The organism is uncultured Nostoc sp. (assembly GCF_964247315.1).
In the GTDB taxonomy this organism is placed as follows: Bacteria; Cyanobacteriota; Cyanobacteriia; order Cyanobacteriales; family Nostocaceae; genus Nostoc.
Window position 1 is genome coordinate 1 of sequence record NZ_CAXTTT010000011.1, and the last position, 85,502, is coordinate 85,502.

General features: G+C 42.1%; 68 protein-coding genes, 3 pseudogenes and 1 CRISPR repeat array. Of the genes and pseudogenes, 39 read left to right on the plus strand and 32 right to left on the minus strand.

The features are described from left to right. A partial coding sequence (locus ACFE93_RS05500; protein WP_375472366.1) for a hypothetical protein occupies positions 1-212 on the plus strand: 212 nt, incomplete at its 5' end. On the opposite strand, the gene ACFE93_RS05505 is transcribed toward ACFE93_RS05500, so the two are convergent. The 3 genes from ACFE93_RS05505 to ACFE93_RS05515 all read right to left on the minus strand — a co-directional run bounded on the left by ACFE93_RS05505 (position 195) and on the right by ACFE93_RS05515 (position 3,086). Beyond that, entirely contained in the window at positions 195-2,099 is a 1,905-nt protein-coding gene (locus ACFE93_RS05505) for a pentapeptide repeat-containing protein (RefSeq protein WP_375472367.1), read from the minus strand. The genes ACFE93_RS05500 and ACFE93_RS05505 overlap by 18 nt on opposite strands. A gap of 75 nt (positions 2,100-2,174) precedes the next feature. Beyond that, entirely contained in the window at positions 2,175-2,462 is a 288-nt protein-coding gene (locus ACFE93_RS05510; protein ID WP_375472368.1) for a hypothetical protein, read from the minus strand. 36 nt (positions 2,463-2,498) lie between these two features. Then, entirely contained in the window at positions 2,499-3,086 is a 588-nt protein-coding gene (locus ACFE93_RS05515) for a Uma2 family endonuclease (protein ID WP_375472369.1), read from the minus strand. 238 nt (positions 3,087-3,324) lie between these two features. On the opposite strand from ACFE93_RS05515, the gene ACFE93_RS05520 reads away from it, so the two are divergent. The 10 genes and pseudogenes from ACFE93_RS05520 to ACFE93_RS05565 all read left to right on the plus strand — a co-directional run bounded on the left by ACFE93_RS05520 (position 3,325) and on the right by ACFE93_RS05565 (position 14,228). After that, positions 3,325-3,567 carry a hypothetical protein gene (locus ACFE93_RS05520; protein WP_375472370.1) on the plus strand — a complete coding sequence of 81 codons (243 nt, stop codon included), beginning with the start codon at positions 3,325-3,327 and terminating at the stop codon, positions 3,565-3,567. A gap of 112 nt (positions 3,568-3,679) precedes the next feature. Beyond that, positions 3,680-3,820 (plus strand): annotated as a pseudogene (locus tag ACFE93_RS05525) (type II toxin-antitoxin system RelE/ParE family toxin); the annotation flags it as partial. 72 nt (positions 3,821-3,892) lie between these two features. Further along, positions 3,893-4,078 carry a hypothetical protein gene (locus ACFE93_RS05530; protein WP_094347746.1) on the plus strand — a complete coding sequence of 62 codons (186 nt, stop codon included), beginning with the start codon at positions 3,893-3,895 and terminating at the stop codon, positions 4,076-4,078. Between the two features lie 368 nt (positions 4,079-4,446). Then, a complete protein-coding gene (locus ACFE93_RS05535) occupies positions 4,447-6,324 on the plus strand; it encodes an NAD(P)H-quinone oxidoreductase subunit F (protein WP_375472371.1) in 1,878 nt (625 codons plus the stop codon). 167 nt (positions 6,325-6,491) lie between these two features. Beyond that, positions 6,492-7,205, plus strand: a complete 714-nt coding sequence (locus ACFE93_RS05540; protein WP_375472372.1) for a carbonic anhydrase — start codon at positions 6,492-6,494, stop codon at positions 7,203-7,205. A gap of 214 nt (positions 7,206-7,419) precedes the next feature. Then, the gene (locus ACFE93_RS05545) at positions 7,420-8,916 is read left to right on the plus strand and encodes an NADH-quinone oxidoreductase subunit M (RefSeq protein WP_375472373.1); all 1,497 of its coding nucleotides are present in this window, start codon (positions 7,420-7,422) and stop codon (positions 8,914-8,916) included. Positions 8,917-8,967: 51 nt separating this feature from the next. Next, positions 8,968-10,275 (plus strand): CO2 hydration protein, encoded by a 1,308-nt coding sequence (locus ACFE93_RS05550; protein WP_375472374.1) that lies wholly within the window; start codon positions 8,968-8,970, stop codon positions 10,273-10,275. A gap of 606 nt (positions 10,276-10,881) precedes the next feature. Continuing rightward, the gene (locus tag ACFE93_RS05555; RefSeq protein WP_375472375.1) at positions 10,882-12,030 is read left to right on the plus strand and encodes a hypothetical protein; all 1,149 of its coding nucleotides are present in this window, start codon (positions 10,882-10,884) and stop codon (positions 12,028-12,030) included. A 30-nt stretch (positions 12,031-12,060) separates the two neighbouring features. After that, positions 12,061-13,143 carry a hypothetical protein gene (locus tag ACFE93_RS05560; protein WP_375472376.1) on the plus strand — a complete coding sequence of 361 codons (1,083 nt, stop codon included), beginning with the start codon at positions 12,061-12,063 and terminating at the stop codon, positions 13,141-13,143. Positions 13,144-13,253: 110 nt separating this feature from the next. Then, complete coding sequence (locus ACFE93_RS05565) at positions 13,254-14,228, plus strand: hypothetical protein (RefSeq protein ID WP_375472377.1); 975 nt, start codon at positions 13,254-13,256, stop codon at positions 14,226-14,228. 384 nt (positions 14,229-14,612) lie between these two features. Here ACFE93_RS05565 and ACFE93_RS05570 read toward each other — a convergent pair whose 3' ends face one another. The 3 genes from ACFE93_RS05570 to ACFE93_RS05580 all read right to left on the minus strand — a co-directional run bounded on the left by ACFE93_RS05570 (position 14,613) and on the right by ACFE93_RS05580 (position 18,825). After that, the gene (locus tag ACFE93_RS05570) at positions 14,613-16,349 is read right to left on the minus strand and encodes a diflavin flavoprotein (protein WP_375472378.1); all 1,737 of its coding nucleotides are present in this window, start codon (positions 16,347-16,349) and stop codon (positions 14,613-14,615) included. A gap of 103 nt (positions 16,350-16,452) precedes the next feature. Beyond that, entirely contained in the window at positions 16,453-16,965 is a 513-nt protein-coding gene (locus ACFE93_RS05575; RefSeq protein ID WP_375472425.1) for a phosphate-starvation-inducible PsiE family protein, read from the minus strand. A gap of 129 nt (positions 16,966-17,094) precedes the next feature. After that, positions 17,095-18,825: a diflavin flavoprotein gene (locus ACFE93_RS05580; protein WP_375472379.1), complete on the minus strand. Its 1,731-nt coding sequence runs from the start codon at positions 18,823-18,825 to the stop codon at positions 17,095-17,097. Between the two features lie 219 nt (positions 18,826-19,044). Between ACFE93_RS05580 and ACFE93_RS05585 the strand changes: the two genes are divergently transcribed. Then, a complete protein-coding gene (locus ACFE93_RS05585; RefSeq protein WP_375472380.1) occupies positions 19,045-20,004 on the plus strand; it encodes a 1-aminocyclopropane-1-carboxylate deaminase/D-cysteine desulfhydrase in 960 nt (319 codons plus the stop codon). A gap of 108 nt (positions 20,005-20,112) precedes the next feature. Further along, positions 20,113-21,900, plus strand: a pseudogene (locus ACFE93_RS05590) (DUF262 domain-containing protein). 42 nt (positions 21,901-21,942) lie between these two features. On the opposite strand, the gene ACFE93_RS05595 reads toward ACFE93_RS05590, so the two are convergent. The 5 genes from ACFE93_RS05595 to ACFE93_RS05615 all read right to left on the minus strand — a co-directional run bounded on the left by ACFE93_RS05595 (position 21,943) and on the right by ACFE93_RS05615 (position 27,007). Then, complete coding sequence (locus ACFE93_RS05595; RefSeq protein ID WP_375472381.1) at positions 21,943-23,100, minus strand: IscS subfamily cysteine desulfurase; 1,158 nt, start codon at positions 23,098-23,100, stop codon at positions 21,943-21,945. Positions 23,101-23,103: 3 nt separating this feature from the next. Beyond that, positions 23,104-23,730 carry a type I restriction endonuclease gene (locus ACFE93_RS05600; protein ID WP_375472382.1) on the minus strand — a complete coding sequence of 209 codons (627 nt, stop codon included), beginning with the start codon at positions 23,728-23,730 and terminating at the stop codon, positions 23,104-23,106. A gap of 78 nt (positions 23,731-23,808) precedes the next feature. Further along, positions 23,809-24,465, minus strand: a complete 657-nt coding sequence (locus tag ACFE93_RS05605; protein ID WP_375472383.1) for a restriction endonuclease subunit R — start codon at positions 24,463-24,465, stop codon at positions 23,809-23,811. A 74-nt stretch (positions 24,466-24,539) separates the two neighbouring features. Then, positions 24,540-25,019, minus strand: a complete 480-nt coding sequence (gene bcp / locus ACFE93_RS05610) for a thioredoxin-dependent thiol peroxidase (protein ID WP_375472384.1) — start codon at positions 25,017-25,019, stop codon at positions 24,540-24,542. Between the two features lie 149 nt (positions 25,020-25,168). Further along, entirely contained in the window at positions 25,169-27,007 is a 1,839-nt protein-coding gene (locus ACFE93_RS05615) for a protein kinase (protein ID WP_375472385.1), read from the minus strand. 11 nt (positions 27,008-27,018) lie between these two features. On the opposite strand from ACFE93_RS05615, the gene ACFE93_RS05620 reads away from it, so the two are divergent. The 4 genes from ACFE93_RS05620 to ACFE93_RS05635 all read left to right on the plus strand — a co-directional run bounded on the left by ACFE93_RS05620 (position 27,019) and on the right by ACFE93_RS05635 (position 29,380). Further along, entirely contained in the window at positions 27,019-27,156 is a 138-nt protein-coding gene (locus ACFE93_RS05620) for a hypothetical protein (protein ID WP_375472386.1), read from the plus strand. A 56-nt stretch (positions 27,157-27,212) separates the two neighbouring features. Continuing rightward, positions 27,213-28,067: an FAD-binding domain-containing protein gene (locus ACFE93_RS05625; RefSeq protein WP_375472387.1), complete on the plus strand. Its 855-nt coding sequence runs from the start codon at positions 27,213-27,215 to the stop codon at positions 28,065-28,067. Next, positions 28,064-28,492 (plus strand): hypothetical protein, encoded by a 429-nt coding sequence (locus ACFE93_RS05630; protein ID WP_375472388.1) that lies wholly within the window; start codon positions 28,064-28,066, stop codon positions 28,490-28,492. The genes ACFE93_RS05625 and ACFE93_RS05630 overlap by 4 nt, the downstream gene beginning before the upstream one ends. Positions 28,493-29,059: 567 nt before the next feature. Continuing rightward, positions 29,060-29,380: a hypothetical protein gene (locus ACFE93_RS05635; RefSeq protein WP_375472389.1), complete on the plus strand. Its 321-nt coding sequence runs from the start codon at positions 29,060-29,062 to the stop codon at positions 29,378-29,380. 79 nt (positions 29,381-29,459) lie between these two features. On the opposite strand, the gene ACFE93_RS05640 is transcribed toward ACFE93_RS05635, so the two are convergent. The 5 genes from ACFE93_RS05640 to ACFE93_RS05660 form a co-directional block, all read right to left on the minus strand. Beyond that, complete coding sequence (locus tag ACFE93_RS05640; protein WP_375472390.1) at positions 29,460-29,783, minus strand: DUF2103 domain-containing protein; 324 nt, start codon at positions 29,781-29,783, stop codon at positions 29,460-29,462. Positions 29,784-29,788: 5 nt separating this feature from the next. Beyond that, complete coding sequence (gene clpS, locus ACFE93_RS05645) at positions 29,789-30,115, minus strand: ATP-dependent Clp protease adapter ClpS (RefSeq protein WP_094348337.1); 327 nt, start codon at positions 30,113-30,115, stop codon at positions 29,789-29,791. Between the two features lie 342 nt (positions 30,116-30,457). After that, positions 30,458-32,488 carry an FAD-dependent oxidoreductase gene (locus ACFE93_RS05650; protein WP_375472391.1) on the minus strand — a complete coding sequence of 677 codons (2,031 nt, stop codon included), beginning with the start codon at positions 32,486-32,488 and terminating at the stop codon, positions 30,458-30,460. A gap of 186 nt (positions 32,489-32,674) precedes the next feature. Then, positions 32,675-36,691: a DUF4912 domain-containing protein gene (locus ACFE93_RS05655; protein WP_375472392.1), complete on the minus strand. Its 4,017-nt coding sequence runs from the start codon at positions 36,689-36,691 to the stop codon at positions 32,675-32,677. Positions 36,692-37,143: 452 nt separating this feature from the next. After that, positions 37,144-38,250, minus strand: coding sequence for a precorrin-8X methylmutase (locus ACFE93_RS05660; protein ID WP_375472393.1), 1,107 nt, complete (start codon positions 38,248-38,250; stop codon positions 37,144-37,146). A gap of 295 nt (positions 38,251-38,545) precedes the next feature. Between ACFE93_RS05660 and ACFE93_RS05665 the strand changes: the two genes are divergently transcribed. From ACFE93_RS05665 to ACFE93_RS05690, 6 genes and pseudogenes are all read left to right on the plus strand, one after another. Further along, positions 38,546-40,453, plus strand: coding sequence for a heavy metal translocating P-type ATPase (locus ACFE93_RS05665; protein ID WP_375472394.1), 1,908 nt, complete (start codon positions 38,546-38,548; stop codon positions 40,451-40,453). 77 nt (positions 40,454-40,530) lie between these two features. Continuing rightward, positions 40,531-40,622, plus strand: a pseudogene (locus ACFE93_RS05670) (IS1 family transposase); the annotation flags it as partial. Between the two features lie 60 nt (positions 40,623-40,682). Then, positions 40,683-41,543 (plus strand): 16S rRNA (cytidine(1402)-2'-O)-methyltransferase, encoded by an 861-nt coding sequence (gene rsmI / locus ACFE93_RS05675; RefSeq protein ID WP_375472395.1) that lies wholly within the window; start codon positions 40,683-40,685, stop codon positions 41,541-41,543. Positions 41,544-41,932: 389 nt separating this feature from the next. Next, on the plus strand, positions 41,933-42,211 hold the full coding sequence (locus ACFE93_RS05680) for a GlsB/YeaQ/YmgE family stress response membrane protein (RefSeq protein WP_292738193.1): 279 nt from the start codon (positions 41,933-41,935) through the stop codon (positions 42,209-42,211). A gap of 59 nt (positions 42,212-42,270) precedes the next feature. Then, positions 42,271-43,182 carry a hypothetical protein gene (locus tag ACFE93_RS05685; RefSeq protein WP_375472396.1) on the plus strand — a complete coding sequence of 304 codons (912 nt, stop codon included), beginning with the start codon at positions 42,271-42,273 and terminating at the stop codon, positions 43,180-43,182. 719 nt (positions 43,183-43,901) lie between these two features. Next, positions 43,902-47,525 carry a response regulator gene (locus ACFE93_RS05690; RefSeq protein WP_375472397.1) on the plus strand — a complete coding sequence of 1,208 codons (3,624 nt, stop codon included), beginning with the start codon at positions 43,902-43,904 and terminating at the stop codon, positions 47,523-47,525. A gap of 256 nt (positions 47,526-47,781) precedes the next feature. On the opposite strand, the gene ACFE93_RS05695 is transcribed toward ACFE93_RS05690, so the two are convergent. Together ACFE93_RS05695 and ACFE93_RS05700 are read right to left on the minus strand one after the other, a co-directional pair. Then, positions 47,782-48,477, minus strand: a complete 696-nt coding sequence (locus tag ACFE93_RS05695) for a Uma2 family endonuclease (protein ID WP_375472398.1) — start codon at positions 48,475-48,477, stop codon at positions 47,782-47,784. A gap of 228 nt (positions 48,478-48,705) precedes the next feature. Beyond that, on the minus strand, positions 48,706-49,722 hold the full coding sequence (locus ACFE93_RS05700) for a ribose-phosphate pyrophosphokinase (RefSeq protein ID WP_104905999.1): 1,017 nt from the start codon (positions 49,720-49,722) through the stop codon (positions 48,706-48,708). 969 nt (positions 49,723-50,691) lie between these two features. Between ACFE93_RS05700 and ACFE93_RS05705 the strand changes: the two genes are divergently transcribed. Continuing rightward, positions 50,692-52,452: a protein kinase gene (locus ACFE93_RS05705; protein WP_375472399.1), complete on the plus strand. Its 1,761-nt coding sequence runs from the start codon at positions 50,692-50,694 to the stop codon at positions 52,450-52,452. Continuing rightward, the gene (bioD, locus tag ACFE93_RS05710; protein WP_375472400.1) at positions 52,452-53,147 is read left to right on the plus strand and encodes a dethiobiotin synthase; all 696 of its coding nucleotides are present in this window, start codon (positions 52,452-52,454) and stop codon (positions 53,145-53,147) included. Before ACFE93_RS05705 ends, bioD begins: the two co-directional genes overlap by 1 nt. A 15-nt stretch (positions 53,148-53,162) precedes the next feature. Here the strand turns inward: bioD and ACFE93_RS05715 are convergent, their stop codons facing one another. After that, entirely contained in the window at positions 53,163-54,059 is an 897-nt protein-coding gene (locus tag ACFE93_RS05715) for a phosphorylase (RefSeq protein WP_375472426.1), read from the minus strand. A gap of 299 nt (positions 54,060-54,358) precedes the next feature. Between ACFE93_RS05715 and ACFE93_RS05720 the strand changes: the two genes are divergently transcribed. Then, entirely contained in the window at positions 54,359-55,615 is a 1,257-nt protein-coding gene (locus tag ACFE93_RS05720; protein WP_375472401.1) for an HhoA/HhoB/HtrA family serine endopeptidase, read from the plus strand. A 59-nt stretch (positions 55,616-55,674) separates the two neighbouring features. Here ACFE93_RS05720 and ACFE93_RS05725 read toward each other — a convergent pair whose 3' ends face one another. Further along, the gene (locus tag ACFE93_RS05725; RefSeq protein ID WP_375472402.1) at positions 55,675-55,875 is read right to left on the minus strand and encodes a hypothetical protein; all 201 of its coding nucleotides are present in this window, start codon (positions 55,873-55,875) and stop codon (positions 55,675-55,677) included. Position 55,876: 1 nt separating this feature from the next. On the opposite strand from ACFE93_RS05725, the gene ACFE93_RS05730 reads away from it, so the two are divergent. Next, the gene (locus tag ACFE93_RS05730) at positions 55,877-56,629 is read left to right on the plus strand and encodes a hypothetical protein (protein WP_375472403.1); all 753 of its coding nucleotides are present in this window, start codon (positions 55,877-55,879) and stop codon (positions 56,627-56,629) included. A 123-nt stretch (positions 56,630-56,752) separates the two neighbouring features. Here the strand turns inward: ACFE93_RS05730 and aroF are convergent, their stop codons facing one another. The 7 genes from aroF to ldpA form a co-directional block, all read right to left on the minus strand. Then, positions 56,753-57,811: a 3-deoxy-7-phosphoheptulonate synthase gene (gene aroF / locus ACFE93_RS05735; protein WP_375472404.1), complete on the minus strand. Its 1,059-nt coding sequence runs from the start codon at positions 57,809-57,811 to the stop codon at positions 56,753-56,755. Between the two features lie 381 nt (positions 57,812-58,192). Continuing rightward, positions 58,193-58,663, minus strand: a complete 471-nt coding sequence (locus tag ACFE93_RS05740) for a PAM68 family protein (RefSeq protein WP_375472405.1) — start codon at positions 58,661-58,663, stop codon at positions 58,193-58,195. An 11-nt stretch (positions 58,664-58,674) separates the two neighbouring features. Next, positions 58,675-58,944, minus strand: coding sequence for a 30S ribosomal protein S15 (gene rpsO, locus ACFE93_RS05745; protein WP_041565894.1), 270 nt, complete (start codon positions 58,942-58,944; stop codon positions 58,675-58,677). A gap of 144 nt (positions 58,945-59,088) precedes the next feature. Beyond that, a CRISPR array of direct repeats spans positions 59,089-59,984; the repeat unit is 37 nt; unit sequence GTTTCAATCCCTAATAGGGATTTTAGTTGATTGCGAT. Between the two features lie 346 nt (positions 59,985-60,330). Beyond that, the gene (locus ACFE93_RS05750) at positions 60,331-60,654 is read right to left on the minus strand and encodes a hypothetical protein (RefSeq protein WP_375472406.1); all 324 of its coding nucleotides are present in this window, start codon (positions 60,652-60,654) and stop codon (positions 60,331-60,333) included. Positions 60,655-60,833: 179 nt separating this feature from the next. Then, positions 60,834-61,013, minus strand: coding sequence for a high light inducible protein (locus tag ACFE93_RS05755; RefSeq protein WP_375472407.1), 180 nt, complete (start codon positions 61,011-61,013; stop codon positions 60,834-60,836). 491 nt (positions 61,014-61,504) lie between these two features. Beyond that, the gene (locus ACFE93_RS05760) at positions 61,505-63,238 is read right to left on the minus strand and encodes a R3H domain-containing nucleic acid-binding protein (RefSeq protein ID WP_375472408.1); all 1,734 of its coding nucleotides are present in this window, start codon (positions 63,236-63,238) and stop codon (positions 61,505-61,507) included. A 74-nt stretch (positions 63,239-63,312) separates the two neighbouring features. Further along, complete coding sequence (ldpA, locus tag ACFE93_RS05765; RefSeq protein ID WP_375472409.1) at positions 63,313-64,521, minus strand: circadian clock protein LdpA; 1,209 nt, start codon at positions 64,519-64,521, stop codon at positions 63,313-63,315. A gap of 220 nt (positions 64,522-64,741) precedes the next feature. Between ldpA and ACFE93_RS05770 the strand changes: the two genes are divergently transcribed. From ACFE93_RS05770 to ACFE93_RS05780, 3 genes are all read left to right on the plus strand, one after another. Then, positions 64,742-69,094, plus strand: a complete 4,353-nt coding sequence (locus ACFE93_RS05770) for a PAS domain S-box protein (RefSeq protein WP_375472410.1) — start codon at positions 64,742-64,744, stop codon at positions 69,092-69,094. Beyond that, entirely contained in the window at positions 69,091-70,740 is a 1,650-nt protein-coding gene (locus ACFE93_RS05775; protein ID WP_375472411.1) for an ATP-binding protein, read from the plus strand. Before ACFE93_RS05770 ends, ACFE93_RS05775 begins: the two co-directional genes overlap by 4 nt. Positions 70,741-70,864: 124 nt before the next feature. After that, positions 70,865-71,224, plus strand: coding sequence for a VOC family protein (locus ACFE93_RS05780; RefSeq protein WP_104905986.1), 360 nt, complete (start codon positions 70,865-70,867; stop codon positions 71,222-71,224). A 136-nt stretch (positions 71,225-71,360) separates the two neighbouring features. On the opposite strand, the gene ACFE93_RS05785 is transcribed toward ACFE93_RS05780, so the two are convergent. After that, positions 71,361-72,554, minus strand: a complete 1,194-nt coding sequence (locus tag ACFE93_RS05785) for a Coenzyme F420 hydrogenase/dehydrogenase, beta subunit C-terminal domain (RefSeq protein ID WP_375472412.1) — start codon at positions 72,552-72,554, stop codon at positions 71,361-71,363. A gap of 209 nt (positions 72,555-72,763) precedes the next feature. Beyond that, the gene (locus ACFE93_RS05790) at positions 72,764-73,738 is read right to left on the minus strand and encodes a DNA polymerase III subunit delta' (RefSeq protein ID WP_375472413.1); all 975 of its coding nucleotides are present in this window, start codon (positions 73,736-73,738) and stop codon (positions 72,764-72,766) included. A gap of 243 nt (positions 73,739-73,981) precedes the next feature. Between ACFE93_RS05790 and ACFE93_RS05795 the strand changes: the two genes are divergently transcribed. Beyond that, complete coding sequence (locus ACFE93_RS05795) at positions 73,982-74,188, plus strand: hypothetical protein (RefSeq protein WP_375472414.1); 207 nt, start codon at positions 73,982-73,984, stop codon at positions 74,186-74,188. 159 nt (positions 74,189-74,347) lie between these two features. On the opposite strand, the gene ACFE93_RS05800 is transcribed toward ACFE93_RS05795, so the two are convergent. Beyond that, positions 74,348-74,761 carry a hypothetical protein gene (locus tag ACFE93_RS05800; protein ID WP_375472415.1) on the minus strand — a complete coding sequence of 138 codons (414 nt, stop codon included), beginning with the start codon at positions 74,759-74,761 and terminating at the stop codon, positions 74,348-74,350. 504 nt (positions 74,762-75,265) lie between these two features. On the opposite strand from ACFE93_RS05800, the gene ACFE93_RS05805 reads away from it, so the two are divergent. The 8 genes from ACFE93_RS05805 (at position 75,266) to ACFE93_RS05840 (ending at position 83,708) form a co-directional block, all read left to right on the plus strand. Continuing rightward, complete coding sequence (locus tag ACFE93_RS05805; RefSeq protein WP_375472416.1) at positions 75,266-75,865, plus strand: PadR family transcriptional regulator; 600 nt, start codon at positions 75,266-75,268, stop codon at positions 75,863-75,865. A gap of 12 nt (positions 75,866-75,877) precedes the next feature. Further along, positions 75,878-76,735, plus strand: coding sequence for a sugar kinase (locus ACFE93_RS05810; RefSeq protein WP_375472417.1), 858 nt, complete (start codon positions 75,878-75,880; stop codon positions 76,733-76,735). 82 nt (positions 76,736-76,817) lie between these two features. Continuing rightward, the gene (locus ACFE93_RS05815) at positions 76,818-77,678 is read left to right on the plus strand and encodes a 3'(2'),5'-bisphosphate nucleotidase CysQ (protein ID WP_375472418.1); all 861 of its coding nucleotides are present in this window, start codon (positions 76,818-76,820) and stop codon (positions 77,676-77,678) included. A 415-nt stretch (positions 77,679-78,093) separates the two neighbouring features. Beyond that, complete coding sequence (locus ACFE93_RS05820; protein WP_375472419.1) at positions 78,094-78,408, plus strand: RNA recognition motif domain-containing protein; 315 nt, start codon at positions 78,094-78,096, stop codon at positions 78,406-78,408. Between the two features lie 123 nt (positions 78,409-78,531). Further along, a complete protein-coding gene (gene rpsU, locus ACFE93_RS05825; RefSeq protein ID WP_069073011.1) occupies positions 78,532-78,726 on the plus strand; it encodes a 30S ribosomal protein S21 in 195 nt (64 codons plus the stop codon). A gap of 584 nt (positions 78,727-79,310) precedes the next feature. Next, on the plus strand, positions 79,311-80,387 hold the full coding sequence (locus tag ACFE93_RS05830; RefSeq protein WP_375472420.1) for an alpha/beta hydrolase: 1,077 nt from the start codon (positions 79,311-79,313) through the stop codon (positions 80,385-80,387). Between the two features lie 176 nt (positions 80,388-80,563). After that, the gene (locus tag ACFE93_RS05835; RefSeq protein ID WP_375472421.1) at positions 80,564-82,681 is read left to right on the plus strand and encodes a catalase; all 2,118 of its coding nucleotides are present in this window, start codon (positions 80,564-80,566) and stop codon (positions 82,679-82,681) included. 307 nt (positions 82,682-82,988) lie between these two features. After that, the gene (locus ACFE93_RS05840) at positions 82,989-83,708 is read left to right on the plus strand and encodes a hypothetical protein (protein WP_375472422.1); all 720 of its coding nucleotides are present in this window, start codon (positions 82,989-82,991) and stop codon (positions 83,706-83,708) included. 69 nt (positions 83,709-83,777) lie between these two features. Here ACFE93_RS05840 and ACFE93_RS05845 read toward each other — a convergent pair whose 3' ends face one another. Together ACFE93_RS05845 and ACFE93_RS05850 are read right to left on the minus strand one after the other, a co-directional pair. Continuing rightward, complete coding sequence (locus tag ACFE93_RS05845; protein WP_375472423.1) at positions 83,778-84,665, minus strand: hypothetical protein; 888 nt, start codon at positions 84,663-84,665, stop codon at positions 83,778-83,780. A gap of 49 nt (positions 84,666-84,714) precedes the next feature. Then, positions 84,715-85,224, minus strand: a complete 510-nt coding sequence (locus tag ACFE93_RS05850) for a hypothetical protein (protein ID WP_375472424.1) — start codon at positions 85,222-85,224, stop codon at positions 84,715-84,717. Positions 85,225-85,502: the final 278 nt, after the last annotated feature.

Genomic DNA, 85,502 nt, shown 5'->3' on the forward strand with positions numbered 1-85,502 from the left:
TCTTGTTCCCTCCCCAATACATACGGGGAGGGTTAGGGTGGGGTAAAACTGACGCTAAAACCTCAGTTAATCAGCTATTTCAGACTTGTGTATACACGGTAGCCCCGCAGGCGGGAAGGTTAGCTCAAGGTAGCTTTGGCGGGGTGGGGTTCTGGGTATTATGCTTAATTGCCCGGACATCATATCACGTTAAATTATCCCAAACCGAATAGTTTAGAAATCGCAGGCAATAATTTATTAGTCGCTTCAACTAGAGAAGCAACAGCAGGTAAGCCGGTAAATATCCCTTTCAACATGGTGATTGCAGTTTTCGCCGTCTTCTGCTTGGTGGATTCTTGGGGATTTTTACCCGCTTCTGCTAAAGCTTTCACCTGTTCTAGCGCTTCGGCTTTGTCTTCTTCTGACAAATATGTGGATTGTATGATTGCATCTTGCAACTGCGACAATAATTCTTTGATTCCTGGTTTATCGGCATCTGGCGCATCAGGTAACTGATTGAGGGCAATACTCACGTTACCGCTAATGGTTCCTAGATTAGCAATAGAATTATTGCCAGCGATACCGCTAACATTACTGCTATCTTGAATATTGATGCCGCTGATATCTGACATATTTGTATCTCCTTGAGTATAAAATTTCGGCTGCTTGAGAGCAGTATCTACCATATTTTCTAAACTAATAATGCGCTTATCTTTTTCTACCAGCAATAATTGCTGACTTTGGGATAAAGCTTTGAGTTGATTATAATCATCAAAATATTCTGCACTGAGTTGAGATTTATCAGTACCTGCTGCGGTTTTGGCTCTGAGCAAGATTTTATCATCGCCGCGTTTCTCCATTGCCACGATTTCTAACTCGGCTTCGGGATGGTTTTCAGCAAGGTTTTTGAAAGCAATGGCAATGGCGCGGGGGTCAACACCTTGATTATGGTAAAGGTCGAGGGTGTCAAAAATTGGCTGGATAAAGTCGGCAAAATCGCCGTCTGCAAATACCTCTTGTTTATTATCAGGTTTGCGGAGCGGATCGGGGTCTTCTTTGGTGGGTAAGCGCATAAAGACATATTCACACCTCACCCCATGCAATTTAGTTGTATTTGTAATGCCCCAATCTTCGATGTACGCGCCTGTGAGATTTGCACCTGTTAAATCTGTGCCGTCTAGTTGCGTTTGCTTCAGTTTTGCTCTTGACAAATCGGCATCTTGCAAGTTGGCTTCACTGAGATCGGTGCCGATAAAGCTGGTATCAGCTAGGTTTGCTGCTTGTAAGTTGATCCCTCGCAGGTTTTGACGGTCAAAGTTTTTGTCCTGTCCCTGTCCTGTAACCAGCAGTTGAAGTACTTGTGAGTTTTGCAGATAAGTTAAACCAGGACGAACACGGTCAAGCATTTTGGCTTGATGCCAACGGCTACAGATAAGAATAGTGTTTCGGAAATCTGTACTTTTGAGTGTGGCTTGGGTGAAATCAGCATTGGTTAAGTCAGCGCCACGAAAACTTGTACCTCCTGTGGCTGCAAAGGCAACAGCAATATTGCGAATTAAGGAGTGTTTTTGATCTCCTTTCATGGCTCGCCAGCTGATGTAGATACTAAATAACGTTCCGGCTCCGGCGAAGGCTCCGGCGAAGGCTCCGGCGAAGGCAAAGGCTCCGACTCCGGCTCTGGTTCCGGCGAAGGCTCTGCCGAAGGCTGTGACGAAGGTGAAGGTGAAGGTGAAGGCGAAGGCGAAGGCGAAGGCGAAGGCTCCTAAACCAGCTATTATTCCTTGGCGAATCGTGATGACGAAAAAGACAATCAATGTGATTAGAGTAAGCCAGCCCGCAATTTGGTCATTACTAAATGAGCTAAATATCAGCGACACGGAGTAACCATTGAAAGCCCAGAGAAATCCTGACAGTCCCGAAAATAAGAATGAGATAATAACTAAACCAATTGCCCAACGTCGTTGCAGTCCAGCTTTGGCATGACTGAAGTTTGCCCCTGTCAGGTTAGCGTTGGTGAAATTTGCCCCTCGGATGTCGGCACAGCTAAAGTTTGCACCCGCAAGGTCTTGTCCTTTGAAGTTGCGTCCTCGGAGATTTTGACCGGAGAAGTCTAAAGCCATGTTCCACTTTACAGAGGTGAGCAAATTTTACTACACGCTCACCCCTGTAAATTCAGGAATGGTTAGATATATTTGTTAGTTGAGCTTCAAAGGTGCAACTTCGAGGCTCAAAGGCGCAACTTCGAGGCTCAGAAGGTCAACGTTGAGGATAAAAGGCGCAACTTTGAGGATCAAAGGTGCAATTTCGAGGGTTAAAGGCGCAACTTCGAGCCTCAGAAAGTCAACGTTGAGGATCAAAGGTGCAACTTCGAGGCTCAAAGGCGCAACTTCGAGGATAAAAGGCGCAACTTCGAGGCTCAGAAGGTCAACGTCGAGGTTCAGAAGGTCAATATCGAGGTTTTGAGGCTCATTGTTGAAGTACAACCAATACGGTTTGGTTAGGTAATAGTAATTGAGAGTTCACTTCCGTCCTGCTAAGACTTGTTCGGCACTCAAATCCAACTGTGGAAAAGTAAAAGAGATGATGCGTTCTTGTCCTCGGAATGCAACAGCATCATAGAACCCTTCTACTAGGGTGCATATTGTTACTATCTCTTGAATCGGGTCAACAATCCAATATTCGGGAATTTCCAGAACAGCATATTCAGAACGTTTGCTGCGATAGTCTGTGGTTTGTGTAGATTCGCTGACGACTTCTACCACTAATATGGGGGGAGTTTCGTTGAGTTCGATTACAGCCTCTCGATTAGAAAGTGCTTCCCACTGCTGTGTTGGTAATACTACTACATCTGGAATTCGTGAGGTGTCCCAGTGTCCCCCTCGTGGCGAACGCACTCCGACAGAAAACTTTTGTGCTGTCCAATTCTGGCCCATTTTGGCACTTTCATCATCAAAGCTTCGTTCTAAAAACTTGGAGATGCCACCGTGCTTGCCAGTGCCAAGGCTCATGAGAATTAATTCTCCATCTACCAATTCATATTGGGTATCCGTGCCATCGTTATACTTAAGATACTCTGCAAAAGTAAATTTTTTTGTGGTTGCAGTCATAGCGATACCTACGGCGGGCTGCGCCTACACAATTCTCATCGATGACTCAATACAGTTATTCTACTTGCATTACAGGAAATACTGATGGAACGCTCGAAAATAATTGCTATTCTTACAGGTGCGATTTCGATCATTTTAGCGATCGCCAACTCTAGGGCGATATCTAACGACAAGCTGCCCTTAGCATAAAAAGGAGGGAGTAAATCGATGGTAAAAAACATTTGGTATAGAAATAATTATGGAATCAAAGCAAGATGACATTACTATTCTTCAGGAAGCTGAGAAGCGTTTACGGCGACTGTCTCCAGAAAGGCTGCGGGTAGTGAGTGATTTTCTGGCTGATCTAGAAGAAAGAGAAGAAAATGAGGCGACAACGGAACTTTTGAATGTCCCCGGTTTTGAGCAAGCTTTGCGTGAAGCTATGCAGGAAGCTGAGGCTGGGGAAGTGGTGTCATTTGACAGTATTCGTCGTCATGTATGAACTGGTACTGACTCGCAAAGCACAGAAGTTTTATCAAGAAGTAGATGTATCACTAGCCCAACGACTAAACCGTTGCTTTGACCAACTGTGACAGAATGCTTACGAAGATCCAAACATCAAACGGCTCAAAGGTGATTTCGCAGGTCTTTTTCGCTATCGAGTTGGCGACTGGCGAGTTATTTATCAGGTAGATGAAGAACAGCAATTGATTACTATTTTATTAGTAGCTCATCGGAGCGATGTATATAAGTAAGTGTTATGGTGTGTCTCAAGTATTAATGTGGATATAGGGACACCACAATAACTTGCATTACAGGAAATACTAATGGAACGCTCGAAAATAATTGCTATTCTTACAGGTGCGATTTCGATCATTTTAGCGATCGCCTACCTCATCGTAGTCCAACTCTTGGACTACCGGGACATGAAACCCGCCCCCATCAGCCAAGTTGACTCACCACCTGCTATTACTATCTCTCACTGGCAGGTTGACAAAATCACCCAAATATAAATTATCTTTAGTTGATTTGTAGAGACGCAATCAATCGCGTCTCTTGTCATTTATATGAATTGATAAAACTAATGATAACTATTGATTCATCCCTCATTCGATGCATAGATAAGAATAAATACCTATTATTTCTTGCTGAAGTAGTTGATTATATAAGAAATAATTAGAGTTACTATCTTAAATTTATTTAATTAACTAATTCCATTTTGACAGATATAACGGTAAGCTGTTTCTAACAAAATTAAATAAACATAAATTTGCATTATCTGCGGCAGCTACGCCCGTCGTAGACATTGCTGGGTTAACTGGGATCAACGCCAGTTGATTTAAAACCCATAATTTTTGATAACAATAATAGAGGTGAGTTAATGGCTCAGTTTCTACTAGAGACTGTTTGGCTAGTTCCGTGCTATGCCTTAATAGGTGGCTTGTTAGCCGTGCCTTGGTCGCCAGGGATCATTCGGAAAACGGGGCCAAGACCGGCGGGTTATGTAAACTTGGTGATGACATTTTTGGCATTTGTACATAGTGCGATCGCCTTACAAGCAACTTGGAATCATCCAGCCCAAGAAGTATTTATTCCTTGGTTATCTACAGCTGGTTTAAACCTGACAATTGCTTTGGAAATTTCCTCGGTGAGTGTCGGCGCTTTGGTTGTGATTACCGGCTTGAATTTGCTGGCGCAGATTTATGCGATCGGCTACATGGAAATGGATTGGGGTTGGGGACGCTTCTATTCTTTGTTGGGATTATTTGAAGCAGGATTATGTGCCCTTGCTTTGTGTAATAACTTGTTTTTCAGCTATGTAATTTTGGAAGTCCTGACGCTGGGAACCTACTTACTAGTTGGCTTATGGTTTAGTCAGCCGTTGGTAGTTTCAGGTGCAAGAGACGCTTTCTTAACCAAACGGGTGGGAGACTTATTCTTGCTGATAGGCGTGTTGGCATTATGGCCTTTAGCTGGAACTTGGAATTATACAGAATTAGCTGAATGGGCGGCTACTGCTAACGTCAACCCGACAACTATGGCACTGGTAAGTTTAGCTTTAATTGCTGGGCCGATGGGTAAATGTGCCCAATTTCCCCTGCATTTATGGCTAGATGAAGCGATGGAAGGCCCGGTTCCCAGTACGATTTTGCGGAACTCGGTAGTAGTAGCTAGTGGTGCATGGGTGCTAATTAAATTGCAACCTGTATTAAGCTTGTCGCCTATAGCTTCCTCGGCAATGGTGGCGATTGGTGCGGTGACAGCCGTGGGTGCTTCTTTGATTGCGATCGCTCAAATCGATCTCAAACGCTGTCAATCCTATTCTGTCAGTGCATACATGGGTTTAGTATTCATCGCTGTGGGAGTGCAACAAGACGAAGCAGCGCTGTCGTTAGTCCTTAGCAACGCCATATCCGCAGCATTGATGGTGATGAGTACTGGCGGAATTATCTGGAATAGCATCACCCAAGATGTCACCCAATTAGGGGGATTGTGGACACGTCGTCCGATTTCTGCGATCGCCTTTATCGTTGGAAGTTTGGGGTTAATTGCTTTTCCACCATTGGGTGGCTTTTGGGCGCTGATGGAATTAGCAGATGGGTTGTGGGAAACCCAACCTTGGTTAGTGGGAGTATTAATAGCTGTAAATGCTTTGACAGCTGTGAGTTTGACGAGAGAATTCGCTTTAGTTTTTGGTGGTAAAGCTAGACAAATGGCCCAGCGATCGCCTGAAGCTCACTGGCCGATGATTCTGCCGATGATAACCTTACTTGGCTTTAACCTACATCTTCCTTTAATGTTGCAAAGCTTATCACTTTTACCCAATTGGGCAACTCTAAATAAAGATGTCGCACTACTTTTAGTTTGGTCGAGTATTTTCAGTTGCAGCATCACTGGCGTGATTTATTTAAGCAATATTCCTAAACCGATTCGTCTCCCTTGGAAAGGTTTACAAGACTTAATCGCATACGATTTTTACACCCCTAAACTCTATCGAATTACGATAATTTTTGGAGTTGCCAAAATTTCGCAACTTACCGATATGATTGACCGCTTCGTAGTTGATGGCATCGTTAATTTCGTTGGTTTATTTTCCCTATTAGGTGGCGAAGGTCTTAAATACAGCACCTCTGGGCAAACGCAGTTTTATGCATTCACTGTTCTTCTAGGGGTGAGTCTTTTAGGAATGTGGGTAACTTGGCCATTTTGGGGAATGCAATTTTTAAATATGGTTTTTCAAATCTCGACAGTTGGGTAGTAGCAACAAAATAATTCGTAATTGATAATTCGTAATTCGTAATTGAAGAGTTGGAAATTAAAATTTCAACAGTTAACGTATACCAAAAACGAAAATTATCAGTAAATGTTTCACCAAAAATTACGAATTACGAATTACGAATTAGTTAATATTGTGAGGATAATTCCATGAGCAGACAACATCCGCAGTTCAATTTTTCCAGAAGAAGTTTATTCAAGTTTGGTGCAGGTGCGATCGGTACAGGTGTATTGACAGCCGGACTTGGTTCAAACTTACTTGCATCTGAAAAAAAACCAGTAGAAGAAGATATTACTCCCGATAAGGCACTGCAAGAGTTATTAGATGGAAATGAAAGATTTGCCAAAAGAAAACGTCGTAATCCTGACCAAAGCTATTCACGTTTAGTTGAAGTTGCCAAAGGTCAAAAGCCTTTCGCTTCTATTCTCGGTTGTGCAGATTCACGAGTCCCTTCAGAAATTGTTTTTGACCAAGGGCTTGGAGATTTATTTGTCTGCCGGATAGCTGGTAATATTGCCACAACACAGCAAATTGGTAGCTTAGAATTTGGCAGTTTAGTATTAGGCTCCAAAGTCATCATGGTAGTGGGGCATGAAAGATGTGGTGCGGTACAAGCGGCGATCAAAGGCGATCCAGTACCTGGACAAATTGGAAGTTTGCTTGAAGCAATTAAACCAAGTGTAGAAAGTTCAAAAGATCAACCAGGAGATAAGTTAGAAAATGCTTGTAAAGCGAATGTTTTGGCACAAATTAAAAAATTGAAATCATCGTCAGTTTTATCTGAGTTAATCAAAGCAGAAAAGCTGAAAATAGTCGGTGGTTATTACGATTTAGATACTGGAGAAATTAATATAGTAAGTTAGCTTTTTTGCCCTTTGTCATTAGTCATTAGTCATTGGCTAAGAGTTAAGTCATAAAGGACAAAAGACAAAGGACGAAGACGTAAGTTTGGTTGAGGAAAAAAAACCGACATTATCGAGACTTTGTTGGGTTACACTATCGCTCAACCCAACCTACTATTCTCTTAACCCAAGCGTATTGAGTCATAAAAGACAAAAGACAAAGGACAAAATTCTCATGTTAAGTGTTTTGATTTGGCTGCCAATTTTCGTTGCTATTTTCATAGCAGTATTACCTGTAAGTATTCCTAAATATCGCATTCGTTTAATAGCATTAATTTTTTCAGGGATAGTTCTTTTATGGAACATTTTTATCCTGCTAAAATTTGATATCAGTAATCCTGGAATGCAATTTCAAGAGTATTTACCCTGGAATGAAACCCTTGGTTTGAGCTATCAACTAGGTGTTGACGGGCTTTCTATCTTGATGTTGGTGTTAAATAGTCTGCTCACCTGGATTGCTATTTACAGCAGTAGTCAAGAAACTGAACGCCCCCGGCTGTTTTACTCGATGATTTTATTAGTGAGTGGAGGAGTCGCAGGTGCTTTTCTCGCAGAGAATTTGCTGCTATTCTTCCTATTCTACGAACTAGAATTAATCCCCTTCTACTTACTAATTTCCATTTGGGGAGGAGCAAAACGGGGTTATGCTGGGATTAAATTCCTGATTTATACTGCGGTTTCGGGAGCATTAATTCTGGCGACATTCTTGGGTATGGTGTGGCTGAGTGGTTCTACCAATTTTGCTTTTGATGCAGTCTCTACAGAAAACCTGTCAACAGCAAAGCAAATCCTTTTACTAGCAGGAATAGTCTTAGGTTTTGGGATTAAAATTCCCTTGGTTCCCTTCCATACTTGGCTACCCGATGCTTATGTTGAGGCTTCAGCACCAATTGCCATTCTTCTCGGTGGGGTGTTAGCAAAGCTAGGAACTTATGGACTACTGCGATTTGGGTTGGGTATGTTTCCCCATGCTTGGAGCATTATTGCACCGACTTTGGCAATTTGGGGAGCAGTTAGCGCCATCTATGGGGCAGTAATTGCGATCGCTCAAAAAGATATCAAGCGCATGGTAGCATACAGTTCCGTTGGCCACATGGGCTATATCTTGCTGGCTGGTGCCGCCAGTACTCCCTTAGCACTCGTGGGTGCAGTCGCCCAAATGTTCAGCCACGGCATTATTTTAGCCATTCTCTTCCACTTGGTGGGAGTTGTAGAAGCCAAAGTCGGTACACGTGAGTTAGATAAACTCAATGGTTTAATGAGTCCCATACGTGGTTTACCCTTAATTAGCGCTTTACTAGTTTTAAGTGGAATGGCCAGCGCAGGTATTCCCGGTTTAACAGGATTCATCGCGGAATTTATCGTCTTTCAAGGCAGTTTCTCTATCTTTCCCATCTCGACAATTTTGTGTGTAGTCGCTAGTGGATTAACCGCAGTTTATTTTGTCATCCTCCTCAACCGCACTTGTTTTGGCAGACTCGATAACTTTGCCTACTACCCTAAAGTTCTTTGGTCTGAGAAAATCCCAGCTTTAATTTTGGCAGCTTTTATCATCTTTTTGGGAGTACAACCCACTTGGTTAGTGCGTTGGAGTGAATCCACAACTACAACAATGGTGGCTGCAATTCCCTCCTTAGAAAAAACCGTAATCTCTGAAGTCGCACTGAAATAAGTTACAAATTACGATTTCTTCCCTATTCCCCATTTCCAATTCTCCACTACCATGACAGCAATTAAAACAGCAATTAAATTACCTCCTTCTAATCACGAATTTGCCGAAGTAATTCACCGCTTAGAAGCGGGCGGTGCAATGTTACCCGATACCCCAGAAAATTTGATGCAAATCATCGGTTTGTACAAAGCTTATGCTGTACCGATGGATTTTTACTGGCGTGACCTACTTTATATTGCCGAACGCGAATTTTTAAACCCACTTCCCTTCTTTAAATACTTCTTACCCAAAGAGTATTTAGAACGGCATAATCATTACGCTGGCGATGATGCCGATTTACGAATTTGGCGCGGTGAAGCTACTGCACATCCAGAACTTTTGGCATTTATTAAGAAAGGTGAAACTTTCAAAATGCCTAAGTTGTTGCATCACTTGTTGCACGATCGCATTAACATGGAATTTGCAGAAGCTTGTATGCGGGCGATGTTGTGGCACAGAGGGATGGGTGGACAATTTGACCCTTACCTAGATTCAGCAGAATACAAAGCCAACGCTGACCGAGCAATTAAAGCTTACTTCCAAGGCAACCCCGTAATGCTGGGAATGTACAAGCTGTTCCCCGATATGTTTTTGGAACAGTGCCGCCAGATGTCATACTACGCTAATCTGGGCTTATTCTGGGAAGTCATGGCCCCGGTATTCTTTGAAATGTCCGACCGCTATGACGAAGGTACGATTAGCAGTGTCCCAGAGGCGATGAGCTTCTTAGTTAATGGTATATTTGCGATCGCAGGTCGTCCCATTTACCATCACGTTTATATTCGTGGTAAATGCTACGAAATTGTCCCCAAATCTAAGGGTTTCATGTGGCTATACGAAGCTGCATTACCTTATGTAGAAGCAGTTTTCTACCGCACTGCACCCTTCCGAGGAACAAAATCTTATAATGCTCAAGCGCGTCAAGTACCGGAAGACCAGAAAGACTTTCACTATGGGATTCTTTACGCTGATGTATTTCCAGTAGGTACTGCTGGCATTCCCCCAACATTGTTAATGCAAGATATGCTGCATTTTTTACCACCATATCTTGTTGATTATTACAGCCAACATTGCCGGGGTGAAGAAGATATGTTGATTCAGTTAGGAGTTAGTTTTCAACGCTCAATGTACTGTGTTACTTCTGCGGTAATTCAAGCCTTGCGAACTGCACTTTTATATCCATTAGATGACCAAAATCCCAAGCATTTACAAGCCAACCGAGATTTCTTTGAAATGCAGCTAAATCGCTTTACCCGTAATGACTACAATATTCGTGATGCTGCTCGTTTAGGAAGCATTCAAAGTCAAGATTATCGATAATATCATGTCTGTTTGATTACTTACTAAACCCGAAGAACCACACCCCGCATTTGCTTTACTCAAATGCGGGGTGAGGTTCTTTTTTTTTGATTTATGCAAGAGGTCTATTGTAGAAAGAGCGATTCATTGCGTCTGTTACCTTAATCGAACCGTATTGATTGTCAACTCTATAAGACAATACAGTTCAGTTAAGCTTCATAATAATTTTTTGTCAAAAGTGCGCTTGCACTTACTCTCTTGGGCTTGCTTCCTGTGTAACAGAAATGTCGTTTAAGGCTCATTTTCCTACACATAACAACGGCGATCGCTCCGCCTGTGACAAGTGTGCAAACCATCCACTGCAACGTCAACATTGACTGGACTGTGAAAGAGAGGGGTAGCACAGCTGTGCGCCCTTACGAGGATCTATTTTTTTATACCTAATTCATGCGGAAACCGCTATAAGACATCTCCAAAAAACAATATAAAAGACTTGTGCAGTCAGGGTTGATACCTCATTCTGGAGATATCTATAGATATGAACTTAATGCGATCGCGAACTTAATTCCGAAATTCACCTGAACGAAACTGTAGCATTTCAAAGAGAACCAATAGAGTAATTGCACCATGAAAAACTTCAAAATTATTACATTAGGGGCATCAGGCGCAGGAAAAACTGTATTCCTCGCTAGTATGTTTAAGGCATTATCAACTCAGAAAAACTCTAGTTTTAAGCTTGATGTTGAAGAGCCAGACAAACGAAAATTACTAAACTCCACCTATACACAAATACTGACTGGCGATACTTGGCCTCCTGGAACAAAAAATATTTCCGAATGGACGTTTACTTGTAAAGTTCAAACAGAAGATTTTGATAAATACAATGCTTGTCAATTCACTTACTTTGACTACGCTGGAGGTCGCCTAACTGATATAGAGAAAGATGAGGACTTGGAAAACGTCGTACAGCAAGCTGATACGATTTTAGGATTATTAGATGGTCAGAAAATATATGCTTGGCTGAATGGTAGCGATCAAGTACGAGCCAATGTATTTTTAAGTACGGATTTACCCAATATTCTCAACCGGATGCAGAAGCTTACAGTTCCAGTTCACTTTGTTATTACTAAGTGGGATGTTCTGGATCAGAAGTTTACCCTATCTCAGATACGTGAAAAACTTCTCACTATTCCTGCTTTTGCACAATTAATCAAAAGTCGAGGTGAAGCAGGTTCTATTGTCCGAATTATTCCAGTTAGTGCTATCGGTTTAGAATTTGCTACTCTGCAACTAGATGGAAGTATGAAAAAGAATCCAGGTAAGATTCCATTTCCCTTTTTGCTGGAAGCGCCTATATCCTGTGTTTTGCCAGATAGACTACAACAATTGCATAATCAAAAACAAGCACAAGAAAAACAACTTGAACAACAAATTCAGAAGATAGATGATGGCAATATTGTGGTTGGCGCATTAGTTGGTGGTCTAGATTTTTTAGGGGTTGGATTAGAGGGATTGGGACTACTGCTAGAGTTAAACGATACGCCTGAAATCAAAATGGCTAGATTGTTCACTAAAGCAACTTCAATGGTTACTTCTTTGGTGAAAGGAGGAATAAAAGGAATTAATGAAAAAATAAGTAAAGGTTCTCGAAAAAAGAAAGAAACTACGCTCAAATCCGTTAAAGACGAACAGTCTGCTCTAATACACGCAATGAACGTCTTTTATGATTTTGAGAAAGATTTAATAGATAGTTTTCCAGAGTCTAAATTAGTTTAGCCCTATATTAATAAATTCCCTAAAAGTGCAATGAAGAACTACAGTATTATTACTCTGGGAGCATCTGGCTCTGGCAAAACCATTTTCTTGGCTAGTCTTTTCAAAGTATTTTCAACACAAGGAAAGTTTGGCTTTTCTCTAGATGTTCAAGACAGTTCTAAAAGAATGGCTTTGAATAAGATATTTGCAGATTTGACTACAGGAGAACAATGGCCTTTAGGCACTAGAAATATTTCTGAATGGGCATTAACTGCCTATGTAAATAACTCAGGTATATCTAAGGTTCCAGCCTGTAAAATCACCTATGTTGATTATAAAGGAGGTCTAATCACAGACGTATCAACAAAAGATGAAGAAAATTACGGCGGTTACAATAATTTAGAAACCTACGTTAAAGAAGCTGATGCAGTTTTAGTAATCTTGGATGGTCAAAAGCTACTTTCTTTGATGCAGGATCGTGACTTAACTAATAAGGTTGTTTTCAGATGGCTAAATGAAGACCTATCGGCCCTCATGCAAATGGTCGATAAATGTAATAAATATATTCCCGTTCATTTCATTATTAGCAAGTGGGACTTACTTGAAGGTAGCTACTCTCTACCAGATGTAAAAAAACGCTTGCTGAATAATGTTCCTGAATTTTATAACGTAGTTGACAATAGGAGGAAAGTAAGTTGTCCGGTACGTTTGATTCCTGTCAGTTCTTTAGGTAAGGGTTTTGCAGCCCTACAACCTGATGGACAGATGAAGAAGCTTTCAGTCAATCCACATCCAATGAATGTAGAGTGTCCCCTAGCTTTTGCTTTGACGGATAAGCTACCAAATCCAGGCAGCTCGAAACAAAAGCCTTTCAAACCCACACTATGGGATTGGATTGTCATTGGATTTTGTATTGCTCTCATTCAACCTAGCAATGGGTTTGTACTGATTATTGCCATTGTTTATTTTGGGTTTCGTCTATTGAAAAACAAGAAGCAAAGATTAGATGAAATTTCATCGAGCGAAGAGGCATTTGAACAAATTCTGAGTAAATGTCAGGAAATTAGGAAACAATTCAATACTGACTTTCCTGACTCTGATCTTGCTAAAATACCCTCTTTTAAATCTAGGTAATAAGTATTATGACAATTCAAGCTTGGACTTTTCTCATTAGCCGAAATCAGTCAATTGACTACAAAACTGTAGTCGCACCTGATTTCATTTCTGAAGCTAAAATTCGCAGTTTGCTCACTAAAGTTACAGAAGAAGATTTTACTGAAAGCGGGCAAATAAGTATTCGTGAGGTAAATGGATCTGAAGTTGGCAACTTTACTGTTATTTTTCGTTCTGTTAAAGCCAGAAACAACGACATAGGAGAGGAAGGAAATAAAGTATTAAAAGATGCAGTTGGGAGAGAAATTTATTGGGTAGAGGGACTCGTTTTTCAGAAAAATTTGCCCGAAATGCAATATAAAATTGGAGAAAGTCATCTCGATCAAGCACATCGATATCTACAAGAGAAGTATCGTGAGTTTTGGTATGAGGATAAGCTCAGTATTTCCTATGTGATTGATTTGGTAAAAGTTACATCTGAGCCAGACAACAACTTCAGAGTGCTAGAACCATTGGTGATTACACTAAGGCCTCAATTACCAGAGTATCAATTACCAAAAAAAAAAGAACTTAAAAACTATAAATATCCTCCCGGCAAACCTGTGAAAAACAAAACAAGTTTATTTAGACTTGTTTTGATTGCAATTACAGCACTATTATTGACTGGGATAGTTTGGAAAGTGTGGTCGGACTCGCAGCCAAAGATATGCCTGTATGTTACTCGAGATGTACCAATTGAATTTCATCTGCCAAATCAAACTCCCTCATCACCAAAGGTATTATCTGGAATTGAGGAGCTTAAAAAATTAAAAAAAGAAAACAAAGCAGCTTGGATATTGCTAAACGGTTCTTTGGAGGTAGAAAAATCTCTTGCCAAGCAGATTAAAACTGAAGTAGACAAACAAAAAGAAAGAACAATAAAAGCCGGGAGTATTACAATAGTTCCAGATGAAAAGACCCCATTAAAATTAAACATCAAGAATCACCCGATTGACTTAGCGATCGCTCTAATTCAAAATAAAACAGTTACTAGCGGCAAACTTCAGGCAACAATAATTGAACCAATTTCGCAAAAAGCATCGTCCTGTAATGCTTTACAAATGTAATTATTCAAATTTTTGTAGGCTCTTATTTTGGCAAAGGTATTGCTTTGATAAAGAGTTTTAGCCTTAACCCAAGCGTATTGCTCTATAAGACTTGTGTGTATACCGTAGCTCTACAAAGAAAGAGGTTTTTTAGACAATAAGTGGTTATATAATGTCCGGCAAATTACCCCTAATATATACATTGCGAGTGGAACGAAGTGAAGCAATTGCAGAGTCCTTGTGATTGCTTCACTTCGTACCTTACGGGAACGCCAAGGGCGAACGCAATGACGGGTATTTGAACGGACATGATATTACACAAAATTATTTATGTCATTGCGAACGCTTCATTCGCAATGACAAATGTATATTTAATTTTGCACTACTACTTAGTGAACAGTCAGATTAATAATAGCTGCCAGATTTCCGATGTTCCAAAGCCGTGACACCATCATTTTCCAACACTTCACCGCCATCGATGACAGCATAAATTAACCATCGATCGCCACATTCCAGCTGATTTTGCACTGTACATTCTAAATAGGCTAATGCTTCATTCAGAATCAAACAACCATTCAGAGCAGTTTTTGTGTCAAGATTTGCAAAGGGATTATCCCCTAAAGTGCTGTGACGAGAAAAATAGCGTCGGACATTTCTTCCTTCTCTAAGGATATTCAGTACAAATTTATCACCAGGATGATGCATTAAATCTGCATTTTGCTCGTTAGCGATCGCAATCATAATTCCTGGCGGGTTAAAAGTTGCCTGCGATACCCAAGAAGTTAAAACCCCTTTGTGAGTTTCTTCATCACGAGTTGTCACAACACACAGAGAACCAACAATTCGCCCCACCGCTTGTTCGGTACGATCTACATGGGTTTCTGTGACAACCTGGCGGGAAGTCCGCAGTTTCTTGGTTTTCTTCAAGTTTTGGGCAAAGGAAGCACCGGCTTGTTGACATTGCTGGAGAATCTCAGGAGTCGGACTGAAACACACCCGAATGGTTTCAAATCCTAGTTGATAATTAGCATCTTTGAGCTTGCTTTCGATTAAATCAATTGCCTCGCCACTCCAACCATAAGAACCAAACACCCCTGCTAACTTAGTTTTAGCTGCCACCGAGAGAACTATTCCTAAAGCAGTTTGAATTTGAGTCGGTGCATGGCCGCCTAAAGTGGGTGAGCCAATAATCAAGCCATCGCAAGTTTCTACAATGCGGTTAATTTCTGCCGAATCGGCTAGTTCGCAGTTGATTGATTCTACATTAACTCCATTTTGAATCAAACCTTGAGCGATCGCATTCGCCATAATTGCTGTATTTCCATAAGCAGAAGCATAGAGCAAAGCGACACTCAACTCTTGAGATTTTTGCCCTTGACACCATTGACGGTAATCATAGCTAAAACGACTGAGGCTGTAACGGACAACCGGGCCGTGTGCTGGGGCGTAACATCTAGCTCCCAAAGCTGACAATTTATCTAAAGCTACTTCGACTTGTTTAGCTTGGGGTGCATGGAGACATTCAAAATAGTAACGACGTTCCGCATCTAATCCCTTCCAATCTTCATCAAACAAAGTATCTTCGCAAATATGAGCGCCGAAAAGTTTGTCTGTGTAGAGAATTTTTGTAGCGGCATCATAAGTACAAAGTCCATCGGCCCAACGAGGAGTTGGTACGGTGATAAATGATAGAAGATGTCCTTGTCCTAAATTTAGAGTATCCTGCGATCGCATCGCTTGGATAGATGATTCAAATTCGGGAAAGGCAGTTTTTAGAGCATTGGCGGCGGGGCGAGAACAAATGAGAGTAGCTTGAGGAACCAGAGAGAGCAATACTTGCAAGGTTGCTCTACGGTTCGGGTTGACATGACTCAGAACAATGTAATCGAGGGAGATGAAATCTAGATGTTGTGCTAGTTGCTCAAGGTAAATATCGGTAAAAGATTCGCCGGGAGGGTCAATTAAAACCTTTTTATCAGCTTGAATCAGATAAGAATTCGCTGTAGTTCCCCGTTGGCGGGAATACTCCACCTCAAATTTTAGTCTGTCCCAAGTCCGCGATCGCATAATTAGAGTATTTTTACCAATTTCAGCAACTTGTACATCTCTACTATGGTTGGACGTTAATGTGGCAGTAGACATAATAACCTCTCTTATGGGGATTGGGAATGGGGCATGGGGCATTGGGCATGGGTTATTCTCCTTCTCTTCTCTCTCCCTATTCCCTATTCCCCACTCCCTATTTTTAATGACCATTGGTTTGTGTTAATTCAGACTTGGCTCGGCTTCTATAGCGTTTAGATGCTTCTTGTTCCGGGTCTATACCTTCAAAGGTCGGGGGTAGCCAAACTCTGAGAAACAGTAGTATTCCCAGCACTAATAAAAAGGCACAAGTTGCTAAAACTTGACTCCAACTTGTTTCTAGAACACCTTTAACAATGACTTCTCGCAAAGCAGAAACAATGGAAACTTCAACAGCTACCCCAATAGATACTCGATGTTCCTGTAGGTAAATAATCAGCAGTCGGAATAACTCAACTAAGATAAGTAAAAAGAGAATATCGGCAGTAACAGCATGAAAATCTAGAGGCGGAAGTAAGGAGAGAAACATATCTCTCACCTGAAGCACCATGAAGCTAAATAAACCGATACACAAAGAAATTACAATTATGTCTTGGATAAATTCCAAGGTTCGCACAACGCGCCCCCGATTGATTTCGTACATTGTAATCGGGATATTTTCAACAGATTTATACATAGTTTTTTGAGAGACGCGATTCATCGCGTCTGTACAAGGGTGGGTAGAGACGCGATTCATCGCGTCTGTAAAAAGCAAGGTAAATAAAGGAGAATAACAAATGACAAATGACAAATGACAAATGACAAATTAGTAATGATTGCCAATTTTGCGGTGATGGGCGGCGGTAAGTGCATCTAGTTTGGCAACTCTTCCAGTTTGGACTGTGCTATAAATTACCCAATGATCTCCACAATCCATACGGCTAGTAATTTCGCATTCCATGTAAGCTAGAGCTTCAGCTAAAACGGGCGATTCATTTTTAGCTGGATATGTTTTCACTCCAGCAAATCTATCTGCACCAGGAGCAAAACGCTTAATAAAGTGTTTCATTAATCCTTGATATTTGCCTTCTTCTAAAACATTTAAAACAAAGCGATCGCCAACGTGCATCAAGGATTCAATTGCCCGATCTTTGGATACTGCGATCGCTACTCCCAAAGGCTCAAGACTCGCTTGTGTCACCCAAGAAGCCAACATCGCACTCTGAACTTCTCCTTTTTTGGCGGTGATAATATACAATCCTGTACTAATCCGCCCTAAAGCTTTTTCTAGCTCAGTATTGATAGATTTAATTTGTTTTATGGTGCGATCGCGGGTCAGCCATTGACCCATATCTATCCCCGCTTCATCACAAAGTTGTTCCGTTGCTTGAGTAGGAACTTCCTTAACTAAAATAGGTGGAAAAGCTTCAGTTAATCCCAGTTCTTGAAACTTATTACGTAAAGGATAAACAGGTTCATCTTCTCCCCCTCCTGACTCTAATAAACCAATTGCCTGTTTCTTGTGAATAGCAGCTAAAATTGTACTTAAAGCAGCTTGAATCATCACCGAAGATTGGGGTGGCATTGCAATTACTAAACCAGAAGCTTGTGCAACTAATTCTCGAACTTCTTGAGGCTCGGCACTATTGAGGTCTACTAATTCTACTGCTACGCCTGTTTTCGCGCATCCATGCGCTATGGTACGGACTAAATGCTCGCTATGCCCGTAATCTTCAACATAAAATAGAGCCACTAATGTCTCTGTTTTTGCTTGTTCTGAACTCCAGTTTTGATAGCGTCCGAGCCATTCTGAGATATAGTGTCGTAATAAAGGCCCATGTCCTGTAGCAACTGTTCCTATTTCTAACTTTTCAATCCGCTTTAAAGCTGCTAAGACAGATCGGGCATTGGGGCCCATGAGACAATCATAGTAATAGTGAAAATCTTCTTCTATTGAAGTAATATTTTCATCATAAGTGTGGTCATCACAGTAGTGCATCCCAAACACATCGCAAGTGTAGAGAGTGCAAGTTTTGTGGTCATAAGTCAAGATTGTGTCAGGCCAGTGTAAGTTAGGTGCAGAGATAAATTCTAATTCGTGTCCGTTGCCTAAATCTAATCGCTGTCCACTTTTCACCTGCATTGATTTAAAAGGCTGGTGAACCATATTTTCTAAAAATTGAATAGCTACCTTTGCACCAACAACAGTAATGGAGGGAGCTAATTCCAAAATATTTTTTACTAATCCACTGTGGTCTGGTTCCGTGTGGCTGATAATTAAGTAATCTATCTTGGCCGGATCAATTAATCCCGCCACTACCTCAAGATATAATTCCTCAAACTTGCGGTGAGATGTGTCAACTAAAGCAACTTTTTCTCCTTGAATTAAAAAAGAATTATAAGTTGTACCATTCCGTAAACCAAACTCGATATCAAAACGTTCTCTATCCCAGTCGAGACAACGTATAGCAGTCGTTTGAGGAGCAATTTCAACAGTTTCAATTGTCAAACGTCCAGGATTGGAAATAACTTGAGTAAGCTGTGTGAGTGCAACCATTTCTTTTCTCCAAAAAGAATATTATCTGGAGCGAGTGTTATGTTTCTATATTTACCTGAAACACTCAATTAGTAAAATGCCAATTTCTAAAGCTAATCATCAGAAAGTTTTATTCATCATTTAGCTTGATTTATCATTGAATTACTCAATGTTTATCATTACTTTTATGTTCAATAATAAGCGTGAGAGAATGTAAATTCTAAGTTAGAATGTTTACGTATGTCGTTAACCTTTTTTCCTCCTCCTCTACAACAAATCAACAGCGAAATCGCCCATTACGCAGGTGTCGATGTGTATGTGTTGCGCCTCGATCTCATGCACCCTTTAGTTAACGGCAACAAGTGGTTTAAGCTGAAATACAATCTTTTGGAAGCTAAGGAGAAAAATTTCACGACGCTGCTAACCTTTGGCGGCGCTTATTCCAATCACATCTATGCAACTGCGGCGGCTGGTAATCTTTTTGGTTTTCGCACCATCGGGGTAATTCGTGGGGAGGAGAGGCTACCATTAAACCCTACACTGAGTTTTGCTGTACAACAGGGTATGCAGCTTGTCTATCTGAACCGCGAGATGTATCGACAGCGCAACACACCAGCACTACAGGAATATCTGCGACAACGTTTCGGCGAGGTGTTTATCATTCCCGAAGGTGGGAGTAATTTAAATGGTGTGCGCGGCTGTACAGAGATAATTGGTAATGCGATGCCTACGGCTGGCTACGCCTACGTATTCAATCGTATCTGCGTAGCCTGCGGTACAGCTACCACACTAGCAGGGATTGCACTTTCACTGCATGAAGGACAAAGAGCGATCGCTTTTCCCGTATTGAAAAATGGCGCATTTCTTGCACAAGAAATTGAAACTTTGTTGACAAATTACCTCGCCTCTGGTTTACCCGCACCATATAGCTCTCCCGCTTCCTGGGAATTGGTATGTGATTACCACTTTGGCGGCTATGCAAAGGTGAAGAACGAGTTGCTACTGTTCAGCCAGCAGTTCACACAGGAACATGGCGTACCCCTTGATTACGTATATACCGCTAAAATGTTTTACGGAGTGATGGATTTACTAAAGCAAGGATTTTTTTGTAGAGGCGATTCCTTACTGCTGGTACACACAGGCGGCTTACAAGGCAACGTTGGCATGGAGAAAAGTTTGCAGAGATTTTCTAAAATCTGAGTTGCCACTTAATTAAATATCAGTTAGCTTTGTATGGAATTTTACTACAACCAGTGAAATTCAGACGCCAATCTTGATATTTACTCAAAGTTAGGTAAGGTTAATTCTATGTTTACATCTACTGAACGTATTAAACCGGATGCTCAGAGTATTCCTCTCTATTTGGAAAGTCTTCTCTCACACAAGTATCAAATTCCAACTTTTCAAAGAGATGTTGTTTGGGAGAAAGAGAATGTTAAAAAACTTTGGGATAGTATTTATAAATTTTACCCTTTAGGAAGTATTCTAATTTGGAAAACTAATACCAAGTTAGAAAGTCATAGGGAAATAGGTGGTATAAAATTTGCTGATAATTTTTACTCTAATGAGTATTAGTACATTTTAGATGGACAACAAAGAACAACTTCTCTCTTAACATCAATCTATGGGGGTAAGATTGCTAATAACGAAAATTTTGATCCAACACTATATATAGATTTGACTATTGAACTTACTGATGCAACTGATGACACAAGCTATGCAAAAAGGTTTTTGTTTTGGGACGAAATAGATGATAGAGATGGTCAACTAAAAGCAAATATTGGAAAAAAACAACGTTATCAAGATAAACTAATTGTCAGCTTAATAGATATAATTAAAAACCGTGGCGAAATAGAAAGAAATATTTATGTAAGAGTTAATGGAGAATTCGAGCATCCTTATATGCAACAATTTAGGAGAATTAGGGAAGTTTTGGCTAATTACAAAATTTCCTTTATTGAGTTAAGAGGTATTGAAGTTGCAGAAGTATGCCAAATATTTGAGCGGATTAATCAAGCTGGTAAACCCTTAGATATCTTTGATATTGTAGTTGCTAAGACTTTTCGTTCCGAAAATAAGACAAATAATATCTCTGGGTTCTATCTTCGGGAATTATTTGATAAATTTAAAAAAACTATTTATAGTACTAGTAGTCAATATGCCAGTATTGATAATTGGACATTGCTCCAAATGCTAGCTGTAGTAGTAAAATCTGAATTTCCCGAAGCTGGGATACAAAATATTACTGATATGTATCTTAATAAGCTAAAAACAGACCATATTGAAGCTGTATGGTCTGATTTTAAAATAGCTGTTGCTAAAACTTTTGATTTCTTTGATAATATTTTGCATATAAAGGGTGGAAGATTAATTCCTTACCGATATTTCTACCTGACTATAACCGCATATTTTTATCGTAATCATAAACCAGATTATAGTTTTTTAGATAAGTATTTTTGGTATTATAGTTTTCATAATGCAGACTTACTAACAAACACTACTCACCTCTGGGAACATATATACTTTGTTAATCAACAAAAGGCTAATAGTATTTACTCATTCAATCAATTTGATATTGATAAGAATTCTTTAAGAAAATCTTTCTACAGTTATAGAGGTCGGTTATCCAGAGCAATACTATCACTTTATGCAAACCACAAGCCGCAAGATTGGGCAAAACCTCATAGAGATATTTTGTCTGATGTTTATTATCTGCTAACAGATAAGCCTAACTTGCACCACATATTTCCAGTTAACTTTATTAAGCAGAGCGGTATTGCTAGCCAAATAGAATCTGACAGCTTGATGAATATTGCCTATCTGTCTCAAATAACTAATTTGAAAATTAGCGATAAAAATCCATTATATTATATCAAAGAGTATGACGACCCTGGTTTAGAGGCAGTGCTACGCTCTCATCTTATACCAACGATCATTCTTGAATGGTCAAGAGACGATGCACTTCCAGAAAATGCCCTAACCATTTTTATTGAAAAAAGGGTAAACCTCTTATTAGAGGCTTTAAGGCTGAAGTTAAACGGGATTGAATTTAATGTTTTTGATATGGGCAATCGTATAGATAATATCTATTCTTAAATAAGCGATTGTCCACAAAAGAGGCATTGCTGGTTTTCATGCTTACCGTTTATTTTGTAAACTTTGAATGGTAGCGATCGCGTGTTTCGCCACAATATCAATCTCTTCTTCTGTAGTAAACCGTCCAATACCAAACCGCACTGAGGCATAAGCTAGCTTTTCTGAATGTCCCAGTGCTGTAAGAACATAGGAAGGTGCAGTAGTTGCTGACGAACAAGCAGATCCAGAAGAAACTGCCATTACTGGCTGCAATCCTAGCAAAAGTGCGGCTCCATCCACTCCCTCAACACTGATATTCAAGTTTCCCGCCAATCGCTGTTGAGGATGTCCGTTGAGATGAATTCCTTCAACTTGCGAAAGCTGTTCCCACAATCTTTGTCTTAATTGGGTGAGGCGTTGGGTTTCTGTCGCTTGTTCAACCAAAGCGATTTCTACAGCTTTGCCAAAGCCGACAATTTGCGGTGTATACAATGTACCAGAGCGCATCCCCCGCTCGTGTCCGCCGCCGTGCTGCTGGGGAGCTAGTTGCACTCTGGGGTTGCGCCTGCGGACGTACAGCGCTCCAATACCTTTGGGCCCATATACTTTATGTACTGTGAGCGACATCAAGTCAATTTTCATCGCTTGCACATCTAAAGGAATTTTACCAATAGCTTGGGCAGCATCGGTATGGAATAGGATTTGGTGTTCATGGCACATTTCCCCAATTTCTGCCAAAGGCTGTAACACGCCAATTTCGTTATTTGCAGCCATTACCGATACTAAAATCGTCTCAGGAAGGAAAGCGTTTTTTAACTCAGTCAAATCAATCAATCCATCTTTTTGGACAGGGAGAATAGTAATTTCAAAACCGAGACTTTTTAAATAATTACAAGGATCGATTACTGCACTATGTTCAGTGGCAATAGTAATAATATGCTGACCTTTTTTAAAATAAGCTTCGGCAACACCTTTAATAGCTAGATTATTTGCTTCTGTTGCCCCACTCGTAAAGACAATTTCTTCTGGTGTGGCGTTGATTGCTGCTGCTAAAATTTCTCGCGTTTGCTTCACAGCAGCTTCTGCTTCCCAACCGTAAACATGACTAATACTAGCTGGGTTGCCAAAGTTTTCTGTAAAATAAGGAAGCATTGCTGCTAATACACGTTCATCTACAGATGTGGTAGCGTGACAATCAAGGTAGATAGGGCGAATAGACATAAATTAACTCAAAATTTGACTCAAATTTTTTAATACACTTAGAACCTGATACAGTTCACTTTTTCGTTTCAAAAGTGTAAATTGGTCAGATATAGCATACTTTTGCTGATTTTCTTTGGTCAGTTTCAAGAAAATAAAATTACTACCATTTGTTACCAATCCAAAAGTAGGTTTATCTTGATTAGGATTAGCTAGCATATAAACCAGTGCTTGAGATATGGCTTCTAAAAGAGAAAAGCTAGACCTTTTAGATTCAATTACTAACAACCATAACTGTTCTTGAATAACTAAAATATCAATTCTACCTCTAATAATTTCGCCTTTATCTTCCGCAGAAAGTTCTATTGATTGTTCACCTCTGATATAAAAAGGCTCATCATAAAATCCAGCTAGATTGAGTAGAGGAGATAAAACTACTAATTTTACTGTTTCTTCTGACAAAGGAGGATGCTTGACTAAACGGAGAAAATGAAGTTTTACTCTGTCTAAATCTTGCTTTTCTAAATCTGTAATTTCCAATAAATTTTCAAACCATTCTGTGAAAAATGCCTCATCTTCGGCTAGCTGTAGACTAAATCTTTCTTCCAAATAGGCAAGCCCGACATTTTGTGCTTGGATAAATTGAGCCATAATTTCTTGAAAAAATGCAATATAACTATTATGACACTGTTCCTGTATTAACCTGGAAGATAGGAATAACAAAAAGAATTAGCTTAAAAGTTGACCTATTTTTTTTAATATATTTAAAATTTTATATAATTCATTTTCGCGTCTATATAAAGTGAATCGATCGGATAAAGCATAAATTGGTTTATCTTGTTTTATCAACTTAATAAATTGGAAATCTTCTCCATTAATTACTAAGGAATATGCAGGATGCTCAGGCTGAGGATTTGCCAACATATAAGTCAAAGCTTGAGGAATCGCCTTTGCCAAGGAAAAACTAGACATTTGAGATTCAATTATAAGTAACCATAGCCGTTCTTGAAGAACCAAGACATCAATTTTACCTTTAATAATTTCTTTAGTGTCTTCGGTATTTAATTCATTATCAATGATGGCTTGTTCGCTAATTTCTATACTTTCTTCTGTCGCAATATAAAAAGGAGGACGATAAAAACCAGCTAAATCTAACAATGGAGATAATACTACCAGTTTTACTGCTTCTTCTAAAAGAGGAGCATTTTCAAGGACGTTGAGATAGTTATTTTTAACTTTGTCTAAATATTGCTTTTCTAATTCAGTTATTTCAGGGATGTAGTCAAGCCACTCTGTAAAAAATTGCTCATCTTCAGATTTATATAAAGCAAATTTTTTCTTTAAGTAGGCAAGAGTGATATTTTGGGCTTGGATGACTTGAATCATGTTTATTTCAACTTGCGAAAAGTCTAATTCCTGACTTCAATTATCACGCTAGCAGTTTCTAGTATCCAGTTGTGTTACGTGGCTGCTAACTCCTGTAATTTAGTTAAAACTGCCTGAGCATGACCTTTGGTTTTTACGTTCGGCCAAACATAGACAATAATTCTATCAGGTGAAATGAGAAAAGTTGACCGAACAACACCCATATATTCTTTGCCCATAAATTTTTTTAAGCGCCAAGCGCCGTAGGCTTCTGTCAAAATATGTTCTGGGTCACTCAAAAGGGTGACTGACAAGTTATGTTTGCTGATAAATTTACAATGAGACTTAGCCAAATCTGGACTTACGCCTAAGATTTTTGCTCCTAGTGCGCTGAAGTCTTGATACAACTCGGTGAAATCTTTCGCTTCGGTGGTACAACCGGGTGTGTCATCTTTGGGATAGAAGTAAAGGACAACCCACTGACTGCTAAGCTCGTCGAGAGTAACTGCATTACCATTTTGGTCAGGTGTAGAGAAATCTGGCGCTGGTTGTCCAACTTGGGGAATGTTGCTCATAATGGGTGTGAGAGATTGCGTAAGCGTAGCTCGTAGACATCGCCTTAGAATTGTACATAAGTTGAGCGATATTGCATATTTACCAGCGTCACCAATTCATCAGCAGCAAGGCGATTTGCATAAAATAGGTCTGTTTTCTAAATTTCGAGTTAATTGATTCTCCACATTTTAATTGTTGAATCCTGACTACCACTGAAAATGGTTTGTCCGTCTGGACTAAATACTAAAGAATTAACAGCATCTAAATGTTTCATTACAGAGTTAATTTCTTCCCCCGTCCTTAAGTTCCACAATTTGATAGTCTTGTCTTGACTACCACTAACTAAAGTCTGTCCATCAGGGCTAATTGCCACAGATAATACAGAATATAAATGACCAGTCAGAGTACTTATAAGTTCTCCACTAATTAAGTTCCATACCTTGATTTCTTTGTCATCACTGCCACTAACTAGAGTATGCCCATCTGGGCTAATTGCCATAGACCGAACAACTCCTTTATGCCCAATGAGGGTATAATTTGTCCATACAATTATTGTGTGATCATAACTACCACTAGCTATGCTTTGCCCATTGGGGCTAACTGCTAAAGAGGTAACACCCTTTAAATGCCTAGCATGAGTATGAGTTATTTTTTCTGTTTTTAAGTCCCATTGCTTGATAATGTTGTCCAAGCTAGCAGTAAACAGAATCTGCTTAGTTGGATGAAATGCAACAGACGTAACACCCTTTGAGTGCCCACCAAACCTTTGAATAAATTCCCCAGTTTTAAGATTCCATATAATGCTTGTCGCATCCTCACTACCACTAACTAAAGTTTTGCAATCTGGGCTGATTGCAACGCAGTTAACAGAGGCAGAGTGTTCAATAAGGGTGTAAATTTCTTCTTTTGTTTCCAAGTTCCACACTTTGAGTGTTCCATCTGTACTACCACTAGCTAATATTTGTCCGTCAGGGCTAATAGCTACAGAGTTAACTGGGCTTGAATGCCAAGATGATAAATCGCCGATGGTGCTTTCTAATGTGATTTTTTGCGACTTGAGTGCTGCTTGTAGATTACTCAGCTTCGGGTTGGCTTGTTTTGGCTGATATAAAATCTTGTTAATTTCTACCAATCTTTCCAAAATTACCTGAGTATTGACTGGACGATCCTTTACTGGTTGCATCATCAGATGATCAATAAAATCTGCTAACAAAGGAGAGATATGATTAGCCTCAACACGCCAATTTATATCAGTAGTATATGGATCTCCATAGGGATCATCCATTAGTTCAAGAGGACACTTTCCTGTCAGCAAATGCACAAAAGTACGACCCAAGGCAAAGAAATCTGATTGCGGAACAGCATGACCAGTGATTTGTTCTAACGGAGCATAGCCATTAGAAACAAATGTTGTGATTTGACCTGCTGCTTGTTTTTTCTCGTAGGTTTTAGTAATTTCCCGCGCTATGCCAAAATCTATTAATACCAATTGTCCATCGGCAGTTAGCATAATATTTGAAGGCTTAATATCCCGATGGAAAAACTGCTGCTGATGTACTTCGTGTAAAATATTTGCCAACTGTGTTAACCAAAAGACTGCTTGCTTTTCACTGATGGGACGATTACCACGTTTTTCTAGCCATTGGTCTAAATTTTCTCCATCAATTTTATCCATTACCAAACAGTGAACTGGCTCTTGGCTATTTTGAGGAAAAAACTGAAAATATTCTTCAGCATTAGGAATTCCTGGATGATTTAGTCGCTTTAAAACTTCAGCTTCTTGCTGAAAAAGTGAAACTACTTTAGTTTGATTGAGTGTAAGAACCTTCAAAATTTTTAGCTTTTCTCTGTCACTTACCTCAAATGTTTTAGCAAAGCCACCTTGGCCTATAGGTCGTGTTACTCGATAACATCCTTCTAGCAGCAATTCAGAGCCACAGCTTTGACAGCGCAGTAGATTATCAGGGTTGTTAGTATTTTGGCAGTTAGGATTGATGCACAGGCTCATCGTCTCGAAAAGTGACAGATTTATCTGATATCTTAGCTTTACTTACTGATAAGCTGGAGAAAATAGGCATCAATGCGATCGCACTCATTCATCTTTGCTTAAGTTCTCTCATCAGGATGAGAGCGATCGCTTGTATTTATTCGCGATAATAATGACTTAACCTACAGATATTTTTGTTTATCTATTCTTATTCTTCAAAGTTCACATGACTAAAGATATGCAACGCCAATTTACCAACCGCGATGAGTTGGTAGTCTACCTGCGCGAACAATTCCCTGGTGCAGCAGAACGCGATGAACATATTAGCGAAACTGTGGGGGGACACAAAGCAGCACAAGAAGCGCTGCAAAAAATCGACCCCCTTCGCTACGCTCAAACACGTAATTTCTTCACAGGTGCAGTCACGCGTCTTTCGCCTTATATCCGTTATGGCGTTTTGAGTTTGCGAGAAATTCGAGATTACGTCCTTGACCAGGTACAAAACCAAGATGAAGCTACGAAACTAATTAATGAGTTAGGTTGGCGCGACTATTGGCAACGGCTGTATATGAAGTTAGGGGATGGAATCTGGAAAGACCAGGAAGAGTACAAAACTGGTTACACTGTGGATGAATATGCACCCGAATTGCCGCAAGATATCAGACAAGGAACTACAGACAGAGTTTGCATTGACAGTTTCAGTCGTGATTTGAGAGAAACTGGTTATCTACATAACCACGCACGAATGTGGCTAGCGGCTTATATTGTCCATTGGCGGCGTATTCGTTGGCAAGCAGGAGCCAAATGGTTTCTGGAACATCTTTTAGATGGAGATCCTGCTAGTAATAATATGTCATGGCAGTGGGTTACTAGCACTTTTAGTCAGAAACCGTATTTTTTCAACCGTGAAAACTTAGAACGCTATACCAAAAACATTTATTGCCATAAATGTCCCCTTTATGGTCATTGTGATTTTGAAGGCAGCTATGAGGAATTAGAACAGCGACTTTTTCCCAAAGGCGAATTTAGCAAACAAGCCAATAGCCAAAGTTGGCAACGTGGAAAGAAAGGTAAAAAATGAATAAACCAATTGTTTGGGTACATGGAGATTGCCTCAGTCCAAATAATCCCACATTGCAAAAATATCCTGATGCCCCAGCTATCTGGGTTTGGGACGAGGCGTTGATAGAGGAATGGCAATTGAGTCTTAAACGTCTGACTTTTATCTACGAATGTTTGCTAGAGTTACCTGTTGTTATTCGTCGTGGCAATGTAGCACAAGAAATTTTAGCTTTTGCTCAAGAACATGATGCCAATTTAGTTGTTACAGCCGATAGTCCCAGCCCCCGATTTGATGATATCTGTAATAAAATGGAGCGTTCTATAGCAGTGGAAGTGTTACAGGTAGAACCATTTTTTGACTATGACGGCTATATTGACTTGAAACGGTTCTCGCGCTATTGGAAAGTGGCTCAGAATTATGTTTATCAAAAACCCTCACCCTAAATCCCTCTCCCAAATTGGGCTACGGTGTACACACATCGTGGTAATGAAGCCCAAACCCTGGATTTATCCCCTTAATCCCCCTGATGCATTGAGGGAAGATGAGGGCAGTTAATTTTACTTAAAAGATTTTGATTTTTTAAGTAAGATTAACTCATAAGTTAATTACAACAATTGCTGCAATCATTTAAAGGTTTCTTATACATCAACAAGCAATTGTTGCAAAGTATTAAGCCTTTCCAGCAATTAGTTATATATTTATTAGAAATACTTAAACGTTTCTTATACATGAATGAACAATTGTTGCAAAGTATTAAGCCTTTCCAGCAATTGGTTATACATTTCTGGGAAATACTTAAACGTTTCTTATACATAAAGGAGCAATTGTTGCAAATGCTTCAATTTTGGCAACTAGTCTTGCAGGTTAATGGAGTTAAGAGCGCTGAGTTGCAAGTGAGATTTTTCACTCAGCAGTATTGAATCTATTGAGGTTTGTAAATAATTTGTATCTCTGCAAGGAATATTCCTTTAGACTGAGTTTCAACTGAAAAAATGTGGGGATAAACACAAATGCATTCGTTAAATATATTTTGTCACGAATTTGTAGTTGCTGTTTCCTTTGTAGCTTGCATGATTGGACTGTTGTTACTGTGGAACAGTAAGGAGCAAACAAATGATATGGAAGAAACAGAGCGGATTCTGTTTAGAATGAGTTTTAGTTACTGGCTAGTTTATTGTGTAGCTTTTGGCATAGAAAAAATAGTTTTACCCGATTGGGAATCTGTAGTCATGACTTTGAAAATAACTACGGCTTTGTCATATTTCTTAACTTTTTCTTGTATTGTTAGTCTGCCGCTACACAAGTTTGCAGTGCATCGGGTTGAGGAATAGTTATTGGGCATTGGTCATGGGGGAGGCAGTGCGGTCTTGGAGTTTCCCCAAGTAGAGTAACTGCCGTCATTGAGTACAATTAACATCTCATGGCGATCGCTAATGCTGTTTCTAGTTGATCCTGGGGTAAAGTTGTCAAAATAAATACCTCTTGTACCGTTTTCCCCTGCCGTGCAATGACTTTATAGCCCCCACGAATGGGTACTGAGACGCGCAGTTGCATTTTTGGACAGTGACCTTTTGAGCGCCCAATCACTCCCGGCGTCACAGTTTGGATGCCATCGTGCTGACAAAGACGTTCTAAAATGGGGATAAGACCAGAAAGGTGTGTTGAGTGATTCCAAACCAGTCTGGCGGCTTTTTGGGAAGCCGTGCGGAGGGGATCTACGGAGGGTTTGCCCATGATGATTAAGCTGCTTCTAGAGGTGCCATTGTCAAACCTGCTCGGCGCAGCTGCTGATGATAGAGTTCCGCAGGTTCTTGGGGCCCGACCCAGACGATCGCTTGACCTTCATAGTGTACCTGATTAGTCAGATCCCACGCGCGATCGCCACTCATCCCCGGAATATATTTCATCAAACATTCAGACACGTGTTGGAATGTATTAAAATCATCGTTTAATACAATCACTTTGTAATTCGGATAAGTCTTACGGATAACTTGATTAGACCGTTCAGGAGCTATAGTTGGTGCTGTGGACATCCCGTAAACGTCTGCTGAAAGTGTCATAACCATAAAACAATTGGTCAAGATAATTTTACAAAACTACACTATAAGTAATTAGTTTAGTTCATTGTTTAGTTGTTCGTTGTCATTTGTCCGTTGTCATTTGTCCTTAACCAATGACCAATGATATTGTGTCCGGCTAAAAACTTATCATTTAGACCGCACTTCTCTACGAGACGCTGCGCGTAGCTTGCTTCCACGAAGTGGTACGGCTACGCTCAGTGACCGAGGAGCTGGGGGCAGGGGTAAAGAGGCTTTTGGGATTTTTGCACAGATTCGGTAATCATAAGTGATTAACCGGACTTGATATGACCAATGACAAATGACAAATGACAAATGACAAATGACTATCTATTTCCAATTATCCCAGTTTTCGTTAAAAATAGATGTATCTGGGAAAGCAGTAGGGTTGCCATTTTGTTGCAAAAGCCGTTTAAGTGCTTCTAATTGTGGCTCTTGTTTAGGTAAGTCATCAACTAGTTGGTAAGGTGCGATCGCATTTTTGAGTGCAAAACTAGCAACTGTTCCTGCAGCTGCGCCAGATGACCATTCAAAGGAGTGTACTCGATAGGCAGCAGCAGCAATATGACTAGTCGCAATACTTTTACCACCTACCAGCAAATTATCAATTTTCTGGGGAATCATCGCCCTCAGAGCAATTTGGAAGGGATAAGCTTGACCAGCACCACGTCTTTCGCCTGGACGTTCTGTGTTCCCAGGAGCTTCTGGGGGACTATTTACCATGCAAGGATGGAAATCTATGGCGTAGTGACCAATACCCACAGCATCGGGAAAAATGGTAGAACGAGTCCGTCGCATTGCTTTATCTGGTGGAACTTTACCGTCAATTACTGATATTGCTTCTAAACCTGCAACTGCTGCTCGTAGCCGACGATACATATCTGCTGGCAGAGTCTTTGAGTAATACTCATCATTATAATCTCGGCGGGAAATATCAATTTCCCCAATACTAAAGCCTTCGGCTTGTCCCCAACTGGGGCGGCCAATGATCCGCCGTCCTTCTCGCATATAGGGATATTTTGATAAGCCGTGTATTGTCCCCATTGGAGAATTTAAACCGGAAACAAAGCGATTATTGGGTTGCTGCTGCTTGACACCATCCCCTAGTTGAGAATCTGTAGTCCCAGCTACCAACCAGTAATAGAAAGATAAAGCGTTTTCCTCAGCCTTGCGCAGGGTTTCTGTCCGTAATCCTCCCATCCAACCCCCTGGCTCTAACTGTCCAGTTGCTTGTAACTGTTGGCGAGTATAAATTAGGTTATCCTGGGCTGTTCCGGGGCGGTAGTCGTTACCCCAAGTCCAGTTTTGCATCGAGATATCCCCTGGTGTCGCCGCAGTAAAACTGACACCGCCAAATTTTGCTGGTTTGCCTTTGTTTGGACTCCAAATGCGACGATAGGTAAAAACCAAATCAAAGTTAGCCAGTCGCTTCAATTCATAGCTGAAATATGGCGCATATTGTGAATAAAATGCTGGCATTGTCTGCGGTTGCGGTTCCTTGGTGGACTCCATTGCAAAGGTGTAGGTAAAGCCTTGAGGACAATATGGGTCGTTGTTGGCGCTAAAAGCAGAAGGTTCTAAGTAGGAACGGGCATCAATACCTAATCGGTAAGGGACATCAGCAAGGGCGATAATTTCTCCAGTTTCGCTAGCGTCTACGACATACCATTTAGGAGCATCCTCTTTCGTTGCTTTGGGGATGAAACGGACAATCGTTTTAGTAAACCGAGACGAGTTTTCGTAGTGATAAGCATCTTCAATGCTTTGAGATAACGTAAAAGTATTGAGAGGTGGTGCGCCTTTTGGTGGTTGATGTTGAATTGCGATCGCACTATTAATTATTTTGCCATCAGCAGTGATTTCCAAATCCTTAATTACCGTGTTGGGAAACCATTGCAATTTCCCTTTGCCCTGCTTTTCGGCATCTTTAAGCATCTGGGTCAAAATAGTGTGAGCATCGCGGGGAAGAAAACACGATTCACTTACCCAGCAGTCACCAGGGTTAAGCTTACCGTATTTACGTCCAATGCGGTTTCGCAATTCCAGATAGCCACGAGAATAGAATTTCAAAGCTCGTTGAGTTGGGCGTTCGTCTAACGCAGATGTCCCTTGAGCAGAAATTTGTCCTCCCAGCCAGTCAGTAATTTCTGTCAGACAAACTGTTCGCCCTGCTAGCAACCCCTCATAAGCTGTGGCGACACCAGAAAGTCCACCACCCACAACTAAAATCTCGCAATTTACACTTTTGTCTGGGGTTCTTGGTGGTGCGGCGATGGCCCGATCAAATGCGACTAAGCTAGAGATTAGATTTAGACCGATCGGCAATGTTAAGCTAAAAGCTACTTTGTGTCTATGTTTCATAGTTAAAAAAAACCACTCCAAATCCTGTGTCACCTTGTAGACGTTAGCATTGAAATGTCTAATTCAAGCAATTTTTCCAGAGCAACAGAAACGAAAGTTAGCGGAAAAATTGGCATAATAAAATCCCCCCTTCCTATACTCCCTAAAAAGGGAAAATTGCGTTAGAGGGGATAACTCAAGATAATGTTAGCTTTCGGAAGTTTCCTGAGAGAACTTCTTATGGATAGTTCTTGGGGATTCCCCATCAGCAGCTACCGTTATCAGATAGTCCATTAAACCATCTGAAAAGGGAAGACGTAGGTGGAAAGTACCATCGGGTTTAATTTTGATGGCATGTCCACCAATGTTTACGCTGGTATTTGGTTGAGTTGCTCCGTGAATAATCAACTCAGCATCAGCCACAAACCAGAAATCTCCGTAGGAACGACTGAATACCCGGACGTTAGCGGAACGGGCGATGAGTAACCAACGTAGTTTACCGCCGTAGGCATCGCCATCAGCAATATAGCCAATTTCAACCATGTAATCGCGATCGCTGACGGGAATAGCCACAAAGCGATCGCGTGCTACTTCTTCAGATTCATACTGCTGGACAAGCTGGGGACTTTGATAACTCAAGTCAATGCCAGTTACATCATAGAGCCGCACTGCTAATTGGGAACCGCCCTGTTGATGCAGTGCTTCAGATTGAGCTTTGGAAATGTGCCAAGAAACATAAGCCCACTTGGGAGTGCGGGGTGTGAGGACAATACTACTCTCTTCTGGGGCAGTTTCTTTTTCTACATTTGCCAAGCCAACAGCTGTTTCGCTTACTAACGCTACATTTTCAACTGTAGGATCTGTTGTCGAATCTGGATTCACAGGATTGAAGATACGAACGATCGCAGAACGGGCAATGAATAACCAGCGTAGTTTACCGCCGTAGGCATCGCCATCAGCGACATAGCCAATTTCAGCTATGTAATCGCGTTCGCTGATGGGAATTTCCACAAAGCGATCGTGTGCTGTCTCTTCACATTCATACTGCTGTACCAGCTGCGGATTTTGATAACTCAAATCAATGCCAGTCACATCATATAGCCGCACTACCAATTGAGAGCCGCCTTGTTGTTGCAGTGCTGCTTTCTTAGCTTCAGAAATCTCCCAAGAGACTTCAGCCCATTGGAAAGTGCGGGGTGTGAGGACAATACTGCTCTCTTCTTGGACATCTACCAAATCAACATCTGTTTGATCCGCGATTGCGACATCATCAACTATGGGATCTGGATTTACAGGATTGAAGACATGAACGATCGCAGAACGGGCAATGAATAACCAGCGTAGTTTACCGCCGTAGGCATCGCCATCAGCGATATAGCCAATTTCGGCTATGTAGTCGCGATCGCCCAGAGGAATTTCTATCAATCCGTCGTTTGCTGTTTCCTCAGATTCATACTGCTTTACCAGCTGCGGAGTTTGATAACTCAAGTCAATGCCAGTCACATCATACAGTCGCACTACCAATTGAGAGCCGCCTTGTTGCCGCAGTGCTGCTTTCTTGGCTTCGGAAATCTCCCAAGAGACATGAGCCGATGTATGAGTATCTGGTGTGAGTACAATACTGCTTTCTTCATCTGCATCTACCAAACCAATAGCTGTTTCGGCTGCGATTGCCACATCATCAACTATGGGATCTGGATTCACAGGACTGAAGACACGAACAATTGCAGAACGGGCGATGAATAACCAGTGTTCGCCATAAGCGATATAGCCAATTTCAGCTATATAGTCGCGATCGCCCTGGGGAATCTCTACAAAGCGATCGTGTGCTGTCTCTGCACATTCATACTGCTGTACCAACTGCGGACTTTGATAGCTCAAATCAATACCAGTCACATCATACAGGCGCACTACCAATTGAGTACCGCCTTGTTGCCAAAGTTCTGCTTTCTTGGCTGCGGAAATCTCCCAAGAGACATGAGCCGATGTATAAGTATCTGGTGCGAGCACAATACTACTTTCTTCATCTGCATCTACCAAATTGGCTGCAATCGTCTCATTTTGAGCATCCGCTCCGAAAGTGCTACCCCAAGCACCAACTCCTGCGCCTGCTGCTAAAGCCGCCGCAGCCAAATCTGTAGAGTTAGCTTCAGCAACACCTTCCCCTACAGTCGGCTCGGCGGGAAGTTCTGACTCTGGCAAATTTAAAGTGGGTTCGGCTGCGTCCGCTACCACATTCAATGCATCTTTACTCAATAAATCTTCTGGAAATTCAGGTAAATCGAGCAGTGGGGATGTTTCTGTCGCTGATGCTTCCAGATCATCTGTCACTTCGTTAGATTCCGCTAAGGGCCATTCATCTACTGAGGCTGTATCTTCAGTTGAGGTAATACTCTCTAGCCAGTTCAATTCTGCTTGAAGTTCCTCATCTACCTCATCTTCACTAATTGCTGTGTCCCAATATCCAAAATCAGATGTTACTTCTGGCACATCTGGTAATTCCGGGAGTGGGGCTGTCACTTCAGATGAAGACAGTTCCACATCAGATATCTCTTCTGGAATATTACCCAGGTGAGGATATGAAGTATTGACTACAGCCGCTGGGGCTTCTATATCCCATGCAACTTCATCAGACTCAGGAATGTTTGTCTCCGTATAATTATTTAACTCAACTGTCTCATCAATTGCGTTTGTTTCTGTTTCTTTGTTGCTAAAGGTAGACCAAGTAGCCGCCCCGATGCCTGTTGCTATAGCCGTACCACCTAAAGCTGCGGCTCCTAAGTTGTTATTTTCCGAGCCATTAGCTACACCTGATGTCGCGCCTTCATAGAGGTTAGAAGTACCATTACTTGTCTCTTGCACTAAATTTGCTGTCCCCTGACTAGCATTTTGGTTCAGCTCGGATTGTGTTTGAGCGTAGATGTTGAAAGAAGTGCGATCGGGGGTTTCTTGCTCTGGGAAGTGCGGTACTGCCTCCTCCTCCAGCGTCGCTCCATTCAGGGAGGAACCCGTGCTAGCGTCGAGCGCCGCCGTTTCTCCATTAGGTAGATGAGGATTTGATTCTGGTAAATTGTCTGTTGTTTCAGCGGGCAATGGACGTTTTCTCAGAATCCAATATAGTGCAGATCCACTTACAGCGAGCAAAAAGATAGGTAGCAGCAACCACAATGGTGTTTCTTTATTTACAATTGGAGTGCTTTGTGTAGGAGCAGCCACAAAGGGCTGTTCGCCAAATGCAGAACTAGTGGCACTAGGGGAAGGCGTAGCCGCTGGTGTCGTCTGGGCACTGGGGGAAGCCGCAACAGCAGGTTGTAAGACGCTGGCTGCGATCGCCTCGGCTTCGACAGTTCTACCTTTTTCTATAGCCTGCTGTCCTGGAGGTGCTAGGGTAAAGCCAAGAAAATCTACTGTGGTTAAACTCTGATTTTTTTTGTAAACGTAAACTAAAGGTTGCGAAAAAGGATATTTAGCATCATCTGGTAAGGCTTGATGTAATTGCAGAACTCGCACCCCTTTCAACTTCGACACCTGATTAGCTAACACATAGCTGATGCCGTCTTTGCCCAGTTGTTTGATGATTTCTGCGGTATTATCGTCAGTTACTTGGGTAGCATTGGACCCTGTAGCAAATTCAGCAGTTTTGAAAGCTGGATAAGTACGAAAAGTATTGCGAGTTTCACTCGCGATCGGGCGATCGATGAACCGAATCTTCCCTGAAGGCCCTCCCAGTTGCGACCAATTTGTAATTTGTCCGCGGAAAATCCGGGCAAATTGCTTACTAGTCAAGCTTCCTTTGAAAGGATTGTCTGCACCAACCACGATCGCAATCTTCTCACGCTGCAACCGAATTTGCTCTAGTCCTTGGGCTTTTTCTGCCGGCGTCAACCCGCGCCCCATTGCGACTATATCGATTTTGCCATCTTGCAAATTTTTCAGCGCCGTCTCAGTGCCGTTAGCAGCAACTTCAACCTTTTTACCGACAAACTGTTTTTCAAAACTTTCTTTCAGGCTTTGGTTGATTGCACTCAAGCTACTGGAACCGTCAATCCGCACTATCGATTCATTCTGCCCTGTTTGTGGCAGTGGCGAAGAGGTAGCTTCAGGTGTAGATTGTGCCAGCATCGGTGCTGATACCACTAGAGATGCTGCCATCGGGGTTGTAGCTAAGGCAACCCATAGTATCAGCCTGACTATCGAAGTATCTTTTTTTTCTTGTTGCCACATAAGCCCCTTAATTAAAGTAAAAAATAGAAAGCCTGCCAGTCCTAAATCGCGATCTTTATAAAGATTATGGAGGAGACGGGCTAATTATACATCTGAGTTATCTTTAGTTCTAATTACTTCAAATTACTTATGCTGATTTATACTTCGCGGTAGCTTGGATAGCATGATAATTTATACTCTAATTGCCAAAGTCTGTTTACTATAAATTTTTCTAAGTTAGATTGCAACTTAGTACCAAGTTGGTAGTTATGGCCACAATTATGAATTATTGAATTACTAAAACTGGTAAAGTGTAGCAAATTCAATATTATTTAACAATATTATTTTCAGTAGTGCTGAGTGCTGAGTACTGAGTGCTGAGTAAAAATTCCAGTTTTTAGAACATTTTCATGCAAGACTTTTGAAACTCGTTTCATTGAGAGTGTCTTAAGTGAATACTTATTGTTCGGCACTTATTTGAGATAACAATGACAATCTGGCTTATCAATCAGTGACTCAACCAAAGCATTTAAGGCAGTTGCAGCTAATGCGCCACCTCCCAAAGTCCCTTCAACTGTAATATAAGGTATCCCTTGTTGCATCAGTTGTCGCTTGGCTGCGGGAGCATGGCTAAAGCCAATGGGCATTCCAATAACTAATGCAGGCTGAATTTTTTGGTTAGCGATCGCTTCACAAGCTTCCAGAAGTACTGAGGGAGCATAACCAACTACCAGCACACAACCATTACTTACTTGCAGCAATTTTGTTCGCCATTCTTGATGTTGCCAAAAGGCGAGCTCTGCTTCAGTGGCGGTAGTAATATGAGGGTTATCAATCAAGGTTTCGGTGTGACATCCCAAGTGAAGTAATCGGGTTTGATCTAAAGCCGCAGCAACCGTTTGAGTATCGACAACAATTTGACAACTTGAAGATAAAGCTTCTCGACTAGCTGCAATCGCATCTTGACTCAATTTAACAAAAGACACTAAACTAACATCGCCACAAGCCAAAACCAACTGAGAAATTAAATGCTGTTCAATTTCCGAACGCTGAGACAAATCAGGAAGTAAGCGTTGTAGCGATTCTGTAAAAGCTTCTGAATGATTATGAATTTCGGCATCCAAACCACTCCAAAGATTTTCTAATCCTCCCAATCCGGCTTGAGTTTCGACATCGAGTAACTTCAGTTGTGCCAAAACTTCCGCTTGGATAATTTGACAATGGCGATCGCGCCCCAATAATCCTTCTAATGCTGATGCAGTTTGTCGCAGTTGAGAAATTTGTTGCATCACCGCGCGATATTGCTGTTGGAGTTGTCCCATCAGGTTAACAGTTGTATCGGCTTCTGGTTCGACTTCCAAAATATTGCGGATATGGTTTAGCTGAAACCCCTGCTGCTTAAGCGCTACAATCCGTTGTAACTGGAGGACATCTTTTTGGGTGTAGAGACGGTAATTGCTGCGCGATCGCACTGGTTGCGGTAGCAGTCCTAATTGATGGTAATGTCGCACCATCCGCGGAGTCAAACCGCCGCCAACTGCATCTGTGAGTTCTTTAATAGTTAAGCTACCAGCATTCATGATTTACTCCAACAACGGCAAAATTCTTTGTAATTCTCCACAAGCCACCTGAAGAAATGGCGGTGCATTTTCATCTAAACTCCCTTGAGAACGTAATTTTAAAGCTAATAGTTAAATCGTCGCATTTACCCACATCCCGCTTTTAAAAAACGCTCCAAGAACACGACAAAGATTTAACTTTGCGTACCTCTGCGCTTCCCTCAGCGCCCCTTTGCGTTTCAAAATCATTATAAACCTTGACATTAACATTAATGTCAAGGTTTAGCCTAAGAGAGTCCCTGTTAATTCACCTCTCATGCTCTACCCACAGCGTTTTAACCAATTCACCAGAGAACACCCAGATACCGTAGCCGCCCTTTTGTGTGGCTTGCTGTTACTTTTCGGATGGTTCGCCTTGCATCTTGGCGCTTTGGGATTTGCATTCCTGCTGCTACCTGCTGCTTATGTAATTGGTGGTTACGAAAGTGCGCGAGAAGGATTGACTACCCTGTTCAAAGAAAAAGAACTTGATGTAGATTTGCTGATGATTGTCGCCGCCATTGGTGCTGCTAGCCTTGGCTTATGGCGAGGAGAATATCATCTAATTATTGATGGGGCAATTTTGATTCTGATCTTTGCCATCAGTGGTGCATTAGAAGGCCATGCAATGCAGCGAACTGAGCGGAGTATCCGCAGTTTGATGAACCTGACACCAGATACAGCAAGGGTTTTACTTCAAGAAAGGGAACAGGAAATTCCGATCAGTCAGCTAAAAGTGGGTGATGAAATTGTCGTCAAACCTGGAGAGTTAATTCCTACAGATGGAATTATTGTATCTGGTTACAGCACCCTCAATCAAGCTGCAATCACAGGCGAGTCTTTACCTGTAGAGAAAACAGTGGGCGAAGAAGTATTTGCCGGCACACTCAACGGCTATGGTGCATTGCGAATTAAAGTACACAAACCAGCCCAAAGCAGTTTAATCCAGCGTGTAATTCGTTTGGTAGAACAAGCAAAGACTCAAGCACCTCCTTCACAAGAGTTTATTGATCGCTTTGAGAAAGGATATGCCAAAGTCATTGTAGTAGCTGGGATATTGCTAGCAACTTTACCGCCATTTCTTTGGGGATGGGATTGGGAAACGACGATTTACCGCGCTCTTACTTTTTTAGTGGTGGCTTCTCCCTGTGCGCTGATGGCTGCAATTATGCCCACCCTGCTTTCAGGAATCGCCAATGGTGCAAGACAGGGGATTTTGTTTAAAAATGGGGCACAGTTGCAGAAGATTGGCAAAGTCCGAGCGATCGCATTTGATAAAACTGGTACTCTAACAACAGGACAGGTGCAGGTTTTTCAGGTAATTTCAGTTAGTGAATACACCCAAGCAGATGTATTAAAAACCGCAGCAGCAGTAGAATCATCTTCCGAACATCCCATCGGTAAAGCAATTGTACAGGCAGCTAGTGATTTAAATTGGGTTGCTGCAATCGAAGTGCAAGCCTTACCTGGACAGGGAATTGTCGGAATTGCTCAAGAACAACAAATAATTGTCGGGAATGCCGTTTTTGTACGACAGTATGTGACAAATTTACCTGAAGATTTCCAAGAAACAGTTCAATCTTGGGAGCAAGAAGGTAAAACTGTGGTTTGGGTAGCACAGGGAGCAGAGGTGATGGGTGTAATTGCGATCGCAGATGAGGTGAGAGTCGAAGCAGCCGCAACCATCAGCCGATTAAAAAAACTGGGAGTTGAACAAATTGTCATGCTAACCGGGGATAATCAGGAAACTGCTTACAGTGTCGCCAAAGCAGTCGGAATTGATCGGGTATATGCCCAACTTCTACCAGAAGATAAGCTAAATGTTATCTGCCGTCTACAGCAACAATATCAAACAGTTGCAATGGTGGGCGATGGAATCAATGATGCACCAGCCTTAGCGCAAGCATCTGTGGGTATAGCGATGGGAGTATCTGGTAGTGATGTGGCATTGGAAACCGCAGATATCGTACTGATGGCAGACAAGTTAGAAAAAATTGCTGTAGCGATACATTTGGGCAGGCGATCGCAACTCATAGTAAAACAAAATATAGTTGTAGCGTTGAGTTTCATTATGTTGCTTTTAGTCGGCAACTTTCTCGGAAATATTAACTTACCCATCGGCGTCATTGGCCATGAAGGTTCCACAGTATTAGTTACCCTAAGTGGACTAAGATTATTGAAATAAGATAGGACGCAATACAGTTCAGAATGAGCAACAAAACCCAGATATAGAGATGCGATTTATCGCGTCTTAAAAGACCAAAAATACCCGAAATCAGTGAAATTGATGAATTAGAAACTTTCGTCGGGTCAAAAAAAACAAAATTTGGGTATGGAGTGTGGTCAATACTCAATTCGCATTAGACGTAAATTATTATTTTGAACTCTTAACTCCTAACTCTTAACTCTTGCTCATGCAAACCGATCCAAAACCAGGAACACTTTACATTGTCGGCACACCAATTGGCAACCTTGAAGATATTACCTTTCGGGCGGTACGAATTTTGCAAACTGTCGATATCATTGCTGCAGAAGACACGCGTCATACTGGGAAACTGCTACAGCATTTTCAAGTTAAAACACCCCAGCTGAGTTACCACGAACACAATCGTACCAGCCGTATTCCAGAATTATTAGAGCATTTAGTTAATAATAAAGCGATCGCTCTGGTGAGCGATGCTGGGATGCCAGGTATTTCCGATCCTGGATATGAACTGGTGAAAGCCTGTATTCAAGCGGGAATTCCAGTAGTTCCGATTCCTGGCGCTAGTGCAGCAATTACCGCTTTGAGTGCAGCTGGACTACCAACAGATCGATTTGTCTTTGAAGGCTTTCTCCCAGCTAAAACTCAACACAGACAAGAACATTTAGAATCTCTGCAAACAGAATCTCGCACATTGATTTTCTACGAATCGCCGCACCGTTTGCGAGATACTTTGCAAGACTTAGCTCTTGTTTGGGGAAGCGATCGCCAAATTGTGCTAGGACGGGAGTTAACTAAATTGTATGAGGAATTTTGGCGGGGGACAATTGCCCAAGCGATCGCCTACTACACCCAACGAGAACCCCAAGGTGAATATACATTAGTAGTAGCGGGAATTCCACCAAGTCAGCCCCAACTGACAGAAGAAGAATTGAAAGCCGAATTGAAACAGTTAATTAGTCAAGGAATATCGCGATCGCAAGCTAGCCGTCAGTTAGCAAAATTTACTTCCCTTCCCCGTCGCCAACTATATCAACTAGCTCTTTCTATAGTCTCCAGTCCTGAGCCTTGAACGGCTGATATCGCTTTTTTAAAAATCAAAAATCTAGATGTGAAATGTATATATTTCTTTATTCTTTCTTCTTTTTGTGTCTTTCTCTACGAGATACTACACTTACCCATACAGGGAAGCTAGCTACACGTCGGGTCTCATATAGAATGCGGTTAGCTTCCTTATCTACATCTTGTATGATGTCAAATAGGACTGCTATACAAATACTTAAATGTACACAATATAACTAATTTGTATATTCATCCTCAAAGATGACTTGGCAAATATTCAAATGATATCTAAAGATTTCTGATATTAGTTCTCTAGATAGATCGGAAATTTTGGAGACAAACTTTAATATGAAAGAGTCAAAGGCAAACAAAGCAGATTTTCAGTGAAGGAGAAATTCTATGACTAACATTATTGCTTGGTTGGTTTTGGGTTTAATTGCAGGTGCGTTAGCTAAGTTATTTTATCCTGGAACCCAAGGTGGCGGTATTATATCTACCATTATATTAGGAATCCTTGGAGCCGTATTAGGTGGTTATTTAGGTCAAGTATTGTTAGGAAGTAGTTCGGCAGCAGCTGCATCTGTAGGAGCTTTATCTCTGGGAAGCATTTTATTTGCTGTTATTGGTGCAATGATACTAATTTTCCTTTGGGGTTTACTGACTCGTCGAGCTGTGTAATTACCTCAAATTTAGGTAACAATCTTGGGAATCACTTCTAACTGCAATAAACCGATAAAATGACATTAGAAAAAGAGCGAAGAACTATAGGAGTTTTCGCTGGGTATTCCGATGCACAATTGGTACTTCAGGAACTAAAAGCTTCTAATTTTCCAATGGACAAAGTTTCTGTTATTGCACGGAATACAGAAGAACAAAGTGATATTGCTGGTGTTGAAATTATAGAAAACACTGGCAATATATCCTCAAAAGATACTGCTGGAGCCGTTGCTAGTGATGCTTTCGCGGGTATAACTGAATTATCAGTCAGTGTAGCCCTCTTAGTCATTCCTCGTACAGGCTCAGTCATCTTAGCTGGATCGGAAATAACTGCGATCGCTACCACCTTAGCAGGTGGTTTGCCCGCTTTGTTCCTAAGTTTAGGAATTTCTGAAAAGCAAGCACAGAGTTATAGCGATCTTGTCTCTAAAGGTTACTATTTGGTGATAGTGACCGGTATAGACATAGAAATTCGTCTTGCCAAGAGGATTTTTAATCGCCGTGATATTCAACAATGGGGGGTTTATGAGCCATACTCGACCCCAAATAATCGCTATAGACACGCACTTGGTATTTTTTATCGGCGTCAAGACGCAGAAGGAGCACTTACTGAATTGAGAACCGCTGGCTTCCCAATGAGTCAGGTTTCAATAGTTGTTAAAAACACAAGCAGTCTAAATGATATTTCAGAGGTAGACATCAGCAGTTCTCAAAATAACTATACTAATTTAGGAATTTCTGATGAGCTAGCTAGACATTATGAACATCATCTGAATCTTGGTCATTACTTATTAATATTAAAAGGCACTGACATCTACGTAGCAGGTGCAAGAGCTATTTTAGAGAGTAACAAGATTCAACATTTTAGTATTTATAGTCAATCTGAACTTGATGTGGCTAGAAGCGATCGTCAGGTTATTAGCAACTTATAGTTAATATCAATAGCTTTTACAACACACCATAATTGTGCATATTCCTAATAATTTATAGTCTAAGTAATACTTTTGTACTATAAATAGATACTTCTATGGGTATAGGTTGTCTTTTGAAACCTTACATTTCCTATGGAATTATACCGCTTGCGATCGCTAAGGTTAAGGTTGCTGTGTAGATTTATGTACAATAATGGCATAGATATCATATCCTACAGCAAGAGCGAATATATTTGGTGTTTATATAAATTGTGTTTTTAGGAATTTAATTTTTAATATCCGGCTGTTTAATTTTACTATCAGCCTTTTTCTTAATGCCAAAGTTATTTAACCATTACAATATAACTTTAAGAAACACCATTTTTTATTTAAAAATAATATTAAGTTGATAATTTAAGCACAAGTGTTTAATTATCTACCGCCAGATTCAATTACAAAATCAGGTAGTTGCTTCTTTTAAAAGAAGTTATGCTACGAATAATTTATTGTGAATAAAATTGTTAAAAGGTTAGATAAAATATTCTAATTTAGATGTAGAATTATTAAAATAGCGTTACATTTGTAAAAAATGAGGATAAAAATGATAATTGGCGTACAAAAAACTAGAGATATCCTACATAAACTAGATTTAATATAATATGCCTCATGTATTTTGGATAGCTAAAACATAATCAAAATAGTTTTAAAAACAGAAATAATTTAAATACCTGTTTGGAATAATGTTGAACCGTTTGAAGATTGGAACCAAGATTGGAGCAAGTTTTGCCTTAAGTTTGGCAACTCTGACCACCATTGGTCTAATCTCCTACCAAAGCACCAATCAGCTAATTGAAACTTCGCGCCAAGAAAGCCATACTTACCGGGTGTTAAGTCAGCTTGAAGAACTCAACTTGCAACTGACAAATGCTGAGACTGGGCAACGCGGTTACGTTCTTACTGGAGAACAGCGCTATTTAGAACCTTATAATGCAGCCATTCAAGTACTGGATCAAAAATTTAAGGATCTTCAGAATTTAACAGCAGATAATCCCAAGCAGCAACAGCAGCTGGATATTTTACAGCCATTAATCACTCAGAAGTTGGACGAACTTAAAGAAACTATCGATTTGCGCCAGAACCAAGGTTTTGAAGCTTCTCAAAAGGTCGTTCTCACAGACCGAGGAAAGCAGCTAATGAGTGAAATCCGCAAAGTTATCCAGACGATGGAACATGAGGAGAATACACTGCTGAAACAGCGTTCTGAGAAGGCACAAACTGCTGCTCGGCAAACACTTGCCAGTATTGTTTATAGTATTCCCTTATTCTCATTGCTCTTAGCTTTGATCGGATTCACCTTGACCAGACATATCTCAGTACCGCTGAAGCGAGTTTCTGATTTGGCTCAAAAGGTGGCGGATGGGGATTTATTAGTCAGTTTACCAGATAGCGATCGCCAGGATGAAATTGGTGTGTTGACGCGCACCTTCAACCAAATGATCGTTAATCTGCGAAACATAACTCAAAAAAATGAGGAGCAAAACTGGCTCAAATCTAACTTAGCTGAATTTACCCAGATGCTCCAAGGGCAGCGAAATCTGGAAAGCGTGTCTCGAACGATCTTGTCAAATTTAGCACCACTTGTTGGGGCATCACAGGGCGTTTTTTATGTGATGGACTCTATAGACGACCAGCCTGTGCTGAAGCTGTTGAGTAGTTATGCTTACAAAGAGCGGAAAAACCTAGCAAATCAGTTTCACTTGGGCGAGGGATTAGTAGGACAATGCGCCCTAGAAAAACAAAGAATCCTCCTCACGGAAGTTCCCAGTGACTATATTCGTATCACTTCCGGCTTGGGAGAAGCACCACCGCTAAATATTATTGTGTTACCCATATTATTTGAGGCGCAGGTAAATGCTGTAATTGAACTTGCCTCTTTTGGGCCTTTTAACCAGTTACACCTGACATTTCTAGAGCAACTGAGTGAAAATCTGGGTGTATTTTTAAATAACATCGCCTCACAAGTGCAAACTCAGCAACTACTTGAAGAATCTGTTGCATTAACAGAGGAACTGCAAACCCAGCAAGAAGAACTACAGCAAAGCAATCAACGCCTGGAAGAACAGACGCAAGACTTAGAGGAATCACAATTTCTTGTCAAGCAGTCTAACGAGGAATTACAACAATTAAATGAGGAGCTAGAAGAAAAGGCAGAATTATTAGAAGTTCAAAATCGGGAAGTTGCCCGCAAGAACCAGGAAGTTGAGCAAGCAAGGCAGTCTTTTGAAGAAAAAGCTGAACAACTGGCGTTGTCTTCTAAATATAAATCGGAATTTCTCGCTAACATGTCCCACGAGCTGCGGACACCGTTAAATAGCCTATTAATTTTAGCAAGGCTGCTAGCAGATAACTCTCTTAACAACTTGACTGACAAACAGGTAGAGTACAGTCGGACTATTTACTCGGCTGGGACTGATTTGCTGGAATTGATCAATGACATTCTAGATTTAGCAAAAATTGAGTCGGGTACTATGTCGCTCGATATTGAGCAAATTGCTCTTGCAGATTTAGAGACATCTCTAGAGCAGACTTTCCGGCAAGTTGCCCACAATAAAGAACTCAGTTTTACTATTGAACGGGATGAGAAGTTACCCCCAACAATTTATAACGACTCCAAACGTCTGCAACAAGTGCTGAAAAATCTCCTAGCTAACGCTTTTAAATTTACACAACAGGGAGGTGTGAAATTACAAATATTCCAAGTTGATAATTCCACGATCGCTTTTGCCGTCAGCGACACGGGCATAGGCATTCCAGCCGAAAAACAGAAGATTATTTTTGAGGCATTTCAGCAAGCAGATGGCACTACCAGCCGCAAGTACGGGGGGACTGGCTTGGGCTTGTCCATCAGCCGTGAATTAGCTCAACTGTTGGGAGGGAGAATTGAACTACTCAGCCAACCAGGACAGGGAAGCACCTTCACCCTTTACTTGCCCAGACAACAGGAAAAGAATGGTCAAAATATCACCACACCTCCCTTTGAGCCAACCACCTCTATCCCTACAGCATCGACCATCAAAGAACTGCCAATCGTGGAAAGCAGACCCACAACTGTGGACATCTCTCCATCAGTGAAAGTGCTTCCCAGCTTACCCAACGATATTCCAGATGACCGGGAAATAATTCAACCAGGCGATCGCATTTTGCTAATTATCGAGGATGACGATAAGTTCGCCCGCATCTTACTAGATATGGCACGTCAGCAGGGCTTTAAAACTATTGTTGCTTTAGAGAGCAAACAAGGTTTAGCACTAGCAGAACAGTTTAAACCCAATGCGATTATGCTAGATATCCACATGCCAGAGATGGATGGTTGGACGGTGCTGGATCGTCTGAAGCATAAACCAGATACCAGACATATACCAGTACACATACTTTCTGTTGATGAAAGACAACAACGGGGATTACAGCTAGGAGCGATTACCTATTTACAAAAACCCGTGTCTCCAGAAGCGCTAACTCAGGTATTGACTGAGATTAAAGGTTTTATTGAGCGTCAAGTAAAAAATCTCCTAGTTGTAGAAGATGACCCCGTACAAGCCCAAAGTATTATCGAACTGATTGGTAACGGCGATGTCCAGAGTACAGCAGTCGGTACGGGGGCAGAAGCCCTCTCGATTTTGCGATCGCATCACTTTGATTGTATGGTACTGGATCTCGGTCTGCCCGATATGAGCGGGTTTGCCCTAATTGAGCAGATAAAACTTGAACCCAAGCTTTTGAAACTGCCGATAATTGTTTACACCGGGAAAGAACTCAGCCGACAAGAAGAAACCCAACTGCGGGGACTTGCAGAGACGATTATTATTAAAAATGTGCGATCGCCAGAGCGGTTGTTAGACGAAACTGCCCTCTTTTTGCATCGGGTGCAAGCAAATTTGCCCCAACCAAAGCGGCAAATGCTAGAGCAACTACATCAAACTGACCCGGTGCTGGCTAATCGGAAAATTTTAATTGTAGATGATGACCTCAGAAATATTTTTGCCCTAACCAGCTTTTTAGAAAGCTATCAGATGCAAGTGTTGTTTGCCGAAAACGGCAAAGATGGCATAGAGAGACTGCAAGCTAATCCTGAGATTAATATAGTATTGATGGATATCATGATGCCGGAAATGGATGGTTACGAAACCACCCGCGCCATCCGCCAGCTACAACAGGTTCGCTCACTACCAATCATTGCTTTAACTGCCAAAGCCATGCCAGGCGACAAGGAAAAGTGCATTGAAGCTGGGGCTTCTGACTACATCACCAAACCTGTAGATACTGAGCAACTGCTTTCACTACTCCGGGTTTGGCTGTATCGTTAAGGAGTCAACCCCTTTGGGGAATTCAAAATTTAAAATTCAAAATTCAAAATTATTATCCCCATAAATAAATTTAGGGGCTTGAAATAAGGATACATTATTTCTCGTGCTTCGTATCTCGAAATAAATCTTTTTTCTTGTCTATAAATTAATTTAGGGGCTTGTATCATGAGTCTGTTTTGGTTATCTTTTTTATTAGCCTTTTCCAAGAGGGCTTTTCTATACTTATTACATTCTTTAAAAAAAACTCAGTACATATCTATTTCCCATTTCCGATAGTCTCATTCAACTTTTGCATAAATTCTTGATGTTCAATGGCAGCTAAACCTGCTTGTAACACAGATAACACCGTTGCCATTTCTCCTGAAAGTAAGGCAGATACGGCCAACCACAACCCCGGAAACACCTGACTGCGAATAATTCCCTGCTCATCGGTTGGTAGCGAAACATACTCGTCCGCTTGCAACCTAAACCAATCCAACTGATTATCTAATGTTCGCCAGACAATATACTCCTGTACTCCATTCCGTCGATAGGTGCGTTTTTTGTCATGTAAATCGATGGCTGCACTGCTTGCTGCCACTTCTATCACCAGTTCGGGTGCGCCTTGGATATAATCATCCTCACTAATCAATGCCTGTCTGCCCGGAATGAATAGTACCGCGTCAGGCTGTGGTTCATTATCCGGATCTAAACGCACTGTGGGTTCAATCCCCAGAACAACGCCAGGGGTTGCAGTTTTATAGTTCCACAACCAGCCGATCAGGTCTCCATGTGGTTCACCATGACTTTTAATTCTCAGTGGCGATGCCATGATATATACAACTCCCTCAACCAGTTCAGCTTTTCTTAGATGCGGCATTGCCTGATAGCGCCGCTCAAATTCGCAGCGAGATAAGCGATCGCCATTTTCCAGAGGTAAAACTGAAATCCCTTTTTTAGGAGTTGTAACCATCCTTTTCTCCTCTTTACCCAAATTGTCCAAACTGAATCAAAATATTCTAATTTGCCAGTGCTGCATCCATTTTACTACCGCATATCAAAAAGCTCTTGTGCAGCGATTAGGGGTGCTTTCGCCCACAAGGGACGTTAGTGTTGGCGTAATAATCTAAAAGCAATAAGCCCACACTGCACCCGATCAAGGGGTCAATGTGGGTAATTTATCCCTGTAACGGGAATGTAATTAGCGGAACATGCTACTGACTGAAGTATCTTCATGAATTCGCCAGATAGTTTCTCCCAACAGATTTGCTACTGACAGCACCACTAGTTGTGAAAAACGATTGTTTTCTGGTATAGGAATGGTATTGGTGACAATGACTTCCTCAAACAAGCCACTGGACAACCGCTCCATCGCTGGTGGAGAGAATACCGCATGAGTTGCACAGGCATATACCTGACGCGCTCCTTCTTCACGCAGTAATCGCGCTCCTTCTGCGATTGTTCCTCCAGTATCAATCATGTCATCCACTAACACTGCCGTTTTGCCTTTAACATCGCCAATGACATTTAACACTTCAGCAACATTATGGGCTTGACGACGTTTGTCAATAATCGCCAGTGGAGCATCATTCAGTTTTTTCGCAAATGCCCTAGCTCGTGCTACACCACCAACATCGGGAGAAACAACTACCACGTCTGGCAGTTGTTTGCTGGCTAGATAATCTAGCAATACTGGTGAACCGTAAACATGGTCAAAGGGTATATCGAAATAGCCTTGAATCTGAGCCGAATGTAAATCCATTGCTAGTACGCGATTGGCACCTGCTTCGGTGATCAAGTTAGCAACTAGCTTGGCGGTGATTGACTCTCGTCCTGCTGTTTTGCGATCGGCACGGGCATAGCCATAGTAGGGAATTACTGCCGTCACCTGTCGCGCAGAAGCTCGACGACAAGCATCAACCATAATCAATAATTCCATCAAATTATCGTTTACAGGTTGACAACATGGCTGGATTAAATAGACATCACAACCCCGAATCGATTCTTGGATTTGAACGTAAAGTTCTCCATCCGCAAATCTTTTGCGAATCATTGGCCCCAAGTCCATGCCCAGATAACGAGCAACTTCTTGAGACAATTGTAAATTGGCAGAGCCAGAAAACAGCCGCAGGCGATGATTATCGTTCAGTCCTGTTGCAGATGGTTGCACTTTGAAAGTTGCAGAACTGAGCACAGCAGATCCTCTATGTGCGTTCATAGCAATATTATCATTAGAGATTTAATAGATTTAACCAAGAAATAGTCTAAAAAAACATCTGTAAGCTTTGTTGAAGCTTCCATACAAAATTTCAACATTTTTGCATAAATTTATTATTCGCTAATTATCTAGTATTCTTGGCAAACAAGCTATTGATAGCTTAACTGACATCAAGTGCATCCACTAGGTCTATAGTTCAATTTTTTGGTTGAGGTAAATAACCCTAATTGCTTAAACATTATTTGGTGTGGTAGGTTCTTCTAATTACCTCATTGATAGCTGAAAGTAAAGGATTGACAACTTTAGTGATATTAAAGAGTTTGTCCTCACACAGTATAGCACCTCTTTCTAAGTAGTCAAATAGTAACTTATTACTCTATTGCCTACGCATTGACAAAAACGACAATTATAGAGCCTATAAAACGCTAGCTGTGGACAAAATTTATCCACGCACCAGCAAGTTTTTAGATAAAGTTTAAATAAATATTAAATAAAGATATTTTTTTGATACTAAAACATTACTCAATAAAAATAATCCCATCTAAGTAACTACATGTAAATATTTTTACTTATAAGCTAGAAAAATTGTTCAATATTAATAACTTGTAAATTTTGAACCTGAACCTGAGCATCCTGTCAAGTGTAAGTTAGCAAATTGCTGCTGAATTAGTTAGCATACGTATTGCTGCCGGGATAAAATTAGTACTGTTGGGTGTGCTGTAATCTTTGGGTGGTTGCGATCGCTCCACTTGGGTGCAGCGATAACTGCATCCGTCCTGCGACTCAAACGGATGATAATTTTGGATGTTGGGGCGATCGCCACTCGAATAAATTTGGGAAATAGCCCAATGGCAGAATTTTTGGAATTTTACAGTAGAATATTGCCGCAGGTAACTGTACGTCGCCTCTTGAACTTAATCTTTGTGGGTGACTTCCTCCTCAGTTGCTACTACACTCAATCAATCGATCATGCAACCACCAATTACAGTTGGCACTGTCTTGCAAAACCGTTACCGCATAATTCAAATTCTCGGACAAGGAGGATTTGGTAGAACCTATCTGGCAGAAGACCAGAGGCGCTTTAACGAACTTTGCGCGATCAAGGAATTGAATTCAACAGCAAGGTCGGCTTTGGATTGGGAGAGGGCACAAGAGCTTTTTCATCGAGAAGCTGCCATTTTATATCAAATCGAACACCCACAAGTGCCGAAATTCCGGGAAAGATTTGAGCAAGATCAACGCTTATTTTTGGTGGAGGACTACGTTGCAGGTCAGACGTACCGAACCCTGCTGGCTGAACGTCAAGCTGTGGGTCAAACTTTCACACAGGCTGAAGTATTGCAGCTGATACAAATGTTGTTGCCTGTTTTAGAGCATATTCACAGTCGAGGAATTATTCATCGGGATATCTCGCCAGAAAATATTATTTTGCGAGATAGTGACGCTAAACCTGTGTTAATTGACTTTGGAGTGGTGAAGGAATTGGCAACGCGTTTACAATCGCCAGATAGTCCGCTACCAGGAACCACCGTAGGAAAACTAGGCTACTCTCCCAGCGAACAAATGCAAACAGGGGGAGCTTATCCTAGTAGTGATTTGTATGCATTAGCGGTAAGCGCAATTGTTTTGCTGACTGGTAAAGAACCAAAGGATCTATTCGATCAAAACCAACTAACTTGGAATTGGCAACGGTGGGTAAAAGTGAACCCACGATTTGCCCAGGTTTTGAATCGAATGTTGAATCATATACCGAGCGAGCGCTATCAAAGTGCTGCTAGTGTATCTCAAGCACTACAACCTTTACAGGAAGTCCGTCTTCCTAATGTAAATGTGTCTAACTTGCAGACAATGGCAGTTGGTCGCCGTCCTGACTTAGTAGCACCAGCAGCTTCGCCCAAGAAAACCGATCCTGTGATTCCACCAAGTCCCAGTAGCTCAATTTTGGATAATCCGTTAGCGATCGCTGCAATTGCCATTATTGTAGTGATCGTAGCAGGATTTGGTTCTTGGGCACTAGTCAGTTCCATCCGCAGTCAGTCGAAAACAGCAGATGAGACGCTTCCACAAAATTTCCCTTCACCAGTAATTTCTGGTGGTACTACATTCACACCCACACCAACACCCACACCAACATCCACACCCACGCTAACACCCACGCAAACACCCACACCTACTAACGATCTACCTGTTATATTTACTAAGCGCCTCAAGCTTTCAGCGTCTAAGCCAACCACGGTTGAAGGTACTCTCAAAGCAAATCAAATCATCCAGTACAGCTTTTTTGGGCGAGAAGGTGCTAAATTAAACACCTTTATTGACCCAGGAAGCAGCATTCTACTAACAGTCTTAAGTCCGAATGGACAAGCAATTGAGAATACTGCTCAACAAGTCACATTTTATCAAGGCACATTGTTGGTTACTGGTAGATACACTATAGAGTTAACTCTGCTTTCAGGAGTTGCCGAAAGCAATTACAACCTCAATATTGCATTAGAAAAACCAGTCAAACCAACACCGACAGAAACACCTTTGCCAATTCCTACAGAAACACCTTTGCCAATTCCCACAGAGACACCCTTGCCAATTCCCACAGAGACACCCTTGCCAATTCCTACAGAAACACCCTTGCCAATTCCCACAGAAACACCTTTGCCAATTCCGACCATTACTGAAGCGCCAACTTTGCCGCCGACTGATGGAACACAACCATTTTCTGGCCAAAGAAATTAATGTTAAACACACTACTGATTACTGGAACTGATACCGAAGCTGGTAAAACTGTTTTAACAACAGCGTTAGCAGCCTATTGGCAAAAATATTACCCGCAACGTCGCTGGGGAATCATGAAACCGATTCAATCGGGGGTTGGCGATCGCGAGTGGTATCAAAAGCTATTTGTGCTAGAACAATCTGCTGAAGAAATTACACCTTTGTACTTTCAAGCACCTCTTGCTCCGCCGATCGCCGCAGCACGGGAAAATCGCCGAGTAGATTTAGCACTTGTGTGGCAAGCTTTGTCTAAGTTGCGATCGCAGCGTGATTTTGTACTTGTAGAAGCCTTGGGAGGGTTAGGTTCGCCAATAACTGAGGAATTAACGGTAGCTGATTTAGCGGGGGAATGGCGTTTACCAACAGTATTGGTAGTACCAGTAAGATTGGGTGCGATCGCTCAAGCAGTGGCGAATGTGGCATTAGCTAGACAATCCCGCGTCAATCTCAAAGGCATTGTTTTGAACTGCGTACAACCCCGAACGGATACAGAAATAGCTGACTGGACACCATTTCAATTGATTCAATCACTCACTAACACGCCAGTTTTAGGCTGCTTACCCTATTTAGATAACCTGACTGATTTAGATAAACTTGCTCAAATAGCATCAGATTTAGATTGGGAAACACTAACACTTGAGAATGATTTAAATTGACATTATCGAACTCAATTACGATACAGCAACATTTTTGAGGATAGTCATCGGCCCTTGGGTTTTAAGAATCTCCATTTCTGCCGCGTTACGCACCAGCAGCGCACCAGCGAATCCTAATGAATTCACAGAGATAGATTGGAAATGCTCCTGCGATCGCGGTACGATCAACATCCATTCTCGTGTCGCTAGCAGATTGTAAGCACCAGATTGCTTTGCATCTAAACCTACAGCGTGACGCAAAGTGTGATAAATTTCCAGTGTTGCTTGGGCCCCTGCGAATGGCGATCGCACCCAATTAGAATTTAGTGATGCAAAAGCGTGTACAAAAGGAAGCTTTGCTAAAGTTGCGTTCGAGTTCTGAAATTGTGCTGATGTTAGTAAAGGTTCAATCGGTATTTGTAACCCTGAAGGGGCAAGTGGTAGGGGTACTAATTGTAAGTGCTTATGTCGCTGACTAGCACCTGCGGTTTTGCTACTGTTGTAAAATGCTAAACCATCGAAATCAGCCAAACACGCCCACATAGCCGTAAAATCTTTCAGGGTGAGTAAGCTTTCTTGTTCCTCGAAACCACGGGTGATAATTAGCAGATGATAATCAACAACATTGAATTTATTTAAAATACATACATGGGTATCAGAGATATCCGCCACAAATAAATCCTCTTCGTAGGGCAAAAAAGGATTAAACTCTTCACCAGAAGTAACAGATTGTTTTTCCTGTTTCTTCTTAGCTGCTTTTTTGCGATTCAGGTTAGACAAAATCCGTACTAAAAAGCGCACGCCATCCTGTTCAACAAATTCAAATTCTGTCGGAATCGACAGTAGCGCCCCGGATTGCAAAGCATATTCAGTCCGTTCTTTAACACTTGTCCATAAAGTGCCAGGTTTAAGTAAGATTTTCCCCTGTGCCATTTTTATTCCTTTAGGCATGATGAAGAGTGCTGAGTTCTGAGTTGAAAGACCGCCCACAAGGGGTCTTGCTCAAACCCAAGTACATAAATTACTGAGTAATTCTGAATTTACTCAGCACTCAGCACTCAGCACTAAGTTTGGTAAAGAGTACGCAGCGATGTACGTCTCTACGAATGACTATATTCCAATACGGTTCAATAAAATACCAAAGCTTTCACAACAACGCAATACCTCCGCAACAAAACTGTCACAAATCATATCTACATTAGTAATACATCTAAATATCTTTCCAGACAGCAATGCAAAACGAATCTCGCGACAGAGAACACCCATTAAATAGCATTTCACATAACACTGCTGATGCCAAATATCATAAACCCTGGAGAAAGGCTGCCGCCTCTCTATCGCTGGTGCTGCTGGGATCGGGTATGACATTGGCAGGCGGTTATATGGCTGGACACTCTCAGCAAGTGTCTGAAAGTGCATCTAATTTGGCAGTAAGTCGAGTAAATGCCGCTCCTCCAATACCAGCAGGCACAGATCCTAATTTTGTTATCCAGGTGGTGCAAAAGGTCGGGCCAGCTGTGGTGCGAATTGACTCTTCCCGAACCGTAAAAACCCAGATACCAGATGAATTTAACGATCCACTTTTCCAACGCTTTTTCGGCTCTCAAATGCCAGAACAACAGGATCGCGTAGAACGGGGTACTGGTTCAGGTTTTATTATTAGTGCTGATGGTCGTATTCTTACCAACGCCCACGTAGTTGATGGTGCTGATACCGTAACAGTAACACTCAAGGATGGGCGGAGCTTTAAAGGTAAGGTGCTAGGAAAAGACGAGTTGACCGATGTTGCTGTTGTGAAGATTCAAGCAGACAATCTCCCGTTAGTAGCCTTGGGTAACTCAGATAAACTACAACCCGGAGAATGGGCGATCGCGATCGGCAACCCCCTTGGATTAGATAATACAGTAACTACCGGAATCATCAGTGCTACTGGACGCAGTAGCAATCTAATCGGCGCTCCTGATAAGCGAGTAGAGTATATTCAAACCGATGCAGCAATTAATCCCGGTAACTCCGGCGGGCCTTTGCTAAATTCCCGTGGCGAGGTAATTGCCATGAATACAGCCATTATTCAAGGGGCACAAGGATTAGGCTTTGCTATTCCTATCAACACAGCACAACGCATTTCCAGTCAATTAATAGCTACAGGTAAAGTAGAACATCCTTACCTGGGAATTCAGATGGTGGGGTTAACACCTCAGCTAAAACAAAATATCAACTCAGATCCCAATAGCGGTTTGAGTGTGAATGAAGATAAAGGTGTATTAGTTGTAAAAGTTATACCAAATTCACCAGCTGCCAAAGCAGGGATACGTGCTGGTGATGTAATTCAAAAGCTTGGCAATCAAGCAGTCACAGATGCCAGCAGTGTCCAAAAGGCAGTAGAAAATAGTCAAGTCGGAAGCGACTTACGTATGGAATTACGTCGCAATGGGCAGAATCTTAATATAGCTGTGCAACCTGGTGCTTTCCCTGCACAAGTACAGTAATCGCTGTGGTGAGACGTTTTGAGGAATTTTTGAGTAGTAATATCAACTTCTAACTAAATTCAAGATAACAAAGAAAGCTCAAAATAAAGCCGTCCTACTAATGACAGGACGGCTTTATTTATAGGTATATATGCACCAGAGGCGATCGCGGGGTCTACGTGCATCATGGATGAGCATGAAACAAATACAGGGATTTTTCTGATGTCTTCACCTCGATATTCCCCGTATTTGTAGAGTTGTACGACCAACTTAAAATTCATTATGCAGCTTACACTCATCCTTCAGCTACAGATTGCTTTATTTATTGTATTCCTCTTACTAGTTATATCCATCATCAAAATTTTGCTTCAGAGGAAAGCTTTGTATATCTACCAACAATCCACAGAACTGTTTAAGCAGTCCGTACACCAATACCAAAAATCTGTAGAGCTTTTTAGACAAGCTATAGATGAGTACGAATTCCTACTTCAGGAACATGGGATAGATACATCAAAACTAAAAGCTAAAGCTCCTCAGCAACCAATATCCCCACTACCGTTCCAATTCAAAGTAACTCAGGAAGAAATAGACATTAACAACAAGTATTTGCACAGCGAATTAATTGCTTTAACGAATAACGTAAACACAGCTAATCAATTACTGGCAAAACACAGGCAATTGTACCCCGGTAAATCTGAGAACTGGGTTTTAAAACAAGTTATCAGTAACTTGAAGCTCAAAAACTCACAGGAACAACTACGTTCAAAAACAATACAAATACAAACCGAAGTTTCTCTATCTCAAACGTCAGATACGCCATTACCAGACCTGAAAAAAATGAAGAGGCAAACTAGTAAACCAAAAGTAGTGCCTAAGAATAATCCATTGTACAAAGAACTTCTGAATTTACTCAATGGTAATGAAGAAATTGCCAATCGATTGATTACACATCAGCAACAATTAAATCCAGATAAATTAGAAAACTGGATTTTGGAAAAAGTTATTGGCGATATAAAACGTGATCGGCGTGTTTGAAGAACGTAAGCGATATTTTTAGTAAGCGATTCATCGCTCATAGTAAAGTCTATCAGGACTAAAGTCCTGACTACAAACTTGGAGTTATGCTGAGATACCTGATTATGAAGTTGCAACTGAATTTTAAGCTAGAGCCACTGCTGGTTGCTGCCAGCGTCCTACTGCCTTACCAATTACTGCCAATTCTTGCATCAAGTTATCGAAACGGTCTGGTGTCAGAGATTGGGGCCCATCCGATAAAGCTTTGGCAGGATTAGGGTGAACCTCTATCATCAGGGAATCTGTGCCAGCTGCGATCGCAGCCATTGCCATTGAAGGCACAAACTCAGACCAACCTACGCCGTGGCTGGGGTCAATCATGATTGGCAGGTGAGTCAGTTTTCGTAACACAGGCACTACCGATAAATCCAGTGTATTTCGCGTATATTGACGGTCAAAGGTGCGTATTCCCCTTTCACACAAAATTACATTGGGATTGCCAGATGCCAGAATATACTCGGCTGCCATTAACCAATCTTCAATAGTAGCTGCCATTCCCCGCTTCAACAGAACTGGTTTCGGCTGCGCTCCCACTTTTTTGAGCAAGGAGAAATTTTGCATATTTCTTGCTCCCACCTGAATCACGTCAGCAACTTCGGCAATTTTATCCAGGTCTACGGCATCCATCACTTCTGTAATAATACCTAGTCCGCTAACTTCCCGCGCCCTTGCCAACAAATCCAAAGCACTCTCGCCGTGTCCTTGGAAGGCATAAGGTGAAGTCCGGGGTTTGTATGCCCCTCCGCGCAAAAATGTGGCTCCAGCCGCCTTGACGCGCCGCGCCGTCTCCACAATCATTTCTTCATTTTCTACGGAGCAGGGGCCAGCAACGACTACCAAAGGCTGATGTTCGCCAAATACTACTGCTCCATCAGGAGTATTAACCACCACTTCCGAAGCTTCGCCGTGGCGGTACTGACGGCTAGCTCGTTTGTAAGGCTGCTCTACCCGTAACACCTGTTCAATCCAGGGGCTAAGTTCCTGAATTTGTAATGGATCTAAGCTGGCAGTTTCACCTACTAAACCAATAACTACTTTGTGTTGACCTACAATTTTTTCTGGAGTTAGCCCCCAGCTAGTTAGTTCCTCATCAATGCGGTTTATTTCCGCCTCTGGAGAACCACATTTCATTACTATAATCATCTGAAAGTTCCTGATTAATTAATTGAGTAAAATTTTCTGTAAATAGGCTAACTTTATTGTTGCCTATTGGCCTAATTACAAATAGTTAAAAACAAAATTTGTTTACAAAATATAGCAAGGAACTGGGGACTAGGGACTAGGTGAAAAGTCTTTATTGTGTCTAAGTTTTATCATCTATCAATGTCCTAATCACCAAGGCTTTTGCTATAAATAGATAAAATCTAGCGCTCAGTCAGTAGTTTTACTGCTGAATAACTAAGTATGGAGTATAAAAAATTGCATAATTTTAATTAGCAATGTTGAAGTTATAAAATTTCAACTTCAACATTCACTTCTTCATTTACCCAATACCACAGTTACTTAATACCTGAGCGCCGTTCATTATAAGTTTTTTTGCCGAGTTTCGCGCCAAGCTGCCACCATTCGTCCCCAATTGATGTTGAACTCACCTAAACCTAGCAAACTTCCGACTTTTTCTTCATCCCAAGAGGCAGAGAGAACGCCATAAGTTATCCCTAAAACCCCCAAACCAAATAATCCCATGTTCACCAATAACACGGCGATGGGAGGTAGTCGGATATCGGAGTAGGTAGCAAGCAGATAGCTCACAACCAAGGCGCTAATACCCAAAGCTGTTGGTACACCAGAGAACCCAGCTACCCGTCGGATCATCCGCTGGCTGACTACTTGGGGAATTGCCATCTCTTGTTTGCTGTAAACCACTTTTTTATCAGCCTGTTTGGCAGATTCTTGGGGCTGTGCTGCTGGTTTACTTGGAGTTTTTGCGGGTTTTTGGCGCTTTTTGTTCGGTTCAAAGGGCAAACGACTGCGTTCAGATTCTTCAGCAGACATAAGCGGTAGTCCTATCCACGAATACCGAGACGAGCAATCAAAGCTTGATATTTTTCCCGGCTTTCCTGCGATATATAAGCTAGAAGACGCTTGCGCTGGCCAATTAGCTTCAACAGTCCCCGCCGGGAAGAATGGTCTTTTTTATTTGCCTGGAGATGTTCGCTGAGGCGGTTAATGCGCTCAGTTAGCATGGCTACTTGGACATCGGCCGAGCCAGTGTCAGTTTCGTGAACTTGGTAGTTGGAAATTATTTCTTGTTTCCGCAGTTGCGTGAGGGCCATGGTCGATTCAGTTTCTAGTTTTTCTAAAATGTATGCAGCAGTCTCCTATAATATCACAGCCCTCAAGCTGGATGTAGAATGACCCTTGAAGTAATATTTGTACTTTTTGATACTATTTTTTAAAGTTAAGTTTCGGTATAATTCGTTCCAATCCCTGATAGGGATTTTAATTGATTACGATCTGATTTAATCGAAGAACTGGCTAGAGGGAAGGCAGTTTCAATCTCTGATAGGGATTTTAGTTGATTGGGATGAGAAAATCATAGCCTGTGAGTTTTTCTAATTCGTCGTTTCAATCCCTAATAGGGATTTTAGTTGATTGCGATTCAACGATCGCAAATTCCTCATCATCAACATCCCTGTTTCAATCCCTAATAGGGATTTTAGTTGATTGCGATGCTACACCGTGATTAATTACACCAACGTTACCTAAGTTTCAATCCCTAATAGGGATTTTAGTTGATTGCGATCGCCTACACGCTAGCTGGCTTTGCGACATCGTTTCAATCCCTAATAGGGATTTTAGTTGATTGCGATTGTCAGGTAGCCCGCGCAGAAGTGCGCGATCGCGTTTCAATCCCTAATAGGGATTTTAGTTGATTGCGATATTGCCAGCATTGACCAAGTGGTAAGCGGTGAATTGTTTCAATCCCTAATAGGGATTTTAGTTGATTGCGATCTAAATGTGAGAAAGAAGTCGTTGAGGAAGTAATTAGGTTTCAATCCCTAATAGGGATTTTAGTTGATTGCGATATTGATTGGGTTACGGAAGAATCAGTGTTTGAGGGTGTTTCAATCCCTAATAGGGATTTTAGTTGATTGCGATAATTTGGATCGAGAATCAATCATTACTGAGGCGGTAGGTTTCAATCCCTAATAGGGATTTTAGTTGATTGCGATCTTCAAAAAAATCTATAGCATTTGGATTGCAGTTTCAATCCCTAATAGGGATTTTAGTTGATTGCGATTAGCCAAGTCTAAATTCGATGCTGCCCAGAAAGTAGTTTCAATCCCTAATAGGGATTTTAGTTGATTGCGATCGCAGGCGTCTGAAAGGCTTGTATTATTTGATTTTCAAGGTTCAATAGTGCGAATGCAAAAATCATAACATAAGAAGTGACAATTGTGCTAACTGTAAATAGCTGAAAGTCAGTCTACATAAGGTGCGCGGATGGGTTCAAGGTGCTACAGTCCTCAAAGCCTTGTATATACAGCAATTTAGCCATTTTTGTATTCTCCCTTCCTCAACACCTACCCATCCGCGCATTTAGCAAAAAACTAATCAGATGGGAAAGCTGTTTACTTATAGATATCCTACTCGATTAAGTCATCGGACTTTAGGGTGATGCCTACGCCTACGCAATTCCAGCATCCCCATGACTAACCTTATTTGGCAACGTCTTCAAAATCTGTTATCGCACAAGCAAATTCTCTAAAAGCTGTTTTAATCAGAACCTCTTTCGTTCCTCTTTCTAGGGAAGAGTTGCGTATGAGGTCTGTTAATTCTATAAACAATAGAGAAAACATAAAACGATCTTGGCGGTCAACTTGTTTCAAGCAAGACAAGATAAACTGATAAAGCTCTGTTTTTCTGGGTTTGGTCTGTTCATCCCATATTTGCAACCCAAGCCGAAAAGTTCTCAAGCGGATTTCATTGGTGTTGAATGACGCGTCTTTGTAGCGGACTAATACGCGTTGAGGTATATCCATGAGTTTTAGCTATACATATTCAATGTAAAGTCATTATTCACTTATATTTTGGCTCAACCGGAAAAATTTGAAATTTTGCACCAATGGCAACAGCCACTATCAGCTAGAAACGAATGATTTGTGTGGAATATAAAGAGTTACATAGGGTAGTACAGCCGTTCTACCCTACTATTATCAATTTAGAGAATACCCCAGAAATGGAGTACCCCTTGACCAGAAAAAGCTTCAATCAAAATTGCAGATACAAAACCAATCATTGCAAGACGACCGTTCCAATTTTCACTCTGAGGAGTGAAGCCAAAACGCACAGCATTAGGATCTTCTGAAATAATAGGCGCAGTATTCTTAAAATCTGACATAAGCATAACTCCAAAGTTCAAGTTTTGTAGCAGTTGTAACTCTCTGTAAAGTAATGTAACAGATGTTTAAAAAAATGCAAGATTGAGTTAGTTAGGACTTAAGCACTCTCTACGAATTATTATCTATCAGACGCTGCGCGATGCTGATGATGACAGCGAATTGCTGCAAGAAGATTGAATTATTAGCTTGAGTATAAATAATGATTTTGACGATTTTTGATGGTTAAAGCGCTTTTCAAATAAAAGGCTACGGTGTACACATAAGTTATCCGATTACCCAAAAGCCCTTCAAAACCTCACCCTGTCCTATCGGACATCCCTCTCTTTAGTAAGGAGAGGGACAGGTTTTGTTGATAGCAAAACTTTTCTTGAGATATCTCAGGGGCTATGAGACTAACCGTAATTGCCTTGACAAAGACTTGTGTGTACACCGTAGTTATGCTGTTAGGAGAGACAAAGCTACGCTTTGGCTCTTTAGTGGGTTCTTAAAGTTACGCTGGATAAATCCGTAATCTTCTATTTGGTTCTTCGCCAAAACTATGCGACTTGAGGCGATAATGTTCTACCAACTCATGTTGCATTTTGCGGACTTGGGGAGAACGCGGCAATAACTCGACTGGCTGTCCTTTAGGAATCACAATTTGCTCAACGGCAAGTCTAGCTTCTTCTAAAGCATCCATTTCATCATCGCTACCATTGTGCAAAAACAATTGTAGTTCTCTATCATCGGCCATTTCTGGATCGTCGATGTTCAGCAAGCGCCGTAAACCACGGGTAATTTGCGGAATGGTGCTGGACTTAATCATGTGGATGGGTACATGACGAGCTTTGGCCATTTGGCGTAATTTGGCGTGGTTTTTGACGTGCGATCGCAGTGCTAAAATTGCATCAGCACTATCTATATCTTTTGTCAATACCACGGGCAAAGTTAGCACGCTAATCACCTGTTCGAGTTGGTGGCGGCTAACCCCATAAGGGTAAACGTGCAATGGCAAATCTTCACCATTCGGCCCTGGCTGTCTAGTAGCAGCATCAAAATCAATGCTCTCAGAATAATTGAAAGATTCATCCAGCAAACGGTCAAACTCACTGCGCCCAGTTACCCGCTCTACAGGCAGTTGCGGTAGTGCGACCATTTGTCCAGATGAACGCCAGCCATTAGACGGTCGTGCTGGTGGGAAAGAATCCTCCACTGTTCCTAGCTGTCCACCCCGACCGTTGACAACAGCTAACTGCCTTGTAACCGCAATTTTGCCGTGGTCATCAACGGTTCTCGTTTGTGGAGTAGGCTGACGCCCCCGCAGCAAATTATCTACGGTGTCAGCAACACTTTCGTGTACTGTCCAACGTTGGCGTTCCAACATTTCCACAGCAATTTCAAAGGTAGGTGGGGCTTTCCGCTCCAAAACAGTCTTTTGAGAGCCTCGCCGTCTGGCTTCATCGTCTCCCAGCGTCACAGCTTGGATACCCCCAACTAAATCGGCTAGGGTGGGGTTTTTAATCAGATTTTCGATCTGATTACCGTGGGCAGTACCTACCAACTGTACACCCCGTTCCGCAATGGTACGAGCCGCTAAAGCTTCCAGTTCTGTGCCAATTTCATCAATCACAATGACTTCTGGCATGTGGTTTTCCACTGCCTCAATCATCACCTGATGCTGTTCATTTGGATGAGCCACTTGCATCCGCCGGGCGCGACCAATGGCGGGGTGAGCAACATCACCATCCCCAGCGATTTCGTTGGAGGTGTCAATAATCACCACTCGCTTATGCAAATCGTCAGCTAAAACACGGGCTATTTCCCGTAAGGCGGTAGTTTTACCCACGCCTGGACGCCCCAGCATGAGAATCGATTTACCAGTTTCTACCAAATCGCGGATCATGCCAATGGTTCCGAATACGGCTCGACCAACGCGACAGGTCAAGCCAATAATCTTACCAGTGCGGTTGCGGATGGCGCTGATCCGATGCAAAGTTTGCTCAATTCCTGCCCGATTATCTCCGCCAAAGATTCCAACTCGTTGAACGCAATCATCTATTTGTTCTTGAGTAACGGGTACTTCGCTCAAATACTCAGCTTGATTAGGAAAGCGAGCCTCTGGGCGACGACCCAAATCCAAGACCACTTCTACTAAACTATCTCGTTTGGGATGACTCTCTAGTACTTGTTGCAGGTCTTGGGGCAAAATGTCTAATAACTTTTGGAGATCGTCTGTAATCGTCATGCTTTCTATGGTGACGTTTTTAGAGATAGCGAGGACATTTGCGTGCAGGAGAACCCGCCCTAGGTATTGAGCGATTAACGCTCCTGCTGTGACTTTATCTGGGAAACGAGAGAATGGGCAAGTTCTACAGCTTGCCAAAGTAATACTTCATCTTCTTCTAGGCGAACAGTCGCCTTCACATTGGTGTTACTTACCTCCTTATTCTCTAACTGTTCGAGAATTGGTGACAGCAGTACACGGGCGTAGCTACCGTATGCGACCCCGGCAATGTGGGAGGGCTGAGTGCTGTTAGCGGTAGCGGGGCGTTTAGCCCGTGCTGTTAGCGGATAGCTAGGGTTTAGCCCGTACTGAGTAATATAGTCTTTCTCAACACTCATAACTCGGAACTCAGCACTGTTTAACAGTCCCATTGCCTTTAACTTAGCAACGGTATAGCGATTAGTGCCGCCTGCTAACTGCACATATCCCGGTAACTTAGCTGCCAAAACTTTTTGCCCTAATTTCACCGTGGCTATTGTGGTGCCATCGCCAATATCACCACTCATGGGACGACCGTCGGTTTGCCAAATTAAAGCACCCTTAATTGGGGCAATCAGGTCATACAGCGCTCTCAAGTAGTCAATCATCCCCTCACCATCAGGACAGCTGATGGCTAGTAACTTTAATCGATCGGCCCACGGTGAAATTGCTTGCCATAATCGCTCAAATTCTGCCAACCGCCCAACTTTTGTATGGATTTCTATGGCATCTACTCCCGTTGACATTATCAAGGGCGCGATCGCTCCCGGCGTTGTCACGTATGAAGCTGTATAAATTATATTATAAGGGCAAATTGGTATGCAACGACCGCAGCCATAACACTTTTCGGATACTACTCCTGAAAAGTCTTCTTTGATACTGTCAAACACGATCGCTTGTGCCGGACAAATCCGTTCGCAGGGTCTAGGGCAGTCTGTAGGACACTCATTAGGATTGAATTCTGCTTTGCGAAAATGGGGGTCTTCTCCATCGTTTAGGCTGACCATCAAAAAGGGTAAATTGCCTTTGTAGTCAAAGCCTCGCTTTTGGGCATCCTTAGCCAGAGATTTGGCTACTTGTAACCCTGATTGCGCTGCTGCAATCACTGCTGGATCAGCTGCAACATCTATGCAGTCAGCGCCCGCCAAAGTATAGGCTAACGTTAAACTTCTGACTGCCGGCAAATGCTGGAAGCTGGCTCCGCAGATCAGCTTGAACCAGTCACCTTGTTTGAGAGATTGTAAAGGGGCGAACAGATCAGTCACTATTCTATTATGCGTTTATACGACTAAAAATAGTAGTCCGCGATCGAGAAAAAGTCCGAATTTGCTAATTTAGGGTTTATTGAATTGGGCATGGGGCACAAGAAAGAGGCGGAGGGGCAGAGGGGCAAAAGGGATAAAACTTACTACAACTTCTCTTCTCCCCTGCTCCTCTGCCCCCCGCTCCCCACTCCCGCAGCTGTCTTAGGAGGCCACAACATACATGACAACTGTATTTTTTGTAGAAGACTCTGCTGAAGATAGAGCTTTGTATCGACGCTTTTTAGAGCAAGACGATCGCTACACTTATGATATTTACGAATTTGAGTCTGGAAATAAGGCGCTACAAGCTTGTCAAGAGAAAATACCAGATGTGATTTTGTTAGACTTTCAATTACCAGATTTAGGCGGGCTGGAATTTCTCACTCAGCTACAGAGGCAAACTTCCAACAGCCAAGTATCAGTAATTATGCTGGCTAGACAGAGAGACGAAACGATCGCAGTCCAAGCGATCAAAAATGGAGCGGATGATTATCTAGTCAAGGGAAAACTGACTTGTGAAAATTTCTGCCGCACGATTCATGGGGCGATCAAGCATAAGCAGTTGATGCAGCAGCTAGAACAGCAACAGGAACACCAACGCCTAGTCGGAGCGATCGCTCTTAATATTCGTCAATCCTTGAAGCTTCAAGATATCCTTGCCACGAGTGTCAAAAAAGTCTGCCAGTTATTCAAGGCTGACCGCGTATTGGTGTATCAATTTACCCATAAAATGCATGGTAGTGTTGTGGCGGAGTCGATACTACCCCAATGGGCACCAATTTTCGGATTGGAGATTGAAGCTACCTGTTTTCAGGAAAATCATCAGGAAGAATACCGCCAAGGAAAAATCTGGGCGGCGACGAACATCTACGAAGCGGGTTTAAGTAATAGCCATATTCAACTTTTGGAACAGTTTCAGGTGAAGGCGAATTTAGTTGTCCCCATTTTGTTAGAAAATAAGGGGACTCAAGCACTTGAATGGGGGCTATTTATCGTACATCAATGTTCTGCCCCCCGACAATGGCAGACATTTGAGGTGGAGTTGCTCAACCAACTGACGGTACAACTAGCGATCGCTATCCAACAAGCCCAACTCTACCACAACCTCCAAACCCTCAACACGGAGTTAGAAGCCAAAGTAGAAGAACGCACTGCCAAATTGCACCAAAGCGATCGCCGATTCCGCGCTATCTTTAATAACACTTTCCAATTCACAGGACTGCTAACGCCATCTGGCATTTTACTGGAGGCGAACCAGACGGCGCTAAGTTTTGGCGGACTGAAACTGGAAGATGTCATCGATCGCCCTTTTTGGGAGGCACACTGGTGGACAATTTCACCGCAAACTCAAGCAGAATTAAAACGAGCGATCGCTCGTGCAGCTAAAGGGGAGTTTATCCGCTATGAAGTTGATGTTCTCGGTGCAAATAACCGAGTAGCAACAATCGATTTTTCACTCCGTCCGCTTTTATACGAGACAGGTAAAGTTGTTTTGTTGATTCCAGAAGGGCGAGATATTACCGAACTCAAACAGGCTAAAGAAAAACTTCAACAAAGTGAAGCACTGCTAGCCACTACTCAAAAAATCGCCCATATAGGCAGTTGGGAATTTAACTTAGAAACGAAAAAGCGCTACTGGTCAATGGAAACCTTTCGCATCTCTGGTCTAAATCCTACTCAAGGCGAACCCACCCAGGCGGAACTTCTCGAAATAATTCACCCAGACGATCGCGCCTGGATGGAGGCTCAACTGGAACAGGCGATTTCTACGACAGACTACGCCTACGCTCAAGAAGCCCCTTTCAATCTTGAGTATCGAATTATCCGACCTGATGGTTCAGTGCGCTACGTTGAGTCGAAAGCAGAAATAGCTTATGACGCTCAAGGGCAGCCAGTTAAGCTGTTGGGAGGGGTTCTAGATATTACAGAACGCAAACAAACTGAGTTAGAAATCATTCGTAGTCGTGATCTGCTAGAAGCTGTTTATAATGAATCCGCTGATGCACTCTTTTTGGTAAATGTCGAAACATTACTGATCGCTGACTGTAACGAGCGAGCAGTGAAGCTATTTGCAGCCTCTAGCAAAGCTGAATTAATTAACATTCAAGGTAACACTCTGCAAAAACAACCATTCACTTCCGATGAGATTGCCACCTTTATGGAAGAAATTAACCAGCAAGGGTTTTGGAGTCGAGAAGTTGAATACATTACCAAGCAAGGCAAACCCTTTTGGGGAAATATCGCCGCCAAACAAATCACAGTCGCTGGTACTGTGATGCAACTAGTACGAATCACGGATATTACTGCGCGGAAGTATGATGAAGAAGATCGCAAACGATCAGAATTTGCTCTTCGAGAAAGTGAGGAACGACTACAATTAGCCCTTGAGGCTTCTGGAGATGCTTTGTGGGACTGGAATATTTTGACTAGACAGGTTTATTACAGCCCTCGCTATTTAGAAATGCTTGGATACCGCTTTGATGAACTCCCACAGGATTTTAGTACTTGGGAGCGATTAGTTCATCCAGACGATCTACCTTGGGTGGAGAAAATCTTGGCAGATCACCTCAAGGATAGTTCAACACAGTACAAATTTGACTATCGACTCCGAACTAAGTCGGGCGAATACAAATGGATTGCCAACTACGGTAAGGTTGTGATGCGAGATGCAGATGGTAATCCTCTGCGAATGACTGGTACTCATCGGGATATCAGCGATCGACAAGCCGCGCTACGCGAACGCAAACAAACTGAAGCAGCCTTAGCCAAAAGTGAAGAACAACTGAGACTAACGTTGGAATTTAACCACATCGGTCTTTGGGATTGGAATGTTCAAACAGGCGAAGTTATCTGGAACGACAACCATTATCGTTTGTTAGGTTTAGATCCAGAAATATCAGCAGCCAGCTATCAACTATGGCGCGATCGCGTGCATCCAGAGGATGTTGACCGAATTGAACAGGCTGTATCAAATGCACTGGCACAACATATTAATTTTCAAGGTGAATATCGAGTAATTTTTCCTGATGGCAGGGTTCACTGGCTCACGGGGAAAGGGCGTGGTGTTTACAACGAAGCAGGCAAGCCTGTACGGATGTTAGGGGTAATTATTGATATAAATGAGCGCAAGATTCTAGAGCGAGAACTAGCTCACAAGCAAAAGTTATTGGATACCTTCATCAATAGTGCACCCGTTGGTATAACCATTCTTGATCGGGAACTACGTTATTCATTAATTAATGAAGCATTAGCAGAAATTAATGGTATTCCCGCAGCGGCGCATTTTGGCAAAACACCGTGGGAGATTGTTCCTGATATAGCACCCAAGCAAGAGCAAGTCTTTCGACATATCTTAACAACGGGTGAACCGATTCTGGATTTGGAAATCAGTGGAGAAACCCCAAAATTTCCAGGTGTAATCAGGACTTGGCTAGCTTCCTATTTTCCAATTCAATCTGAAGCCGATCAACCCATTAGCATCGGCGTTGTGGTAGTTGAAATCAGCGATCGCAAACGCGCTGAACAAATGTTAGAGTTGCAAGCAGTCATCACCCGCAACATGGCAGAAGGAATTTGCCTAGTTCGCGCCATAGATGGCGTATTTGTCTACGCCAATCCTAAATTCGAGCAGATGTTTGGCTATCACCCTGGTGAATTAATTGGTCAGCATGTGTCAATTGTCAACTACGGTAATGAAAATAATACACCTGAAGATGTTAGTCAGGGGATTTGCACTGCTATTTTGGAACATGGTGAAGCAACCTATGAAGTCCATAATATTAAAAAAGATGGTACTCCATTCTGGTGTAGCGCTACCGCTTCCGTTTTTGAACATCCTGAGTATGGAAACGTCCTTGTCGCCATCCAACAAGATATCACCGAACAAAAGCAAGCGGAAGAAAAAATCAAAGCCTCTCTAAAAGAAAAGGAAGTATTACTCAAAGAAATTCATCATCGTGTTAAGAACAATTTAGGAATTGTCAGCAGTTTGCTGCAAATGCAATGCAGACGAACACAAGATCCTGTGGTGACAGCTATTTTGCGCGATAGCCAAAACCGCATTGCTTCCATTGCCCTAGTTCATGAAAAACTATACCGTTCTCAAGACCTCGCTGATCTTGATTTCGCTCAATACATTCCAGATTTAACAACTCATTTATTTGATTCCTATAATGTCAGTTCCAGCCAAATTCAACTAAATATTCAAGTTGATAATGCTAGCCTCGACATTGAAACCGCCATTCCTTGTGGCTTGATTATCAACGAACTGGTTTCCAATGCTTTAAAATACGCTTTTGCTGGTAATCGTGAAGGGAAAATTGAGGTTAAGTTTTATCAAGAATTTGAATCTGCTTTGACACTCATTATTAGAGATAATGGTGTTGGCTTACCTGAAAATTTTGATAGCAAAAAAACTAAAACGCTGGGCATAACCCTTGTCCAGGGTTTAGTCAAGCAGCTAAAAGGAAAGCTTGAAATTGACTCTCAACAGGGAACAGAGTTCAAAATTACTTTTACAAACAGCCGATCATGAACATAATTGGCATACCATCAAAGATGCAGACAAAGGAGACTGTTCGAGTTCTTGTTGTTGAAGATGAATATATCCTTGCTATCAACTTACAAGAAACTTTAGAGTCTCTAGGATATGTTGTTTTAGATATAGCCGATTCTGCCGAAGGGGCAATTACAAAAGCAATTGAATTACGCCCAAACTTGATTTTAATGGATATCAGGTTACGGGGTGAAATGGACGGCATCCAGGCAGCAGAGCAAATTTGGTATCTTTTGCAAATTCCTATTATCTACGTCACAGGTCACTCTGATAAAAGTACTGTCGAGCGGGCAACGCTGACATCTCCCTTTGGATATATTCTCAAGCCCATTAAGGAGCAAGAACTTTATGTTGCCATTCAAACCGCTCTTAATCGCTACAATCGCGAGCAATTTTTGAGTTCTGTGCTTCGAGAAATGGGTGATGGGGTAATTGTAGTAGATACTGAGTTGCATGTTAAGTACATCAATCAGGTAGCTGAAGCTCTGACAGGGTGGCGATGGGATGAAGCTAAAGACAAGATGTTAACTGAAGTTATTAAACTCATTGATGAAAAAACTCAGCTGCCGGCAAAAAATCCAATTATCGCAGCCCTCAAACAAGAAACTACTATATATCTAGGCAGTAGCGTCCTACTAGTTGCTAGAGACGGCACAACTATACCAATAGCCGATAGCGCTACACCTCTGAAAAAGAACAGCGGTGTAATTACAGGAGCCGTATTGGTTTTCCGGGATGACACACAACGACGGTTAACTGAAGAACGTAATCTCGCAGCTGAACGTGCCCAACAACTAGAAATTCGCGTGGCAGAACTTCAACGCGTGAACCAATTAAAAGAGGATTTTCTAGCAACCACTTCTCATGAAATGCGAACGCCCTTGTCAAACATCAAAATGGCAATCTCTGTGCTAGAAAATATTCTCGATCGGCAGGGTATCTTAAATTCAAACACACTTTCTCCATCTGAATCTGTAGCCCGCTATTTAGGTATTCTGCGTGAACAGTGCGAACAAGAACTGGATTTGGTAGATAATTTGCTGCATCTACGAATGATTGATGCAGATGTCTATCCATTGGAATTAACTTCAATTCAACTCCAAAACTGGCTGCCTCACGTTGCCGAGTATTTTCAGGAACGCGCTCAAGCTAGAGAACAGTCTTTTCAACTTAGTGTTTCTCCAAATTTACCACCTTTAGTTTCAGACTTGGCTAGCCTGACTGAAATTGTTTCAGAATTACTCAACAATGCTTGTAAATACACTCCGCCTGATGGACAGATTGCGTTGAATGTTCAGGTAATTTACACCACAAAAAGTCTGAGAAATGAGGATGCTAAATTTGGTGCATTACATAATTTTCAAGTTCCTTATTTTCAAATCACAATTAGCAATTCTGGGGTGATAATTCCGAAAAAAGAACAATCTCGAATTTTTGAGCCGTTTTACCGGATTCCTGAAAGCGATGCCTACGGCAACCCGAAACGGGAACGCTGGCAACAGAACGGCACAGGATTAGGTTTAACATTGGTTAAGAAATTAGTGGAATATCTCCAAGGCACGATTGAAGTTACCAGTTCTCATGGCTGGACAACGTTTACAGTTCAGCTGCCTTTGAGTTTGTGATAACATTTGTCATTTGTCCTTTGTCATTAGGCGTTGGTTATTAATTCTTCTCCTCCTGCCTCACTCACCGGAAGAGTTCAAACTACGTCAAAATCTAAATAAACGCGATCGCATCTTACCGACAATGCAGATTACCCAAAGTCTCCATACAGCGATTCTTGTGACTGACTTAGAACGCTCTGAACATTTTTATGAGAAAGTATTGGGATTATCTAAAATAGATCGTTCCCTAAACTATCCTGGTGCATGGTATCAAGTCGGCGACTATCAAATTCACCTGATAGTTGCAACCACTGTCCCCACGGAAAACCCAAACGAAAAATGGGGACGTAATCCCCACGTCGCCTTCACAGTAGCTGACTTAGACGCCGCCAAACAAGAATTCCTCAATCATAATTATCCCATTCAAGCCAGCGCCTCCGGTCGCGCTGCCCTGTTCACTCAAGACCCTGATGGGAATATTATCGAGTTGAGTCAGCAGTAAGGAGAAATGGGGAATGGAGGGTGGGGAAAAGGGGACAAGGGAGAATTATTAAACAAGTTTTTTCCTTGTCTTCCCCCTCTCCCTTGTCTTCCCTGTCTCTTCCCAATGCCCAATGCCCAATGCCCCAGTCCCTCTTCTATTCTGGTAATTTATATTGCCCAACAATACGTTTGGCAAACTCTGGAACGTGCGCTTCTAATTTCTCTGGATGATTTCGCTTCACATATAAATAATTCCGAGTAAAGTGAGAATCAATGGAAAATCGTGCATATTCTAGGCCCTTGGGGCCGATTTTTTCGATTACCACACCCATCAGTTTTGCTGCCCACATCGGGAGAGTAACGCCTTTATCATAAGCGGGAATACTTTGCTGTACGGCTTCTTTCCGGTTGCCTTTAGACGTTACTGGTTGGGTGTCTAACTGGTCTTTCACTAAATCCAGCATTTCTTTACCAGTGTCATTTCTAACTACAATCCATTGCCAACCGAAGGGTGCGCCCATGTAGCCAACAACTAAGTCGGCTAGGGAGTTGACGTAATCAAAGCAACTCATACAAGATGGGGCAAAGACATCTTTGAGTTTGTTGGTCTTCAAGCCAAAGAAAGGCACGGTTTCTGATGAGCCATCTTCATGTTTGAAATGAACCCGGAAGTCTTGCATGAATTCGTAATGCACAACTGTATCAGGCGAACGGCTGGTGGTTTCTAAGAATTTTTGCAGTCCAGCGCGGTTAACGTTATCTACGCAGGGCGTACCCAAAACATACAGCTTTTCTAAACCAAGTTGTTTTTCTACGGCTCGTAATGCCTGGATTTGGCAACCAACACCAATTACCAACAGCCGCTTCATCCCGGATTTTTCCACCTGTTCTAATATGGAAAGGTTCGGAGAAAGGGTTGGTTTATTTACTCGTGCTGCTAGTATTTCTTCTGGAGTACGGGCGATGACGGGCATGGGTTGAAAGCGGTCTTCTTTGGTGTTTTGCACGCAGACTACACCTTCAACTAAGCCGCGATTAAGCATTTCAATAGCAATGCTACTAACAATACCCGTCCATTGTGCGCCTTCGATGGGCTGATGTTTCTTCGCTGCTATCATGTCTTGATGAACACCAAAGTAGAGTTCATCGGGGTTTTCGAGATGGCGCGATCGCGTGTGTGTTTCTTCTTCAAGTTCGCCTATTTGCTGATTAATAAAAGCGCAGGCTTCCTTGACATAGTGAATATAGTATGTATCACATAGTCCGCACTCGCTACAGAGTTCTTTCGCAGGGCGGCGGCTGGTAGGTTTTAAGGCTCTGGCTTTTTTGTGAGGAAAAACTGAGGTCATATAAACTTTTTGTTTTATCCAGGAATCGCTTTTATTACAATACCTTCACTGGCTATGAACTTGACGATAGAGATTGAACAAGACATTGTAATGTTTTGAAACGCAGAGGGACGCAAAGTAACGTAGAGTTTTGCTTAATTTATTTTGCTACGAATTAATCAAATATTGTACTGAGGCTTTGATGAGGAAGTATAGAAATGCAATCGCACTCAGCGATGAGTTGGGGAAATGGAATTTGATTTTTGATACACAGATAAAAGCAGACATTCCCAAACTAGTCGTGGTTGAGCATAAGAAAGCAAGTGTTTTCGAGATTCTTCCAGCTGGTTAATAATACTAGGTTGATGCCACTGCTGCCAGTAGAATTGCTGAAGATAATCAACTAACCACAGTTGTGCTTCTGTATCTAAATCCTTATCAATTGTCTTAGCTAACTCTAAGGCGTTACGGTAAGATTTAGGCGCTTTTTTCAAGTCTTCAAGTAATTTATCGGGAATAGCTTGTAATTGCTCATAAGATGCGATCGCACTTCCAGCACTACCAGATGCTATGCTCAATACTGCCTGATTTGACAAAATTTCCTGATGACCTGTTTGTGTGAGTACAACAGCTAAAGACTGTGCATCTAAGCGATAAAAAGGAATGCGTTGACAGCGTGATACCAAAGTCGGCAACACAGATTCAGGTGTAGGTGCAATTAAAATTAATGTCGCCTGTCCCGGTTCTTCCAAAGTTTTAAGTAAAGCATTAGCTGCGGCTTCTGCCATTGTTTGAGCTTCTTCCAGCACTACCACATTTCTCGGCGCTTCCAAGGGCGGACGACTCAGAAACTCGGTAATTTCCCGAATTTGCTCTAGTCGAATTACCGGAGGTGCTTTACGCTTGAGTCCTTTCTCGGCTGCTTCTGTTGCTGTTAATCGTTGTCCCTGGTATTGGTATGTTGGTTGCACCCACAACAAAGCTGGGTGGTTCCCCTGACGCAAACGGTTTTGTAAAGATGCAGTAACTCCCATCCCACTAGAAAATAGCAATTCCACAAAGCATCTGGCTGCTAAACTCCTGCCTACACCATCTGGCCCCACAAATAAATAAGCTGGAGGAACCCGGTTTTGTCTAACAGCTTGAGTAAGTAATTCTATAGCTTGCTGTTGTCCAATAACTGGTGCAAATGGGTCATTAGTCATTAATTATATGTTGTAGAACTGCTGACAGGTCAACATAATTCGTAGTTGATAATTCGTAATTCGTAGTTGCAATTCCTTTGGGGCTTGAACTCTCCACTGTCTTGTTGACCACCCTTCAGCAGAGATTATGGTGAAAGCTTGAACCTCTTTTAATTAGGAATTACGAATTACGAATTAGTAATTATTTGGTCAATCGGTATGGCATAAAGCTGAAAGACCTCAGCCTTTGATAGCAGTTAGTTGATGAGTACTGAGTACGATTGTTACTTTTTTACTCAGCACTGTTTGGGTAAATTAGCGATCGCTTATAAAAATCTTACCTTTAGGGACTTCCAGTTAAAAAAACATCCCATCCCTGCGGGACGCTTTGCGAACGTAGGGGCACGGTATGCCCATTGGTATCAACTTAAGCCGAAAACTATATCGGACAGGCGTTTTGCAAATCCCTGACGCCCTCATCCCCTAACCCCTTCTCCCAAGGGAGAAGGGGAATTGAATGTCTAGCTTCCCTCTCACTTGCGGAGAGGGGCTGGGGGTGAGGGCAAAACGTTGTCACCAAGCGGGTTTAGCGTTAAGTTTACACCAATGGGTATGCCGTGCCCCTACTACTTAAACCTTAGACGTGAGAAATTTGGATATCTCTGCATGTGCCAACACAGCACCAGGTTCGCGCTGGAGAGCGTTGTAATACTTTCTCTCGAAGGTATTGCCCGTCTCTAACGGTACAATGAGTGTACGGACATCAGCAATCAATTTTTGGAAATCCTCCAGCAATATCGGTTCATCTGCTTGGAGCATTTCATCAACTTGCACAACCATCTCAGAAATCCGATGTAGCCAAGCAAATTGTTCGTGAGCGATGACTAGCTGAAGAAGTTCTCCACTTGATACTCGTCCACTAATCTGTTCGTAGGCAATGCGTTCTGTCTCCAGCAACATCTTGTGAAGGTAAAGTAATTTGTTTCGTAAATCACGCAGATATTGATGCTGACGTATTCTTTGTGTAAGTGTGTTAGAAGTCAATGTTACTTATCCTCTTGTTACAATAGTCTTCAATGGCTTAAATAATTTCTAAGCATTGAGAATTGGGCATTGGGGAGCCAGTGCGTTGGGCGGGCAATGCCCGACTTGTATCCCCTTCGGGGAAGCAAGCTACGCGCAGCGTCTCCCCTTGGGAGAAACAACTGGCGTCATTGGGCGAGAAGTGATAGGAGATAGGTAACAAGTGATAGGGAATAATATGTACCCTGTAACCTGTTACCTAATTCCCTTCTTCTTCCCTACTCAGCACTGGCTAAACCCTAGCTATCCGTAAACAGCACTCCTGAAGGGAGTTGGTAACTCTTCCCCATGCCCTTGTGAATGGAGTTTTTTATGTATTTGGTTTCCTTGCTAAGAAGCATTATAATTAACATATTTTTTTATAACCGTTATATCTTATATTTGATTAATCATATATTAGCATAAAATTAGTGAGAAGTACATAGTACTGAGCGAGAAAATATCAATTATGGGAAAACCATCTTCATGTCGCTAGCAAATGTAATTTTAGGTCTTCTTCAGCAGCAAGAAATGACGGGCTACGACCTCAAAACGAGCTGCTTCGATCAATGCATTGCCCATTTATGGCCAGCAGATCAGGCACAAATTTACAGAACTCTCGATAAGCTAGTTGAGCAAGGCTGGATTACCTGTAACATTGAGATTCAACACGATCGCCCCAACCGCAAAGTCTACAGTGTGACGGAGCTAGGGAAAGCCGAATTTAGCCGATGGCTAGGGATTCATCAGCCCTTACCGACTTTAAGAGAACCTTTACTCGTCCAGTTGCATTTTGCAGATCAGTTGTCGAATGAAACTATCATTCACTTACTGGAGCAACAATTGGCGGCTCGAAGCAAAAAACTGACTGAATGTGAAACCATCGATTTGCCATCACTCGGTGATGAATCTGCCAACCGCAAGCAGGTGATGCAAAGGCTGGTGCTGGAGTTGGTAATCCGCAGAGAAGAGACTTATATTGATTGGTTGAAGACAGCAATCGATGTTGTCAGTCGCCAAGAGCCATACCCATTTACCAAGAAAGAATTCAGGAGTCAGGAGCCAGAATTCAGAATTGAATTTTGAACGAAAGAGCAGATGAATCGTGGATTATTTGTAGGTTTAGTAACTTTAGATTTGATTTACCTTGCTGACTCTGCCCCTAAGAATAATCAGAAGATTGTCGCTACTGACTATACTGTAGCGGCAGGGGGCCCGGCAACCAACGCGGCTATAACTTTTAGCCATTTAGGTAATCAAGCTACAATCTTGGGTGTGTTGGGTTCTCACCCAATGACGCAGCTAATTCGAGGTGACTTGGCAAATTACAAAGTTGCGATCGCAGACCTTGAGCCTACCACTGATTTAGTACCGCCTGTATCTTCGATTGTTGTCACTCAAGCCACAGGTGAACGCGCTGTGGTTTCGATCAATGCTGTCAAAACTCAAGCTAGCAGCGCATCTATCCCGCCAGATATTTTGCAAAATGTCGATATCGTACTGATTGATGGACATCAGATGGCGGTTGGTGATTCCATAGTTCAAATGGCTAAAGCCAATAACATCCCAGTAGCGATCGATGCTGGTAGTTGGAAGCCTGGATTTGAGCAAATTCTGTCATTTGTCGATTACGCTATCTGTTCAGCTAACTTTTATCCTCCCAACTGCCAGACTGGAGAAGACGTTTTTAGCTATCTCAGTGGATTTGATATTCCTCACATTGCCATTACCCACGGGCAAGAACCAATTGAATACTTGAGTGGCACTAAAACTGGTATCGTAGATGTGCCGCAGATTCAAGCAGTTGATACGTTAGGGGCTGGAGATATTTTCCACGGTGCTTTCTGTCATTACATTTTAAGGCAAAACTTTACTGATGCACTGGCACTGGCAGCTAATATTGCTACTGATTCCTGTAAATTTTTTGGTACTCGGTGCTGGATGAATTTAAAATAATTCGTAATTCGTAATTCGTTAAACTAAGTATCACTGTGCCTCCCGAACCACGTTATACATATTTTTAATTCAGGTCAAATTAATGAAAGATTTACAAGAAATATTAGCGATCGCTCGTGAGGTAGGTTGGGGCGCAGCAGATATACTGCGATCGTATTACCACGGCACAGCAAAAGACCCTAACTTAGAAGTCCAATATAAGCAGAATGAGCCTGTCACTGTTGCCGATGTAGCTGTGAGTCAATACATTTTGCAGAGGCTACAAGCAACTTTAGGTAACGAAGATTTTACTTACATCAGCGAAGAAACTTATCAATCGCCAAGTACAGGTACACAGTCTTCTGCACCCTGGGTATGGATAATTGATCCTTTAGATGGCACACGAGACTTTATCGAAAAAACTGGCGACTATGCAGTTCACATTGCTTTAGTTAAGGAAACACGCCCAGTGTTGGCAGTGGTGGCAGTACCAGAGGCTCAAAAGTTATATTACGCTACCAAAGGCGGGGGTACATTTGTAGAAACCCGTAACGGATCTGTTCCTTTACAAGTATCAGCAGGTAAACGAGTTGAAGATTTAACCTTAGTCGTTAGTCGCTCTCACCGCAACCAACGGTTAGATCGCTTACTACAAAATTTACCCTGTCAAAACCAGAAATCTGTGGGTAGTGTAGGCTGTAAAATTGCCACCATTGTCGAGCAACAGGCAGATATCTACATTTCACTTTCCGGTAAGTCTGCGCCCAAAGACTGGGATATAGCTGCTCCAGAATTGATTTTAACAGAAGCTGGTGGTAAATTTACTCACTTCGACGGCACTCCGTTGCAGTATAACACTGGTGATATCAATCAATGGGGAGGTTTGCTTGCTAGTAATGGTGAATATCACGAAGTACTATGTAAGCAAGCAGAAGGTATTCTATCCCAGTTTGAGCATAGCTAATGGGGCACTTGAGGATGAATATTTTTTAATTTGGTTTAATTTATTTTTAAGACAGTTAATCATGGTATGATTGCCCTTATTAGTCATGCGCTAATAATGTTTATCTCTTAGTTCACAGCTTAATTTTAAAAACACTAAATATCGAGGCGATCGCGAGTTAATTACGATCTCCTATTAAAAGTGTAACTTTTATAGTACAAGTACAAGCAACAAAAGCCAGTCTTTAGAAAGTCCGCAAACCGTCCTTAAAGCTTTGATTTGTGAATAAAATTCACTATCAGACAATATTCAAAGGCTGAATGCTGTGCTACACTCATGGACATAAAGATTATTTTCGGTTGAGTAACTCGTTTTGATTTCTAAAAACCGTCTCTCCGAATTTAACTCTCTACACTCCCTGAATTCGGAGATTTCTATGTCAATTTACGTCGGAAACCTGTCCTATCAGGTTACAGAAGATGACCTAAAGCAGGCTTTTGCAGAATACGGAACAGTAAATCGTGTTCAACTACCCACAGATCGGGAAACAGGCCGGCCGCGTGGGTTCGCTTTTGTAGAAATGGAATCAGACACACAAGAACAAGCTGCCATTGATGCACTTGATGGTGCTGAGTGGATGGGACGTGATTTGAAAGTGAACAAAGCTAAACCTCGTGAGGAAAGAAGCAGCTCCTCTCGCGGTAGCTGGGGTGGCGGTAATAATGCCCGCCGCAACAATAATCGCTACTAAGTCAATTCCTGAGAATTTCACATTTAGAGTCTCCAGCAGATAAAGCCAAAGGCTCAATTCTGCTGGAATATTTTATTTGGTATCTAGTCTTGAACTATTCATCCAAATTAAGGAGGAATGAGAATGACACAAGTAGTTTTAGGGGAGAATGAAGGTATTGAATCAGCTTTGAGAAGATTTAAGCGGGAAGTTTCTAAAGCAGGAATTTTCCAAGATATGAGAAAAAAGCGTCACTTTGAAACGCCGATAGAAAAAGAGAAGCGTAAAGCAATTGCTAGGCACAAGCAACGTCGTCAACAACGTTCTCGCTTCAATTAAAAAGTCCAAGCAAATTTGCTCTTCGATTTAATATCCAGCCAGCATCTCTTTATTATTACCATATTTTTAGGCAAGCCACAAGTAATTAGGCATACATGAATAAATAACACTGTTCGTAGTAGCGCTGTATTGACTTTCAGCGCTATTAGCCGTACCTATTTTCAATTGCGTAAGGATTATTATGTTAAACAGCAGCCAAAACAGAGCAAATACCACCTTGCTTGAATGTAAACGCTTTGCTTAACTTTTTTGTATTCAAAATCACATCTGCATTTAGCAGTAGTTTATTCCATTACAAGAACTTAAGTATTACTAACCAATGCTAGAGGCAAGATTAGTTTCTAGCTTTTTAAGATTAATACTGATGAAATACTTTAATAAGGTTAAGTAAGTCTCTTCAATGCCATCCAGAAGTAAGCTTACTGCGATCTGAGCCACTTATAACAGGCTAATAATCCAGTGCTTAAGATAAATGATGTCGTTAGCGATGTCTACGACGGGCTATTCGGCGTCGCGTCAAATTGGATGGAAAACCTAGTCAGACTTAGGTTGAACTTCTGCTGTGATGCTTTTTGGAGGAGTTTGTGAATCAGAAAATATCGAGAAGAGAGTTTGCCACCCTGGCAGGATCGGGTGTGGTAGCGATCGCATTAGGTAGCCCACTTCTGGCAACGTCAGCAGGGGCTGTATCCACACCTGATGCTCAGATGAAAGCTGTGTTAGATGAACTTGCCTCTTTTAACGCACCGCCCATTGAGAAATTGTCGCCCATGAATGCTCGCAATAACCCGACTGTAGCAGATGCAGTTATGGGCGTGCTTGCTAAACGTCGCAAATCTGCGGTGGAAATGGTCGGGGATGTGAATCATCAACTTATACCAGGGCCGGGGGGCGATCTTCTAGCGCGTATTTATCTACCAAAGGGAAAAGGGCCCTTCCCCGTGCTGGTCTACTTCCACGGTGGCGGTTGGGTAATCGCCAATTTAGATACCTATGATTCATCGTGCCGCGCTTTGACTAATGCAGCTAACTGCATGGTTGTATCTGTCGCCTATCGCCAAGCCACAGAACATAAATTTCCGGCAGCGGTGGAAGATGCTTATGCAGCAACTCAATGGGTTATGGCGAATGCTGCCCGAATTAACGGCGACCCCAAGCGGGTTGCAGTCGGCGGCGAGAGCGCAGGTGGCAACTTGGCAGCTGTCACCTGCTTAATGGCGCGTGACAGAGGCGGCAAGATACCTGTACATCAGATGCTAATCTACCCCGTAACCAATTACGCTTTTGACACACCCTCCTACCAGGAGAATGCTAACGCCAAACCTCTTAACAAAGCGATGATGATGTGGTTCTGGAGGCAATATCTAAACAGTGAATCTGATGGGAGTAATCCCTATGCTTCACCACTGCGAGCAGAAAATCTGCGCGGTTTGCCACCTGCAACCGTAATTACGGCAGAAATTGACCCACTGCGTAGTGAAGGAGAAGCCTATGCCAAGCGTTTACGTGAGGCGGGTTCCTCTGTAAAGGCAACCAACTATAACGGCGTGACTCATGAATTCTTTGGCACCGGAGCAGTGGTAGATAAAGCGAAGCAGGCGGTTAAGGAAGCAGCAGCCGGACTGCGCTCTGGATTTATGAGTAACACTACTAAAAGCTAGTAAATCAGACAGCGCAAGTAGCCATTGCGATCGCCAAGTTTTGGCTTTGCAGTATGGTTTGAGGTTGGCAAAGACAGCGCAAGTAGCCATTGCGATCGCCCTGTCTAGGGCTAAACCAAATCCATAAGCCACGCTAATTAATTAAACTGTTGAATAGCACTAGAAAGCATCTAATTATGAGTGAACACAATCCGATCAACGAGCAAAGCAAACAGAAGGCTCTAGACTCCTTTCGTCAAGAAGCCGGAGAATATCTGACCACTAATCAAGGAATTCCGGTTAACAACACAAATGATTCGCTCAAAGCTGGATCGCGTGGCCCCACATTGATAGAAGACTTTCACTTCCGCGAGAAACTAGCACACTTTGACCGAGAGCGCATTCCAGAGCGGGTGGTTCATGCGCGAGGAGCAGGTGTTCATGGGTACTTCCAGCCTTATGAATCCCTGGCAGAGTATACAAAGGCAAAATTTCTCCAAGATCCCTCCGTTAAAACTCCGGTCTTCGTTCGATTTTCCACGGTTGCCGGGTTCCGGGGTTCAGCTGATACGGCGCGCGATGTACGCGGATTTGCTGTGAGGTTCTACACAGAAGATGGCAACTACGATATAGTCGGCAACAATATTCCGGTGTTTTTTATCCAAGATGCCATCAAGTTTCCTGACTTGATTCATGCCGTGAAACCCGAACCGCACAACGAGATACCCCAAGCGGGAACTGCTCATGATAACTTCTGGGACTTCATCTCGCTGATGCCGGAATCAATGCACATGATTATGTGGATACTGTCTGATCGCACCCTTCCCAGAAGTTACCGGATGATGCAAGGGTTTGGTATTCACACTTTCCGCTTTGTCAACGAACAAGGCAAAGCCAGGTTTGTGAAATTTCACTGGAAGCCGATTCTAGGCGTTCATTCAATAGTGTGGGATGAGGCGCAGAAAGCAGGCGGAAAAGACCCTGATTTTCATCGCCGCGATTTAGGGGACGCGATCGAAATGGGCGACTATCCTGAATTTGAACTTGGTGTGCAGATTATCGAGGAAGAGGACGAATTTAAGTTTGATTTTGATATCCTTGATTCCACCAAGCTGATTCCCGAAGAACTGGTTCCGGTGAAGCCAATTGGCAAGATGGTACTCAACCGCAACCCAGACAATTACTTTGCCGAAACAGAACAAGTTGCTTTTCAACCTGCCAATATTGTACCGGGCATCGACTTCTCGGATGACCCACTGCTGCAAGGTCGGATCTTCTCCTACGCTGATACGCAAGTACACCGTTTGGGAAGCGCAAATTATACCGATTTACCGATTAATCGCCCCGTTTGTCCGTTCCATAATAACCAACGGGACGGCGTTATGCAGTACAACATTCCCACTTCAAAGGTGAACTACTACCCCAATTCCCTCGGTAATGGTTGCCCGATGACAACTCCGGAAAATCTCGGCGGCTTTGTCAGCTATAAAGAGCGGATGGAAGGTAATAAAATCCGAGAACGCAGCCCTAGTTTCCAAGACCACTTCAGTCAGGCAACTTTATTCTGGAACAGTTTGTCTGAGACTGAGAAAGAACACTTAGTCAAAGCTGCACATTTTGAGCTGGGCAAAGTGATGAACCCCGCCATCAAAGAGCGGATGCTAGAGTTATTTAACTCTGTCGATCATCAACTGGTAACTCGCATTGCTGAGGGACTGGGCTTACCTGCTCCTACAGAAGTCAAACCAAATCATGGGCAGAAATCTCCGGCGCTCAGTATCCAAACTATGTTGGAAAAGATGCCAGAAAAAACGATTAAGAGTCGCAAGATTGCAATTTTAGCGGCGGATGGTGTAAATGCTCAGGAGCTGGGCACACTCCAGCAGGCATTAATGCAACAGGGCGCTCATGCGAAAATTGTTGCGACTCATGGCGGTAAAATCAAAGGCGATGATGGTCAGGAAATCCCGGTTGAGATGACCTTTGTGACAGCTGCTTCTGTGATGTTTGATGCGGTGTATGTACCTGGTGGAGCGCAGAGCATCAAGATGCTCAAGCAACAGGGAGAAGCGATTCACTTTATCAACGAGGCATTCAAACACTGTAAAGCGATCGCCGCGACCGGCGAAGGGGTTGAACTACTATCGATGGCTAATATTGAGGGCGTGAAGTTGTCGCAAGATGGCGCGCGCTCTGAAATGGGTGTGGTGACTTCTAGTGAATCTGACTTGAAGTCTGTAGCTGATGATTTTATCAGTGCGATCGCGCAACATCGCCATTGGATGAGATATCAAAAGGAAATGGTGCCTGCATAGCCACTTGCTTAACTTTGTGAACGATAACTAATCCTAAATGGGACAGAAGCAGGGTAAACTTAACTTCTGTCCTTTCCATTTTTACAGCCGACAATATATATTCTCATTTAGAGAAGTTTATCTATATTAAGTCAAATAGCCGTGTGTTTAATGCACCCCTGTGCGCCCTACCTTGTACCTCATCCCATAAACAAGCGCTATAGTTTATAGTTTATTGAGTTCCATTTGCGGAACTGAACTAATTAGGAATTACGAATTACAAATTACTTACTTAGTCTGCAATCCTTGGCTCTGGATTTTCAGCAAAATGTTACGACTTTATCATTTATTACTAGGATCTATTTTACTGGTGTCAATATCGGTGGGAGCCAAATTTGTTTTACCCCAATTTTCTTCACCCAAAATAGTAAAAACTTCTACCGTTACAAAATTTCCCAACTCTAATCAGGGAAATATCTGGCAGAAAATTCTGGGAAATGCTGCTGCTCCAACTAACTGGCAAGTTGCTCCCTGTGAAGGAAATGCACCCCTGTTGTGTGTCTCTTCCAAAGGAACACGTTTGGGTACAGTTGAGATTAACATTTACCCACTAGCAAATAATGAAGATTTCCGAAAGAAACTCTTAGCAGCTGGTATTCCAACTGCTTCTCTAATAGACTACCAAAGTTCCAAGTACCAAACCCAGTTATTACCAGTACTTAAGACTTGGATTATAGACCACTACGCTGCGTTTGTCAAAGATCGTCAGGGTGAATATGGAAAAGAGATTATTTTCTCAGCCTACCCACTGCAACCAGTACCCCTTGGTAAGCTTCAGGGAATCCGTTATGGGTTCGTCGGACTTAAGCAACAAGGTGGAGTACAAGAGCAACATATCGGTCATGTTGCCTTTGATGGCAGTAAACTTTACGTAATTACTACTGCATTTGACATAGGTACGCAAACAGGGAAGTTTGATAAACTAGAAAACCTGGCTATTTTTCAACCTTACTTATATGCGATCGCAGCAGATTTGCATTTACCATAATAATGGGCATGGGGCATGGGGCATGGGAAAAAACTTATTTTATTCCTAGTCCCCACTCCCCCAATCAAGCTAAATCTCAGCTACCGCGCGTTCAATCAAGCGATGTGCTAAAGTTTGCGTACCTGTGTGTTCGTAATAATTTGTTGCTACATCCAGGAACGCCGCCAGGTAATCTAACTTGTCATCAGCAATATCGGTAAAACTTTGCAAGTTGTGGACAACCTTTTGTGGCGTTAAATTATTGGCGCTAACTAGCTCACTCATCCAACCTTTAACTGAGTCAAAGCTTTCGCCGATAAAGTTGAGTTTTCCAGCAGAATTGTTACCTGGAATCACATCTTTGATGTTTTGGAAAGTCGAGTTTTTTTCTAACTCCTGTGGATTTGTTTGATTCAGACCAGATATCGCTTTGCTGATAAAATCTGGGCCCAAAGGTATCAAACCATCAACGCAAACTAATGCTACCATGCGGATCAATGACTCACTACTATACTCACCTAAAGAAGCGACAAAATCTCCAATACTGTCTCCAGGAATGCCGTTAATTTGACAGAAGGCTACTAACTCAGCCACTAATTTTAATGTTAGATCGATAGTTTGGGCTTTATCCGGTTTGGGAGTGACAGAGTTTAAAAAACCCAACAAAGGAATTTTTTCGCCGACTTTGTTGGCTAAAGCTGCTGCACCAAGCGCTTTATCTGTACCATCAACAGTTTGATATAACCATAAGGCTGTTTGGTATCCTTGGGATTTATCGTTGAATAGATAAATCGCTCTTTCGCCAATTTGCTGAATTAAATCTTCGTCGTCTTCGCCGGTGACTTTCTTAATAGTGTTGACAAAGCCGACGGTATTTTGCCACTCACCAGGAGCGGCAAAATCGAGGGACTTTAACAGAGAAACAGTCAAGCCGCTAGTTGGTAATCGATCGACCAACTCAAAAATTGATTTGCTCACAAAAATCTCCTGATTTAGGTTTTGTTATCTAAATGTTCGTAGTTACAAATCATTTCAGATTAGCTAAACGATTAAGATTAAACTTCTCTAACCAATCTGCGCGATCGCTAGCTGTAAATGACGGATCGCGAGAAAGTGCTTTTACTTGGTACTTACCTACTAAAATTGCAGTTTGCGTCTTACCAACTTCTATTGCGGGATAACCGCCAATTTTTTTGGTGCTTTTCGAGAACTTTGCTACTGCATTAGGTGTACTAGTAGTATCAGAAATAGACAGCAATGCTATATCTTTACCGCCTTTTTTCAACTTCGCTTCCGCAAAGCCTTTTTTCTCTTGGGTATAGACGCGCTGGTAGCCATCACCTGCATCAGGGAAAAGCTGATTAAATTCGCTACCTTGAGTTGCAGTCTTAGCGACTGATTGACCCTTTTTTTGTTGAGTGCTTTCTTTTTGCACCTGGTCAAAACGTCCAGGTGTTTTTGGGCTACAAGCTGTTGTCAGTAGTACTACCGACAGCAACAAGGCGGCTACTACCCTACGCCCACGGTGTAAAATCATTCTTGGCTTCTCCTTGAACTTGAGCTTTGAGGCAATTATCTGCGCTGCTAGCAATTATTACCCGTAAAATTTACTTTTTGATAATTATTTCCTAAGTTCTCAACTATAAAGGTCATTTTTGCACTGCTTAACGTAGCAATTAACCCAATGCAAAAACGCCCTCCCTTTCGGGAGAGCGTCTTCTATTTATAGAAAACCGTCAAGAGCGGATCTCAGATTATGATTAACCGTTAATAGCAGGAGCGGTAAGAGCTACAGGAGCAAGATCGCCAGCAGCC

Excerpts from the sequence above, each read along its gene's own strand:
- ACFE93_RS05505 (WP_375472367.1), bottom strand. The coding sequence starts at position 2,099 with ATGGCTTTAGACTTCTCCGGTCAAAATCTCCGAGGACGCAACTTCAAA.
- ACFE93_RS05515 (WP_375472369.1), bottom strand. The coding sequence starts at position 3,086 with ATGACTGCAACCACAAAAAAATTTACTTTTGCAGAGTATCTTAAGTAT.
- ACFE93_RS05520 (WP_375472370.1), top strand. The coding sequence starts at position 3,325 with ATGGAATCAAAGCAAGATGACATTACTATTCTTCAGGAAGCTGAGAAG.
- ACFE93_RS05530 (WP_094347746.1), top strand. The coding sequence starts at position 3,893 with ATGGAACGCTCGAAAATAATTGCTATTCTTACAGGTGCGATTTCGATC.
- ACFE93_RS05535 (WP_375472371.1), top strand. The coding sequence starts at position 4,447 with ATGGCTCAGTTTCTACTAGAGACTGTTTGGCTAGTTCCGTGCTATGCC.
- ACFE93_RS05540 (WP_375472372.1), top strand. The coding sequence starts at position 6,492 with ATGAGCAGACAACATCCGCAGTTCAATTTTTCCAGAAGAAGTTTATTC.
- ACFE93_RS05545 (WP_375472373.1), top strand. The coding sequence starts at position 7,420 with ATGTTAAGTGTTTTGATTTGGCTGCCAATTTTCGTTGCTATTTTCATA.
- ACFE93_RS05550 (WP_375472374.1), top strand. The coding sequence starts at position 8,968 with ATGACAGCAATTAAAACAGCAATTAAATTACCTCCTTCTAATCACGAA.
- ACFE93_RS05555 (WP_375472375.1), top strand. The coding sequence starts at position 10,882 with ATGAAAAACTTCAAAATTATTACATTAGGGGCATCAGGCGCAGGAAAA.
- ACFE93_RS05560 (WP_375472376.1), top strand. The coding sequence starts at position 12,061 with ATGAAGAACTACAGTATTATTACTCTGGGAGCATCTGGCTCTGGCAAA.
- ACFE93_RS05570 (WP_375472378.1), bottom strand. The coding sequence starts at position 16,349 with ATGTCTACTGCCACATTAACGTCCAACCATAGTAGAGATGTACAAGTT.
- ACFE93_RS05575 (WP_375472425.1), bottom strand. The coding sequence starts at position 16,965 with ATGTATAAATCTGTTGAAAATATCCCGATTACAATGTACGAAATCAAT.
- ACFE93_RS05580 (WP_375472379.1), bottom strand. The coding sequence starts at position 18,825 with ATGGTTGCACTCACACAGCTTACTCAAGTTATTTCCAATCCTGGACGT.
- ACFE93_RS05585 (WP_375472380.1), top strand. The coding sequence starts at position 19,045 with ATGTCGTTAACCTTTTTTCCTCCTCCTCTACAACAAATCAACAGCGAA.
- ACFE93_RS05595 (WP_375472381.1), bottom strand. The coding sequence starts at position 23,100 with ATGTCTATTCGCCCTATCTACCTTGATTGTCACGCTACCACATCTGTA.
- ACFE93_RS05600 (WP_375472382.1), bottom strand. The coding sequence starts at position 23,730 with ATGGCTCAATTTATCCAAGCACAAAATGTCGGGCTTGCCTATTTGGAA.
- ACFE93_RS05605 (WP_375472383.1), bottom strand. The coding sequence starts at position 24,465 with ATGATTCAAGTCATCCAAGCCCAAAATATCACTCTTGCCTACTTAAAG.
- bcp (WP_375472384.1), bottom strand. The coding sequence starts at position 25,019 with ATGAGCAACATTCCCCAAGTTGGACAACCAGCGCCAGATTTCTCTACA.
- ACFE93_RS05615 (WP_375472385.1), bottom strand. The coding sequence starts at position 27,007 with ATGAGCCTGTGCATCAATCCTAACTGCCAAAATACTAACAACCCTGAT.
- ACFE93_RS05625 (WP_375472387.1), top strand. The coding sequence starts at position 27,213 with ATGACTAAAGATATGCAACGCCAATTTACCAACCGCGATGAGTTGGTA.
- ACFE93_RS05630 (WP_375472388.1), top strand. The coding sequence starts at position 28,064 with ATGAATAAACCAATTGTTTGGGTACATGGAGATTGCCTCAGTCCAAAT.
- ACFE93_RS05635 (WP_375472389.1), top strand. The coding sequence starts at position 29,060 with ATGCATTCGTTAAATATATTTTGTCACGAATTTGTAGTTGCTGTTTCC.
- ACFE93_RS05640 (WP_375472390.1), bottom strand. The coding sequence starts at position 29,783 with ATGGGCAAACCCTCCGTAGATCCCCTCCGCACGGCTTCCCAAAAAGCC.
- clpS (WP_094348337.1), bottom strand. The coding sequence starts at position 30,115 with ATGGTTATGACACTTTCAGCAGACGTTTACGGGATGTCCACAGCACCA.
- ACFE93_RS05650 (WP_375472391.1), bottom strand. The coding sequence starts at position 32,488 with ATGAAACATAGACACAAAGTAGCTTTTAGCTTAACATTGCCGATCGGT.
- ACFE93_RS05655 (WP_375472392.1), bottom strand. The coding sequence starts at position 36,691 with ATGTGGCAACAAGAAAAAAAAGATACTTCGATAGTCAGGCTGATACTA.
- ACFE93_RS05660 (WP_375472393.1), bottom strand. The coding sequence starts at position 38,250 with ATGAATGCTGGTAGCTTAACTATTAAAGAACTCACAGATGCAGTTGGC.
- ACFE93_RS05665 (WP_375472394.1), top strand. The coding sequence starts at position 38,546 with ATGCTCTACCCACAGCGTTTTAACCAATTCACCAGAGAACACCCAGAT.
- rsmI (WP_375472395.1), top strand. The coding sequence starts at position 40,683 with ATGCAAACCGATCCAAAACCAGGAACACTTTACATTGTCGGCACACCA.
- ACFE93_RS05680 (WP_292738193.1), top strand. The coding sequence starts at position 41,933 with ATGACTAACATTATTGCTTGGTTGGTTTTGGGTTTAATTGCAGGTGCG.
- ACFE93_RS05685 (WP_375472396.1), top strand. The coding sequence starts at position 42,271 with ATGACATTAGAAAAAGAGCGAAGAACTATAGGAGTTTTCGCTGGGTAT.
- ACFE93_RS05690 (WP_375472397.1), top strand. The coding sequence starts at position 43,902 with ATGTTGAACCGTTTGAAGATTGGAACCAAGATTGGAGCAAGTTTTGCC.
- ACFE93_RS05695 (WP_375472398.1), bottom strand. The coding sequence starts at position 48,477 with ATGGTTACAACTCCTAAAAAAGGGATTTCAGTTTTACCTCTGGAAAAT.
- ACFE93_RS05700 (WP_104905999.1), bottom strand. The coding sequence starts at position 49,722 with ATGAACGCACATAGAGGATCTGCTGTGCTCAGTTCTGCAACTTTCAAA.
- ACFE93_RS05705 (WP_375472399.1), top strand. The coding sequence starts at position 50,692 with ATGCAACCACCAATTACAGTTGGCACTGTCTTGCAAAACCGTTACCGC.
- bioD (WP_375472400.1), top strand. The coding sequence starts at position 52,452 with ATGTTAAACACACTACTGATTACTGGAACTGATACCGAAGCTGGTAAA.
- ACFE93_RS05715 (WP_375472426.1), bottom strand. The coding sequence starts at position 54,059 with ATGGCACAGGGGAAAATCTTACTTAAACCTGGCACTTTATGGACAAGT.
- ACFE93_RS05720 (WP_375472401.1), top strand. The coding sequence starts at position 54,359 with ATGCAAAACGAATCTCGCGACAGAGAACACCCATTAAATAGCATTTCA.
- ACFE93_RS05725 (WP_375472402.1), bottom strand. The coding sequence starts at position 55,875 with ATGAATTTTAAGTTGGTCGTACAACTCTACAAATACGGGGAATATCGA.
- ACFE93_RS05730 (WP_375472403.1), top strand. The coding sequence starts at position 55,877 with ATGCAGCTTACACTCATCCTTCAGCTACAGATTGCTTTATTTATTGTA.
- aroF (WP_375472404.1), bottom strand. The coding sequence starts at position 57,811 with ATGATTATAGTAATGAAATGTGGTTCTCCAGAGGCGGAAATAAACCGC.
- ACFE93_RS05740 (WP_375472405.1), bottom strand. The coding sequence starts at position 58,663 with ATGTCTGCTGAAGAATCTGAACGCAGTCGTTTGCCCTTTGAACCGAAC.
- rpsO (WP_041565894.1), bottom strand. The coding sequence starts at position 58,944 with ATGGCCCTCACGCAACTGCGGAAACAAGAAATAATTTCCAACTACCAA.
- ACFE93_RS05750 (WP_375472406.1), bottom strand. The coding sequence starts at position 60,654 with ATGGATATACCTCAACGCGTATTAGTCCGCTACAAAGACGCGTCATTC.
- ACFE93_RS05755 (WP_375472407.1), bottom strand. The coding sequence starts at position 61,013 with ATGTCAGATTTTAAGAATACTGCGCCTATTATTTCAGAAGATCCTAAT.
- ACFE93_RS05760 (WP_375472408.1), bottom strand. The coding sequence starts at position 63,238 with ATGACGATTACAGACGATCTCCAAAAGTTATTAGACATTTTGCCCCAA.
- ACFE93_RS05770 (WP_375472410.1), top strand. The coding sequence starts at position 64,742 with ATGACAACTGTATTTTTTGTAGAAGACTCTGCTGAAGATAGAGCTTTG.
- ACFE93_RS05775 (WP_375472411.1), top strand. The coding sequence starts at position 69,091 with ATGAACATAATTGGCATACCATCAAAGATGCAGACAAAGGAGACTGTT.
- ACFE93_RS05780 (WP_104905986.1), top strand. The coding sequence starts at position 70,865 with ATGCAGATTACCCAAAGTCTCCATACAGCGATTCTTGTGACTGACTTA.
- ACFE93_RS05785 (WP_375472412.1), bottom strand. The coding sequence starts at position 72,554 with ATGACCTCAGTTTTTCCTCACAAAAAAGCCAGAGCCTTAAAACCTACC.
- ACFE93_RS05790 (WP_375472413.1), bottom strand. The coding sequence starts at position 73,738 with ATGACTAATGACCCATTTGCACCAGTTATTGGACAACAGCAAGCTATA.
- ACFE93_RS05795 (WP_375472414.1), top strand. The coding sequence starts at position 73,982 with ATGAGTACTGAGTACGATTGTTACTTTTTTACTCAGCACTGTTTGGGT.
- ACFE93_RS05805 (WP_375472416.1), top strand. The coding sequence starts at position 75,266 with ATGTCGCTAGCAAATGTAATTTTAGGTCTTCTTCAGCAGCAAGAAATG.
- ACFE93_RS05810 (WP_375472417.1), top strand. The coding sequence starts at position 75,878 with ATGAATCGTGGATTATTTGTAGGTTTAGTAACTTTAGATTTGATTTAC.
- ACFE93_RS05815 (WP_375472418.1), top strand. The coding sequence starts at position 76,818 with ATGAAAGATTTACAAGAAATATTAGCGATCGCTCGTGAGGTAGGTTGG.
- ACFE93_RS05820 (WP_375472419.1), top strand. The coding sequence starts at position 78,094 with ATGTCAATTTACGTCGGAAACCTGTCCTATCAGGTTACAGAAGATGAC.
- rpsU (WP_069073011.1), top strand. The coding sequence starts at position 78,532 with ATGACACAAGTAGTTTTAGGGGAGAATGAAGGTATTGAATCAGCTTTG.
- ACFE93_RS05835 (WP_375472421.1), top strand. The coding sequence starts at position 80,564 with ATGAGTGAACACAATCCGATCAACGAGCAAAGCAAACAGAAGGCTCTA.
- ACFE93_RS05840 (WP_375472422.1), top strand. The coding sequence starts at position 82,989 with ATGTTACGACTTTATCATTTATTACTAGGATCTATTTTACTGGTGTCA.
- ACFE93_RS05850 (WP_375472424.1), bottom strand. The coding sequence starts at position 85,224 with ATGATTTTACACCGTGGGCGTAGGGTAGTAGCCGCCTTGTTGCTGTCG.